A 113,752-nucleotide genomic window follows, 5' to 3' on the forward strand; every position below is an offset into this window, starting at 1 on the left:
GGCGGTGGCGGCGGCGGTCGTGGCCGCGGCGGAACCGCGGGAGCGTTCGGTCGCCCCGGCGGCGCACCCCGCAAGGGACGCAAGTCGAAGCGTCAGAAGCGGCAAGAGTACGACTCGATGCGCGCACCCGAGGTCGGCGGCGTCCGGTTGCCTCACGGCAACGGCGAGGTCATCCGCCTCGCTCGCGGCGCCTCGCTCTCGGACTTCGCGGACAAGATCAACGCCAACCCGGCTTCGCTGGTCCAGGCGCTGTTCAACCTCGGCGAGATGGTCACCGCGACCGAGTCGGTCAACGACGAGACGCTGGAGTTGCTCGGCGGCGAGATGAACTACGTCGTCCAGGTCGTGAGCCCGGAGGACGAGGATCGTGAGCTCCTGGAGAGCTTCGACCTGACCTACGGCGAAGACGAGGGCGGCGAAGAGGACCTCGCGCAGCGTCCGCCGGTGGTCACCGTCATGGGTCACGTCGACCACGGCAAGACCCGACTGCTCGACACCATCCGCAAGGAGAACGTCGGCGCGGGTGAGGCCGGCGGCATCACGCAGCACATCGGCGCGTACCAGGTGAACACTCACCTGAACGACGAGGACCGGTTGATCACCTTCATCGACACCCCGGGTCACGAGGCGTTCACCGCCATGCGTGCCCGCGGTGCGAAGGCCACCGACATCGCGATCCTCGTGGTGGCGGCCGACGACGGCGTCATGCCGCAGACGGTGGAAGCCGTCAACCACGCGCAGGCGGCCGACGTGCCGATCGTCGTGGCGGTCAACAAGATCGACAAGGAGGGCGCGGACCCGGCCAAGATCCGCGGACAGCTGACCGAGTACGGCCTGGTTCCCGAGGAGTACGGCGGCGACACCATGTTCGTCGACATCTCGGCCAAGCAGGGGCTGAACATCGACCAGCTGCTGGAGGCGGTCCTGCTGACCGCCGACGCCTCGCTCGATCTGCGGGCGAACCCGGACATGGACGCTCAGGGTGTCGCCATCGAGGCGCACCTCGACCGCGGCCGCGGCCCGGTCGCGACCGTCCTCATCCAGCGCGGCACCCTGCGCGTCGGCGACTCGATCGTCGCCGGCGACGCATACGGCCGCGTCCGTCGGATGGTCGACGAGCACGGCGACGACGTCGAAGAGGCGCTGCCGTCGCGTCCGGTGCAGGTGATCGGCTTCACTTCGGTTCCGGGTGCGGGCGACAACCTCCTGGTGGTCGAAGAAGACCGCATCGCCCGGCAGATCGCCGACCGCCGCAATGCGCGCAAGCGCAATGCGCTGGCGGCACGCAGTCGCAAGCGGATCAGCCTCGAGGATCTGGATTCGGCGCTCAAGGAGACCAGTCAGCTCAACCTGATCCTGAAGGGCGACAACTCGGGTACCGTCGAGGCGCTCGAAGAGGCGCTCCTTCAGATCGAGATCGACGACGAGGTCTCGCTGCGGGTCATCGACCGCGGTGTCGGTGGCATCACCGAGACCAACGTCAACCTGGCCGCGGCGTCGGATGCGATCATCATCGGATTCAATGTCCGCGCGGAGGGCAAGGCCACCGAGCTGGCCAACCGCGAGGGCGTGGAGATCCGGTACTACTCGGTCATCTACAAGGCGATCGAGGAGATCGAGGCCGCGCTCAAGGGCATGCTCAAGCCGATCTACGAGGAGTCCGAGCTGGGCCGGGCGGAGATCCGTGCGATCTTCAAGTCGTCCAAGGTCGGCAACATCGCCGGTTGCCTCGTGCAGTCGGGCATCATGCGGCGCAATGCCAAGGCACGCCTGCTGCGCGACAACGCGGTGGTCGCCGACAACCTCACGATCAGCTCGCTCAAGCGTGAGAAGGACGACGCGACCGAGGTCCGCGAAGGCTACGAGTGCGGTCTGACGCTGACCTACGGCGACATCAAGGTCGGCGACGTGATCGAGGCCTTCGAGATGGTCGAAAAGGCACGGGACTAGGTCATGGCAGATCCTGCACGGGCCGCTCGGCTCGCCAAACGGATCACCACCATCGTCGCCTCGGCGATCGGTGGGGAGATCAAGGACCCGCGCCTGGCTCATGTGACGATCACCGATTGCCGGGTCACCGGCGATCTGCACGACGCCACCGTGTTCTACACGGTGCTGGGCGACTCGGTGGATGCCGAGCCGAACGTGGCGGAAGCGGCGGCCGGTCTGGCCGCCGCGACCGGCGTGCTCCGGTCGAAGGTCGGCGCCGGCACCGGAGTCCGGTTCACCCCCACTCTGCGGTTCGAACTCGACACGGTGCCGGACGCGACGCGTGCGATGGACGAGCTCCTCGCCCGCGCCCGCGCCCGGGACGAGTCGGTGGCCCGCGCCGCGCGCAATGCGCGGCCGGCGGGCGACGTCGACCCGTATCGGCACGACGAGGAAGAGTCCGCGTCGGACGAATCCGGGGGCGCGCTCGGGTGAATCCCGCTTCGAGCGACTCCGTGGCTGCCACGCTGCTCGGCGCCGATTCGGTGTCGATCATCAGCCACGTCCGTCCGGACGCCGACACCATCGGCAGTGCACTGGGACTCGGGCTGGCGCTCACGGGGCTGGGGAAACGCGTGCACTGCGCGTTCTCCGGTCCCGAGGCGCTGCCCGGTCCGCTGCGCGAACTGCCGGGAGTAGACCTGCTCGTGGACGAGGCGGGGCTGCCCGTCGCCGATGTGACGGTGGCGGTCGACGCGGCCACCGTCGAACGTCTCGGCGGGCTGGAGCAGGTCTTCACCTCCGGAAGCACCACCGTCTGCATCGACCACCACGTCTCCAATCCGGGATTCGCGGATCTGGATCTGGTGGACCCGCAGTCCGATTGCACGGCGTCGATCGTGCTCCGGGTGATCGATCGGCTCGGCGCGAGCCTCACCGCGGACATCGCGACCTGCCTGTACGCGGGCCTGGTGACTGATACGGGCTCGTTCAAATGGGCGCGGCCCGCGTCGTTCGGTGTGGCGGCACGACTCCTCGAGGCCGGTGTCGACGGTCCGCGGTGGAGCCGTCTCCTCCTCGACGCCCACCCGTACTCGTGGCTGCAGATGCTCTCGGAGGTGCTCGCCGATTCCGTGCTCGATGAAGGCGCACTGGACGGGCGCGGACTGGTGTACGCGGTCGTGAACGCCGATCAGATGTCGGATATGAACTGGGACGAGTCGGAGAGCGTCATCGACGTCGTGCGCACTGCGCGGGAGGCCGAGGTGGCAGCCGTCTTCAAAGAGGTGCGGGCGGGCGAATGGACCGTGTCGCTGCGGAGCAAGACCGACGTCGACGTGGTGCCGATCGCGAGGTCGCTCGGCGGTGGCGGCCACGTGCGTGCGGCCGGGTACAGCGACACCGGAGACGCGGCAGAGGTCGTCGGGCATCTGCTCGCCGCCCTGCGCAGGTGATCGGCGGCGTCGAGAGTGCTGAGACTCGCCGGGTCGGCACTGGTGGTGCTCATCGCGCCGCCGCTGTACCTGATGCTCGATCTGGCCGTGGTCGGCCGCCTCGGCGCGACCGAACTCGCGGCCCTGACCGTGGCGACGCTGGTCCTGTCGGTCATCAGCACTCAGCTGACCTTCCTCTCCTATGGAACCACCGCGCGGTCGGCGCGCGCCTTCGGTGCGGGTGATCGACGCCGGGCCGTCGACGAGGGAGTGCAGGCGAGCTGGATCGCGGTGGGCGTGGGGGCGGCGATCGTCGTCGTCGCGTGGCTCCTGGCGCCCGCGGTCACCGGCGCGCTGGTGCCCGACCACCAGGTCGCGGCCGAAGCGGCGTCCTGGTTGCGCATCGCCGTGTTCGGCGTGCCGCTGATCCTTCTGGCGATGGCCGGCAACGGTTGGATGCGCGGAGTGCAGGACACCCGGCGGCCGGTGTATTTCGTGGTCGCGGGACTGGCCGTGGCCGCCGTGCTCTGCGTCGGTCTGGTGCACGGGGTCGGCGGACTCCCGCGACTCGGCCTGCAGGGCAGCGCCTGGGCGAATCTGGTGGGGCAGTCGCTGACGGGGATCGCCTTCGCGGTCCGGCTGATCGGCGAGAGTCGTGGCCGGCTGCGCCCCGACTGGCCGGTGATCCGCGCCCAGCTGACGATGGCCCGCGATCTGGTGCTGCGGAGCCTGTCGTTTCAGGTGTGCTTCATCTCCGCGGCGGCTGTGGCCGCGCGCTTCGGCGTCGCGCAGGTGGCCGCGCATCAGGTGGTACTGCAGCTGTGGGAGTTCAGCTCGCTGCTGCTCGACTCGCTGGCGATCGCGGCTCAGCAACTCGTGGGCGCGGCGCTGGGCGCGGGTGCGTTCCGGGTGGCCCGGCGTGCGGCGACGCGGGCCACCGCCGTGTCGGTGGGGATCTCGGTTCTTCTCGCCGCCGTGCTGGCGGCCGGGGTCGCGGTGATTCCGCGGATCTTCACCGACGATGCGGCGATCCTTGACGCGATGCGCACGCCGTGGTGGTTCTTCGTCGCGATGCTGCCGATCGCTGGCGCGGTGTTCGCGCTCGACGGTGTGCTGCTGGGCAGCGGCGACGCCGCATTCCTCCGGACGGCGACTCTCGCGGGCGCGCTCGGCGCGTTCCTGCCGCTGATCTGGCTGTCGTGGGCCTTCGACTGGGGGCTGGCGGGAATCTGGAGCGGACTGCTCGCGTTCATGTGCACTCGACTCGCCGCGGTGGTGTGGCGGGTGCGCAGCGGCGCGTGGGTGAAGTAGTCGTGTCGGTGGAACCGAGGAGCGTGCCGCTGCGTCCAATAGGACATGGGGGACTCGGGCGCGCTGGCCGCGTTGATCGCTGAACAGGATGGACTCATCACCTCGGCGCAGGCACTCCGGGCCGGTCTCTCCCGCAAGGAGATCCGCGGCCGACTGGACCGGCGGGAGTGGTGCGCGCTCGTCCGCGGAATCTATCGATCGAGTTCGCATCCGCTGACTGAGAGCCTGTTGGTCCGCGCAGCGGTGGCCGCGCACCATGGCGTGGCTGACCGCACCACGGCGGCTTGGTGGCACGGAATGCTCGATGCCCTGGCGTATCCGTTGACCGTCGCGACAGCCAACACGACCACCGCCGACCGGTGGTCGCTCGGCCCGCTGGGCCTCACTCGTCGGCACTACGACGATGCGGACCTGACCACGGTCCGCGGGCTCCGCGTGACCACGCCGCCGGCGACGGTGGTGTTCGGCGCGGCAGCGATGCCGGACGGTGGTCGATTCCTCGACCGGGCGCTGCAGCGCGGTGTCGTCACAGTCACCGAACTCGAGGCCGTCGTCGAGCGCTACGCGGGCAGTCGCGGGATAGGTGAGGCACGGCGGCTCGTGCGCATCGCCTCGCAGGACTCGGAGTCAGAGGCCGAACGGCTCTTCGTACGTCTGCTTCGAGAGGCGGGCGTCACCGGGTGGGTGCAGCAGCTCCGATTCGGACGGTGGCGTATCGACTTCGGCTGGCCCGATCTCCGCGTCGCGATCGAGATCGACGGACTGGCCTTCCACTACCAGCATGACCGGTTCCAGGCGGACCGGGCGAAATACAACGCGCTCGACGCCGCCGGGTGGCGCAAGAAGGTGTACACCTGGCACGACCTGACGGATCGGCCGGGAGAGGTCGTGGACGAAGTGCTCGAGATGCTCAACGCGCGGGTATGACCTCACCGCGATGAATCTGTGCCCGCACCGGGCGCAGATTCATCGCAGCCGGATCACTCCTCGGCGACGACCGGCTGATACTGCGGGAAACGCTTGAGGAACGACTGCACGTACGTGCACACCGGGACGATCTTCGTGCCCTGCGCGGAGAGTTCGTCGAGCACCGAGGCGACGAGCAACCGAGCGAAGCCCGCCCGGCCGTACTTCTCGGTGACGACGGTGTGGAGCAGGACGAGGGTGTGCTCGTCGCGGCGTTCGTAGCCCTCCACTCCGACGAGTTCATCACCCGACCAGAGCTCGTAGCGGTCCCGATCGGGAAAGTTGCGCAGTGTCGGCGCCGGAGTGAGCTCGACCGTCGGCGGCGGAACGGGGACTGATGCGGTCATGTCGTCGACGCTACTACCGGATCGGTGCAGGTCGACGCCGCCACGCCCCAAGCGTGCCACTCCCGGTGACCGCTCAGCGGTGATCACGGAGACGAACTGCGGCACCGTGAATTCGGCGATCACCGCGCCCACCTTCTCGCCGAGGACGTCGTCGCCGGTGTGGAGCCGAAGCCGGGTTCGTCGCCGAGCGGGCTCGTGGCACCATGGTCCCCATGCCAACGCTCTGGGCGGTCAGCGACCTGCACGTCTCACACCGCGGCAACGAGGCGATCCTCGATCGGATCAAGCCGGCCGAACCGGGGGACTGGCTGATCGTCGCGGGCGACGTCGCCGAGCGCACCGACGACATCATCGACACCCTCCGCCGGCTCAAGAACAGATTCCGCACGGTGGTGTGGGTGCCCGGGAACCATGAGCTGTACACCACGGCCAAGGACCCGCTCCAGGTGTTCGGCGTCGCACGGTACGACTACCTCGTGCAGGCCTGCCGTGATCTCGGCGTAGTGACTCCCGAGGACCGGTATCCGCTGTTCGATCCCGGGGACGGGACACCGCCGGTCCGGGTGGTGCCGATGTTCCTGCTCTACGACTACACGTTCCGGCCGGAGGGCACCTCGACGGCGCTGCAGGCGCTCGCCGTCGCACGCGAGGCGAACGTCGTCGCCACCGACGAATTCCTCCTCTCGCCCGAACCGTTCGGCACGCGCGACGCCTGGGGGCGCGCCCGGATCGAGGCCACGCGGTCGCGACTGGAGGCGCTCGACCCCGCCGAGAAGACCGTGCTGATCAACCATTGGCCGCTGCGGCGGGAACCGTGCGATGCGCTGATGTATCCCGAGTTCGCGCTCTGGTGCGGCTCAGAGCTCACCGCGGACTGGCACACGCGATTCAACGCGGCCTGCTGCGTATACGGACATCTGCACATCCCGAGGACCACGTGGTACGACGACGTGCGCTTCGAGGAGGTGTCGGTGGGATATCCGCGTGAGTGGAGCAGACGCGGGTTGCCGTCGCCGCTGCTGCGGAAGATCGCACCGGACGAGGGACTGCATCCGGCGGATCTCAACGAGTTCGGCGCCCGGTTCGACCTGCCGCCGGACTACCGGGAGCGTGCCGCCGAGTTCCGGGCGCGAGTGGAGCGCACCCGCGCCCGCCGTGCTGAAGCAGAGAAGGACAGGGCCGAGAAGAACAGGAAGGACGGTCGATGATCTACGACCTCATGCCCGCGGGAGTCGGGACCGCCGAGTCGTTCGGCGACCCCGAGGGGCTCACCGTGCTTCCCGCCGAGGAGGCGTTGATCGCCAAGGCCGTGGAGAAGCGCCGCCGGGAGTTCACCACCGCCCGGCACTGCGCACGGCAGGCGCTGGGGCAGTTGGGAGTCGCGCCGGTGCCGATCCTGCGCGGTGACCGCGGGATGCCGCTGTGGCCGCGTCAGGTGGTCGGCAGCCTGACGCACTGCGACGGCTACCGTGCGGCCGTCGCGGCCTATTCGATGCAGGTTCGCTCGCTGGGTATCGATGCCGAACCGCATCAGGCCCTGCCCGACGGCGTCCTCGACCACACCAGCATCGAGGCCGAACGCGAGGTCCTCGCCGACCGGGACCACGACCTGCACTGGGACCGGCTCCTGTTCTGCGCCAAGGAAGCCACCTACAAGGCCTGGTTTCCGCTCACCGAGCGGTGGCTGGGGTTCGAGGACGCGCACATCACGTTCGAGCGAGACGACTCGATTGGCACCGCCGGCGCCCCTGCGGGTACTTTCACCTCGACCATCCTGATCGACGGAGCGGTGATCGACGGCGGACCGCCGCTGCTGACGCTGCCCGGCCGCTGGCAGATCTCCCGCGGTTTGATCCTCACCACGATTGCACTCACCTGACATGGCAGACGCCTCCATCGAGAACGCCGGACTCCTCGTCGTAGACAAGGCCGCCGGCATCACCAGCCACGACGTGGTGGCCAAGTGCCGCAAGGCGTTCAACACCCGTCGCGTCGGACACGCGGGCACCCTCGACCCGATGGCGACCGGGGTTCTCGTCATCGGCATCGAACGCGCGACCAAGCTGCTCGGGCTGCTCTCGCTCACCACCAAGTCGTACGCTGCGACCATCCGGCTGGGGCAGTCGACGTCGACCGACGACGCCGAGGGCGAGGTCATCGAATCGCGGGACGCCTCGGGGGTCCGCGACGAGGAGATCGCGGCGGTCGTCGCGTCGCTCACCGGCGACATCGAGCAGGTGCCCGCCAAGGTCAGCGCGATCAAGGTCGACGGTCGTCGCGCCCACGCGCTCGTCCGCACCGGGGCCGAGTTCGAACTGCAGGCGCGGCCGGTCACCGTCGACCGTTTCGACGTGGTCGATACTCGCCGGGACGGCGAGTTCATCGACCTCGACGTCGAGGTCGACTGCTCGTCGGGCACCTATATCCGTTCTCTGGCAAGGGATCTCGGTGCCGCGCTCGGCGTCGGCGGGCACCTGACGGCGCTGCGACGCACCGCCGTCGGGCCGTTCACCCTGGAGCACTCGCGAACGATGGCCGATGTCGACGAGAATCCCGGTTTGAGCCTCGGCATCGACGACGCGGCCAAGTTGTGCTTCCCGCATCGCGCGATCTCCGACGACGAGGCCGAGTCGATCAGCCAGGGCCGCTGGCTGGAGCCGGTGGGCATGAAGGGCATCTACACGGTCGTCGATCCGCGCGGGCAGGCCATCGCTCTCGTGCAGGAGAAGGGCAAGCGCGCGAGTTCGGTGATGGTCGTGCGACCGGCGACGCTGCGCTGAGGGCGGCCGAAGGTCTGGTCAGGTCCGCCAGAGGGGGCAGGCAGGCTCATCGAGTAGCGAGCGCATCGAGACTCGAGTCTGAACGTGGTGCGGGTCTCGATAGGCCGCGGCGCTGCGCGCCGGGGCTACTCGAGGAGCCTGTCGGGAGGGTGGTTTCAGGCAGGCTCATCGAGTAGCGAGCGCATCGAGACTCGAGTGTGAACGTGGTGCGGGTCTCGATAGGCCGCGGCGCTGCGCGCCGGGGCTACCTCGACGAGCCTGTCGGGAGGGGGTTTCTGGCAGGCTCATCGAGTAGTCCGCGAACGTAGTGAGCGAGCGTATCGAGATTCGAGTGTGAACGTGGTGCGGGTCTCGATAGGCCGCGGCGCTGCGCGCCGGGGCTACCTCGACGAGTCTGTCGGGAGGGGGTTTCTGGCAGGCTCATCGAGTAGTCCGCGAACGTAGTGAGCGAGCGTATCGAGATTCGAGTGTGAACGTGGTGCGGGTCTCGATAGGCCGCGGCGCTGCGCGCCGGCATCTCAGCCGTCGACGAAGATCGCGCGGGCGGCGATGTCACCGAGATGGATCGGGTCCGAATCGTCGACGCAGACGGTGATGGTGCCGGCGAACGAGCGCTTCTCGGTGACCCGCACCCGGCAGTCGAGATTGACGCCGATCTCCTCGAAGTACCGCAGCATCTCCGGATCCGAGTCGGAGATGCGGGTGATGACCCCGGTCTGGTCCACGTCGAGGTCGGCCAGCTGCACGGCGCCGGCCTCGGGCACGGTGCCGTCGGACGCCGGGATCGGGTCGCCGTGCGGGTCGCGCTTCGGGTGGCCCAGCTTGGCGTCGATGTGCGCCAGCAACTGCTCGGAGACCGCGTGTTCGAGGATCTCGGCCTCGGCGTGCACCTCGTCCCAGCGATAGCCGAGTTCTCGGACGAGGAAGGTCTCGAGCAGGCGGTGCCGCCGGACCATGCCGACGGCGGCCACCCGCCCCGTATCGGTCAGGGTCACCGCGCCGTAGGGCGCATGGTCCACGAGACCTTGATCGGCCAGTTTCCGAATACCCTCCGACGCGGTGGACGGTGAGACGCCGAGCTTCTCGGCCAGCAACTTCGTGGTGACCTTCGTGTCCGACCACTCCTGCGAGGTCCAAATCACTTTCAGATAGTCCTGGGTTACCGAGGTGAGTTCGTTCACCGGGCGAGAGTCGGGCATGCGTACGACCTTACCCACCGAACGCGCAGCGGCTGCTGGCGAGTCGTAGGCTTAGCGTGTGTTGCGTTGGCGAGGTTTGGACGACATCCCTGCGGGCTGGGGCCGATGCGTGGTCACGATCGGCGTGTTCGACGGAATCCATCGCGGGCACGCGCAGTTGGTCGCCGCCGCCACGAAGGCGGCGGCCGAGCGCGGTGTGCCCTCGGTGCTGATGACCTTCGACCCGCACCCGTCGTCGGTGGTGCGGTCGGGTGCTTACCCGCCGCAGTTGTCGACGCTGCGGCGGCGTGCCGATCTCGCCGAGGAGATGGGGATCGACGTGTTCTGCGTGATCCCGTTCTCCGCGACCCTCGCGGCCCAGTCGCCGGAGGATTTCGTGCACTCGGTCCTCGTCGAGGAACTGCACGCGGCCGAGGTGGTGGTCGGCGACAACTTCACCTTCGGCCACAAGGCGCTCGGCGACGTGCCCAAACTGCGCGAACTGGGGGAGCGGTTCGGCTTCGAGGTCACCGCGATCTCCCTGTTCGGTGAGCATGCCGTGACCTTCTCGTCCACCTACATCCGGTCGTGCATCGCGGCGGGCGACGTGGAACTGGCCGCCGAGGCGCTCGGCCGGCCGCACCGTGTGGAAGGCGTCGTGGTGCACGGCGAACGACGGGGCCGCGACCTGGGGTTCCCGACCGCCAACGTCGCGCCGCCCGAGCACACCGCGATCCCCGGCGACGGCGTGTACGCGGCATGGTTCACCGTGCTCGACAGCGCCACGCAGCCCGACGGGGTCACCATCGGCCGGCGGTACCCGGCCGCGGTCTCGGTGGGCACCAACCCGACCTTCTCCGGCAGAGTCCGCACGGTGGAGGCCTACGTGCTGGATGTGGAGGCCGACCTCTACGGTCAGCATGTGGCGGTCGACTTCGTCGCACGGCTGCGCGGCATGGAGCCCTTCGACAGCGTCGACGCACTGATCGCGGAGATGAACAACGACGTCGAGCGCACGCGGACCCTGCTGCGGGCGGAGTGACCCGCCCGAGCGCTCCATGTGCCGGCGCTGATTTCCGGTCGGGGACCGAGCGCTGGTAGTCTTGGCCGCCGGTGTCAGCTGCGGTCCGTGGTGGCGCACCCCCTGCCGGTTGCAGGGCCTGGAGCACGGAACTGAAAAATCAAGGAGATCTCTCATGGCTCTGACCGCCGAAGAGAAGAAGGCCATCCTCAGCGAGTACGGTCTGCACGAGACCGACACCGGTTCGCCGGAGGCGCAGGTCGCCCTGCTGACCAAGCGCATCACCGATCTGACCGAGCACCTCAAGTTCCACAAGCACGACCACCACAGCCGTCGTGGTCTGCTGCTGCTCGTCGGTCGCCGTCGCCGCCTGCTCAAGTACGTCGCGAGCGTCGACATCAACCGCTACCGCTCGCTGATCGAGCGCCTGGGTCTGCGTCGCTGACGCCCCCTGATTGCTTCTGTGGCCGTCGTTCCCACGCGGAACGGCGGCCACAGCTGTCTGTCGGGCACGGCGGCATCGGGATTCGCCGGCGAGGACGCCGCGGACACGCCCGACGGTCGCCGCAGACGACAGCCGCCGTCCCAGCAGGGAGAATGTTAGGCTGGTAGCGGACGAAGGCCGCTTGACGGCAGTTCGGTAGTGATCGTCGGATCGGTCCTCGGTAGTGGCCGCCGGAATCCCCAAGCGATTCCGGCCGCTTCGATCGAAGGCCGTCTGCTCACGGCGCAGGTGCGCCGTCCACTTCCGGCGCGAGACTCGCGCCCATCGTCTGTCGGTTCGCCGCGCCTTGCGCGAACCGACCGCTGAATACAGGCCGCAGGCGCCGTCGTGGTGTCGTCGCGGCCGCCACGAAAGGTAAACACTCTTGACTGACGTCAACGCCGACTTCGATGATTCGATCACCGAAGTCTCCGCCGTCATCGACAACGGATCGTTCGGCAAGCGCACGATCCGCTTCGAGACCGGCCGCCTGGCTCTGCAGGCCGCGGGTTCGGTGACCGCGTACCTCGACGAGGGCACGATGATCCTCTCGACGACCACCGCGTCCAAGTCGCCGAAGGAGCACTTCGACTTCTTCCCGCTCACGGTCGACGTCGAGGAGCGCATGTACGCCGCGGGTCGCATCCCCGGCTCGTTCTTCCGCCGCGAGGGCCGCCCGTCGACCGACGCGATCCTCACCTGCCGCCTCATCGACCGTCCGCTGCGTCCGTCGTTCGTCGACGGCCTGCGCAACGAGATCCAGATCGTCGAGACCGTCCTGTCGCTCGACCCCAAGGACCTCTACGACGTGGTCGCGATCAACGCGGCGTCCGCATCCACGCAGATCTCGGGTCTGCCGTTCTCCGGTCCGGTGGGCGCCGTGCGCGTCGCGCTGATCCCGACCGAGCAGAACAAGGCCGGCCAGTGGGTCGCCTTCCCCACCGTCGAGCAGCTCGAGGGCGCGGTCTTCGACATGGTCGTCGCGGGACGCCTGATCGACGGCGGCGACGTCGCGATCATGATGGTCGAGGCCGAGGCCACCGACAACGTCCTCGCGCTGATCGCCGACGGCGCCCAGGCGCCGAGTGAGGCCGTCGTCGCCGAGGGCCTCGAGGCCGCCAAGCCGTTCATCGCCACCCTGTGCGAGGCGCAGAAGCAGCTCGCCGCGGCCGCCGCGAAGGAGACCCGCGAGTTCCCGCTGTTCCCGGCCTACCAGGACGACGCCTACGAGGCGGTCGCCGAGTTCGCCACCACCCGCCTCGGCGAGGCGATGGCGATCGCCGACAAGCAGGAGCGCGACAACGCGACCGACGCACTCAAGGGCGACGTGCTCGAGGCGCTCGGCGAGCGCTTCGAGGGCCGCGAGAGCGAGCTCGGCGCAGCCTACCGGTCGCTGACCAAGAAACTCGTGCGTCAGCGCATCCTCACCGATCACTTCCGCATCGACGGTCGCGGCATCACCGACATCCGTGCGTTGTCCGCCGAGATCGGCGTCGTTCCGCGCGCACACGGCAGCGCGCTGTTCGAGCGTGGCGAGACCCAGATCATGGGCATCACCACCCTGGACATGGTCAAGATGGCCCAGCAGATCGATTCGCTCGGCCCCGAGACCAGCAAGCGGTACATGCACCACTACAACTTCCCGCCGTACTCGACCGGTGAGACCGGCCGCGTGGGTTCGCCCAAGCGCCGCGAGATCGGTCACGGTGCGCTCGCCGAGCGGGCCCTGGTGCCGGTGCTCCCGAGCGTGGAGGAGTTCCCGTACGCGATCCGTCAGGTCTCCGAGGCCCTCGGCTCCAACGGCTCCACCTCGATGGGCTCGGTGTGTGCGTCGACCATCTCGCTGCTGAACGCGGGCGTTCCGCTGAAGGCGCCGGTCGCAGGCATCGCGATGGGCCTCGTCTCCGACGAGGTCACCATCGACGGCAAGACCGAGACCCGCTACGTCGCCCTGACCGACATCCTCGGAGCCGAGGACGCGTTCGGCGACATGGACTTCAAGGTCGCGGGCACCAAGGACTTCGTGACGGCTCTGCAGCTCGACACGAAGCTCGACGGCATCCCCTCCAAGGTCCTGGCCGGTGCGCTGAGCCAGGCCAAGCAGGCCCGTCTCACCATTCTCGACGTGCTGGCCGAGGCCATCGACGAGCCGGACGAGATGAGCCCGTACGCGCCGCGCATCACCACCATCAAGATCCCGATGGACAAGATCGGTGAGCTGATCGGCCCGAAGGGCAAGACGATCAACGGCATCACCGAGGAGACCGGCGCCAACATCTCGATCGAGGACGACGGCACCGTGTTCATCGGCGCCGCAGACGGCCCGTCCGCGCAGGCGGCGATCGACAAGGTCAACGCCATCGCCAACCCGCAGCTGCCGAAGGTCGGCGAGCGCTTCCTGGGCACCGTCGTCAAGACGGCCGCCTTCGGCGCCTTCGTCTCCCTGCTCCCCGGCCGCGACGGACTGGTCCACATCAGCAAGCTGGGCAACGGCAAGCGGATCGGCAAGGTCGAGGACGTGGTCAAGGTCGGCGACAAGCTGCAGGTCGAGATCGCCGACATCGACGAGCGCGGCAAGATCAGCCTCGTTCCGGTGCGCGACGGCGCCGATGCGGCCGAAGCCGCGAAGGACGAGGTCGCGGTCGACGCCTGACGGCGACCGCACCTGTTCGATCTAGACGAGCTCGGCCCGGGACGTGTCATGCGTCCCGGGCCGAGCTCGTCGCGGTAGGCATCCGGTCCGCGCCGGAGTGGGGGTAGTGCGGGCACTACCCCGAAGATTCGCGGCCGCTCCCGTGCCCTGGACCGACGGCGATCGATAGCGTTCTTGCCATGACATCAGACGACGCCTATCGGCTCTCACCCTGGCGAATGCTCTCGGGATCGCCGCTGCGCTTCCTCTTCTCCTCCTACCCGTGGCGCGCGGTGGCGTACACGATCATCTCGCTGGCACTGGGCTGGACGGTGTTCATGGCGTACGTGGTGATCGTGCTGCTCCCGTTCGCTCCCGCCTGGTCGATCCTCTTGGGCCGCATCGAGCGGCAGCGGGTCCGGATGCTCCGGATGGCGGCCATCGCCGACCCGCATCCGGCGGTGACCGGATCGTTCGGCGCCCGCGCGCGAGCCCGACTCGCCGAGCCGGTCACCTGGCGTGAGGTGGTGTACTCGCTGGCGCTGGCGGCCTTCGCTCCGTTGGCGACGCTCGGTCTGCTGATCGCCTGCGTGCTGACCGGCGGATTCGCTGCGGCGCCGCTGGTCGTCGCGGCCGGCGGTCAGATGTCGATCGGGCCGTGGCAGCTGGAGACGCCGCAGGAGGCCTGGCGCGTGGTTCCGGTCGCGCTGCCGTTGTTCATCCTCACCCTGTATCTGTTCGGCGCGGCGGCCGCGATCGTGGCGTCCATCGCGGCCGGGCTGCTCGGTCCGCGAGAAGAGGAACTGGCGGCGCAGGTGGCCGACCTGCGGTCGTCGCGAGGAACGCTCGTCGGATCGTTCGAGGCCGAGCGCCGACGGATCGAGCGCGATCTGCACGACGGTCCGCAGCAGCACCTCGTCGGTGCGGTGATGCACCTCGGCGAGATCGCGCAGGACAGTGACGATCCGGCCACGCGGGCCCATATCGAGACCGCTCAGGCGCGTGTGGAGCGGGCGCTGGCCGAACTGCGCGACACGGTGCGCGGCGTCAATCCACGGGTGCTCGACGACCACGGAGTGGAGGCGGCCTGCGCCGAACTCGGCGGACCGGTCCTGGTCCGGGTGATCCGGGGTCCGGGATGGATACCCGGCCGGCGGCTCCCGGGAGAGACCGAGCGCGCACTGTTCTACACCGCCAGCGAAGCGGTGACGAACGCGGCCAAGCACGGCGGCGCGTCGACGGTGACGATCGAGTTCGCCGAGGCGGCGGGCGTCGTCAGCATGACCGTGACCGACGACGGCTGCGGGGGAGCGGTGCCCGCAGCCGGACGCGGGCTGGCGGGCCTGGTGGAACGGGCGGCGACGATCGGGGCGAGTCTCACCGTCGTCAGCCCGGTCGGCGGGCCGACCGTCCTTCGCTGGTCCGGGTCGGTCCGCGGGTGACCCCGTCGGCGTGCCCGGCGGGCCGTCGGCCACACTGACAGGCGTGAGCGTGCGAATCGTGGTGGCGGAGGACTCGGTGCTGCTGACCGAAGGTCTCGTGCGGATTCTCGAGGGCGCCGGGCACCAGGTGGTCGGCACCGTCGCCGATGCCCCGGCGCTGCGCGAGATCGACGTGGATTCGATCGACCTGCTGATCACGGACGTACGGATGCCGCCCGGTGACGGGGACGACGGCCTGCGGGCGGCGCTCGATCTGCGTCGCCGCCGGCCCGACCTGCCGGTGCTGGTCCTGTCCCAGTACGTGGCGGCGGCCTATGCGCGGCGACTGCTCGGAACCGAAGGCGGGGGTCGGGTCGGCTACCTGCTCAAGGAGCGTGTGGGGCGGATCGCCGACTTCCTCCGGGCGGTCGAGACGGTGTGCGCGGGCGGCGTGGTGGTCGACCCGGAGGTCGTCTCGGCGCTGTTCGCCACCGCCGCGCTCGACCGGCTCTCCCCGCGGGAGTCCCAGGTGCTGGCACTGATGGCGCGGGGTGCGAGCAACTCGGAGATCGCGGCCGCCCTGGTGGTCTCGGACGCCGCGGTCGCCAAACACGTCGCCAACATCTTCCTCAAACTCGACCTGCCCCCGGAGACCGACAACCGCCGGGTGCGCGCGATCCTGCTGTATCTCGCTCAGAGCTGACTTCGCCCGCGAGCCGACGGATCCGCGTGCTGTCTCAGCCGACTTTGATGCGGCCGGTCGCGCCGCTGATCGGGCGGAGCGCTCCCGATGCGCTCTTCACATCGCCGTAGTACCGCACCCGGTAGTCGCCCTCCGCGCCCCGCGGCACACGCCACGTGACGGTCACCTTCGACGCCGACGGGCTGCCGCCGGGACGTTCCCACGTCATCTCGGTGGTCTCATGATCGTCGTCGTAGGCGACGGTCCAGCCGCGGGCGGTGAGCTTCTCGACGGCGAAGTACCCGGTGGTCGATCCGCCACGACGGATCCGGTTGCTCGGGTAGGCGCCGCAGAAGGCCACCCGGAGCGTGGTGCCGGGCTTCGCCGCGGCGGGCACCTTCGAGATCACCTGGCCGAACCGGCGGCCGGGTATCGGGGTGTCGGCGGGCTGTGAGCCCAGTAGATCCGGCTGCAGGCCCGAGGTGTCGGCCGGACGGCGCCCGGCGGCCAGCCGGGTTCCGCGGGCCATCGCCCGCGCCATGGCGTCGAACTCCTGCATGTAGGCGCACAGCGTCCATCGGCCGAACATCGTCTCGCCGCCCTCGTACTGCTGGGCCACGTACTCCTCCGGCGTCACGGTGTACTGGCTGTAGCCGTTCGAGTAGCCCTGCAGCAGGACGTTCTCCAGCGGGACCTTGAGGGCGTCGGCGACGATCCGGCGGATTCGGAGGCCGGCGACGATCGTCGACTCGCTCGGCAATGCGGCGAGCACGAGGTCGCCGATCCGGATCAACTGCACCGGAAGAGTCTGTTCGATCCACGGCCGCGGCGGGAGGATGCCGAGCGGGAACAGAATCGCCTTCGGCGCCTGGTTGTCGACGATCCACGGATCGGGCGTCGGGGCCGTACCGGCGCCGAGCGCCATCGCGAACTCGTTCCGCACGCCCTCGTTGAGGAATCCCAGTTGGCTGCGGGTGTTGTCCTCCTGGCTGGTGGCCGCCGCAGCGGCGCCCATCATGGCGGGTGAGGTGCGAGCCGCCTTGCCGTGCGGTGTGTAGCGGCCGTCGATCGAGACGTTCGCCATGTCGACGTACCGGGTGGCGGAGTCGACACCGCCGGCGGTCATCGGGCGCGCCGCACGGAAGGCCGCCTGCGCGGCCTGATCCTGGCGGCGCCCGATGATGATGCGATTGGCCCGGTGATCGGCGGTCGGACCGCCCGGATGCATCTTGCGCAGCCACAGGTTGGGGCTCATGTCGCCCGCGTTGGTCTGCGCGTGGGCGCTCACGACGTTCGGGTCGCGCTGTTCGGCCAGGTATGCGGCATAGCCCTTGTTGTCGGCACTGATCAGGAAGTTCGCGTCGGTGAGCGAAGTGCCGTGCGTGGCGAACCAGGTGATCTCGCCGATGACGGCTCCGCCGCGGCGCAGGCGGATGGCCGTCACCTGCGGGTCGATGGCGTCGGGGAAGTGCTTGCGGTCGGCGGCGGGATTGAGCTCGAACGCCGGCATCGACCGGTTCGCGCTCGCGTCGTGGAGTTCGGCGTGCCCGAGTTCGACGGTCCCCGGCCCCAGCGAGGCGTGCGCGGCCGCGACGGCGTCGAGCAGCCCGTCGATCTCGGCACGGAAAGAATTGTGCCGATGGCCCCTGGCGGCGAGGACGTAGGCGTAATCCCATGCGGTGCCGCCGCAGGAGTTGTGGTTGTGCGTCGCGTTGATGTTGACGTTCTGCGCGGTGTACGTGGTGCCGTACCGCTTCGCGAGTTCGGCGAGCAAAGTCTGATGGTGTGAGACGAAGACGCACGCGATGTCGGCGGTGATGAACAGGACGCGCTTGCCGGTGGCCGCGTCGGCGATGATGTACGCCCGCGCCCAGGTGCGCTGCAGCAGTCCCTTCGCCACCTGTTCCATGTCGGAGTAGCCCATCATGCCCTGACCGGCGATCGCTCCCGTCATGTCACCCTTGCCCGCGCCGACGAGATAACCCGACGCGGCGGAGGCCGGTCCCGTCTCGCCGAACGATGCGGCGCCGAGCGCCGTCGCCGCGGTGGCCCCTACGGCCGCGGCTTGCAGGAAGGTTCGGCGTGAGACGGAACTCATGGGACTCCTCGTGTGACTGGTGCTTCAGCGCAGATCGGGTGTGACCCTAGCCCGCTGTTGATCGAACGATCAACAGATGGCTCGGGATTGGCGCACGTTACGGCTCGAGCGGCCGGAGCGGTGGGTTCGGGCGCCTTCTAGACTGGGGTGGATTCACGAGACGAAAGGGTCCCTCATGGGCAACGGCATCCGCGTGGGTGTGCTGGGCAGTAACGGCAAGGTCGGCAAGGCGATCGTCGAAGGCGTCGAGGCGTCGGCGGAGACCGTGTTCACCGTGGGCGTCGACAAGGGCGATCCGCTCTCGGCTTTCGTCGACTCGCAGACCCGCGTCGTCGTCGATTTCACGCACCCGGACGTCGTGATGGACAACCTCGAGTTCCTCATCGAGAACGGCATCCACGCCGTCGTCGGCACCACCGGCTTCACCGCCGAGCGGCTCGACACCGTCCGCGGCTGGGTGGAGCAGAACCCCGGCGTCGGCGTGCTCATCGCTCCGAACTTCGCGATCGGTGCGGTGCTCTCGATGCACTTCGCGCAGCAGGCCGCGCGGTTCTTCGAGTCGGCGGAGGTGATCGAACTGCACCACCCGCACAAGGCCGACGCGCCGTCCGGCACCGCCGGGCGCACCGCGCAGCTCATCGCGACGGCGCGCGCGGAAGCCGGGCTCGGCGCGAGTCCGGACGCGACGTCGACCGGACTCGAGGGTGCCCGCGGCGCCGACGTCGACGGGGTCCGCGTGCATTCGGTGCGTCTGGCCGGTCTGGTCGCGCACCAGGAGGTGCTCTTCGGCACCCAGGGTGAGACCCTCACCATCCGTCACGACTCCATCGACCGGAACTCCTTCGTTCCCGGGGTGCTGCTGGGTGTCCGCGAGATCGTCGACCGTCCCGGGCTCACGGTGGGGCTCGAGACCTTCATGGATCTGTAGTCGTCGGTGGCTGCGAAGAAGAAGGCCGACGCCCGGCCGATCGTCGCGCTCATCGCCTTCCTGGTGGTCGCGCTCTGCGTGTACTTCGTCCTGCTGAGCCGGACCGCGATCGGCCTGATCTCCGACGGCGGTGTCGTCGGCATCGGGCTCGGCGTCGGTGTGATCGTGCTGCCGCTGCTCGGCGTCTGGATGGTGGTGTCGACGCTGCGGTCGGGGATCGAGCATCAGCGGATGGTGGCGGCCGCGCAGGATCTGGGGCGCGACCTCGACGTGGACGACCTGCCCCGGCGGCCCTCGGGGCGGATCGAGAAAAACGCCGCCCTGGAACTTTTCGAGCAGGTCAAGGTGGAATGGGAGGCCGACCCGTCCGACTGGGTGAGCACCTATCGCATCGCTCGCGCCTACGACTACGCGGGCGACCGCTCGCGGGCGCGCGAGATGATGCGGCGCGCCGCGGAGCAGTATCGGGCGGCGAAGGCCGAGCAGCGGTCGTGATCGCGCGATCGGGGGCATGATGGCGTCATGGCTCGATTGCTGATCGTTCACCACACGCCCTCGCCGCACTGCCAGGCGATGTTCGAGGCGGTGATCGCCGGCGCCACCGATCCCGAGATCGAGGGGGTCGAGGTGGTGCGCCGCGCGGCGCTGTCGGTATCCACGAGCGACTTCCTCGACGCCGACGGGTACGTGCTCGGCAGCCCGGCGAATCTCGGCTCCATTTCAGGTGCCCTCAAACACGCCTTCGATTGTTCGTACTACCAGATCCTCGACTCGACGCGGGGTCGCCCGTTCGGGCTGTACCTACACGGCAACGAGGGGACCGAAGGCGCGGAGAACATGATCGACCGCATCACCGCCGGACTCGGCTGGGAGAAGTCCGCCGAGTACGTCATCGCCGCGAACAAGCCGGACAAGGCGGTGCTTGAGGCGTGCTGGGATCTGGGGGCGACGGTCGCCGCCGGACTCATGGGATAGCACCAAGGTTTGCGTGAGGCACAGTCATACACAAGCGTGATGGAGGTTGTCGGACCCACCGCTGACGCCGGTGAACGGCAGGCTCACCTGGGGCTGCGCAGAGACGCCGAGGACCTGCCAGAACGGACTCCGACAGGGCTCGATGCGTAGTCGACCCGGCGGGTGCAGAGGCGGTCCGGTCAGGTGGACGTCTCGTTGATGCGAGTCCACGCTGCCTGCATCTCGGCGGTCACGTCGGTGCCGACCGAACGGACCCAGCGCAGGGTCGGCTGCCGCCCATTGACGTGGGCGACCACTTTGGTCTGCTCGATGTCGGCGGCGTCGACCTCACGCGCTTCGATCAGCTGGAAGTCGAGGTCGAACACCAGGAACACGGCGGTGGTGAAGTCAGTCGAACGGAACGCGCTGAACTTCGCTGCGGTGCCTGCGGATCGCACACCCATCGCCTTGACCTGGATGCGCTGCCCACCCGGCGCTGTGATGTCGTGGGACCTGGTACTGTTCGGCTCCAGCACACCGCCGCGTGCGGCATGGACCACCGCCTCGGCGACGTCGCCGAGCGGCTTGTTGCTGGTGCGTACGAGGCCGCGTCGACGTAGCTCAGCGATGATGGCGGCGTCGAGCCGGAGCAGGTCTTGCACTCCGAGGGCAGTCAGGTCGACGGGGCGACGATCGGTGTCCTTGCTGCTGGTGTAGTCCGTGAACACGTTGTCGAATCAAGTCCGTTCAGTCGGCAGGCCGAGTTCTGGTCGGCGGTCGCTCGCCGATCGACGACGGACGACCGACGGGCTCTTGCTCGTGCTGCACTTCTGTGCGCCATCCAGTTCTCGGATCAAGAATACGCAGTCGGAGAGTCGGAAGACGGCTCCGTGGATGGGTGAGCCGGAACCGCCGATCTCGCCGCTGCGACCGGGACCGGCGAACGCTCGCTAGACTCGACGGCGTGAGCGCGCCGATCCCGACCCCGTACGAGGACCTGCTGAGACTGGTGCTGGAGACCGGAACCCCGAAGGCCGACCGCACCGGGACCGGAACACGCAGCGTGTTCGGCCACCAGATGCGCTTCGACCTCGCGCAGGGCTTTCCTCTGATCACCACCAAGAAGGTGCATCTCAAGTCGATCATCTACGAACTCCTGTGGTTCCTGCGCGGCGACTCGAACGTCCGGTGGCTGCAGGAGCACGGGGTGAGCATCTGGGACGAGTGGGCGTCGCCGGACGGGGAGCTCGGCCCGGTCTACGGCGTGCAGTGGCGCAACTGGCCCACGCCGTCGGGTGAGCACGTCGACCAGATCGCCCTGGCGCTGGAGACGCTGACCACCGACCCCGACTCGCGGCGCAACATCGTATCCGCGTGGAACGTCGGAGAGATTCCGCAGATGGCGCTGCCGCCGTGCCACGCGTTCTTCCAGTTCTACGTCGCCGACGGGCGGCTGAGCTGCCAGCTGTACCAGCGCAGCGCCGACCTGTTCCTCGGCGTTCCGTTCAACATCGCGTCCTACGCCCTGCTCACGCACATGATGGCGCAGCAGGCCGAGCTGGAGGTCGGCGAGTTCGTGTGGACCGGCGGCGACTGCCACATCTACGACAACCACGTCGACCAGGTGCGCGAGCAGCTCTCGCGCGAACCGCTGCCGTATCCGACGCTCAAGTTGCGCAGGGCCGACTCGATCTTCGACTACCAGTACGACGACTTCGAGGTCGTGGGATACCGGTCGCATCCGGCGATCAAAGCGCCGGTCGCGGTCTGAGCCGGTGACACCCTCCTCGGGAACGGAGCGGACATGACAATCACCCTGGTGTGGGCGCAGGACCGCGCGGGAGCCATCGGCCGCGCCGGCGTGATCCCGTGGCGCGTCCCGGAGGACATGCGGCGCTTCAAGGAGATCACCGGCGGCTCGACCGTGATCATGGGTCGCAAGACCTGGGAGTCGTTGCCGACCGCGGTGCGTCCGCTGCCCGGGCGGCGCAACATCGTGATCACGCGGGCGCGCGACTACCGCGCCGACGGTGCCGAGATCGTCGCCGGCCTCGAGGCGGCGCTGGACGCGGCGGGCGAGGCGGCCGCGGTGATCGGCGGCGGGGAGATCTACGCCGCGGCCATCGACCGGGCCACACACCTGCGGGTCACCGAGATCGACGTGCTGGTGGACGGCGCCGACGCCTTCGCACCCGTCGTGGATCCCGACCGATGGGAGTCGGTGACCGTCGGCGAGTGGCTGTACTCGTCGACCGGCACGCTGTACCGGTTCATCGACTACCGGCGACGGTGAGGTGGTTCAGCGCGGGCGGTGACGACTACGCCCGCTATCGGCCGACGTACCCGGTCGCACTGGTCGACGCCCTCGCCTCGGCGGCGCCGGACACTCGCCGCGCGGTCGACGTCGGCTGCGGAACCGGCCAGCTCACCGCGCTGCTGGCCGAGCGCTTCACCGGCGTCGTCGGACTCGATCCGGCGGGCGAGCAGATAGCTCACGCGGTGACCGCGGGCAACATCGACTACCGCGTCTGTGCGGCCGAGCACCTCGCAGTCGAAGACCACACCGCGGACCTGGTCACGGCCGCGCAGGCCGCGCACTGGTTCGATCTGAGCGCGTTCTACGGCGAGGTGCGCCGGATCGCGGTCGACGACGCAGTGCTGGCCTTGATCACATACGGGGTCCTCGTGCTCGACGACGATCTGGCGGACCGGTTCGGGACGTTCTACCGCGAGGAGATCGGACCCTACTGGCCGTCCGAGCGCCGGCACGTCGACAACGGCTACGCCGAGCTGGAGTTCCCGTTCGAGCGTCTCGACACACCGGCGGTCACCATCGAACGATCGTGGACGCTCGAGGAGTTCGTCGGCTACCTCGGCACCTGGTCCGCGGTCCGCCGCGCCGGCGAGGCCGATGCCGGCGGGCTCGTCGACGCACTCGCCGCCGACCTCGCGCCGCGCTGGGGCGACGACCGCCGCGTCGTGCGATGGCCGGTGACGGTCATCGCCGGGAGGGTGCGCTGACATGCCCGGTCCGTCCACCCCGCAGTCTCCGGAGACGCTCGCCCACCTCCGTCGCGCTCGGGACCTGATGGATCGCGAATACGCCGAACCCCTCGACGTGCCGACGATGGCGCGCCGGGCGCTGATGTCCACGGCGCATTTCAGCCGGGAGTTCAAGATCGCGTACGGCGAGACCCCGTACGGCTACCTGGTCACGAGGCGGGTGGAACGGGCGATGGCGCTGCTCCGGTCCGGTATGAGCGTCACCGATGCGTGCGTCGAGGTCGGGTTCACCTCGCTCGGCTCGTTCAGTTCCACGTTCCGGCGCCTGACGGGGGAGACGCCCAGCGCCTACCGGGCGCGCTCGCACGAGCCTCTCGAGGGGCTGCCGTCGTGTATGACCAAGATCCTCGCGCGTCCGATGCCGTTCGGCTGACGCCCCGAGGAGCACGGCCGTGGGAACCGAGCAGTTTTCGAGAAGCACGGCGACGGCGGGACCTCTAGCGTTGTCCGCATGACGAACATCGAACTGACCTACTGTCCCATCACCGTCGACGACATCGACGCCGCACTCGGCTTCTACCGCGACGCCCTCGGTCTGGAGGTGACGCGCGACGTCGCCAACGGCGACCACCACTGGGTCACCCTGCGCCTGCCCGATCAGCCGTCGGTCGAGGTGGTGCTGTCGCAGCCCGGAGGCGGCCGCTCGCCCGAGGACGCCGAGGCGATCCACCGTCTCGTCGCCAAGGGCATGATGCCGCCGATCGTGTTCCGCTCCGACGATCTCGATGCGATCTTCGAGAAGGTCTCCGCGTCCGGAGCCGAAGTGCTCCAGGAGCCGATCGATCAGCCGTGGGGGCCGCGGGACTGTGCGTTCCGCGACCCCGCCGGGAACATGGTCCGCATCAACGCCGCCGGCTGACGCGCGGGCGCGGCGCGGATAGGCTCGTCGAGATGAACACGTTTCAGCGAGTCGCGCACGGTGTCAACAGGCTGGTGGCCCCGATTCTGAGGGCGCCCGTGGTCGGTGGGATGCTGTCGAGATCGATGACCGAGATCACCTACACCGGCCGGCGGAGTGGGAAGCAGTTCTCGCTGCCGGTCGCATACCGCCGCCGCGGCGCCGACGAGGTGATCGTCGGCGTCGCGATGCCGGACAAGAAGAACTGGTGGCGCAACTTCGATCCCGGACCGGCGCCGATCGGGATCCGGCTCGAGGGCGTCGACCGCACCGGCACGGCTGTCGCGAAGTCCACGGACGAGGGCACCGCGGTGTACATCACCCTCGACGCCGTACACTGATGACGGCGATGCGCGCCGAACTCTCGGTGGCGCAGGCCCGCCGCATCGCCCTTGCGGCGCAGGGATTCGCGGATCCGCCGCCGGCGGGCGAGCCGACCCGTAGACATCTGCGACGAGTGCTGAGCCGCACACGGCTGCTTCAGCTCGACTCGGTGAACGTCCTCGCGCGAGCGCACTACCTCCCCGCGTTCAGCCGGCTCGGAGCGTATCGTGACGGGCTTCTCGACGGCGCGGCCTGGCGCCCGAGGGCGCGGAGCCCGCGGCTGCTCGCCGAGTACTGGGCACACGAAGCGGCCCTGGTTCCGGTCGACGACTGGCCGCTGTTCGGCTGGCGGATGGACGAGTACCGCGACGGCCGCTACCGCCATACGCGAGAGGTGCTGCAGCGCAACAGGTCCCGTGCGGCCGACGTGCTCGCCGTGATCACCGATCAAGGTGCGATGACCCCGCGCGAGATCGAGGACGCGCTCGGCATCACGCGGGCTCCGGCCGAGCGCGGCTCCTGGTGGATGCGCGGTGAGGTGAAGCATCTGTGCGAGGCGATGTTCGCCGCCGGCTCGCTGTCGGCCGTGCGGAGCCCGCACTTCCACCGGCACTACGACCTCGCCGAGCGCATCGTCGGCGCCGAGCGCGTCGGTGTCACGGTCGGCCGGCGAGATGCGCACCGCGAGCTGGTGTCCCGCGCCGCGGCCGCGCACGGGGTCGCGACGGCGGCCGACCTGGCCGACTACTACCGCTTGCGGACCGCCGAGGTCCGCGATGTGCTGGGCGACCTCGTCGACGCCGGAGTGGTGGCGCAGGTGCGGGTCGACGGCTGGAGCGAGCCGGCCTATCTGCACCGCGACGCGCGGCTGCCGCGCCGAGTACCGCATTCGACGCTGCTGTCGCCCTTCGATCCGCTGGTGTTCTACCGCCCGCGCACCGAGCGGCTCTTCGGCTTCCGCTACCGGATCGAGATCTACGTACCCGAACACAAACGGGTGCACGGATACTACGTGCTGCCGTATCTTATGGACGAGGAACTGACGGCTCGCGTCGACCTCAAAGCCGACCGCGCCGCGGGAGTCCTCCGGGTGCTCTCGGCACACGCGGAGCCGGGCGCCGACACCGCGCGGGTCGCGCGGTCGCTGGCCGTCGACCTGGCGGCGCTGGCCGACTGGCGCGGCCTCGACCGGGTGGAGGTCACCGGACGCGGCGACCTCGGTCCCGCCTTGCGATCCGAAGCCGCCCCCGGCTAATAGGCTGGCAGGCGTGAACTCTCCACAACACCAGCGGAGGCTGCCGCTCGACGGGGTCCGGGTGCTCGAGCTCGGCAACTACATCGCGGCGCCGACCGCCGGGCGCATGCTGGCCGACTTCGGCGCCGAGGTCATCAAGATCGAACGTGAGACCGGCGACGAACTCCGCAACTGGCGCCTGTACGACGGCGAGACGTCGATGCTGTTCCGGACGATCAACCGGAACAAGAAGTCCGTGGTGCTCGACCTCAAGACCGAACAGGGGCGCGAGGACGTCAAAAGCCTTGCCGCGCACTGCGATGTGGTTCTCGAGAACTTCCGTCCCGGGACTCTGGAGCGATGGGGGCTGGGCCCCGAGGCGCTCAGCGAGGCGAACCCGGACCTGATCTTCGTCCGCATCTCCGCGTTCGGTCAGACCGGCCCCTATTCGGAAAGGCCGGGCTTCGCGGCGGTCGCCGAAGCCTACGGCGGGTTCCGCGAACTGGTCGGCGACCCCGATCGGCCGCCGGTGCGCGTCGGGGTCTCGATCGGGGATTCGATCGCTGGACTCTACGGAGCCTTCGGCGCCGTGATGGCGCTCTACGAGCGTCTGCGCAGGCGCGACGAGAACCGCGGCGGCGACGGTGAGCCCGGACTGCCGTTGGCCGATCGGATCGTCGACGTCGCCCTGAACGAGGCGATCTTCTCGATGATGGAGTCGCTGGTGCCCGACCTCGGGGCGTACGGGGTGAAGCGAGAACGGACCGGCGGACGCATGGAGGGCATCGCACCGTCGAACGGCTATCTCTGCCGGGACGGCAGTTCCGTCGTCATCTCGGGCAACGCGGATGCGATCTTCCCCCGCTACATGAGAGCGATCGGCCGCGACGATCTCGCCGACGACCCCGATCTGGCCACCAACGACGGCCGGTGGCGGCGGCGCGACGAGATCGACGCGGCGATCGGGGAGTGGACCGGCGCGAGGTCGCGCGACGAGGTGCTCGCCGTGCTCGACGACGCGGCCGTCCCCGCGGGCCCGATCTACACCGCCGCCGACATCGTCGCGGACGAGCAGTACCGCGCACGGAACATGATTCAGGAGTTCGACGTCGACGCCGGCGGCCCCGAGCCGCGCCGGGTCGCGTTCCCGGGCATCGTCCCGGTACTCGGCGAGACCTCGCTGCCGATCCGCTCGGTCGGCCCCGACCTGGGTGAGCACACCGACGAGATCCGCGCGCGTTTTCTGGGAGGACGGCGATGAGCGCGCAGTCGGCCTCCGGAGCCACGGACTATTCGCAGGTCGCCCTCCGGGACGTGACCCTGCGTGACGGACTGCAGCTCACCGGCAAGGTGCTCGACGTCGAAGTCCGCGTGGCACTGGCACGCACCCTGTTGGCGGCGGGTGTGCCCGAACTCGAGATCGGTTCGATGGCGCGACCCGATCTGGTTCCGCCGATGGCGGGCACCCTCGACATCGTCGCGCAACTGACGCCGGACGAACTCGACCGCTGCTGGGTGTGGGTCGCCACCCCGAGACACGTCGAGAAGGCCGCCGCGGCGGGCGTCCGGAACTTTCAGTACTGCCTGTCGGTGTCGGACGCGCACAACAAGGCGAACATCGGCCGGTCCGCCGAGGACAGCATCGCCGCCATGCCGCGAGCCGTCGCGGCGGCCAAGGAGGCGGGCGGCCGCATCCAACTCTGTCTGGCCACCGCGTTCACCTGCCCGTTCGACGGTCCGGTGGACCCGGATCGTGTCCGCGGCATCGTCGCCGACCCGCGCACGGCGGACGCCGACGACGTGGTGCTCGCCGACACGCTCGGCCAGGCCCACCCCGATCAGGTGCGCGACCTGTTCGCGACCGTCGGCGCGGGCGAACGCAGGCTCGTCTTCCACGGACACGACACCTGGGGGATGGGCGTCGCGAACTCGCTGGCCGCCGCCGACGGCGGCGCCCGACTGGTGGACGGTGCGCTCGGCGGACTCGGCGGCTGCCCGTTCGCTCCCGGCGCCAGCGGCAACACCGCGAGTGAGGACCTCCTCTTCGCCACTCGCCCCGGATACCTGACGCCGGCCGTGCTCGCGGACCTCGTCCGTGCGGGTGAACGGCTGCTCGCCGAACTCGGTGAACGGTCGCGGTCGAAGGCCGCGCAGGGAGCGCGGTCCAAGGCGCAGGCCTTCGACTGGGTCATCGCCGGGGACTGACCCGCACCGGCCCGGGACCGGCGCCCGGCTACACTTCTGCGCGCACACTTAACGGAAGGGTGGACACGTGTCCGTCACGCACAACGGCAAGACCTACCGACTCGTCATGTTCGATCTCGACGACACCCTGGCGCCGTCGAAGACCGCGATGAGCGACGAGATGGTCGGGCTGTTCCGGGAACTGCTCGCCGGAAGCATGGGCTGCATCATCTCCGGCGGTCAGTACGGGCAATTCCAGTCGCAGGTCCTCGACCGGCTCGGCGACGGCGTGGACCGCGGCAACCTGCACCTGATGCCCACCAACGGCACCCGCTACGTCCGGTGGTCCGGCCGGGATTGGGAGACGGTGTACGCCGAGGACCTCTCCGACCACCAGAAGGCCGAGGCCATGCGGGTGGTGGAGGCCGGCGCACGTGAGCTCGGGCTCTGGGAGGAGAAGACCTGGGGCCCGATCCTGGAGGACCGCGGCAGTCAGGTCACCTTCTCCGCGCTCGGCCAGTCCGCGCCGGTCGACGCGAAGGCGGCGTGGGATCCGGACGGGCGCAAGAAGGAGTCGCTGCGTGCGTACGCCGCCGAGCGGCTGCCCGACCTCGAGGTCCGCAGCGGCGGATCGACGTCGGTCGACATCACGGCGAAGGGGATCGACAAGGCCTACGGGGCGCGCCGTCTGATGGAGATCCTCGGCCTGGGCACCGACGACATCCTGTTCTTCGGCGACCGTCTCGACGAGGGCGGCAACGACCGTCCGGTGGCTGAACTCGGCATCGACGCGGTCGCCGTCCACGGCTGGCAGGACACCTACGCGAAGCTGGGCGCCATCGTCCGCGGCTGACGCGCCGCGCCGGCCACCGGGGCCTCAGCTCAGCAGGCTGCTCCGGAGCGAGTCGACGTCCTCATCCGTCAGGCGCAGCCCCTTGCGGAGGTAGCCGTCCATCGAGCCGTAGACGCGATCAGCGGCCGCGAAGGCCGAGTTCAGCATCGAGATGTCCACGCCGTTGATCGGGTCGGTGGCCGATGCACGCCGATAGTGGTTGGAGGCGAGATAGTCCGCCTCGATCGTCGCGCGGTCGACACCGAGGACGGTCAGCAGGACGGCCGCCACCCAGCCGGTGCGGTCCTTGCCCGCCGAACAGTGGAAAAGCGTGGTCCGGCCGGTCTTCGCCGTCTTCGCGATCTCGAGGACGGCCGTGCGGAGCTGAGCGCGCGCGTTGGCGTCGGTGACGAATTCCGGATACGCCGACGCGACGTCGATCAGACTCAGCGGCGACACCTGTCCGAGGACGTCCGCACTCACCTGGCGCGTGCCGGGCACGCGACGGTCGGGTTGGACTGCCCGCTCGATACCGGTCCGCAGATCGATCACCGTCGCCAGACCGCGGGCGCGCAGCGCTGAGATGTCGGATGCGGTGAGCCGCGAGAGATTGTCGCTCCGCAGCACGAGTCCGTTGACATGCCGACCGTCGGCGGCGCGATAGCCCTCGAGCGTCCTGGTGTTGATCGTCCCCTCCAGCCCGATCTCCCGTCCGGGCGTGATCGCCGAGTTCGTGACGGCGGCCGTGGCCACCGGTGATGCGGCGGCAGGTGCGGCCAGGGCCGGAGAGGAGGCCGTCGGAACGACCACGGTGACGGACAGGGCGGTGACGGACAGGGCGGCGGACAGGGCGAGGGCCGCGAGGCGACGGCGGCGGATCGAAGAGCTCACTGGACCGATGATGCACCACCGGCCCGGATGCCGCAGGACGAACCGGATGCGAGACAATCGAGGCTCGAGGCTGTCCGGGTGCCATGACCCGCAGAGCCCGTCATGAGCCGCTGCAGTGCCGAGGAGTTGCGACGTGTCCGAATTAGTGCCGCTGAAGGTCCAGCTGGTCGCGGCAACGCAGTTCATGCCGCCGGAGGTGGACTGGGATACCGACGCCGACGGTGGTGAGGCCCTCATCGAGTTCGCCGGTCGCGCCTGCTACGAGAGCTGGCACAAGCCGAATCCGCGCACCGCCACCAACGCCGGCTATCTGCGTCACGTCCTGGAGGTGGGCCACACGTCGTTGTTCGAACACGCCACGTGCACCTTCTACATCACCGGGATCTCCCGGTCGTGCACGCACGAGCTGATCCGTCATCGCCACTTCTCCTACTCGCAGCTCTCGCAGCGCTTCGTCCCCGAACACGATTCCAACGTGGTCGCGCCGCCGGCGATCCGCGGTGACGAGCGCCTCGAGGAGTTGTTCGTCGAAGCGACCGACGCGGCGCGGCGCGCCTATGCCGACCTCCTGGCCGAGCTCGAGGCCAAGTTCGCCGACGTCCCGAATGCGATCCTGCGGCACAAGCAGGCCCGACAGGCGGCCCGCTCGGTGCTGCCGAATGCGACGGAGACGCGGATCGTCGTGACCGGCAACTACCGGGCCTGGCGCCACTTCATCGGAATGCGGGCGACCGAGCACGCGGACGTCGAGATCCGCCAGCTGGCCGTGGAATGCCTGCGCCGGCTCCGCGAGGTGGCACCGACGGCGTTCGGGGACTTCGAAATCGGCGAACTCGCCGACGGAACCGAAGTCGCGACCTCGCCCTTCGTATTCGAGGGCTGAGCGCGGCGATCGGCCCGTCAGACGGTAGCCTGAGCGGCATGAACTCGGCTGACGCAGGAATTGCGGAACACCCGTTCGGGACGGTTTCGGTGGCAATGGTGACCCCCTTCACTCGGGAGGGGAAGGTCGATCTCGACAAAGCCGCGGAGCTGGCCGCTCACCTGGTCGACGGGGGCTGTGACGCCATCGTCGTGAACGGCACCACCGGTGAGTCGCCGACCACCACGGTGCAGGAGAAGAACGACCTTCTGCGGGTCGCGCTCGACGCGGTCGGCGACCGCGCGAAGGTCGTCCACGGGGCCGGCAGCTACGACACCGCCGAGTCGGCGCGGCGCGTCCGCGAAGCGGAGGAGATCGGCGCGGACGGCGTGCTGATCGTCACCCCGTATTACAGCAAGCCGCCCCAGTCGGGTGTCCTAGCACACTTCCGCACCATCGCCGACGCGTCGAGTCTGCCGGTGATGCTGTACGACATCCCGCCGCGGTCGGTGATCCCGATCGAGACCGAGACCATCCTGCGCCTCGCCGAGCACCCCAACATCAAAGCCGTCAAAGACGCCAAGGGCGATCTGCATGCGGCGTCGAAGATCCTGGCGGCCACCGACCTGGAGTACCTGTCCGGGGAGGACGCACTGAACCTGCCGTGGCTGTCGATCGGCGCCACCGGTTTCGTCAGCGTCATCGGCCATCTCGTGCCGGGCCGGCTCCGCGATCTGCGGGCCGCCGTGCTCGCCGGCGACCTCGCGCAGGCGCGCCGGCTCGCCGACTCGATGGCACCGCTGGTCGACGCGATGGGTCGGCTCGGCGGAGTGTGCATGGTCAAGACGGCCCTGCGCATCACCGGTCTGGAAGTGGGGGATCCGCGGTTGCCGCAGGTCGCGGCCGAACCCGCCCAGATCGAAGCACTCATCACGGATCTGCGCGCAGCCGAGGTGATCTCCTGATGGCCGACAACAGCAACAACACCGCCGGCGACAACAGCGGTAACGGCAACGCCGACGGGGGCGGCCGCAAGGGCGGCGGTCGTCGGCGGGCCTCACGCAAGGCGGGCCCGCCCGCCGACCACCCGAACAAGGCGCGGGCGGCCGATTCAGGCGCCGCGAAACTGCCTCCGCAGGTGGCCGCGGCCACCGGATCGAGCGTCACGGGCGACGTCATCGACCGGCTGCCCGCCCCGCCGAAGCTGCCCAAGGGCGGACTCCGCGTCGTCGCGCTCGGCGGCATCGGTGAGATCGGCCGCAACATGACCGTCTTCGAGTACGACGGCAAGCTGCTCGTCGTGGACTGCGGCGTGCTCTTCCCCGAGGACCAGCAGCCCGGCGTCGACCTGATCCTGCCCGACTTCGGCTACATCGAAGACCGCGTCGAGGACATCGAAGCAGTGGTCCTGACGCACGGCCACGAAGACCACATCGGCGCAGTGCCCTTCCTGCTCAAGCTCCGCGGCGACATCCCGATCGTCGGTTCCCGGTTCACGCTCGCACTGGTCGCGGCCAAGTGCCGCGAACACCGCCTGCGGCCGAAGCTGGTCCAGGTGGCCGAGGGCGATCGCCTCTCGCACGGCGGATTCGACTGCGAGTACTTCGCGGTGAACCACTCGATCCCCGACGCGCTCGCCGTCGCGATCCGTACACCGGCCGGTCTGGTCCTGCACACGGGCGACATCAAGCTCGATCAGCTGCCGCTGGACAACCGTCTCACCGACCTGGCCGGCTTCAGCAGACTCGGCGACGAGGGCGTCGACCTGTTCCTGGTGGACTCGACCAACGCCGAGGTCCCCGGTTTCGTCACCCCCGAGCGTGAGATCGGCGGCGTCCTCGACACCGTCATCGGCAAGGCCCGCCAGCGCGTGATCGTCGCCTCCTTCGCGAGCCACGTCCACCGGATCCAGCAGATCGTCGACGTGGCACACCGGCACGGTCGGCGCGTGACCTTCGTCGGCCGGTCGATGGTCCGGAACATGCAGATCGCGCAAGACCTCGGTTACCTCACGGTGCCGGACGGCGTGGTGGTGGACATGGACACCGCGGCCACCCTGCCCGACCACCGGCTGGTGCTCATCTCCACCGGCTCGCAGGGAGAGCCGCTCTCGGCCCTCTCGCGCATGGCTCGCGGTGAGCACCGCCAGATCAACATCCGCGCCGACGACCTCGTGGTCCTCGCGTCGTCGCTGATCCCGGGCAACGAGAACTCCGTGTTCGCCGTGGTGAACGGTCTCGCCAAGCGCGGCGCCACCGTGGTGACCCAGGCCAGCGCCAAGGTCCACGTCTCCGGCCATGCCTCCGCGGGCGAGTTGCTGTACCTCTACAACGCGGTGCGCCCGTCGAATGCCATGCCCGTGCACGGTGAATGGCGCCACCTGCGCGCCAATGCCGCGCTCGCCGAGGCCACAGGGGTTCCCGCCGACCGGATCGTCCTCGCCGAGGACGGAGTGGTCGTCGACCTGGTGGACGGACGCGCCAGGATCACCGGCCGCGTGCCGGTCGGATACGTCTACGTCGACGGACTCTCGGTCGGCGACGTCGGGGAATCGACGCTCTCGGACCGCCTCGTGCTCGGCGAAGGCGGCTTCATCTCCATCTCGGTGGCGGTGGACGCGTCGACGGGTGCCGCGGTGAGCAAGCCGACGGTGTCCGGCCGCGGCTTCTCCGACGATCCCGGCGCCCTGAACGACGCCGCCGAACTGGTGAACAAGGCGCTCGTCGAACTGGCCAACGAAGGGGTCACCGACACACACCGGATCGCTCAGGGCGTGCGGCGCGCGGTGGGTCGATGGGTGGCTGAGAAGTACCGGCGCCGGCCGATGATCGTCCCGACCGTCATCGCGGTGGGGGAGCGGCGGTGAATCTCGCCCGATCCGAGCGGGCGGCGCTCGTCGAGACGATGCGCCGGACGGGGCCCGACGCCCCCACGCTGTGTGCGGGCTGGGACAACCGTGATCTCGCGATCCACCTGATCCTGCGGGAACGCAGGCTCGATGCGACAGCGGGCATCTTCATCGGCCCGCTGGCCGGACACACCGCTGCCGTCGCCGACAGCTACGCCGACAAGCCCTGGGACGAGCTGCTGGCCATGTTGTCGGACGGGCCGCCCTGGTACTCGCCGTTCCGGGTGGCCGACCGCTTCCTCAACCTCGCCGAGATGTTCGTTCATCACGAGGACGTGCTGCGCGGGGGCGCCGATCCGGCCGGTCCGTTCCTGCCGCGGCAGGTGTCGCCGGATCTCGAGCGGGCTCTAGAGCTTCCGCTGCGGACGGTGGGACGCCGGATCATGGCGGGCTCTCCCGTGCGGGCCACCCTGCGCACCGGGGACGGTCGGGAGGTGATGAGCGTGGGCCGCGGCCAGCCGGTGGGAGTGTCCGGCTCGGTCGGGGAACTGCTGCTCTTCGCGTTCGGCCGTGCACCGGTCGACGTGGAGTTCTCCGGTTCTCCGGCAGCGATAGCGAGCCTGCGCAGTGCCCACCGGACGTTGTGAACCGGTCACGAAATCGACACGACCGTGATCTCTGCGGTGTTGCCAGTGTGACTGATGTGATTGGCGGGCATTAGGCTGGAGGCCATGGCTTCCAATGCATCAACGCGCAGCCGCTCATCCGAGACTTCGGGGAAGCCGAAGTCGTCGGCCGGCGGCCGGTCGCGCAGCGGCGCCTCACGTGGGGGGACTCGGGCCACGGCGACGGCACGGCCCAAGTCCGGACAGGGCGGCCGCGGCGGTGCGCGCAAGCCGCCCGCAGACCGGGCCGGAACCGCGCGCCGCCCGGCGCACTCGCAGGATCTCAAGCGCCGGCCGGCGGAACGGTCGTCGGTGGCGCGGGGGATGGGCCGGGCCGCAGCGGCGACCTGGAACCTCGCCGCACGCGGTCTGGGCGGCGTCGCACGCATCGGTGCTCACCGGGACGAGGCGCCGTCGCAGGGACGCGACAGCGCGGGTCTGGCTCTCACACTCGCCGCAGCGCTGGTCGCGCTCGGCGTCTGGTTCACCGCACTGGGGCCGGTCGGGGCATTCGTCGACACGCTCGTCCGGGCGGGTTTCGGCGCGCTCGCCTACGGCGTCCCCGTGTTCCTGGTCGCCGTCGCGGTGCTGGTGATGCGGTTTCCGGCCAACCCGGAGCGTCGTCTGCGCAATGTCGCGGGGACGTTGCTGATCGCAGTTCCGGTGCTCGCCCTCACGCACCTGATGCACGGCGCACCGACCGGCTACGACGCCCGCGCCCGATCGGCGGGCTTCGTCGGCTACGTACTGGGTTCGCCGCTGACGAACGCGGTCACGGTCTGGGTCACCGTCCCCCTGTTCCTGCTTCTGGCCGCCTTCGGCGTGCTCGCCCTCAGCGGACGGACACTGGGCGAGGTGGTCGCCGCCACGTCGGACTACCTGGGCCTGGGGGCGGAGTACGACTACGAGTACGACGACTACGGGCCCGACGACTACGGGCCCGACGACGAGTACGACGAGTACGGACCGGACGACTACGGCGACGAGCCGAAGCCGGATGCGGCGGACGAGCGCCGTGCCGATCCGGACGCGGCGATCGACTACGGCGACCCGTACCGGAACTACCCGCCCGATACGCGGCGCCGTCCCCGCTCCGGCGGTGCGTCGCCGCGCAGGCGCAGGACCGCCGGGCAGGACCGCGACTCGCACATGGCCGATCTGCTGACCGAGCCGTTGATCGACGCGCCGCTGCCGGCGTCCGCACGCCGGTCCGGGGCGGGGGAGCCTTCCTTCGACGTTCCCGTCGACGACAATCCGACCGCGCCGCTGGGCGACCTCAGCGATGTCCTCGGCGACGACGGTCTGGACGGCGGCGCTCTCGACTCCGGTGCTCTCGACAGCGATGCCTTCGACGCCGACGACCACGAGTCGTACGAGCCGACTCCCGCGGCGCGCCCGCGCCGCCGGCCGGCTCCCGCACCGGCGACCGCTCGCAAGCCGGTCACGACCGCTCCTCCCGCAGCGCCGTCGGGCGGTTCGTTCCTCGATCAGGACCCCGAATCGGGATATCTCCTGCCGCCGGCCGACCTGCTGGTGCAGGGCGAGCCCGCCAAGCTGGGGACCTCTGCCAACGACGAGATGATCGACCGCATCAACAGTGTGCTCGAGCAGTTCAAGGTCGATGCCGCGGTCACCGGATACACCCGGGGTCCGACGGTGACGCGGTACGAGGTGGAGCTGGGCCCGGCCGTCAAGGTCGAGAAGATCACCCAGTTGCAGCGCAATATCGCCTACGCCGTCGCCACCGACAACGTGCGTCTGCTGGCGCCGATCCCGGGCAAGTCGGCGGTCGGCATCGAGGTGCCGAACTCCGACCGTGAGATGGTGCGCCTCTCGGACGTCCTCGCGGCGCCGACGACGCGCAAGGAGAATCATCCGCTCGTCATCGGTCTCGGCAAAGACATCGAGGGCGACTTCGTGAGCGCCAACCTCGCGAAGATGCCGCATCTGCTGGTGGCGGGTTCCACCGGTTCGGGCAAGTCGAGCTTCGTGAACTCGATGCTCGTGTCGCTGCTGACCCGCGCCACACCCGAAGAGGTGCGGATGATCCTCATCGATCCGAAGATGGTGGAACTCACGCCGTACGAGGGCATTCCGCATCTGATCACACCGATCATCACCGAGCCGAAGAAGGCGGCGGCCGCGCTCGCCTGGCTGGTGGAGGAGATGGAGCAGCGCTACCAGGACATGAAGGCGTCCCGGGTGCGGCACATCAATGACTTCAACGCCAAGGTCCGATCGGGTGAGATCACCACTCCGCTCGGATCGGAGCGGGTGTACAAGCCGTACCCGTACATCGTCGCGATCGTCGACGAGCTCGCCGATCTGATGATGACGGCGCCGCGTGACGTGGAGGAGGCGATCGTCCGCATCACGCAGAAGGCGCGTGCCGCGGGCATCCACCTGGTCCTCGCCACGCAGCGACCGTCGGTGGACGTGGTCACCGGCCTGATCAAGACGAACGTCCCGAGCCGACTGGCCTTCGCCACCAGTTCGCTGACCGATTCCCGGGTGATCCTCGACCAGCCGGGGGCGGAGAAGCTGATCGGCATGGGCGACGGTCTGTTCCTCCCGATGGGTGCGAACAAGCCGATCCGCATGCAGGGCGCGTTCATCACCGACGAGGAGATCTCGGCCGTCGTCGAGTTCACCCGCGAGCAGTCCGAACCGGACTACACCGAAGGCGTCACGACGGCCAAGGCCGGCGAGAAGAAGGACATCGACGCCGACATCGGCAACGATCTCGACGATCTGCTGCAGGCCATCGAGCTCGTGGTGTCGAGCCAGTTCGGTTCGACGTCGATGCTCCAGCGGAAGCTGCGCGTCGGATTCGCCAAGGCAGGCCGGTTGATGGACCTGATGGAGACGCGCGGCATCGTCGGCCCCAGCGAGGGATCGAAGGCCCGCGAGGTCCTGGTCAAGCCCGAGGACCTCGCCGGTGTCATCGCCTCGATCACCGGGGGAGGCGGCGAGGACGCCGATCCGTTAAACTGACGGAGATCTTGGAGGGGAGTATCCCCGCCTCGCAGGCGTTCCCGTCAGTACGGAACGGTGGTGCGGCATCCGCGGATCGGATGCCGTGCACCGCTCCCGGGGCCGCCGCCGGCGCCGCCGGTGGGAGAGACCTCCAGCATCGTCGCTTCGTGCTACGTGTTGGAGGAATTCATGAATGCCACTGTCGTGACCTGGTTGGTCACCGGGGCGGTGATCCTGGGCCTGTTCGTCTTCGACTTCTTCGCCCACGTCCGTACCCCGCATGAGCCCACGCTCCGCGAGTCCGGATTCTGGTCGGCGGTCTACATCGGCATCGCCGTCCTGTTCGGCGGATTCGTCTGGTGGAAATGGGGCGGAACCTACGGCGGCGAGTACTTCGCCGGTTACGTCACCGAGAAGGCGCTCTCGGTCGACAACCTGTTCGTGTTCGTGGTCATCATGACGTCGTTCGCCGTACCGCGCGTCTACCAGCAGAAGGTGCTGCTCCTCGGCATCGTGATGGCGCTCGTCATGCGCGGCGCCTTCATCGCGGTCGGCGCCGCCGCCATCAACGCCTACAGCTGGGTGTTCTATCTGTTCGGGCTCATCCTGCTCGTGACGGCGGTGAAGCTGCTCAAGGAGAGCGACGAGCCCGCCGTGCACGAACGCGAGCGCGAGAGCCGCCTCGAACGGTTCGTCAAGAAGTGGTTCCGCGCCACCGACGTCTACGACGGTGACCGTCTCACCACCAAGATCGACGGCAAGCGCTACATCACCCCGCTGCTGGTGGTGCTGATCATCATCGGTTTCACCGACGTGCTGTTCGCCCTCGACTCCATTCCGGCGATCTACGGACTCACCCAGGAGCCGTACCTGGTGTTCACCGCCAACGCCTTCGCGCTGATGGGTCTGCGGCAGCTCTACTTCCTGCTCGGCGGCATGCTCGACAGGCTGATCTACCTCTCGTACGGTCTGTCGCTGATCCTGGCCTTCATCGGCGTGAAGCTGGTCCTGCACGCGCTCCACGAGAACACGCTGCCGTTCATCAACGGCGGCGAGTCCGTTCCGGTGCCGGAGATCGGCACTCCTCTGTCGCTGGGCATCATCGGCGGCACCCTGCTGGCGACCACGGTGGCCAGCCTGGTGGTCAGCCGCAAGCGCAGTCGCGACGCGGCCGACGTCCGACCCTCGCGTCAGTAGGGGCCGAAGACCTGCGTCAGCTCTTTGACGGAGACGGCGGCGACGGCCGACTCGCGCGCGAACGGGTCCTGCGCAAGCAGGTCGCGAGCGGCGTCGGCGTCGTCGGCCGTGATCATCAGGAGCGCGCCGCTGCCGTCGGAGTACGGACCCACGAACTGGAGACGGCCGGCCTCGTGCTGTGCACTCAGCCAGGTCCGGTGCTCGGGCCGGAACCGGTCCCGCACCGCCGCGGCCTCCGGGGCGTAGGTGTATTCGACGGCGAAGAAGCCGGCCATGTCCGATGTCCTTCCGTGGCGGTCACAGATGCGCGAGCATCCGGGTGTTTCCGAGGGTGTTGGGTTTGACGAAGCTGAGATCGAGGAACTCGGCGACACCTGTGTCGTACGACCGGCACATCTCCTCGAAGACCTCGCGGGAGACCGGGGTGCCGTCGATCTCCACGAAGCCGTGCCGGGAGAAGAACTGCGTCTCGAAGGTGAGGACGAAGACCCGCTCCAATTCGAGTTCGCGGGCCACATCCATCAACCGGTCGACGATCTTGTGCCCGATGCCGCGACCGGCGTGCGCGGTGTCGACGGCGACCGTGCGGACCTCGCCGAGGTCCGACCACATCACGTGCAGGGCGCCGCAACCGACCACCTCTCCGCCGTTTTCGGCGACCCAGAACTCCTGGACCGACTCGTAGAGGGTGACCAGGTTCTTGTCGAGCAGGATCTTGCCGGCGTAGATGTCGATCAGTTCCTTGATGCGGGGAACATCCGATGTCCGGGCACGGCGGACGAGGACCGATGAGGGCTCGCCGGTGCGGGAATCGGGTTGTTCGCTCAGCATGCCATCGAGAGTAGCCGCAGGTCCGAGCGCGCCCTTCGGGAGTCTGAGAAAAGCGTGACGTTAGGCTTGATCACGTGACTGAGCCTGTGCGCCGTGTGTTCGGCGAGGATGCGGCCCCGGTGCCCGTGGTGAACATCGCCAACGCACTGACGGTGTTCCGCATCGTCCTGGTCCCGGTGTTCGTGGTCCTGCTCTTCGTCGACGACGGGGAATCGGTGAGCTGGCGGATCGCGGCCTTCGTGGTCTTCGCGGTCGCCGCGTTCACCGACCAGCTCGACGGCCGCCTGGCGCGCGGCATGAACCTGGTCACCGACTTCGGGAAGATGGCCGATCCGATCGCGGACAAGGCGCTCATCGGCGCGGCACTGATCGGCCTGTCGATCCTGGCGGAGCTGCCCTGGTGGGTCACCGGGGTGATTCTGGCGCGGGAGATCGGAGTGACGCTGCTGCGCTTCTGGGTGCTGCGCCACGGAGTGATCCCGGCCAGCCGGGGCGGCAAGCTCAAGACCCTGCTTCAGTCGGTGGCGATCGGACTGTTCGTGCTGCCGCTCTCGGGAGCGTGGCACACCGCCGCGTGGGCGATCATGGCAGCCGCGCTGGTCGCGACGGTGGTCACCGGACTCGACTACGTCTGGCGGGCCGTCGTGCTGCGCCGCGGCGCGGAATAGACCAGGGGCCCACGGCGTTGAGATCCGAGTGTGCCGGGCGTGCGCGGGAGCGCCGCGGCGTGCGGTATGTCGGCGGCGGTCGGTCGGGAATTCGGCTAGGGTCGACGGCACAGGCTATTGATGGAATCGACGGCCCGACCCCCGGGCTCCTGGAGAATCGTGAGGAGGTCCGCGCGTGACTCTGCTCTTGCGTGAGGCGATCGGCGATGAGCTGCGCCGTGTTCGGAACGGTCAGGGACGCACATTGCGTGAAGTCTCGACCGACGCGAGGGTGTCGCTCGGTTACCTCTCCGAGGTCGAACGCGGGCAGAAGGAGGCCTCCAGCGAGCTGCTGGCGTCGATCTGCGAGGCGCTCGACGTGCCGATCGGCGAGGTGCTCTTCCAGGTCGCGGGCCTGATGCAGCCGGCGGGCCGGCCCGTCGGAGCGTCCGATAGCCTTGTCGAAGTCATTGCCCCCCAGGAAGATTCGGTGGACGACGCGGGTGTGCCCGCGGCACTTGCCGCCGCGTGATCGATCGAACGACGACGCGACCCGCGCAACGAGGAGTTTGGAAGACCGATGGCCAATCCGTTTGTGAAGTTCTGGAACTACATGATGGCGCTGGGCAATTCGAAGATCGACGAGCACGCCGATCCGAAGGTGCAGATCCAGCAGGCGATCGAGGACGCGCAGCGGCAGCACCAGGCGCTCTCCCAGCAGGCGGCGGCGGTCATCGGCAACCAGCGGCAGCTCGAGATGCGGCTCAACCGCCAGCTCGAGGAGATCGAGAAGCTGCAGGGCAATGCGCGCCAGGCGCTCACGCTCGCCGACCAGGCCGCGGCCGCCGGTGACAGTGCGAAGGTGGGCGAGTACACCAACGCCGCCGAGGCCTTCGCGGCGCAGCTGGTGACGGCCGAGCAGAACGTCGAAGACCTCAAGGTGCTGCACGATCAGTCTCTGCAGGCCGCAGCGCAGGCCAAGCAGGCCGTCGAGCGCAACGCCATGGCGCTGCAGCAGAAGCTCGCCGAACGCTCCAAGCTCCTGAGCCAGCTCGAACAGGCGAAGATGCAGGAGCAGGTCAGTGCTTCGCTGAACCAGATGAGCGAGCTCTCGGCTCCCGGCAACACGCCGAACCTCGAGCAGGTGCGCGACAAGATCGAGCGTCGCTACGCCAATGCCCTGGGGTCGGCCGAGCTCGCCAAGGGCACCGTCGCCGGACGCATGCAGGAGGTGGAGGCCGCGGGCGTCCAGCTCGCCGGCCACGCCCGGCTCGAGCAGATCCGGGCCAGCATGAACGGTGGATCGCTCGCGCCGGGGCAGACCGCCGGCGCACAGGGCGCCCCGGCGGGCCAGGTGGAGCAGGGCGGCGCTGCGCCCGCCCCGCAGACCCCGGAACAGAACTGAGCACCCTCGACAGTTCCGGCAGCCGTGACGACGGGTCCGAGACGGGCCCGTTGCGCATCGCGATCGTGGCCGGGTCCGACGCCGGACACGCATTTCCGGCGCTGGGCCTGGCCACATCGCTGCGTACGGCAGGCGACCGCGTGGTCGTCTACACCGGTGAGCGGTGGACCGCGGCGGCAGCGCGCCGGGGCCTCGAGGTGCGTCCGCTGCCGGGACTGGCGGCTCTGCCCGATGAGGACGATGACGATGCCGGAGCCAAACTGAGCGTACGGGCCGCGCGGATGGCGACGGCCCTGGCTCCGGAACTGGCGACCGGCGGATTCGACCTCGTCGTCAGCGACGTCATCACGGTGGCCGGGGCCTGGGCGGCCGAGCTGGTCGGTCTGCCCTGGATCGAGCTCTCGCCGCATCCGCTCTACGAGCAGTCGGCCGGCCTGCCGCCGATCGGCGCGGGACTGGCCGCCGGCGAGGGAATCGGCGGGCGGTTGCGCGACGCGCTCCTGCGTGCGAGCGCCGCACCCGCTGTGGCCAAGGGCCGTCGGCAGCGCCGCGGCGCCCGACGGAGCATCGGCCTCCCGGATGAGTCGACGCCCCTCGCACGATTCGTCGCGACCCTGCCCGGACTGGAGGTTCCCCGCCCGGACTGGCCTGAGCGCACCCACCTGATCGGACCGTTGCTGTTCGAACCGACCGACGACTGTTTCGTTCGGCCCGAGGGCGACGGCCCGCTCGTGGTGGTCGCGCCGTCCACGGCGGCCACGGGGGCGGGCGATCTCGGCGCCGCGGCACTGGCCGCGCTCGCCGACCTGCAGTCCACGCGACCGCTGCGGGTGGTGTACTCCGCCCTGCAGCCACCGCATGCCGAGGTGCTGCCCGACCGGCTGGTCGCGGCGACGGGCCGTCAGGACGAACTCCTCCCGGACGCCGACCTGGTGATCTGTGGCGGCGGTCACGGCATGCTCGCGAAGTCGCTGCTCGCGGGAGTGCCCGTGGTGACCGTGCCCGGCGGCGGTGATCAGTGGGAGCTCGCCAACCGGGTCGCGCGGATCGGCTGCGGACGGCTGGTGCGCCCGGCCACCACCGCCGCACTGGCGGAGGCGATCGCCGGAGTGCTGGACGATCGGCGTCACGCCGACGCCGCCCGGCGGGTCGCCGCCACCGTCTCGGGCGTCGTCGATCCGGTGCGGGTCGCGCACGCCGCGTATCGGCGATGGACCGGGCCGAGGTGAACACCTGCACGTCCGGACCGTCGGTGGCGGCGGTCCGGCGATCGTGGAGAATGGAACCATGCGTCTGACGGAGTTCGCCGAACTCACCGAGGCAGAGTTCGGCAGAAAGCGGGCCGACGGTCTGCTGACCGATCTGGTGCTGATGGAACTGGGCGGCCGCACGGGCCGGGAGGCCATCGAGCAGGGAGTGGATCCGAAGCTGGTGTGGCGGGCACTCTGCCGCGAATTCGACGTACCGCCGGAACGCTGGTGATCGCCGGATCCGGCGTGTCGGATTGCCGTCGAACATCTGTTCGCTATCCTGTAATGGAACCGGAGCGCGCTCTGGTGCGTCCAATTTAATGACCGTACGAACGGGCCCGGGCGGAAATGTCACACCCGTCTCCTACCGTGTGGTCACGAAAGCGGAAGACGTTCGTATCCACAGCAACGTTCCAATACAGCAGAGCACCCGGAGGAGAGACCGATGGCACCCGTGACTGATCGGCAGAAGGCACTGGATCTGGCGCTGGCTCAGATCGACAAGAATTTCGGCAAGGGCTCGGTGATGCGTCTGGGTGAGGACGCCCGCCCGCCGATGGAGGTCATCCCGACCGGCTCGGTGGCCCTCGACATCGCACTCGGCATCGGCGGCCTCCCGCGCGGCCGGATCGTGGAGGTCTACGGCCCGGAGTCCTCGGGTAAGACCACCGTCGCCCTGCACGCCGTCGCGAACGCTCAGGCCGCAGGCGGCATCGCCGCGTTCATCGACGCCGAACATGCACTCGATCCCGAGTATGCGGCGAAGCTGGGTGTCGACATCGACGCGCTGCTGGTCTCGCAGCCGGACACCGGAGAACAGGCACTGGAGATCGCGGATATGCTCATCCGCTCGGGTGCGCTCGACATCCTGGTGATCGACTCGGTGGCGGCGCTCGTGCCCAAGGCGGAGATCGAGGGCGAGATGGGCGACAGCCACGTCGGACTGCAGGCACGGCTCATGAGCCAGGCCCTGCGCAAGATGACCTCCGGTCTCAACAACTCCAACACCACCGCGATCTTCATCAACCAGTTGCGCGAGAAGATCGGTGTGATGTTCGGTTCGCCGGAGACCACGACCGGCGGCAAGGCCCTCAAGTTCTACTCGTCTGTGCGACTGGACGTCCGGCGGATCGAGACGCTCAAGGACGGCACGGACGCGGTCGGCAACCGGACGCGCGTCAAGGTCGTCAAGAACAAGGTGGCGCCGCCGTTCAAGCAGGCGGAGTTCGACATCCTGTACGGGCACGGCATCAGCCGCGAGGGTTCGCTGATCGATCTCGGCGTGGCCGAGGGCTTCATCCGCAAGTCGGGTTCGTGGTTCACCTACGAGGGCGATCAGCTGGGGCAGGGCAAGGAGAACGCCCGTAAGTTCCTCATCGCCAATCCCGATGTCGCGAACGAGATCGAGAGCAAGATCAAGGACAAGCTCGGCATCGGTCGTCCCGCCGCGGACGCCGACGAGATCGCCCCCGAGCCCGTCGACTTCTGATCCACCTATGTCCGACGATACGGCGGCCCGGTCCGGCCCGTCGCCCTGGGATGCTGCGCTGCGGCTCCTGGGGACCCGGGCCCGGAGCCGGGCGGAGATGCGTGACCGTCTGAACGCACGCGGCTTCACCCCGGACGAGGTGGAGCAGACTTTGCGCCGGCTCGACGAGTGGAAGCTGCTCGACGACGCCGACTTCGCCGCCGAATGGGTTCGATCGCGGCATGCGCACTCCGGTCGCGGGCGGCTGGCTCTCAAACGCGAACTGCGGACCAAGGGGATCGACGATGAGACCGCGGCGCAGGCACTGGACCAGATCGATCCCGAGGACGAGCGGGAGATCGCCGTCCGGCTCGCGGAGAAGAAGCTGAACGTCTCCGGCGAACAACTCGGTGACCGCGAGATCCGGGCCAAGGCGTATCGGCGGCTCGCAGGGGCCCTGGGTCGCCGCGGCTATCCGCCGGAGATGGTCGGATCGGTGGTCAAGGAAGTCCTCGACCGCGCTCGACACTCCGCCTGACTCCCGGCTTCACCGGCCGATACCGGTGAAGCCGGGGATGTTCTCCATCGCTTCCAGATCGGCGACATCCGGATCGGGAGCCGCGGTCCGGCGCCGGCCGCTGCGCAGACGGCGTTCGAGGTAGTTCGCCAGGCCCGTCAGACAGAAGTTGATCGCGATCATGATCACCGCCACCACGAGCAGTGACGGCAGGTAGTTGCCCCAGTACGACGCCGAGACGATGCCCGACCGCACCACCTCGATGTATCCGAAGGCGTAGCCCAGAGCGCTGTCCTTCAGCGCGATCACCATCTGCGAGATCAACGCGGGCAGCATCGCGGTCACCGCCTGCGGCAGCAGGATCATCCGCATCATCTGCGACTTGCGCATGCCGATCGACAGGGCGGCTTCGGACTGTCCTTTGGGAACCGACTGGATTCCCGCCCGCAGGATCTCCGCGATCACCGAGCCGTTGTACAGGGTGAGACCGAAGACCACGGCGGCGAACGAGAGCTGTGACGACGGCACGACCGCGTACTTGGCGAACAGGTAGTACGCGAAGAACATCAGGATCAGGACCGGGATCGCACGGAAGACCTCGACGATCAGACCGCAGACGGCACGCACCGCCCGGTGGTCCGACAATCGTCCGATGCCGAGCAGCGTACCGACCACCAGCGCCAGGATGATCGAGGCGAACGCCGCCTTGATCGTTCCCCACAGACCCGGCAGCAGCCAGGTGGTCCAGGTCCCGGCGACGGTGAACGGTCGCCACATGTCCGATTCGAACTGGCCGTTGTCGGCCAGCACTTTGATGATGTACGCGGCGATCGCGATCAGGATCACGACGAAGACGACCGCGGTGATCAGGTTGCGGCGCCGGGCGTGCGGCCCGGGCGCGTCGTAGAGGACGGTCGACTGATCGCTCATCGCTTGACCGCCCATCGCTTGGCGGCCCATCCGAAGACCGCACCCTCCGCGAGGGTGATGATCATGAATCCGATGGCGATGATGGCGAAGATCAGCAGGATCTGGTCGCCGTGGGTCTCGAGTTCGGACTTCATGAGCAGTGAGGCCTCCGCGACGCCGATCACCGAGGCGATCGTGGTGTTCTTGGTGAGCGCGATCAGCACCGATCCGAGCGGCGCGATGACGGTGCGCAGCGCCTGCGGCAGGATGATCAGTCCGAGAACCTGGGTGAAGGTGAGCCCGAGCGATCGAGCGGCTTCGGCCTGTCCGATCGGAATGGTGTTGAACCCGGCGCGGAGGGTCTCACAGACGAACGTCGCCGTGTACAGGACGAACGCGAGCACCGCGAGCCGGAAGTTGTTGGTGGCGATGAAGTTCGAGCTCTCCGTCGCCAGCGTGAGACCGAGGTTCTGGTACAGGCCGATGGAGCAGAAGAGCACGATCAGGGTGAGCGGGGTGTTGCGCACGACGTTCACGTACACGGTCGCGAAGCCGCGCATCACCGGAACCGGCGAGACCTTCATGGCGGCCAGCAGGACACCCCAGATCAGTGCGCCGATCGCCGAATAGACAGTGAGTTTGATGGTGATCCAGAACGCGGGCCAGATCTGCGGACCCATGCTCTGCCATAGGTCGGACATCTACGCATCTCCTTCGCAGGGCGTCGACGGGGAGGTGAGGAAGTCGAGATTCCCGACGTCCGGGAAGAGCTTGTACTGCGATCCCGGCGCGTCGGCGCGGGCGATCCACGAATCGATCGTCTCGTTGCCGAGCGCGTCGCGGAGATCCCGGCTCCAGACGGACTGGTCGGAGCCGGGCAGCGGGGCGAGCATCGCTTCGAGCGCCTCGTTGACCTTCGCGACCGAGTCGGGATAGTTCTTCGCCATGCCGATGCCGTAGCGCTCGGTCGAGAACGGCTGGCCCTTCTTCTTGAGCTTCCCGCCGACGCAGGCGTCCTTGGGATAGGTCATCGACACGAGCTTGAACTCGCCGGGGTAGCGGTTGGCGTACCCGGCCAGAATCGTCTCGTCGGTGGTGAGCGCGTCGACCTTGTCACGGCGCAGCGCCTCCACGCACGAGGAGTAGGAGTCGTACTCCTGGAGCTGGACGCCCGGCAGCTGAGCCTTCACGTTCTGCGCCGGTGTCGAACCGCTCACCGAGCACAGTTTCTTGCCGTTGTTGAGGTCCATCAGCGAGTTCAGGGACGAGTCATTCTTGCGGACCAGGAGCCCCTGGTAGGTCACGAGGTAGGGGCCCGCGAAGGCCACCTTCTTCGCGCGCGCCTCGTTGATCGAGTACGTCGCGGCGATCATGTCGACCTCACCGTTGCCGATGAGGGTCTCGCGCTGAGCGGAGGGTGTCTCGCGCCAGGTGATCTCCGGATGCGGTACGCCGAGCCGGTCGGCGATGTGGTCGACGACGTACTCGGAGACCGACGGATCGAAACCGACCACCGAACCGTCGGGCTGCTGCACACCGAGCCCGGGCTGGTCGTACTTGGTGCCCAGGACGACCTTGCCGGACTTGATCGACTCGACGAGGTCGCGCGGTTCGGTGCTGCCGCACGCGGCCACGGCGGGCAGTGTCAGGGCGATCGCGAGGATCAGCGCCGGCAGTGCGCGGCGTCGGCGTGACGGGCGTCTGAGGGAAGTGGTCGCCATGTCAGCCTCCCAGGATCTTCGACAGGAAGTCCTTCGCACGGTCGGACTTCGGCGCGGTGAAGAACGTCTCGGGATCGGTGTCCTCGACGATCTGACCGTCGGCCATGAAGATCACGCGGTCGGCGGCCTTGCGGGCGAAGCCCATCTCGTGCGTCACGACCACCATCGTCATGCCCTCCTTGGCGAGGGCGACCATCACGTCGAGGACCTCGCTGACCATCTCCGGGTCCAGGGCCGAGGTCGGCTCGTCGAACAGGATCACCTTCGGGTCCATCGCCAACGAGCGGGCGATGGCGACGCGCTGCTGTTGACCGCCCGAGAGCTGAGCCGGGTACTTGTCCTTCTGAGCGGCGATGCCGACGCGGTCGAGCAGTTCCTCCGCACGTTTGCGGGCATCCGCCTTCGAGGCCTTGCGCACCTTGATCGGTCCGAGCGTCACGTTGTCGAGGATCGTCTTGTGCGAGAAGAGGTTGAACGACTGGAAGACCATGCCCACGTCGGCGCGGAGCCGGGCCAGGTCGCGGCCCTCCGCGGGCAGCAGTTCGCCCTCCACCCGGATCTCGCCGCTGTCGATCGGCTCGAGTCGATTGATGGTCCGGCAGAGGGTGGACTTGCCCGAGCCGGAGGGGCCGAGGACGACCACCACCTGACCGCGGGGCACTTCCAGGTCGATGTCGCGGAGCACATGGAGGTCGCCGAAGTGCTTCTGCACGTTCTTCATCGAGATCATCGGTGTGACGTTCGTGTCGGGCATGACTAACAAACTAGTTGTGACGCGCGTCGCCGCACGGGTTCTTTCGCATGTTCCCGCGTGTCGCCGCGCGGAACCGGACATGCCGGCGATGCGGTACGTGTGACGCGGACGGATTTGCCCCGCCACGTAACCTTGAGATGTGAGTGTTGAGGCCCTGGGAGAGACGACGACCGAGGATGCGGCGACGGCGCCGCGCTCCTATTCGGTCCGTACCTACGGATGTCAGATGAACGTGCACGACTCCGAACGGATCGCGGGCCTCCTCGAAGACGCGGGCTATGTGGCCGCCGACGACGGCGACGACGCCGATCTGGTGGTCTTCAACACCTGTGCGGTGCGTGAGAACGCGGACAACAAGCTCTACGGCAATCTGTCGCATCTGGCGCCGGTGAAGGCGCGGCGACCCGGGATGCAGATCGCCGTCGGCGGGTGTCTGGCGCAGAAGGACAAGGACACCGTCCGCAGCCGCGCACCCTGGGTGGACGTCGTTTTCGGAACCCACAACATCGGCTCGCTGCCGGTGCTGCTCGAACGGGCCCGCCACAACGACGAGGCGCAGGTCGAGATCCTGGATTCGCTCGAACGATTCCCGTCCACCCTGCCCGCGCGCCGTGATTCGGCGTATTCGGGATGGGTGTCGGTCTCGGTCGGCTGCAACAACACGTGCACCTTCTGCATCGTGCCGTCGCTGCGCGGCAAGGAGGTGGACCGGCGTCCGGGCGACGTTCTCGCCGAGGTGCAGGCACTGGTGGACCAGGGCGTGCTCGAAGTGACCCTGCTGGGCCAGAACGTCAACGCCTACGGGATGTCGTTCGCGGATCCGGACATCCCGCGCAACCGCGGGGCGTTCGCCGATCTGTTGCGCGCGTGCGGCGGCATCGAGGGACTGGAGCGGGTGCGCTTCACCTCGCCGCATCCGGCGGAGTTCACCGACGACGTCATCGCGGCGATGGCTGAGACCCCCAACATCTGCCCGCAGCTGCACATGCCGCTGCAGTCCGGCTCGGACCGAGTCCTCAAGGCCATGCGACGCAGCTACCGCAGAACCAAGTTCCTCGGCATCCTGGACCGCGTCCGCGACGCGATGCCGCACGCCGCCATCACCACCGACATCATCGTCGGTTTCCCCGGCGAGACCGAAGAGGACTTCGCGGAGACGCTCGACGTGGTGGAGCGGGCGCGCTTCTCGAGCGCGTTCACCTTCCAGTACTCGCCGCGACCGGGCACCCCGGCCGCCACCATGCCCGATCAGGTTCCGCCGGAGGTGGTGACCGAGCGGTACCAGCGGCTGATCGCGCTCCAGGAGCGGATCTGTCTGGAGGGCAACACGGCGCTGGTCGGGACCGAGGCGGAACTGCTCGTCGTCGCCGACGAGGGACGCAAGAGCTCCTCGACCGGGCGGATGACCGGACGCGCCCGCGACGGACGTCTGGTGCACTTCCTATCGACCGGCGATGCGGACGGTCGGACCGGCGGCATCCGTCCGGGTGATGTCGTGACCACCGTGATCACCGACGCCGCCCCCCATCATCTGATCGCCGACGCCGGGGTGCTCTCGCACCGTCGTACCCGCGCCGGCGATGCGCACGAGGCGGGCACCCTGCCCACCACACCACCCGTCGGCGTCGGGCTCGGGATGCCGTCGATCGGAGTGCAGTCCGTTCCTGAGCCGACGAGCGCATGCGGAACTGGAGGCTGTTCATGAGTAAGAACGATCTGGATACTTTCACTCGATACGAGCACGAGCTCCGAAAGACCGAGAAGAAGGTCGCGGGGGAGATCGACCCCGGTGCCCGGGCCGTGGTGGTCGCCGTATGCGTGCTGCTCGCAATGGTCTCGCTGGTTCTGCCGCATGCCGGCGACGCCACGGGTCTCGACGTGCTGATGATGACCGACAAGGCCACCGCCGAGCACATCAAGCTGCCGTCGGAGATCTTCGTCTACATGCTGGCGATCTTCGGCATCGGCTTCTCGACGCTCGCGTTGATCACCCGTCGCTGGGTGCTCGCCTGGATCGCGCTGGCCGGAACCGCGGTCGACGCGGTGGCGGGCATGCTCGCGATCTGGACCCGGAACACCGTCGGAGTCGACGAGACGGCGTCGCCGTCGGGTGCCGGCGCGGGTCTGCTGCTGGGTTGGGCCGTCGCGATCGTTCTGGTGTTCCACTGGGCCCGAGTGGTGTGGAATCGCAACTCCTACCACCTCGCGCTGGAGCAGGAACGTCGCGCCGAGGCCGCCAACCGCGAAGCCTTCGGACTGTCGCTCCAGCGACCGGTGGCGCCCAGCGCGAAGGCCGCGAGAGCCGACGAAGCGGATTCTGCGGAAGCGGACTCGGCGGAGAATGCCCACACGCAGGGCGACCAGCCTCGGGGCGACCAGACTCCTGAGGGGACCGCGTCGGAGGACTGAGTTCCGGGCCCGGGCTCGGTGCGAACGCACCGCGCCCGGGCCGTCGGGACCTGGTGGGCGTCAGCGATCGGTGAGCGCCGAGTGGGCCGCGCTGGCCCACTCGCGCCACTGCGCGGCCTGTTGCCGCAGCTCCGCGGCCTCACGGTCGCGTCCCGCGGCGGCGGCCTTCTCGGCCTGCTCGTCGAGCTTGTCGGCGCGCTCGGTGAACTGCGCGGCGCGCGCCTGCGCCTCCGGGTCGGTGCGTGCCCAGTCGGCGTCCTCGGCGTCGCGCAGCCGCTTCTCGAGCGCCCGCGCACGGCTCTCGAGTCTGTGCATCTGTTCGCGCGGGACCTTGCCGATCTCGTCCCACTTCTCGCGGAAGGTACGGAACTCGCGCCGCGCGGTCTCCAGATCGGCCGCCGGATCGATCTTCGCCTCGGCCTCGTCGAGCAGTGCGGTCTTGGCCTTCGCGTTCTCCGCGAACTCGGCGTCACGCTCGGAGTTCACCGCGTTGCGGGCCTGGAAGAAGACATCCTGTGCGGCCTTGAACCGGAGCCAGAGCGCCTCGTCGGTGTCGCGCGGTGCGCGACCGGCGGCCTTCCATTCGGCCAGGAGTTCGCGGAACTTGGCCGCCGTGGGGCCCCAGTCGGTGGAGTCCGACAGCGCCTCGGCTTCGGCGATCAGTTCCTCCTTGCGCGCCTTGGCTCCCGCCCGTTCGCGGTCGAGTTCGGCGAAGTGCGCACCGCGACGCCGGTTGAACGCGTCCCGCGCTTTCGAGTAACGCCGCCACAGCGCATCGTCGGTCTTGCGGTCGATGCCCTTGATCGTCTTCCACTCGTCCAGGATCGCCCGGAGCCGGTCGCCGCCCGCCTTCCACGAGGTGCTCTCGCTCCCGATGTGCTCGGCTTCGGCCGCCAGCGCCTCCTTGCGTTCGATCGCCGAGACACGGGCCGACTCGCGCAGGTCCTTGACCTCCTGCGCCACATCGTCGGCGCCGGAGACGATCACCTCCAGACGGGCCGCCAGGCTGTCGACGTCACCGATGACCTGTGCGTCGGGGAGTTCGGCGAGCAGATGCGCCGCCGACGCCTGAGTCTTCCTGGGGTCGCCGGAACGGGCGGTGAGACGCTCCTCGAGGATCTCCACTTCAGTGGCCAGGTCGGCGAACTTCCGGGAGAAGTGCGCGAGGCCCTCTTCGACGGTCCCGGCCTGCCACGAGCCGATCTGGCGCTCGCCGCTCGCAGTCTTGAGCCACACCGCACCGCTCGAATCGATCCGGCCGAACTCGTTCGGATCACCCACCGGCACCGGATGGACCGGTACCGCCGGGGTCGGGCCGCCGACTGCGGGCCGGGGGACCGGACGCGGCCGAGGGCCAGGCTTCGGTCCCGGCTTCGGGCCGGGCTTGGGGGCCGACGGGCCGTTCGAGGCCGGGTTGCTCGAGTCGGGCGAGTTGATCATGCGTGTACCTCTTGAATCGTCTTCGCCGCGCGTCACGGCTGCCAGATCACTGCGTGGTTCATTCACTACGAGGTTCATTCAAGCAGGCACGGCGACGGTTGTGGGCGCGGCCTGCAACATTGCCTCCCACATCGAGGCCGGGACGCCGCCGGTGCCGGGCCCGAACCGATGTTCCGCGCGCGCACCGGTAGCGTCGAGACCGTGCTAGCCCTGGTTGCGATAGTCCCGAGCGCTCCGCTGCTCGTCCCCGAACTGGCCGGTCCGGCCGCCACCGACACCGAACCCGTACGCGCGGCCGTGCGTGCGGTGGCGAAGCGGCTCGGCAGCGCGGCCGATCGGTGGATCGCACTCGGCGCAGCCGATCGCGCCGGCTCCGCCGGTGCCACGGACTACCGCAGCTGCGGCGACTTCGGCGGATACGGTGTGCCGCACCCGGTACGACTCGGCGGTCCGCCGACCGAGGGCGCGCCGCTGCCCCTGTCGATGCTGATCGCGGGGTGGGTCCGCGGTGAGGCCGACGGCGGCGGAGAGCGGATCACGGTGACGCCGTGGGTGGTGGATCCGGAGTGGTCGCCGGACCAGTGCGCGGCAGCCGGACTGGAACTCGCGCGCGCCCTGTCCGACGGCGGCGATCCCGACAGCGACGATCCCGACAGCGGCGATCCCGACAGCGGCGACCGGGTGGGACTTCTGGTGGTGGCCGACGGCTGCACCGCGTTGTCGCCGGGCGCTCCGGGCGGCGGCGAGCGGCCCTCGGCGATCGCGCTTCAGCGGCGGATCGACGACGCGCTCGCCCGCGCGGACACCGGCGCACTGGCCGCCCTCGACGCGGACGCGTGCGCCGCGGAGGGAGTCGGAGGCAGGGCCGCATGGCAGGTCCTGGCGGCCGCCTGCGGCGGTCCCGCGGCCGATGTCGCTGTGTCTGATGTCGCAGCGGCAGAGGTGTTGTATCGCGATGCCCCGTTCGGGGTCGGTTACACCGTCGCCGTCTGGTCGCCGGGGGCGCCGCGGTGACCCTCGCACCCATCGCCGTCATCGGCCCGACGGCCAGCGGCAAATCAGAACTCGCCCTCGATCTCGCCGAACACTTCGGCGGCGAGATCGTCAACGTCGACGCGATGCAGCAGTACCGCGGGATGGACATCGGCACCGCCAAGCTTCCCGTCGCCGAACGGCGGGGGATACCGCACCACCAGATCGATGTCCTCGACGTCACCGAGACCGCCACCGTCGCCCGCTACAAGTCCGCGGCGACGGCAGACGTCGAAGCGCTTCTCGCATCGGGCCGGCTGCCGGTCATCGTCGGCGGGTCGATGATGTACATCCAGGGCCTGCTCGACGATTGGGAGTTCCCGTCGACCGATCCCGCGGTGCGGGCGAAGTACGAGGCGCTGCTCACCGAGATCGGGCCGTTGGCTCTCCACCGCAGGCTGGCCGAGGTCGACCCGGCCGCCGCGGCCACCATCCTGGACTCGGACGGCAGGCGCATCGTGCGCGCCCTCGAGGTGGTCGAGATCACCGGGGAGCCGTTCGCGGCGTCGGCGCCGTCGATCGGTGAACCGCGGTGGGGGACCCGCATCCTGACCCTCGACCGAGAGAAGGAGGCCCTCGACGAGCGGATCCGGTTGCGCACCGCGGCGATGTTCGACGCCGGCCTTGTCGACGAGGTGCGAGCACTGTGCGAGAGCGGCCTGCGGGAGGGACGGACGGCCTCGCGGGCGATCGGCTATGCACAGGTCATCGAGTATCTCGACGGCGTCTACGACCTCGATCAGGCGCAGGAGCGTACTTTCTTCGGCACGCGACGGTACGTGCGCCGGCAGCGGTCGTGGTTCCGGCGCGACCCGCGCGCGGTGTGGCTCGACGCCGCCGATCCCGCCCTGCTGGAGAATGCGCTCCGCGCGCTCCGCGTAGCCTGATGGGAGTGAAGAACTCTCCGGCGCTGACCTTCGTCAAAGGGCATGGCACCCAGAACGACTTCGTGATCCTGCCCGATCCTCAGGCACAGATCGAACTGACCGAGGACCTCGTCGTCGCCCTCTGCGACCGCCGGCGGGGACTCGGTGCCGACGGCGTTCTGCGCGTCGCGACCGCCGGATCGCTGGTGGCCGAACAGGTGCTGGAACGGCTACCCGAGGGCGTTTCGGGCGTGGACTGGTTCATGGACTATCGCAACGCCGACGGTTCGATCGCGGAGATGTGCGGCAACGGTGTGCGCGTGTTCGCGCACTACTGCCGGACCGAAGGGCTCGTCGACACCGATGCGTTCACCGTCGGTTCGCGCGCCGGGGCCCGTCCGGTCACCGTGCACTCGGCCGACGACGCCGACGCCGACGTGAGTGTCTCGATGGGACCGGTGGCGCTGCGCGGTCCGAGCGAGGTCCGCATCGCGGGTACGACGCTGACGGGCGAGGCCGTCGACGTCGGCAACCCTCACCTGGCCTGCGTGGTCGACGGACTGACGCCCGAACGGCTCGCGACACTGGATCTCACCACCGGCGCCGAGCTGGACTCGGCGCTGTTTCCGGACGGGGCGAACGTCGAGATCCTCACCCCGCTGACCCCGGGCGGCCCGACCCCGGCCGACGAGGCCGACTTCCATGCGCACATGCGAGTGTTCGAGCGGGGCGTCGGGGAGACCCGATCGTGCGGTACCGGCCTGGTGGCCGCCGCAGCGGCTGCGCTGTCGGGGGCCGGCAGAGACTCGGGGTCGGTCGCGGTCACAGTGCCGGGCGGCGACGTGCTGGTCACTGTCGGCGACGGCTCGGCCGTCCTGCGCGGCCCGTCTCGGCTGGTGGCCCGCGGCCGGCTCGTCGCGGGCTGGGCCGACTGAGCGGGCACCCGCGGGAAATCCGGATGCGTTCCGGTGCCGGTCGGGGGCACAATGGATGTACATATGACTGAACTGACCAAAGAATCTGCATTGGACGAATCCGCCGACGACCGGTCCGCCGAGGAGGTCCCGGGGCTCTCGGAGCGTGGACGCCCGGGCGAACCCACGGTGGGCGAACTTCAGCTCGACGAGCGTGCCTCGCTGCAACGCGTCGTCGGCCTGTCGACCGAACTCGAGGACGTCACCGAGGTCGAGTACCGCCGCCTCCGGTTGGAGCAGGTCGTCCTCGTGGGCGTCTGGACCACCGGGAGCGTCGCCGCGGCCCGCGCCAGCATGGCCGAACTCGCCGCGCTCGCCGAGACTGCCGGATCGCAGGTGCTCGACGCCCTGATCCAGCGCCGTGGCAAACCTGATCCGGCCACCTATCTCGGCTCCGGCAAGGCCGAGGAACTCCGCGAAGTGGTGGTCGCCAGCGGAGCCGACACCGTGATCTGCGACGGTGAGCTGACGCCCGCCCAGCTGACGGCGCTGGAGAAGGTCGTCAAGGTGAAGGTGATCGACCGCACCGCGCTCATCCTCGACATCTTCGCCCAGCACGCCACCTCGCGTGAGGGCAAGGCGCAGGTGGCGCTGGCGCAGATGGAGTACATGCTTCCCCGGCTGCGCGGCTGGGGCGAGTCGATGTCGCGCCAGGCAGGTGGCCGCGCCGGCAGCAACGGCGGCGTGGGCCTGCGTGGCCCCGGTGAGACGAAGATCGAAACCGACCGCAGGCGGATCCGCGAGCGAATGGCCAAGCTGCGCAAGGAGATTCGCGGGATGAAGACGGCTCGGACGGTGAAGCGCGCGGCGCGCCGCCGGGGCGGTGTACCGGCTCTGACGGTGGTCGGCTACACCAACGCCGGCAAGTCGAGCCTGGTGAACGCGATGACCGGCTCGGGTGTCCTCGTGCAGGACGCACTGTTCGCGACGCTCGATCCGACCACCCGCCGCGCGCAGCTCGCCGACGGGCACGAGGTGGTCTTCACCGACACCGTCGGCTTCGTCCGGCATCTGCCCACCCAGCTGGTCGAGGCGTTCCGGTCGACACTGGAGGAGGCCGTCGACGCCGATCTGCTCGTCCACGTGGTGGATGGGTCAGACCCGTTCCCGGCCAACCAGATCTCGGCCGTCCGCCAGGTGTTGGGGGAGGTGCTCGCCGAAGAGGACCGCCCCGCGCCGCCGGAGATGCTGGTCGTCAACAAGATCGACGCCGTCGACGGCGTGACCATGACGGCGCTGCGGGCCGAGTATCCGGATGCGCAGTTCGTCTCGGCCCGGACCGGTGAGGGGCTCGACGGGCTCTTCGCCGCGATCACCGACTTCCTGCAGCGAGACGATGTGGACGCCGTCCTGCAGGTGCCGTTCGCCCGCGGAGAGGTGATCTCCCGGCTCCACCAGCACGCGCACGTGCTCGACACGGAGCACAACGCCGAAGGCACCCGCCTGCATGTGCGGATGCCTTCTGCGCTCGCGGCCGAGTACAGCGATCTGACCGTCGCCTGACGGTCTCGCCCGGCTACTCGGCGTCGAGATCCTTGGCGACCAGTGCCGCGATCTGATCGACCGCGGCCTGGTCGTCGCTTTCGACGGTGACCGAGGCGCCCTTCTCCGCGCCGAGGGTCATGATCATCAGCGCGCTGCCCGCGTCGACCGGATCACCGCCGGCGGCGAGCGTCACCGGGACGCCGAGAGCGGTGGCCGCGTCGGCGATGATGGCGGCGGGACGAGCGTGCAGACCGACGGCCGATCCGACGGTGACGGTGGTGCTGGGCATGGACGTGCCTTTCTTTCGGTGTGACGGCCCGAGCTGCGTGCTCGGGCCCGGGTGTTTCAGGCGGCCTCGGCGGGGATCGGCGTGCGCTCCCGGCTGGGCTGGTACTGCTTGGCGGCGAGGACGGCGACGGCGGAGACGATCACGCCCGCCACGATAGCGATCAGGAACTTCCACCACGTGCCGTTCATCGCGAAGAGGACGAACACGCCCCCGTGGGGTGCCCGGCACTGGACGCTCAACGCCATCGACAGCGCTCCGGTGACCGCACCGCCCAGCATCATGGACGGGATCACGCGGAACGGATCGGCGGCGGCGAACGGGATCGCGCCCTCGGAGATGAACGACGCGCCCAGCAGCCAGGCGGCCTTGCCGTTCTCGCGCTCCGGTTCGGTGAACGTCGACGGTCGGAGGGTGGTCGCCAGCGCCATCGCCAGCGGCGGAACCATGCCTGCGGCCATCACCGCGGCCATGATCTCCCACTGTGCGACGCCCGCGCCGGCGAGTCCGAGGCCGGCGACGCCGAAGGCGTACGCCGCCTTGTTGACCGGTCCGCCCAGATCGAAGCACATCATCAGGCCGATCACGATGCCGAGGATCACCTTGGAACTGCCGGACATCGAGTTGAGCCAGTCCTCGAGCGAGGTGTTGATCCACGACAGCGGACGGGCCAGCAGAGCGAACATGATGAAGCCGGTGACGAGCGTGCCCACCAGCGGAATGATGACGACCGGTTGCAGTCCGCGCGCCCACTGGGGCAGCGGCAGCCGGGAGAGCCAGAGGGCGACGACGCCGGCCAGCAGACCGCCGACGAGACCGCCGATGAAGCCGGCGTTCACGGCGACGGCGATCAGACCCGCGGTGAATCCGGGAGCGAGACCGGGCCGGTCGGCGATCGCGTAGGCGATGTAGCCGGCCAGGACCGCCACCATGAGCCCGATCGCCAGATTGCCGATCGCGAAACTCACTCCGCCGAGATACTGCATGAGCCCGCCCGGCGGCAGATCCCAGAGACTGTAGTGCAGTGCGTAGTACAGTCCGTCCGAGGTGCCCTCCTGCACCGTCGAACTGCCGATCTCGTAGCCGGCCAGCAGGAAGCCGAGCGCCATCAGCAGACCGCCCGCGGCGACGAACGGGATCATGTAGCTGACACCGGTCAGCAGAGCCTGCTTGAGCTGACCTCCGATGCCCACCCGCGAGGCCGCGGGCGCCTGCGCGCCGGCGTTCGCGTCCCCGGCGACGGTGGCGGCCCGGGGATCTCGCGCCGTGCGGACCGCCTCGGCGATCATCGCATCGGGTTCGTTGATCGCGCGTTTGACGCCGGAGGCGACCACCGGCTTGCCGACGAACCGGTCGCGGCCCTTGACGCCCACATCCGTCGCGAAGACCACCACGTCCGCGGCAGCGATCACATCGGGGGCGAAGGGCGTCGAACCGGTCGACCCCTGGGTCTCCACCGCGAACTCCACGCCGGCGCGTTCGGCGGCGAGCTTGAGGGCGTCGGCGGCCATGTAGGTGTGCGCGATCCCGGTGGGGCACGCGGTGACGGCGACGATCCGAGTGGTCCCGGGCTCGGCCGCTGGGGATTCGGTGGTCGGGGTCTCAGTTGCCGGGGTCTCAGTTGCCGGGGTCGCTGCGGGGGTCGCTGCGGCCGGGGCAGGGGCCGGCTTGCCCTCGACGGCCTCGTTGACCAGATCGACGACGGCGGCGGCGTCGGGCGCCGCGCGCAGGGCGGCGACGAAGTCGGGCCGCACGAGGGCGCGCGCCAGCGAACTGAGCACCTTCATGTGCTCGCCGGCGGCTCCCTCCGGTGCCGCGATCAGGAAGACGATGTCGGCGGGCCCGTCCGGAGCACCGAATTCTGCCTTTCGCGTCAGGCGTGCCATGGCGAGGGTGGCGGTGGTGACGGAGGCGACGCGTGCGTGCGGGATCGCGATGCCTCCGGGAAGCCCGGTCGCGGATTTGCGTTCGCGTGCCATAGCGGCCTCGGCGAGCTCGGCCGGGTCGGTGCAGCGGCCGGCGTTTGCGACCAGACCGGCGAGCGCGGCGATGACACTGTCCGCATCAGCGCCGGCGTCACCGTCGAGCAGGACCAGCTCCGGCGTGATGATCTGTTGGGACATGATGGCTCCCTCGGTGATTCTGGGGGGGTCGGGATTCTGGGGGTCGGGGATTCGGGGACTCGGAGATTCTGGGTGTCGGGGTTCTTCGCGGACGGATCAGGACAGCCGGGAGACGGACACACCCGCTTCGTCGAGCAGATCCGGAGTGGGCGGCGTGGTGCCCGGCAGTGCTGCGGCCGCCGAGCCGTGAGCGACGGCACTGCGCAGGAGCCCGGCCTCGTCGGCACCGCGCAGGTGCGCGATCAGATAACCGGCGAGTGAGGCGTCGCCCGCGCCGACGGTGCTGCGGACCGCGACAGCCGGCGCGGTGGCGAACCATATGCCGTCCGGGGTGGTCAGGAGAGCGCCGGCCGCGCCCAGCGTGGTCAGCACCGTCCCGCCGGTCCGGTCGGCGAGTGTTCGGGAGGCGGCCGCTGCGACGCTGGGATCACCCTGCGCCGCAGACCTCTCCATGCCGGCCGGATCGTCGCCGGTGAGTTCGGCGAGCTCATCGGAGTTCGGCTTCAGCAGTGCCGGACGGGCGGCGGCCACCGCGGCCAGGGGTGCGCCGGACGTGTCGACGGCCACCCGACAGTGCAGCGACGCCGTCGCGGCGAGTACCTGCGCGTACCAGTCGTCGGGGAGGCCGGGCGGCAGCGAGCCGCACAGAGCGAGCCAGTCCGCTCCCTCGGCACGGGCCATGATCGTGGTGCGCAGCGCGGCCGCGGCCTCGGCGGAGACGGCCGTTCCGGCGTCGTTGATCTTGGTGGTGGTGCCGTCCGGTTCGGCGACGGTCAGGTTGGTCCGGACCGTCCCGTCCGCCGACACCGCCTGGTGCGGAAGGGCCACGGCGCGCAGGCTGTCGATGAACGGGTCGTCGGCGCGGGCGGGCAGGACGGCCAGTGTGGGAAGGCCGGCGGCCCGCACCACCCGTGCGACGTTGATTCCCTTGCCGCCCGGTTGGTCGACGACGCGGGCCGCACGGTGCACCTCGCCCCTCCGGAGCGGTCCGGCGAGCTCGATCGTACGGTCGGTGCTCGGATTGGCGGTGACGGTGACGATCATGCGATCACCACCTCGATCTCGTGGGCGCGCAGTTCGTCGGCGAAGGCCGAGTCGATCCCGGCGTCGGTCACGAGGACATCGACGTCCTCCAGGGTTCCGAAGCTCATCAGTTCCTCCCGGTTGATCTTGGACGAGTCGGCGAGGACCACCGTCGTCGTGCAGGCCGCGATCATGGCGCGTTTGGTGGCGGCCTCGTCGGCGTCGGGTGTCGACAGACCGTGCTCGAGCGACAGACCGTTGGTGCCGAGGAAGCCGACCGACGCACGGATGCGCGAGAGTCGCTCGATCGCGTCGGCGCCGACGGAGGCACCGGTCTTGGGCCGGAGTCTGCCGCCGGTCAGCAGCACCCCGGAGCCGGGCAACTCCGCCACCACCTCGGCGATCTGCACGCTGTTGGTGACGCAGGTCAAGCGGGCGTCGACGGGGATGGATAGAGCCAACTGCAGAGTGGTGGTCCCGGCGTCGATCACGATGGAACCGCCGTCGGCGGGCAGGAATGCCAGCGCAGCGGCACCGATGGCGCTCTTCTCGCCTCGGTGGGTCTCCTCCCGAACCACCAGATCAGGTTCGTCGACCACTGCGGCGACGTCGAGGCGTACGGCTCCGCCGTGGACGCGCACCAGATGGCCGCTGCGAGCGAGAATAGCCAGGTCGCGGCGCACGGTCTCGCCGGTCACGGAGAAGCGCGCGGCGAGATCGGCTACGGAGACGCGGCCGCGCAGGCGGACCTCGTTCGCGATCGCCGACTGGCGTTCCTCCGCGTACATCTGCTCTCCCGACTGTCCGATCTCATGCAACGATGGGGATCGTGCAAAGATGTGGATCTGTGTTGATTTGGTTGGTTACGCATCTTTGTTTACATGGGTACGTGTTGACACGTCAAGGACTTTCTGTAATCTTTCTCACATGACCGAGGTGACTTCTCCCGTGCCTGCCGAGAACCCGTTCCGCGCCGACGTCATCGTCTCCGGTACTCCGGTGGTCGGTGGCCTCGCGTACGGACCGATCATCAGACCCGCACCGCGACCCGGCTTCGACGCCATCGACGACTCTCCCGTTCCGGAGGAGCTCCGCGACGCAGAGATGGAGCGTTTCACCGCCGCCGCCGGAGTGGTGGCCGACCGGCTGGCCGACCGGGCCTCCCACAGCACCGGCGTCGCGGCCGAGGTCCTGACTGCCACGGCCGGTCTCGCGCGCGATCGCGGGTGGGCGACGGCCGCGGGCAAGTCGATTGCGCAGGGCGTTCGAGCGCCGCTCGCCGCGATCGCGGCCACCGAGCAGTTCGTGGAGATGTTCACCAAGCTCGGCGGCCTCATGGCTGAACGGGTCACCGATCTGTTGGACGTCCGAGACCGCGTCGTCGCCGAACTCCTCGGGCTCTCGGAGCCGGGCATCCCCGTGCCGGACGTACCGTCGATTCTGCTCGCCGACGACCTCGCGCCCGCCGACACCGCGGGTCTGGACCCGGCACGCGTCATCGGGCTGGGCATGCGGCTCGGCGGCCCCAGCAGCCACACGGCGATCATTGCTCGCCAACTCGGTATTCCGTGCGTGGTCGCCGCCGCTGAACTCGATGAGATCCCCTCCGGAGCCATGGGCTACGTGGACGGGGACGCGGGAACGGTGGGGGCCGCCCCGGACGCCGGACTCATCTCGGACGCCGTGACGGCCGCGGCGACGCGGGCGGCCGAGACGGCGGCCTGGCGCGGGCCGGGCCGCACGGCGGACGGGCACGCGGTCGCGATCCTGGCCAACGTGGCCGACGGCGTGTCCGCTCGGTCGGCGGCGCAGGCGCCGGTGGAGGGCGTCGGACTGTTCCGAACCGAACTGGCCTTCCTGGACCGCGCGGCCGAGCCCACCGTCGCCCAGCAGGTAGAGCTCTACCGGGAGGTGATCGACGCCTTTCCCGGGCGCAAGGTGGTGATCCGCACCCTCGACGCGGGCTCGGACAAGCCACTGAAGTTCGTCGCCCACTCCGACGAGCCGAATCCGGCGATGGGAGTCCGCGGCAACCGCATCGTGCAGACGTATCCGGACATCCGCAACAACCAGCTCGATGCGCTGGCGGAGGCGGCGCGCGACGACGGCCGTGCGACGCCGTGGGTGATGGCACCGATGATCGCCACGGTCGACGAGGCGCGCGAATTCGCCGCGCGGGTTCGGGAACGCGGTCTGGTGCCGGGGGTGATGATCGAGGTGCCGTCGGCGGCGATCCTCGCCGACGCGATCCTCGCCGAAGTGGACTTCGTCTCGATCGGCACCAACGACCTGACCCAGTACACGATGGCGGCGGACCGGATGTCGCCGGAGCTGGCGGCGCTCACCGACCCGTGGCAGCCGGCGGTACTCGCGCTGATACAGCGGGTCGGGGACGCCGGTCGGGACCAGGGCAAGCCCGTGGGCGTATGCGGCGAGGCGGCTGCCGATCCGTTGCTGGCATGTGTGCTGGTCGGGATGGGTGTGACGTCGTTGTCGTCCGCGCCTGCGGCGTCGGCCGCGGTGGGACTGAAGCTGGGTACCGTCACCATGGATCAGTGCCGCGATGCGGCGTCCGCCGCGATCGCCGCGACGAGTCCGTCACAGGCGCGCGAGGCGGTTCGCGCGGTTCTGGCCGGCGAGGTGTGATGTCCCGCTGAGGCCGGCCGGGCGCCTCAGATACGGCGCATCACCGTGACGACCTTGCCGAGGATGGCGGCGTCGTCGCCGGGGATGGGCTCGAAATGCTCGTTGTGCGGCATGAGCCAGACGTGACCGTCGGTGCGCTTGAAGGTCTTCACGGTGGCTTCGCCGTCGATCATCGCGGCGACGATGTCACCGTTCTCCGCCACGTTCTGCTGGCGCACGACCACCCAGTCGCCGTCGCAGATCGCCGCGTCGATCATCGATTCGCCGACCACGCGAAGCATGAACAGGGAACCGTCGCCGACCAGTTCGCGCGGCATCGGGAAGACCTCCTCCACGGCCTGTTCGGCGAGAATCGGTCCGCCGGCGGCGATCCGGCCGAGCACCGGAACGAAGGTCGGCGTGGGGAGTGACTCTCCGTCGGCCTCGGCACCGCCCGAGGGCGGTGTCCGCTGATCGTCCCGAACGTTCACCGCACGCGGACGGTGCGGATCGCGCTTGAGAAGGCCGCGGCGCTCGAGCGTGCGGAGCTGATGGGCCACCGACGACGTGGAGGTGAGTCCGACGGCCTCGCCGATCTCACGGATGCTCGGCGGGTAGCCGCGCTCGCGGACCGACTGACGGATGACCTCGAGCACCTCGCGCTGACGCTGGGTCAATGAGGCCTCGAGCGTCGCGGTGGAGAGCATCGGATCGGGCGTGTCGGTCACGGTCGGGCCTTTCGTCAGCTGTGTTCGATCGATGGTCCAAAGGCTAGTTGAGTAGGTCACAAAACTCAAACAATTGTTCGACGCGTGTCGGCGTTTGTCGGACCCCTCGTGTTAACTATCGAACAAGAGTTCTTCGAACACGCGATCGATTGGAGACGAGTCATGAGCACGAGGACGGCACCCGCCCCGACCGGACGCGCCACTGCTGCGCACTCCACTGCTGTGCACTCCACTGCTGTGCACTCCACTGCGTCGGCGATGACCTGCGACATCCCGGTGGTCCGTGGCTCGCTGGTCCGTGATCGGGGAGTACGCGGAGCGGGGCGAGGCGACTCGAGCGGAACGTGCTTCCCGACCGGCCGCCCCGAGCGGCGTCGCCCGGTCGCGGACCGGCGAGTGATGTTCGATGCGCCGCCGGCCGGCCGGACCGCGCTGTCGCCCGCGGTGTACCGCAGGCGCCGGTGGGCCGGGGCCGCGGTGGTCGGCGGCACCCTCGCCGGCATGGTGTGGCTGCTCGCCCTCGTCGGAGCGGGCTACCAGGATGCGGCGACGCCGGAGTCGCCGGCGGCGACGCACGTGGTGTACGTCCGGTCGGGGGAGTCGCTCACCGCGCTCGCTGAGCGGATCGCTCCGGAGTTGCCGTCCGCGGGCGTCATCGCCCAGCTGCGCGACCTGAACGGCCTCGAGACATCGGGACTGCATGTCGGACAAGCGCTTATCGCCCCGCAGTACGGCTGAGGCGGGCGGGTATTGTCATGGCATGCGCTGCCCGTTCTGCAAGAACGACGACACCCGTGTCGTCGACTCCCGAGTCGCCGACGACGGCCAGGTGATCCGTCGCCGCAGGTCGTGCAATGAATGCGGGCGGCGGTTCAGCACGGTCGAGACGGCTGTGCTGTCCGTGGTGAAGCGCAACGGCATCTCCGAGCCCTTCAGTCGCGAGAAGGTGATGCAGGGCGTGCGCCGCGCCTGCCAGGGCCGTCAGGTGGACGAGGACGCACTGGCGAAGCTTGCGGTGCAGGTGGAGGACACCGTGCGCTCGTCGGGTTCGGCCGAGATACCGAGCAATGAGGTCGGTCTCGCGATCCTCGGTCCGCTGCGCGACCTCGACGAGGTGGCCTATCTGCGGTTCGCCTCGGTCTACCGGTCGTTCGAGTCGGCCGACGACTTCCAGCGCGAGATCGATTCGCTGCGCCGCGACCGTCACTGACACTCACGGCACCGGCGCCACCGGTCCGAGCAGTCAGCCACCGCCCCGAGCAGTCAGCTGAACTTGTCGATCGCCTTGATTATCCGCTGCTCGGAGACTGGACCGTTGGTGCCGAGCTGCTGAGCGAACAGGCTCACGCGGAGTTCCTCCAGGCGCCACTGCACCAACTCGTTCAGCGCCTCGTGGCGTGCGGCCGGAAGCTGGGCGAGGCGCCTATTCCAGACCGCCACCACCCTGTCGATGGCGCCCATCGCCTCGTTGTCCCGGCCGGCGGCGGTGTTGAGGGACTCGAGGCGCAGCCGCGCGGCGGTCAGATAGCGCGGCAGCGAGCGCAGATGCTCCAATGCCGTCGCGCCGACGAAGCCGTCGAAGATCAGATCGTTGACCTGATCGGAGACGTCGTCGGCGGCGAGAGTCCCGGACCGGGCGTCGACGGCCCGGCGCACCGGGGAGTATTCGGCGAGCGCCGCGACGGCGGCGTCGAAGTACTCGGGTGCGCGCGACCGGATCACCGGCCCCAGCCGCGCCGAGAGCGCGCCGAAGTCACCGGGACTGCGCAGGGCGGCCAACTCCGGCTCCCGTGCCAGGGTGTCGGTGACCGCCCGTGCCGTGCAGTCGGCCAGCAACGCGTCCACGTCCGGATACGGGCTCTGGCTCAGCGCGAGCTTGGCCGGCGGCGGCAGAGTCGACGCCAGCTTGCGGCTGGGCGGCGCGATCGCGAGTCGCAGGAGTTCTCCGGCGGCGGCGGCGATGCCGGCGTCGCGCTCGGTGGAGGTGGCGGCCTTCGCGATGCGTACGCCCTGTCCCGGCACGGTCGCGAGCGTGGGATAGCGGGTGATCGTCTGTCCCGCAACGGTCGCCGTCTCGGAGTCGGCGAGGGTGCCCAGACCGTCGGCGGTCCATTCGCGGTGCAGGGGCGCACGGCGGTCGCGGTCGGCGTCGGCAGACAGGTCGGTGCGAAGCGCGGCGAGCCGGTCGCCGCGCGCGATGATCGCGCCGTCTGTGCCGGTGACTGCGAAGTGCATCCGCAGATGCGGGGGGAGTGCCGACGGATTGAAATCGCGCGGAGCCAGGGTGACCCCGCTGATCGACGACAGCTCGCGAGCCAGGCCGGTGAGCAGTGGCTCGCTGCGCACCGAGAGTCGGCTGAGAGCGAGTTCGGCGTACCGGGACGCCGGGGACATGGACTTGCGCAGGCCCTTGGGCAACGACTTGATCAGCTGCGTCGCGAGTTCGGCGCGCATCCCGGGTACGAGCCAGTCGAATCCGGTGTCTCGCACATGTGCCAGGAGCGGCCCGGGGATGATCGCGGTCACGCCGTCATCGGGTGCGCCGGGCTCGAAGTGGTAGCGGAGCTCCAGGCGGGTCTCGCCCTGCTGCCAGGCGGCCGGATAGTCGGCGGCCGTGGGGACGTCGTCTCCGAGCAAGTCCTCGGGCCGGAGGTTGAGCAGCGCCGGATCGGTGCGGCCCGCCTTCTTCCACCACGAGTCGAAATGCCGTGTCGACACCACGGTGGACGGTATGCGCGCCGCGTAGAACTCGAAGAGCTCGTCGTCGGAGATGCGCAGGTCCCTACGCCGCGCGCGATGTTCGGTCTCGGACGCGTCGCGGAGCAGCTCGGCGTTGTGGGCGAAGAACGCATGACGGTTACGCCAGCGTCCGGCGACCAGTGCCTCCTGGATGAAGATCTCGCGCGAGGTCTTCGGGTCGATCGACCCGTAGTTCACGCGGCGCTGTACCACCAGGGGAACTCCGTACAGGCTGACCTTCTCGTACGCCATCACCGCGCCGCGGCGGGTGGACCAGTGCGGCTCGGAGTAGGTGCGCGTCACCAGGTCGCCGGCCAACTCCTCGACCCAGGCCGGATCGATCGAGGCCACGGTGTGTGCGAACAGGCGCGAGGTCTCGACGAGTTCGGCGGCCACGACGAAGGCGGGCGGTTTGTTCGCGAGGAAGGATCCGGGGAAGATCGCGAACTTCGTGCCTCGGGTGCCCAGATAGTCGCGTGAGTCGCCTTGCCGCGCACCGATGTTGGTCAGCAGGCCGGAGAGCACGCTGCGATGAACGGCTGCCGGGTCCACCTCGGTGTCCGGGATCTGCCACTTGAGGTCGCTGACGGTGCGCCGCAGCTGCCGGTGCAGATCGATCCATTCGCGGATCCGCAGGAAGTGCAGGAACTCTCGCTCGCACATCTTGCGGAACTGGCTGCTTGAGAGTTCCGCGCGCCTGGCCGTCAGATACTCCCAGAGCTTGAGGTGCCCGAGGAACTCCGACCCCGGCACCGCGTGCCGGCGATGGGCGGCGGTGGCGGCCTCCCGCTTGTCGCTGGGGAACTCCCGAACGTCGGGCAGGGCCAGCGCCGCAGTGATGACGAGCAGGTGATCGAGGCAGCCGTTGTCGTGTCCGGCAACCAGCATCCGGCCCAACCTCGGGTCGACGGGCAGCCGCGCGAGCTGCTTGCCGATCTTGGTCAGCCGCGCGGACGCGGAATCGGTGCCGGTGACCGCTCCCAGTTCGGACAGCTGTGCCATGCCGTCGCGGACCGCTCGCGGGTCGGGCGCCTGCACGAACGGGAAGTCGTTGATGTCGCCCAGCCGCAGCGACAGCATCGACAGGATGACGGCGGCGAGATTGCTCCGCAGGATCTCCGGGTCGGTGTACTCCGGACGAGCGTCGAAATCGTCTTCCGAGTACAGGCGGATGCAGATGCCCGGCGCCACCCGGCCGCAGCGACCCGCGCGCTGACGGGCGCTGGCCTGTGAGACCCGTTCCACGGGAAGACGAGTCACCTTGGTGCGGGTCGAATAGCGGGAGATGCGAGCCGTACCCGCATCGATCACGTACCGGATGCCGGGAACGGTCAATGACGTCTCGGCGACATTCGTGGCCAGCACGATCCGCCGACCGTTGGACGGGGCGAACACCCGTTGCTGCTCACCGACCGACAGCCGGGCGAACAGCGGAACGATCTCGGCCGCGCTGCGTCGGCGGAGGGCATCGGCCGTGTCCCGGATGTCGCGCTCGGTCGGCAGGAACACCAGGATGTCGCCCGGGGCGTGCGACCACAGCTCGCCGACCGCCGCGTCGATCGCCGCGATCTGATCGAGGTCGTCGTGGTCGGAGTCGTCGCTCTCGCGCGGCCGATACCGAATCTCGACCGGGTACGTCCGCCCCGAGACCTCCAAGATCGGCACCGTGTCCGCGGTGGTGGCGAAATGCCGGGCGAAGCGGTCGGGCTCGATGGTCGCCGAGGTGATGATGAGCTTGAGATCCGGTCTGGTCGGCAGCAACTGCTTGAGATAGCCGAGCAGGAAGTCGATGTTGAGGCTGCGCTCGTGCGCCTCGTCGATGATGATCGTGTCGTAACCGGACAGCCGCGGATCCCGGCCGATCTCGCGCAGCAGGATGCCGTCGGTCATCACCTTGATGCGGGTGTCCTTGCCGACCTTGTCGGAGAAGCGCACCTGATACCCGACGGTCCCGCCGATCTCGGTGCCCAACTCGTCGGCGATCCGCCGGGCCACCGACGTCGCCGCGATCCGCCGAGGCTGCGTATGACCGATCGAGGTGCGGCCGAGTTCGAGGCAGATCTTCGGCAACTGGGTCGTCTTGCCCGAACCGGTCTCGCCCGCGATCACGACCACCTGGTGTGCGGAGACGGCCTCGGCGATCTCGTCGCGGCAGGCGCTGACCGGGAGTTCCGGCGGATAGGAGATCGTCAGGGCGGACAGGTCCGGAGACGGGATCGCGGAAGGCATGATGACATTGATTCTACGGTGGGCCACAATGCGGTGATGACACCCGGAACAGAGTCCTCCGCACGCGTCGTCTCCGCCGAGCGGATCGTCGCCGCACCGCGCAGCCGGATCTTCGAGCTCATCGCGGACCCCGCCCGTCAGCCCGAGTGGGACGGCAACGACAACCTCACCGCGGCCGAGCGAGGCCGGCGGGTGCGCCGCGTCGGCGACGTCTTCACCATGCGGCTCACCAAACCCGGTGCGGTGCGCGAGAATCACGTCGTCGAGTTCGACGAGGGACGTCTCATCGCGTGGCTGCCGTCGGAGGTGGGGAAGAATCCGCCCGGCCATCTCTGGCGTTGGGAACTCTTCGAGCACGCCGACGGCACCCGTGTGGTGCACACGTACGACTGGACGGAACTGCACGACCCCAAGCGCGAAGCCCGCGCCAGGGCGACGACGAGCGAACGGCTGGCGTCGTCGATCGACCGTCTCGCCCGGCTCGCGGAGTCCGGCTGAGAGGGAAGCACAACCCGGGGTGAAGTGCGATATTCAAGGCATGGGTTCTCTCTGGCACGGCTTTGCAGACATGGGTGCGGTGACCGCGGACGGACCGTTCATCGTGACGCGCGGACGCGGGACGCGTGTCTACGACGACAGCGGCAGGGAATACATCGACGCCACCGCGGGTCTGTGGTTCGCCAACATCGGTCACGGTCGCACCGAGGTGGCCGACGCGGTGGCGCGGCAGCTGTCGACGCTCGCGCACTACTCGAACTTCGGCGACGTGGCGTCGGAGATCACCGTCGAACTCGCCGAGCGCATCGCCGCGATCGCGCCGGTACCGGGTTCGAAGGTGCTGTTCACCTCTGGCGGCAGTGATTCGGTCGAGTCGGCGGTCAAACTGGCGCGCCGGTACTGGGTCGAGCAGGGCGCGCCCGACAAGACGATCGTCGTCGGACGCAGCCGGGCGTATCACGGGATGCACGTCGCGGGCACTTCGCTCGCGGGCATAGACGCCAACGGCGAGGGCTACGGCGAGTTGATGTCCGACACCGAGACCGTCGCGTGGGATGACGCGAAGAGTCTCCTGGGGCTGGTCGAGCGGATCGGAGCCGATCGCATCGCGGCCTTCATCGCCGAGCCGATCCTGGGCGCGGGCGGAGTGTATCCGCCGCCGGAGGGCTACCTGCGCGAAGTCCGCGAGATCTGCCGCGACCACGACGTGCTGTTCATCGCCGACGAGGTGGTCACCGGGTTCGGCCGTATCGGGGCCCGGGAGTGGTTCGCCTCCTCCCGATTCGGTCTCGATCCCGACATGATGACCACGGCCAAGGGACTCACCAGCGGGTATGTGCCGATGGGCGCATTGGTGGTCGCGCCGCGGGTGGCGGCGCCGTTCTTCGCCGGCGGCACGTGGTGGCGCCACGGATACACCTACGGCGGCCACGCCGCAGCGGCAGCGGCCGCACTGGTGAACCTCGACATCATCGAGCGCGAGGGACTGCTCGAGACGGCGAGCCGTCTCGAGTCCGACCTCGCCGCGGCGTTCGCGCCGCTCGCGGAGCTGTCTCAGGTCGGCGAGGTCCGCACCGGTCTGGGAGCAGTGACGGCGGTACAGCTCGCCGACCCGTCGAAGGGAGCGGCCGCCGTGACGAAGCTGCGCGAGCACGGTGTCAGCGGCCGGGTGGCCGGTCAGGGCGCACTGCAGATCTCGCCGGCGTTCATCATGACCGCGGACGAGGTGGGGGAGCTCGCCGATCGGGTGGCGAAAGCCGTGCGGGAGCTGTAGCCACCGATATCGACGGCCACCACATCGATACCCCGAAGCCTCCCCGGAAAACCCGTTGCGGCCGCTCCGGGCATCGGCGTAGCGTTCTGCTCGTCAACAGGGAAGGAGGTGGTCCGAGAAATGGTGAATTTCAGGACTGAGGAGGTGGCCGCCGCCTGACCGACTGACTGACGTCAGACGGCGGTTGCCCACCTGAAATGACGGCAGGCCCCGAGCACGTGAAGTTCACGCGCTCGGGGCCTGCCCGCATGTGGCCCGCAGTGGTGCGGGCGGCAGTCCGTCAGACTCCCGCGGCGGCGAGTGCCTCGGCGGAGGTGATCGCCTGGCCGACGCCGGCCACGATCGACGCGGCCTTGAGGGCCTCGAACACGACCTCGCGGTCCTGCCCGCCCTCACGGACGACGTTCTCGTGCGCGCCGACGCAGTGCTCGCAGCCGTTGATCGCCGACACCGCCAGCGACCAGAGCTCGAAGTTCACCTTGTCCACGCCCGGGTTGCCGATGATGTTCATCCGCAGACCGGGACGCAGGTCGTCGTACTTGCCGTCGAGGAAGCCGCGGCCGCGGTAGAACACGTTGTTCATGCCCATGATCGAGGCGGCGCCGAGGGCGGCGTTGTACGCCTCCGCCGACAGGTTGTCGGCGGCTTCGTCGGCGATCTCACGCAGCACGGTGGCGTTGCGGGTCGCCGCGGCGGTGGCCAGCAGCGTGCCCCACAGCTGCTCCTCGTTCAGCACCGTGGTGCGGCTGATCGAGGAGAGGTTCAGCTTGAGATCCTTGGCGTACTCGGGGAGTGCGTTCTTCAGGTTGTCGATGCTCATATCGCTCGATCCCTTCGAGTGTGAGGTGGCGTGGGAGATCCGGGAACGGCCGGAATCAGACGCCCGCGCTCATGAGCTCGCCCGCGTTGATGGTCGGGTCGCCCTTGCGCCAGTTGCAGGCGCACAGCTCGTCGGACTGCAGGGCGTCGAGCACGCGCAGGACCTCGTCGACGTTGCGGCCGACCGAGCCCGCGGTGACCGACACGAACTGGATCTCGTTGTTCGGGTCGATGATGAAGGTGGCGCGATCGGCGACGCCGTCGGCGTTGAGGACGCCGGTGGCCTCGACCAGCTCGCGCTTGAGGTCCGAGAGCATCGGGAAGGGGAGGGTCTTGAGGTCCTCGTGCTGGGCGCGCCACTGGAAGTGGACGAACTCCGAGTCGATCGAGGCGCCGAGCACCTGGGTGTCGCGGTCGGCGAACTCGTCGTTCAGCTTGCCGAAGGCGGCGATCTCGGTGGGGCAGACGAAGGTGAAGTCCTTCGGCCAGAAGAAGACGACGCGCCACTTGCCCGCGTGGTCGTCGCTGGTGACCGTGGTGAAGTAGTCGTCCGGCTGCTGCGCGTCGACCTTCGAGAGGTCGCCGCCGATGACGGCGGTGAGGTTGTAGGCCGGGAACTGGTCGCCGATGGTGAGCAGAGCCATGTGTGTACTCCTTCAATTCGGATTCATGTTGCGGGAGAGAAGATTCCGGCGGAGAAACGGTCGGTTTCCCGCCTGGAGTCCATTCTGCCCGAAACCCAGTGAAAAGCAAATGCGATAGTAGTCACTATATTGATAGGCATGACCGATCAAAGTTATCAGCCGCCCATCACCGCACTGAGGGCGTTCGTGTCCGTGGCGAAGCACTTGCACTTCGGCTCCGCCGCAGCCGAACTCGGGGTCAGTCAGCCCTCGCTGTCACAGGCGCTGGCCGGACTGGAGGCGGGGCTCGGACTCCGGCTCGTCGAACGGACCACCCGGCGGGTGATGCTGACGGCGGAGGGCCGCCGGCTGCTCGGGTCGGCGATCGCGGTGTGCGACGCCGTCGACGACTTCCTGCTCGATGCCGCCGGCGACCTCGACCCGCTGTCGGGGACTCTCCGGTTGGGATTGATCCCGACGATCGCGCCCTACATCCTGCCCCGGGTGCTGCACGGGCTCGCCGAGCGCCGACCGGCGCTCGATCTGCTGGTGGTGGAGGATCAGACCGACCGTCTGCTCGGACAATTGCGCGACGGAGCCCTCGATGCGGCGGTCCTCGCCCTGCCCGCCGGCGCACCGGGGATCGGCGAGATCCCGATGTACGCCGAGGACTTCGTCCTCGCGCTGCCGCAAGGACATCCGCTCGCCGGACGGAAGCGGCTGTCGCCGAAGATGCTGGAGGATCTTCCGCTGCTGCTGCTCGACGAAGGACACTGCCTGCGCGACCAGGCTCTCGAAGTGTGTCAGCTCGCCGGCGTCTCACCCGATCTGCGTCAGACGCGGGCCGCGTCGCTCACGACCGCCGTGCAGTGTGTCGAAGGCGGTCTGGGAGTGACGCTGATCCCGCAGACCGCGGTGGCCGTCGAGACCGCGGCGGGCGGACTCGCCACGGCCGAGTTCGCGCGTCCGCGGCCCGGCCGCACGATCGGCCTCGTGTACCGGGAGTCGTCGGGCCGGGGCGAGGCCTACCGCGCGCTGGCCGCCGACATCGCCGAACTGGTGGCCGACGGAGGCGCGGTGACCCCGGCGGGCACGCGGTCCGGCGGCACCGACGGCACCGCCGTCGACCTCACACCTGAGCGGTGAGCTGCTCCCACTCGTCGATGAGGCTGGAGTCGACGTCGCGGATCAGATCGCCGAGTTCGTCGGTGATGTCCTCGATCTCGTCGGTGACCGCCGACATCGGCAACCCGCTGTTCAGTGCGCGGTAGCAGTCGGTCAGGTACCGCAGGACGACGCCCTCGCTGCGCGCGAGCCCTAGGTCGGAGATGAGCTCGGTGAAGGTCATCGACCGCTCCCGCATGTACCGCAGGACGGATTTGGGCGACGGGGGAGTGTTCGCCAGCCAGGGATGGCCCCGGCGATAGGTCTCGTATGCGAAACCGATCTCCTCGGCGAGCGGCTGCGGCCACGTGATCTGCTCGAGTCGCTCCATGCGCTCCTCGTACTCGATCCCGTCGGCCTTCATCTCGGCGACGGCGGCGTCGCGCGCCTGCTTGCGCTGCGCGACGAGCACGGGGCGCGGATCGTCGAGGGTGCATTCGAGTATCGAGATCACATCGAGCGCGTAGGTGTCCGAATCGGTGTCGAGGAGTTCGAACGCGGCGACCGCGAACGCCGAGAGCGGATTGGTGAGGGCGAAGTTCTCCGGCAGGTCGATGGAGAGTTCCACGTGCTTCCCGTCCGCCGCGGGCCGGTCGAGCTTCGTCACGATCCCGGTCTCGCACAGGTCGCGGTACAGCGCGATGGTGTGCTTGATGTGGCGCAGTTGCCGCGAGCGCGGTTCGTGGTTGGTCTCGAGCAGATGCCGCAGCGCCGCGAAGCAGTCGCCGGGCCGTTCGAGCACTTCCATCAGCATCGCGGTGGTCATCCGGAAATGCGACTTCAACTCTTCGTCGGGAGCGTCGATCAGCGTTTCGAAGGTCTTCTCGCCCCAGCTGACGAACCCCTCGGGGGCTTTGCGGCGCACCACCTTCCGCAGCTTCTTGGGGTCGTCGCCCGCCTTCGCCACGGCGCGCGCGTTCTCGACGTCGTGTTCGGGTGCCTGGGCCACCACGTAGCCGACGGTGTCGAAACCCGCCCGGCCGGCACGGCCGGCGATCTGGTGGAACTCCCGCGCTCGCAGCCGGCGCACCCGGTGGCCGTCGTACTTGGTCAGGCCCGCGAACAGCACGGTGCGGATCGGTACGTTGATGCCCACGCCGAGGGTGTCGGTTCCGGCGACCACCTTCAGCAGGCCGGCCTGCGCCAGCCGTTCGACGAGCCGCCGGTAGCGGGGGAGCATGCCCGCGTGATGCACGCCGATGCCCGACCGCAGGAGTTTCGACAGGGTGCCACCGAAGCCGGTCTGGAACCGGAAGTCGCCGATCGCCTCGGCGATGGCCGCCTTCTCCTCCTTGTCACAGATCTTCACCGACAGCAGCGCCTGGGCGCGTTCGACGGCCTGCTGCTGCGTGAAATGAACCACGTAGACCGGCGCCCGGCCGGCGTCGATCAGCTCGGCGATCGTCTCGTGGATCGGGGTGATCGCGTATCGGTACTGCAGTGGCACGGGCCGCTGCGCACCGGTCACCGGCACGGTGGTGCGGCCGGTGCGGCGAGTGAGGTCGTCGACGAAGAAGTCCATGCTGCCCAGCGTCGCCGACATCAGCAGGAACTGCGGCTGCCGGTCGACAGCGGTCTCGGGCGACGGATCCGGCAGTTCGATCAGGGGGACCTGCCAGGCCCAGCCGCGGTCGGACTCGCCGTAATAGTGGAATTCGTCGGCCACCAGGACGCCGACGTCGGATCCGGCGCCGTCGCGCAGGGCGATGTTGGCGACGATCTCGGCGGTCGCGCACACGATCGGCGCGTCGGCGTTGACCGACGCGTCGCCGGTGAGCAGACCGACATTGGCGGCACCGAACTGATCGCACAGATCGAAGAACTTCTCGCTGACCAGGGCTTTGATCGGCGCTGTGTAATACGCGCGCCGCCCCCGGCAGAGCGCGAAATAGATGGCGCCGGAGGCGACGAGCGACTTGCCCGATCCGGTCGGCGTCGCCAGGATCACGTTGCTGCCCGAGACGAGCTCGAGGAGCGCCTCCTCCTGATGCGGGTACAGGTCGAGCCCGCGAGACGCCCACCACGTCGTGAACCTCTCGAATGCGAGATCTTCGTCAGTGGTGGGCGTCAGCGGAACGGTGTCGCTCGGTTCCGTGGCCGGCGTCGTCAGCTCGGATCACGTCCTTGTGTGTCGTCGGGTCCGGTGTCGCTCTCGTCGTCCGGCTCCGGGAAGGCGCCGTCGCCGAGTCCGTCGAACTCCGCGGCGTGTTCGGCCAGGAACCGCTCGAACTCCGCACCCAGTTCGTCGCCCGAGGGGACGTCCTGGTCGGCGGCCAGCAGCGAGGCCTGCTCGTTCTTCGCGCGCATGTAGGCGTCGTACTGGTTCTCCAGCGACGTGACGACGGCCGCGACCTCCGCATTGGAGGCCACCTCGCCGTCGATCTGCTCGCGCATCTGCTCCGCGGCGTTCTCGAGCGCCGCGACCGGCAGATCGAGACCGGCGACCTTTCCGATCGCCTGGATCAGTGCGGCGGACGCGCCGGGATAGTTGGCCTGCGCCAGGTAGTGCGGAACGTGCGCGGACAGGCCCGCGGTGCGGTAGCCGGCCTGGCCGAGCCGCAGTTCGAGGAGCATCGACGCGCTGGCGGGCAGCTTCATCGGGTTGCCCCAGCGGTTCAGGTCGCCGAGAGCGTCCGAATCGTTGCCGTGCGCGGTGATCGAGGCAGGCCGCGTGTGCGGAACCGCCATCGGGATCGAGTTCAGACCGACCACCTGCGAGACGCCGAACCGCTCGGCGAGTGCGGTGATCGCGGTGGTGAACTGCTCCCAGCGCAGGTCGGGCTCGGGTCCGTCCAACAGCAGGAACGGAACCCCGGCGTTGTCGCGCACCGCGTGGACGGTGAGCTTGTGCATGTCGATCCCGTCGAACTCCACACCGCTGAAGGAGATCATCGGCCGCCGCGACCGGTAGTCGATCAACTCGTCGGTGTTGAACGTCGCGACCAGTTCGGAGTCGAGGGCCTCGCGCAGGTGCGTCGCGGCCAGCGCGACGGCGTGTCCGGCGTCGGCGTAGCCCTCGAGGGCGTGGATCAGCACCGGTCCGTCGCCGTCGGCGCCGTACACGGCGGGAGCCGGGAACTCGAGATCGTAGAGCTTGCGGGGGTCGTCCTGCCGCTCGTCCATGGTCTCTCCCTTCGAATGTGACATCTCATTGTCCCGTACGGGACTCATCGCGTTCAACACGGCTCCGCGGCGGGTCATTCCCGTGTCGCGGCCGCGCGGATGGCACAGTGGTGGTGTGCGACTTGTTGCTGGAGTGAAGTCTGTGGCTGCCGTGTTGATGGTGGCCGGGGCGGCGTCGGCGTGCGCCGTGACGGGAGAGGCAGTCCCGTCACTGGACCTCTCGTCGAAGTCGGTACCGAGTTCGGCATTCCCCTACGGCCCCGGGCAGCCGGTCCCGTCCGCCCAGGTCCCGGGCATCCTGGCGGACATCACGTTCCGTCCGCTCCGCGGTGAGAACACCCCGGCCGACTGCACTCCGGCGCCGGTGGATGCGCCGACGGCGAGGGTGCTCGTGGGGCCGGGAGGGCCCGCGCAGGGGACGCTGACCACGATGGTGGTGCGCGCCACCGACAGCTTCGACGACTTCGTCGCGCGGGCTCGCCGGTGCGGGGAGTTCGCTCTCGGCGGAACGGTCGGCACGTCGGTAGCGACCGAGGTCACTCCCGTCGACGGCGGTGTTCCCGGAGTCCGGCTCGAGCGCCGCATCCGAATGGGACCGGCCGATCAGCCCGCGCCGCCGCCGACGAGTTCGGTGACCGAGTTCGTGGCGCAGCAGGGGGACATCCGCGTCTACGTGCAGAATCGGCGTCCGGGCGGCGACGATCTCGGCGCCGAGGAACTGGGCGCCACTCGCACGCTGTTCGACGCCGCACGGACACGCGCGTTCGGCGGCTGACGCACTACCGACGGGCGAACGCCCAGGTCGATCTGTGCATCGACGCCTTGTCGGTCAACATCGGCCGGCGGGGTCTTCCCGGCCGGCCGCGTCGAGGCCAGCGTGGGTGCATGACCAATTCACTCAGCATTCCCGCAGGCGGCCACACCGACGGTCGCTCCGATCCCGACAAGTTGCTCGCCGCGGTCCCGGGACTGCTCGGCTTCGTGCCCGAACAGTCGATCGTGCTGCTGGTGTTCGGTGCCGACCGCACTGTCGTGGCGACCATGCGGCACGATCTGTGCCTGACCAAGAACGGTTCGCCGTCCGCCGGCATGCGGCAACTGTTCATCCGGTTGGGGACGCTCGCGGCCTCCTACGGGGCCATCGGCACCGTCGCGGTGATCGTCGACGACCGCTACCCGCCCGACGACGACCGCTACCGCGCCGTCGCGGCGGCTGCGAACAAGGGCTTCGGCCCCGCGGGCGGACTGTCCGCGGCGTTCGCGATGGCACAGGCCGCCTCGGGCAGCCGGTGGCACACCGTGTGGCGACCGGCCGGGGGCCGAGCGGCGCCCTATCCGTTCACCGCGGCGGTGCCGGCCACCGGAGTGCTGTCGGACCCCAACGCCTCGCCGACCGCGCTGGAGCGCGCGGTCCACTCCGGCAGACGGATTCTGGCGCGGCGGTCGGAGATGCTTGCGCTGCTGTCGCCGGAACCGCACTGCGCCCGGGCGGGCTGCCGCGGCGTGTCACCGGTTCCGGTGCGGCACGAACCCGGCCGCGTCGACGCGCAGGGGCTCGCATTCGCGCTGGGAACGCTGGCCCGTTTCAGCGCCGGCGACACCGATCTGACGTGCGCGGACGTGAACACCCTCGCCGAAGCGCTGGTGTCGGTACATGTGCGCGACGCGCTGCTCGGACTCTCGCTCACCGAACAGCGCGGCGCGGCGGAGGATCTGTGGCGCACCCTGACCAGACGGCTCGACGGCCATGCCCGCGCGGCGGCGGCCACACTGCTCGGGCATCTGCACTACATGGCCGGGGAGGGCGCGTACGCGGGCGTGGCGTTCGGCGTGGCGCACGACGCCGACCCCGACTACCATCTCGCGAACCTGCTCGACACCGCACTGATCAACGGCATGCGACCGAGGGAACTGCGCGGACTCGCCGAACTCGCATACGAGATCGCCGAGAGCCTCGGCGGCCCTCTGCCCGCCCCGGTGCACGAGCCGGCCGGCTGACCGTGCGGTGATCAGGTCTTGTTGACGAAGATCGCGTGCGAGATCTCCGAGGACAGCGTCAGCCCCTCGTGTCCGGGAGTGTTGATGATGACCGCACGGGGTGTCACGTTCACCGACACGCGTGCGTTCGGCACCACGCCGGCCTGCCGCAGCTCGGAGATCAACTCCGGGTCGGCCTGCGCGTGCTCGGACATACGCGTGATCACGACGGTGCTCTCGCCCTGAGGGAGGTCGACGAGCCGCACCGAGGTGTCCTCGCGCGCACTGGCCTCGACCCCGAGCTGCTCCAGCCCGGGAATCGGATTGCCGTACGGCGACGTCGTCGGGTTGTCGAGGACCTCGACGATGCGCCGCTCGACGTTCTCGCTCATCACGTGTTCCCAGCGGCAGGCCTCGTCGTGCACCTCGTCCCACGGCAGACCGATCACGTCCACCAGCAGCCGCTCGGCCAATCGGTGCTTGCGCATCACTGAGATGGCCAGATTGCGGCCCTTGTCCGTGAGTTCGAGATGCCGATCGCCCGCGACGCGCAGGAGCCCGTCGCGCTCCATGCGGGCCACCGTCTGCGAGACCGTCGGTCCACTCTGTTCCAGGCGCTCGGCGATGCGAGCGCGCAGCGGGATGATCCCCTCCTCCTCAAGGTCGTAGATCGTCCGCAGATACATCTCTGTGGTATCGACAAGATCGTTCACGAAGCCTCAGTCCTTTCGCCTCAGTTCAGGTTACCTGTAAGGCAGGGCGTCAGGGGCACCTGATGCAGTCCCCGAGTGGCGTGAAACCGTTAGCGTGACAGGGTGATGCGAAAAGAGGCGAGGCGATGAGTGCGGCGATCATCTGGAGCGAGCACTTCATGGAGTACAAGTGGGCCTACACCCACCCGATGAGTCCGGTGCGCCTCGCCCTCACGATGTCGCTGGCGCGCAGCCTCGGTGTGCTCGACGACGTGGACACGATCGAGCCGCTGCCGGTGGACGACGGGCTCCTGACCACCGTCCACACGCAGGGTTACGTCGACGCGGTCCGGGCCGTCAGCTACGGCACCGCCTCGCTCAACGGCCCGGTCCTCGAGCGTCTCTTCGGCCTCGGCAGCGCGGACAACCCGATCTTCGAGGGCATGCACGATGCGGGAGCGATGCTGGTCGGCGGCTCGGTGGCCGCGGCCGCGGCGATCGCGTCCGGAAGTGTGCGCCGAGCGGTCAACATCGGCGGCGGCATGCATCACGCGATGAAGGGCCACGCCGCCGGCTTCTGCATCTACAACGACTGTTCGATCGCGATCCGCTGGCTGCTCGAGCACGGCTACGACCGGATCGCCTACATCGACGTCGACGCGCACCACGGAGACGGCGTGCAGGCCGAGTTCATCGGCGACCCGCGGGTGATGACGGTGTCGCTGCATCAGCACCCCGCGACGCTGTGGCCCGGCACCGGCTGGGCCACCGAAGTGGGCGAGGGACCGGCCACGGGCACCGCGGTGAACGTCGGACTGATGCCCGGGCTGCCGGACTCGTTGTGGCTGCGCGCCTTTCACGCCGTCGTTCCGTCGATGGTGGAGGCGTTCAAGCCGCAGATCCTGGTGACGCAGATCGGTGTCGACAGCCACCGCGACGACCCGCTCACCGACCTGGCACTGACCGTCGACGGCCACGCCGCCGCGGTCCGGGCGTTGCGCGAACTCGCCGACCGGTACTGCGAGGGACGCTGGCTGGCCGTCGGCGGCGGGGGATACGGCGTGATCAACGTGGTCCCGCGCAGCTGGACGCATCTGATCGGCGCGGCGCTCGATCGCGACGTGCCCGCGCAGACCCGCATCGGGGACGACTGGCTCGCCGGCGCGCAGGATCTGGCGAAGACGGTTCACCCCGACTACGCGCGGCCGCCGGAGGCCACGATGGGAGACGGCGGCGTCACCGACTTCGTCCGCTGGGACGGCGACGGCAGCGCAGAACCACCCGACGGCGTCTCGGAGACCGCCCAGCGGCAGACCGACAAAGCCATCATCGCCACCCGCCGAGCGGTGTTCCCGCTGCACGGCCTGGACCCGGAGGATCCTCGTGACTGACACGCCCGACACCGGATCGACGGACACCGCGAGCGATACGGAGGACACGCCGACGACCGAGGACGCGCTCCCGCGCGAGTACCCGCGGCAGTGGAGCGCCGACGTCCTCGCCTCGGACGGAGGCGTGGTTCACATCCGGCCCATCATGCCCGCCGACGCCGACCTGCTCGTCGAGTTCCACAACGGTCTCAGCGAACGCACCCGCTACATGCGGTACTTCGGTCCGACGCCGACGCTCCCGCCGCGTGAAGTGGTGCGCATGACGACGGTGGACTACCGCAACCGCGTCGCCCTGCTGGCCTTCCTCGGCGACCGGGTGATCGCGATGGGGCTGTACGAGGGGCTCGCGGCGGACGGTAAACCGACGTCCGCCGAGGTGGCCTTCGTGGTCGCCGACGATCACCAGGGCCGTGGGTTGGGTCCGATCCTGCTCGAGCACCTGGCGGGTGCGGCGGCGGAGAACGGCTTCACCCGGTTCGAGGCGGAGGTGCTGTCGGAGAACCCCAACATGGTGGCCGTCTTTCGTGATGCGGGATATCAGATCAGCCGGGCCTTCGACGGCAGCACCGTGCACGTCGAGTTCCTGATCGATCCCACCGAGGCGCTGACGGCGGTGCGCAACGCCCGCGAGCGTGCCTCGGAGGCACGCAGCATCGCGAATCTGCTGCGTCCTTCGTCGGTGGCCGTCATCGGTGCCTCCGCCGACCCCAAGAAGGTCGGCAACGTGTTGCTGGCGAATGTGCTCGCGGCCGGCTTCACCGGGCCGGTGTTCCCGGTGAACGGTTCGGCGGTGGCGTCCGAACCGGACGACGCTCAGCCGCGCCGCGGTCCCGGACGACCGCCGCGCACCGCACCGCCGTCGGTGCGCGGGATCCGCTCCTATTCGACGGTGCGCGACATCCCCGACCCGGTGGATCTGGCCGTCATCGCGGTGCCTGCCGCCCGCATAGACCAAGTGCTCGACGACTGTCTCGCCAAAGGCGTGCGGACCCTGGTGGTGGTGTCGGCGGGCTTCGGTGAGAAAGGCGAGGCCGGGCTGGAGAACGAGAAGCGGCTCGCCGAACAGGTCCGCGCCCACGGAATGCGCCTGGTGGGGCCCAATGCGCTCGGCGTGGTCAACAACCATCCCGACATCGCGCTGAACGCGTCATTGGCTCCCCGCATTCCGGGGGCGGGCCGCGTCGGATTCTTCTGCCAGTCCGGTGCGCTCGGCATCGCGATCCTCGACACCGCCGCCCACCGCCGGCTCGGCCTGTCGACGTTCGTCTCCGCGGGCAACCGCGCCGATGTGTCCGGGAACGACGTGCTTCAGTACTGGGACACCGACGACGACACAGACGTGGTGCTGCTGTACCTGGAGAGCTTCGGCAATCCGCGCAAGTTCGGGCGGATCGCTCGCCGGGTGGCGTCCAAGAAGCCGATCGTCGCGATCAAGTCGGGCAGCGGGGCGATGTCGCCGGTACACGCCCAGCGCACCGGTCCGGTGCGCGACGACCGCGTGGCACAGATGGTGCTGGAACAGGCCGGGGTGATCCAGGTCGAGACGATCGCGGAGCTCTTCGACTCCGCTACCGTGCTGGCCTACCAGCCGCTGCCCGACGGTCCCCGGACGGCCATCCTCGGAAACTCGTCGGTCATCGCGTCCCTGGCTGCCAACACCGCCCGCAGCTCGGGCCTCGAAGTGGTCTCGATCGTGGATCTGGGGCCGGCCGTGACACACGACGCACTGTCGGCCGCCGTCGCCGAGGCGATGAACGACGACGCGATCGACGCGGTGATCGTGGTGTTCGTCCCGCCGGTGGCCGTCGACTCGTCCGACTACGCGTTGGGCCTGCTGGAAGCGACCCGCCCGGCCGACGGAGGCGACGTTCCGACCAAACCGGTCGTGACGACCTTCCTCGCGGTGGAGGGTGTTCCGCCCGGTCTGTCGCGCACCGGACCGGACGGGCTGCCCGTGCGCGGGTCGATCCCGTCGTACCCGACGCCCGAGCGCGCTGCGAGCGCGCTGGCGCAGGCGTGGCGCTACTCCCGGTGGCGGTCGCGGCCGGCCGCCGCGCCCGCACCCATCCCGGATTCGCGGCCGGAGGACGCGCGCAGCTTCGTGCGAGAGGCGATGGCCGACGGCCCGCGCTCGCTCACTCCGCGCGAGGGGTCGTACGTGCTCGGGCACTTCGGCATCGAAGTGGTTCCGTTCCGGGACGTCCGGACGATGCACGAGGCGTCTGCGGCGGCGCGTGAGCTGGGATTCCCGGTCGTGGTGAAGTCCACCTCGCCGGCCTGGGTCGGTCGGGTGGACCGGGAGGGCGCCCGGCTGGACCTGTCCGACGCGACCGCGGTCATCACCGCGTTCAACGAACTGCAGACCCTCACCGGCGACTCGTCGCTCCAGGTGCAGCGGATGGCGCCGAAAGGCGTCGGGATGTACCTCCGCGTCTCCGACAGTCCGTCGTTCGGTCCGCTGATGTCGTTCGGCCTCTCCGGACGACTGTTCGAGGCGCTCGGTGACCGGAGCTTCCGGTCGATCCCGCTGACTGAGCACGATGCCAGGGAACTGGTCGACGAGCCGAGTGTCCGGACGCTGCTGGCCGAGGACCACACCGATCCGGACGCGCTGGTGGAGTTGCTGCAGCGGGTGTCGGCGCTGATCGACGACGTCCCCGAGATCCGCGAGCTCACGCTCGACCCGATCCTCGCCTCGCCCGACGGGATCTCGGTCCTGGGGTCGCACATAGATGTCGGCCCGGTGCCCACACTCGCGGACACCGGGCCGAGGCGGCTGGGTTGACTCGGGGGATCATCGACCGCAGCCGCCGGTCTGGGGCGGGACCGCGGCGCGGTCCCTCATCGGATCAGCTCGCGTAAGCGCGGAGCTTCTCGGCGCGGTCGCCCTGACGCAGCTTGGTCATGACCTCGCGCTCGATCTGGCGGACACGCTCGCGCGAGAGCCCGAAGGCGCGGCCGATCTGGTCGAGCGTGCGCGGCTGACCGTCTTCGAGGCCGTACCGCATCGTGATGACCTGCATTTCCCGCTCGTCGAGCGTCGAGAGCACCGAGCGGATGTCGGAGTGCAGGAGGTTCGCGATGACGACGGTCTCGGCCGAGGTGGCCTCGGCGTCCTCGATGAAGTCGCCGAGCGGCGCCTCCTCGTCGTTGCCGACGGGCATGTCCAGGCTCACCGGATCGCGGCTGTGGTCCATCAGATCGGCGATCTTCTCAGCCGGGATGCCCGATTCCAGGGCCAGTTCCTCGTCGGTGGCCTCCCGGCCGAGCTGCTGGTGCAGTTCGCGGCGGATACGGGCCAGCTTGTTGACCTGCTCCACGAGGTGGACGGGCAGGCGGATGGTGCGGCTCTGATCAGCCATGCCGCGGCTGATCGCCTGGCGGATCCACCAGGTCGCGTAGGTCGAGAACTTGTAGCCCTTCGCGTAGTCGAACTTCTCGACGGCGCGGATCAGACCGAGGTTGCCCTCCTGGATGAGGTCGAGCAGCGGCATGCCCCGGCCGGTGTAGCGCTTGGCCAGGGAGACCACCAGGCGCAGGTTCGCCTCGAGCAGATGCGCGCGAGCCTGTTCGCCCTCGCGGACGAGAATGGCGTAATCGCGCTTCTTTGCCGGGCTGAGGCGCTTCTTGGTGGCCAGGAGATGCTTCGCATACAGCCCGGCCTCGATGGCCTTGGACAGGTCGACCTCCTGCTCAGCGGTCAGCAGAGCGGTGCGGCCGATGCCGTTGAGGTAGACGCGGACGAGGTCGGCCGAGGGTGACTGCGCATCCAGATCCTGCTCGGTGAGAGCCGGGCGAGTACGGGTGGAACGAGCTTCGGACGGGCGGGCAATCGTCGAGTGAGCCATGCGACCTCCTGGAGATGCGTTTCATCAGTGCGTTCACCAGGTCCAACGTCGCGGGTGCCGGAAAGGTTCCCCGTGGTTGCTGAGAAGTTGCTTAGTCTACCGCTGCGCGGTGGAATCGGCTCATTGGACCAGGTCAGGAAAGTAACGACCGATCGCATCCCGAAGTTCCCGCGCATCGCGCACCGTGCCGGAGAAGTAGGCGAGAGCCGTGACGCCCTCGCAGAACACCATCAGATCCTCGGCCAGATCGTCCGCACCCCGCTCGCGAGAGACACGGGAACGGGCGGCGAAGAGCGCGATGGCTGCGGACCGGGAGAAGAGGCACTCGCTCAGCGCCGTCGCCGTGCCGGCTTCGGCGGCGTCCGGGGCGAGGGCGTAACGGGCACGCACATCGCGCATCCGCACGCCGGTCAGATGGTGAAGATAGTCGGCGATGACCGTGCCCGGTGACGTGCCCGACGACTCGGCGGTCGCCGACACGCGGTGGAAGGCGGCGCGCGAGGTCCGGGTCAGATGCGCGATCGCGCCGCCGAGGAGTGCTGCACGGGTGCGGAAGTAGTAGGACGTCGATCCCTTGGGCAGGTCGAGAGTCCGGTCGACGGCCGAGTGGGTCACCGCGCGGTTGCCGCCGGCGGCGGCGAGGTCGAGCGCGGCCTCGCAGATCGCCTCACGGCGATCGGTCCTGGGAGTGAGATCGGGCACGGCACTCATTGAATCACCCTCTACGAACATAGAGTGTTCGTTATGTGGAAGTGGCGAGAGCAGCGAGCGATGCGTGCGGACCGGGAGCGCCGCGCCGCGGTCCGTGCGGCAGTGCATCAGCGCGCGGCACGGGAAGGGCTGCGTCTCACCGATGGACAACTCGCCGTGCTGCGGTTGCTGTCCGGTGAGGAGAACGTCTACCTCCACGGTCCGCCCGGCCGCGGTAAGAGTTGGCTCGTCGACGCCGTGATCGCGGCACTCGGTGCGCGCCGATGGCATCTGCACGAGTTCTTCCGGGATCTGCACGACGGTATCGGTGCGACCGGCGGGCTCGCCCCGAGCGTGTCCGCACTGGTCGGTTCGGCGCGGGCGGTCTGCCTGGACGAGTTCACCGTCCACGACCCGGCCGACGGAGTGCTGCTCGACCGAGTGCTGCGTGAGTTGCACCGCCGCCGGATCCGTATCATCGTGACCTCGAATCGCGCGCCCGCCGAGCTGATGCCGAACCCGTTGTTCCACTCTGCATTCGAGCCGACCATCGCGACGATCGAAGACATCTTCACCGTCGCGACCCTGGACGACGGCCGCGATCTGCGGGAGGCGGGTGCGGCGGTCGTCCTCGCCGCCGGCGGCTTCCGTCGGGGGCGTTGGACGATCTGCGGTGCGGGATCCGTGCGACGCGCCGGGGGCGGCCGCCCGGTCCCCTCCGGCGAAGAGATGGACGAAGAGGGGACGGTGGAGTTCGGGTTCGGCGAGTTGTGCGAGGTCCCCGCCCATGTATCGGACTACCTGTCGCTGGCCGAGCGCTTTCCGCGCTGGCGGGTGACGATGCCCGACGAGTGCGTCGCCGGCCCCGACGCGCTCGCCCGGTGGGCGGCACTGCTCGACGTCGCCCACGATCGCGACGTGGAGTTGACCGTCGTCGCGAGCTTCGGGCCCGGCGAACTCGCGGACCTGCTGCGTTCTCGGCTGCCCGACGCCGCTCGCGCCGTCAGCCGAATGTCGGCGTGGACGGTCGAGACTGCAGCGACGGTGGAGACTGCAGGCACTGTCGAGACTGCGGACACTGTGGAGACTGCAGACACTGTGGACACGGCGGCTGTCAGCGAGCGGTGAGGACGGTCGGTCCGTCCTCGGTAATCGCCACGGTGTGCTCGGAGTGCGCGGTGTTGCTCCCGTCGGCCGAGCGGATCGTCCAGCCGTCGGCGTCGTAGACGATCTCGTCGGTTCCCGCAGCCCACCACGGTTCGAGAGCCAGTACCATTCCGGGCTTCAATCGGAGGCCGCGGCCGGCGCGTCCGACGTTCGGGACATGTGGATCCTCGTGCATGGTGCGGCCGAGACCGTGGCCGCCGAAGTCGGTGTTCACGCGGTAGCCGTCGGCGGCGGCGACGGCGCCGATGGCGGCGGAGATGTCGCCGAGTCGGCCTCCGGGAAGGGCGGCCGCGATGCCGGCCTCGAGAGCACGGCGAGTGGAGTCGATCAGTCGTGCGTCGGGATCGTCGGTGCGGGACGCGACGTCGTCGTCGAAGCCGACTTGAACGGTGATCGCCGAATCTGCAGTCCAGCCATCGATCGAGACGGCGAAATCCATGGTCAGGAGATCGCCGCGTGCGAGGACGTGCGGGGCGGGCAGGCCGTGCAGCACGGCGTCGTTCACGGACAGGCAGACGACGTTGCGGAACGGTCCTCGGCCGAAGGAGGGGGAGTAGTCCCAATAGCAACTGACCGCGCCGCGATCGGCGATCAGCCGTCGTGCGTGATGTTCCAGATCCATCACGTCGACGCCCGGGCGCGCGAGACGTGAGAGGTCGGTGAGGACCTCGGCGACGAACGCGCCGGTGACCGCCATCTTCCCGATCTCATCCGGCGTTTTGAGCTCCATCATCGTCATCTCCCAGCGTTGGTATTTAAATACCGACACTGTAGCAGCCCCGCGGTATTCGAATACCGCTAAGCTGCGGGTATGGTTCGTCTCCCGTTGACTCCCGAGCAACTCGCCGCAGGCAGACGCCTCGGAGTCCTCTTCCGCTCCGCACGGGCCGACCGCGATCCCGTGCGGGTGGCGGCCGCAGCCGGGATCTCGCCGGAGACATTGCGCAAGCTCGAGTCCGGCCGGATGCCGAGCCCGAGTTTCGGGACCGTCGTCGGGCTGTGCGCGGCGCTGGAGATGCCGGTCGACGATGCGGTCGCGACCTGGCTGGCCGACGGCGTGGACGGCGACCGAGTGGACGGCGACCGTATCGGCGGCGGACGCGACGAACGCGCGGTGGGCTGAGCCCTACTCGCGTTCCGGGCGCTCGGGATCGGGACGTCCCTCCACCTCGGATTCGATGATCCGGTGCGACCGGTCGTCGTAGCGATCGCGATGCGGCTCGGGCGCGATCTCCGGCTGCACGGTGCGGGTGCTGCCGTAGTGATACATCGGGACCTCGCCGTGCTTGCGGGGTTCCCGGTCGTTGGCCTTGAGGACGGCGATCCACGGAATCGGGATGGACGCGACGATGATCGCCAGTGCGATCCAGCCGTTCTGCGTGACGCCGTACACGATCGACGCGATGATCAGTGCGGGGATGCGGATCGACATCATCAGGAAATAGCGGCGCTTGCGGGCGCGGAAGACGGCGTCGCGGTCGGGTTCAGCGCTGGTGATCAGGAAGCTGTCGCCGTCACCATCGCGTCCTCGTCGTTCCGCCATACCTCCATGGTTGCACAGTGGTCCACAATGGAGTCATGGCTACTCAGACGATCGAACGCCCGGACATCGATGAACGCACTGAGGAGGACGATGACACTCCGAAAGTCTTCCACTATGTGAAGAAGGACAAGATCGCCGAGAGCGCGGTCATGGGTACTCACGTGGTCGCCCTGTGCGGTGAGGTCTTCCCGGTCACCAAGTCCGCGAAACCCGGCTCGCCGGTCTGCGAGAAGTGCAAGAAGATCTACCAGAAGATGAAGAAGTAACCGATTCTCAGCGGGCGGTCGGGGCGGGTCCGTCGGGATCGTCCCCGTCCCGGCCGTCGTCTCTGTCCCGGCCGTCGCCCGACCCGCGGCCGTTCAGTGCGCGATTGCGCAGTGTGTCGGTCAGTTCGGTGGTCTGGCTGGTGACCCAGTTGCGCACCACCCCGCCGCCGCGCGGCGCCGGCCACAGTTCCTCGATCGAGGCGTTCAACTCGGCTCCTACGACGATCGCGAAGCCGAGGAAGAAGGTGAACAGGAGGAACGCGATCGGCGTCGCGAGGGCGCCGTAGGTGTAGCCGGCGCGGGTGAGCGCGGTCAGGTAGAAGCGCAGGACGTACGTCGCGACCCAGAAGAAGACACCCGCGAACAGGGCGCCCGGCAGCAGCCGGTGCCAGGGCGCCGGATGCGGCAGCGCGAACCGGTACAGCGTCACCAGCGCGCCGATCAACAGCACCCCCACGAACGGGAAGTAGCCCCAGTCGACCAGATCGGAGATCGCTGGATCCCACGCGTCGGGCAGGATCTGGTGCAGATACGTCGGCCCCAGTGCCACCAGCGGCAGCACCAGGACGCCGGAGACCAGGAAGACCATGTAGATGAGCAGCGCGAAGATGCGTTGCCACACCGGGTGGCGGATCTCGTGCTGTCCGTGTGCGTGCACGATCGAGGAGACGAAGCACGACATCGCCGACGATCCCGCCCACAGCGACATCACGAAGCTCACCGACATGATCGCCACTCGGCCCCGCCCGAGGACGTTCTCGACGGTCGGAGCGATGAGGTCGTCGACCACGTTCGGTGTGAAGGCGTGTTCGGAGAACGAGATGATGCGCTCCGTGATGATCTGCACGGTGTCGGGGCCGAACCAGTCGGCGATGTATCCGAGGCTGCCCAGTACGCCGAGCAGTAGCGGGGGGAGCGACAGAGCCTGCCAGAACGCCGCCTGCGCGGCCCAGCCGATGATCGAGTCGTCCCAGGACTTGACCGTCGTCCGCCACGCCAGACGAGGGATTCCACGTATCACTTCGGGCAGGCTCGCCCGGCTCTGCCGGTCGTCCTGACTCGCGTTCTCCTCGCCGTCGGTGGGCGCGTGGTGCTCGGTGTCGATGCCTACCAGCATGGCGGATGGGCGCCACGCCCGGAGCGAGCGCCCCGCCGGCGGGCGTGGCGCGCAGGCGTGCGGCGGCGACCGCGAGGATGTCCGGCGGCCGGGATAGACTCGTGGAGGTTTTCTCGCGAGGAGGGTGCAGGAGCAGGGTGACCAGCACGGAGACAGAAGTCGGGTCCGGGACGACAATCGGTGACGGGGTGGACGAGGTCGACGGTGAGACTGCTCGGCGCGTGGGATCGGGCGCGCCGCTGCGCGCCTGGCAGCGGCGGGCGCTGACGAAATACCTGACCAGACGGCCGAAGGACTTCCTCGCCGTCGCGACGCCGGGTGCCGGAAAGACGACCTTCGGGCTGCGCGTGGCCTCGGAACTGCTGGCCGACCGGACCGTGGAACGGATCACCGTCGTCGCGCCGACCGAGCATCTCAAGCACCAGTGGGCACAGTCGGCCGCGCGCGTCGGCATCGCGCTGGACTCGAACTTCTCCAACTCGACGGGGTCGACCAGCTCGGACTTCGACGGTGTGGTCCTGACGTACGCACAGGTGGCGGCGCACCCGTCCCGCCACCGCGTCCGCACCGAGCAGTACCGGACGCTGGTGATTCTCGACGAGATCCACCACGGCGGCGACGCGAAATCGTGGGGCGACGGGATCCGGGAGGCGTTCAGCGATGCGGAACGACGGCTGTCGCTGACCGGAACACCGTTCCGCTCGGACGATTCCCCGATCCCGTTCGTGACCTACGAACCGGAGCCGGGCGGTGGGCAGCGCTCGAAGGCCGATCACTCCTACGGCTACGCCGACGCCCTGCGCGACGGCGTGGTCCGGCCGGTGGTCTTCCTCGCATACTCCGGTCAGGCGAGCTGGCGGACCAGCGCGGGTGAGGAGTTCACCGCCCGGCTCGGTGAGCCGCTCTCGGCCGAGCAGACCTCGCGCGCCTGGCGCACCGCGCTCGACCCCCACGGCGACTGGATCCCCGCGGTCCTCTCGGCAGCCCACCGCCGGCTGATGAAGCTGCGGGACTCGGGTGTGCCGGACGCGGGCGGACTGGTGATCGCGACCGACCAGCAGACCGCACGCGACTACGCCGAGCTGCTGCTGTCGATGACCGGCAAGAAGCCCGCGCTGATCCTGTCCGACGATCCGAAGTCGTCCTCGCGGATCGCCGAGTTCTCGGCGAGTCAGGACGAGTGGATGGTCGCGGTGCGCATGGTGTCCGAAGGCGTCGACGTGCCGCGGCTGGCGGTCGGGGTGTACGCGACCAATGCGTCGACCCCGCTGTACTTCGCGCAGGCGATCGGCCGATTCGTGCGGTCGCGGCGCCCGGGGGAGACGGCGAGCGTCTTCCTGCCCTCCGTGCCGGTGCTGCTCGACCTGGCGAGCAAGCTCGAGGCGCAGCGCGATCACGTGCTGGGCAAGCCGCATCGCGAGTCGGACGGACTCGAGGACGGGCTCCTGGCTCAGGCCAACAAGCGCGAGGACGAGCCGGGCGAGGACGAGAAGACCTTCGAATCACTGCACGCCGACGCCGAACTGGATCAGGTGATCTACGACGGTTCCTCGTTCGGCACCACGACACTCGTCGGTTCCGACGAGGAGTCGGACTATCTGGGACTTCCCGGACTGCTGGACGCCGACCAGGTGCGAACGCTGCTGCAGCAGCGGCAGGCCGACCAGGTGACACGACGGTCGGCCGCGGCCAAGGCGCGTCCCGCCGATGACGCTCAGGCGCAGGCCGCTCCGAACGCCGCTGAACGGCAGACGGGGGAGAACTTGCACGCCCTGCGAAAGGAGCTGAACACCCTCGTCGCGCTCCATCACCACCGGACGGGCAAGCCGCACGGCCAGGTCCACAACGAGCTGCGCACTCGCCTGGGCGGTCCGCCGACGGCGATGGCGACCGCCGAACAGTTGCGCGAAAGGATCAAAGCCCTGCGAACCTGGTAGGTTCGCAGGGCTTCGAGCCTGGAGTCAGCCGGCCGTGACCGGCGCGGCGGTCAGCCGACCACCGCCCCGATCTCGACGAGGCGGGCCTCGTGATCGTTGTAGTGGTGGAGGCAGAAGAGCAGCTCTCCACCGGTCGGCAGGGTGGCGCGCACCTTGGCAGCGGCGCTGCAGCGATCGCAGCGGTCTGCGGCAGTCAGCGGCGTCCTCGCGGGTGCGGTCGTGGCGATGTCGCTCATGTCGTCCTCCGTCCCATAGCCGGCGAACCGCGAATCGGTTCGTCGTCCTTCACTCTGTCAGACGAATACCGGCCCCTGAATGTTCCCGGTTGGCCTCGGTGTGTCGCAAATCAATTCATTCGGACTACGGATCGGGCCGATCGGCGCGCACCGGAGCGGCGCCGACCACGCGGAGGGCGATGCCCGCGTAGAAGTCGCCGAGCCGGCTCGGGTCGAGCGGGCCGGACTCGGAGTACCAGCGAGCGATGTCGATCCCCATCGACAGGAGCGAGTTGGTGGTCGTGTGGGGATCGTCGACGTCGAATGCGCCCGAGGCGATCCCGGCGTCGACGATCGCCCGCACGCGCCGAGTGATCTCGCGGCGGAGTTCGACGATCTCGCGGCGGTGTTCGGGAGTCAGGCTCGTGAGTTCGTAGTTCACGATCCGTGCGCTGGTGTGTCCCCTCGCGTGCCACTCGGCGAATGCGCGTATCACCGAGGCGAGCCGCTCTGCCGGGTCCGCACCGGGGTCGTCGGCCTGCTCGACGGTCGCGAGGGTGGCCTGGTGGCCGGTGTGCGAGAGCTCGAAGAGCAAGTCTTCCTTGCTGCGGTAGTGGACGTACACCGCCGCCGGACTCATGCCGGCGGCCGACGCGATGTCGCGCGTCGTGGTGCCGTGGAAGCCGCGTTCGGCGAAGGCCTCCAATGCGGCGTCGAGCAGACGCCGCCGGGTGAGCTCGGATCGGGACGGAATGCTCTCGTCGTTCACGCTCGCCTCCTGTGTGCCGGGTCGGTGCCGCACGGTCTCGGATATGAGCCGGGCCGCATCCGGCGAGACCGGTTGACGGATGTCTCACCGTGGTGCAAGGTGGATCGTAACAGCTAAGCAAGCGCTTAGTCAGAGTTCACCGCAGTTCATGACAAGGAGACTCCGTGGCACAGATCGATCCTCAGCGCTTCAAGGGCCAGACGGCCATCGTGACGGGCGCCAGCCGCGGCATCGGGTTCGCGATCGCCGAGCGGCTGATCGCCGAAGGCGCCAAGGTCACGATCACCGCTCGCAAGAAGGAGGCCCTCGACGACGCCGTCGAACGGCTCGGCGGTGCGGACGTGGCACTCGCGGTACCCGGTCGCGGCGACGACCCCGACCATCAGGCCGATGCGGTGGCGAAGACCGTCGAGCGCTTCGGCAGTGCGGATCTGCTCGTCAACAACACCGGTATCAACCCGGTCTACGGACCGCTGATGGACATCGATCCCGAGGCCGCACGCAAGATCATGGACGTCAACGTTATCTCGGCGCTGCGCTGGGCGCAGGCGGTCAACCGGGCCTGGCAGGGCGAGCACGGCGGTGCGATCGTCAACGTCGCCTCCATCGCGGGTCTGCGCCCCGCACCGGGCATCGCCTTCTACGGGGTGTCGAAGGCCGCGGTCATCCATCTCACCGAAGAGCTCGCGTGGGAGCTCGGACCGAACATCAGGGTCAACGCGGTGGCTCCGGCGGTGGTGAAGACGCGGTTCGCCACCGCCCTCTACGAGGGTCGCGAGGAGCAGGTCGCCTCGGCGTACCCGCTCAAGCGATTGGGGGAGCCGGACGACATCGGTTCGGTGGTGGCCTTCCTGCTGTCGGCCGACGCGGGCTGGATGACCGGACAGACGCTCGTCGTGGACGGCGGCGTGCTCCTCGGCGGCGGCGCCTGATGAGCGGCGCGGACCCGGCGGCCTTCGATCCGGCCGGTAAGACGGTCGTCGTCACCGGAGCGGGCAACGGCATCGGCGCCGGGCTCGCCGTCGCAATGGGTGCGCGGGGTGCTCGGGTGGTGGTGGCCGATCTCGATGCGCAGGGCGCCGAACGCACGGTGGCGTCGATCGCGGGCGCGGGCGGAACCGCGGTGGCCGCACCGGGCGACGCCGCGTCGCAGGACGGCGTGGACGCCCTGATCGCGACGGCCCGCGAAGCCTACGGTCCGATCGACGCGTGGTTCGCCAACGCGGGAGTCGACCGAGGGCGCGGGCTCGAGGCTGACGACGCCGACTGGGAGCTCTCGTGGAATGTCAACGTGCTCGCGCACGTGCACGCGGCGCGCCGGCTCGTCCCGGAGTGGATCGAGCGCGGCGGCGGACGGTTCGTCGTCACCGCTTCGGCGGCCGGACTGCTGACCATGCTCGGCGCTCCCGCGTATTCGGTGACCAAACACGGCGCCGTCGCCTTCGCCGAATGGCTGTCGGCGACCTATCGGCATCGAGGAGTCGTGGTGCAGGCGATCTGTCCGCAGGGCGTGCGCACCCGGATGCTCGATCAGTCCGGGCCCCTCGAAGAACTGCTCAGCCATGACGTCGCACTCTCCGTGGACGACGTGGCGGCGGCGGTCGAGGCGGCCCTCGACGGCGACGACTTCCTGATCCTGCCGCACCCCGAGGTGTCCGGCTACTACCGGGCGAGGGCCGGCGACACCGACCGCTGGCTCGCGGGCATGAACAAACTGCAGCGCAGGCTCGACTCGGCCCGGTCCGCGGGAGAGCCGCGATGAAGGCGTGGCGGGTGCAACGGCTCGGCGAGCCCTCTGAGGTGCTGCACCTCGCCGACGTCGACCTCCCGGAGCCGGGACCTGGGCAGGTGGTGGTGCGGGTACTCGCCTCCGCGGCGAACTTCCCGGACGTCCTCATGTGCCGCGGGCTTTATCAGGTGCGGCCGGAACTGCCGTTCACCCCGGGAGTGGAACTGTGCGGTGAGGTGACCGCTCTCGGTGAGGGCGTCGCCGGGCTGTCGGTCGGCGACCGGGTGCTCGGCGGCGCGGTGCTGCCGTACGGCGGTTTCGGCGAGTACGCGGTGATGGCCGCCGCCGAGACCTTCCCGGCGCCGGAGTCCCTGGACGATGCGCAGGCCTCGTCGCTGTTCATCGGGTACCAGACCGGCTGGTTCGGACTGCACCGTCGAGCCCGGATCCAACCGGGGGAGACCCTGCTGGTGCACGCCGCGGCCGGCGGGGTCGGCAGTGCCGCGATTCAACTGGGCAAGGCCGCCGGCGCGAAGGTGATCGGCGTGGTCGGCGGATCGGCCAAGGCCGGGGTGGCTCGCGCGCTCGGCGCCGATGTCGTGGTGGACCGGCACGCGGAAGACTTCGTCGAGGTCGTCAAGTCCGAAACCGGCGGTCGCGGCGCCGACGTGATCTACGACCCGGTCGGCGGCGACACCTACCTGCGGTCCACCAAGTGCATCGCATTCGAGGGGCGGATCCTGGTGATCGGCTTCGCCGGCGGCACCATCACCGAGACGGCGCTGAACCACGCGCTCATCAAGAACTACTCGGTGGTCGGACTGCACTGGGGTCTGTACAACAGGTACGCGCCCGACCTCGTCCGCGAATGCCACGCCGAGCTCACCGCGCTCGCCGACTCCGGAGCCATCGCGCCCCTCGTCAGTGAGCGGCTGCCACTGGAGGAAATCCCCGACGGCCTGCAACGGCTCGCCGACGGCAATACCGTCGGACGCGTGGCGTATCAGGCCACCCCGAGCGGACTCACCGGCCGCTCCGCCCGATCCCGCACACCCGAATCCCGCACATCCGAATCAAGTACGTCCTCGAAGGAGAGAACTCTATGACCACCCAGCGCATTGCGATCGTGACCGGCGCCGCTCGAGGCATCGGTGCCCAGGTGGCGCGCCGTCTGGCCGACGACGGTCACGCCGTGGCCGTCTTCGATCTCGACGAAGCGGCCTGCCAGAGCGTCGCCGACGAGATCACCGCCGCCGGCGGCAGAGCGATCGGTGTGGGCGTCGACGTCTCGGACGAAGTCAAGGTGGAGGCCGGCGTCAGCCGGGTCGCGGCCGAACTCGGGCCGCCGACGATCCTGGTCAACAATGCGGGCATCATCCGCGACAACCTGCTGTTCAAGATGAGCGTCTCCGACTGGGACTCGGTGATGGCGGTGCACCTGCGCGGTGCCTTCCTGATGTCGCGCGAGGTGCAGCAGTACCAGACCAAGGAGGGCTGGGGGCGCATCGTGAACCTGTCGAGCACCTCGGCGCTCGGCAACCGCGGCCAGGCCAACTACTCGGCGGCCAAGGCGGGGATGCAGGGCTTCACCAAGACCCTGGCGCTGGAGCTGGGCCGCTTCGGCGTCACCGCCAACGCGATCGCTCCGGGATTCATCGCGACCGATATGACCGCAGCGACCGCCGAGCGCATCGGCGTCTCCTTCGACGACTTCAAGACCGCCGCGGCCAAGGAGATCCCGGTCCAGCGCGTGGGCGAGCCCGCCGACATCGCGCACACCGTGAGCTTCTTCGCGAGCGAAGGCGCCGGCTTCGTCTCCGGTCAGGTCATCTACGTCGCCGGCGGACCGAAGGCCTGACGATGATCGAGATCAACAGTGCCGAAGACCTCGTCGCCGCCGCCGGAACGCATCTGGGCTACTCCGACTGGTACGAGGTGACTCAGGAGAAGGTGAACCTGTTCGCCGACGCCACCGGTGACCACCAGTGGATCCACGTCGACCCGGAGAGGGCCGCGAAGGGACCCTTCGGCACCACCATCGCACACGGCTATCTGACCCTGTCGTTGATTCCGGTGCTGCGCCAGAGCGCCTGGCGTGCGGTCGGAACCACGATGGGCGTCAACTACGGCACCGACAAGGTGCGGTTCCCCGCGCCCGTCCCGGTCGGATCGAAGGTACGGGCCGGCTTCGAACTCGTCGAGGTGAAGGCGAGTTCGGCCGGTCAGCAGGTGGTCGAGAAGGTCACCATCGAGATCGACGGCGGCGAGAAGCCGGTGTGCATCGCCGAGACCGTCTCGGTGCTGGTGTTCTGATGGCGGCCACCGGTTCACGCGAATTGCCCGGTCTCGATCTGGCCCGGCTGACTCCGTGGTTCATCGAGAACGTCGGCCCGATCGACGGCGCGCTCGACGCGGAGCTGATCGCCGGCGGCAAGTCGAACCTCACCTACCGCCTCACGGACGGAGAGAACCGCTGGATACTGCGCCGCCCGCCCGTCGGCAAGCTGCTGGCGACGGCGCACGACATGGGACGCGAGTACACGATGATGTCGGCGCTGGCGCCGACGGAGGTGCCCGTGCCGCGGATGTACGCGATCTGCGACGACACCGACCTGCTCGGCGCGCGGTTCTATGTCATGGAGGCCGTCGACGGGACTCCTTACCGTAAGGCCGCCGAACTGGCCGAGCTGGGCAGCAGCCGCACCCGTGCGATCTCCGAGCGGCTCGTCGACACGCTGGCCGCTCTGCACCGCGTGGATCCGGCCGAGGTGGGACTGGGCGACTTCGGCCGTCCCGAAGGGTTTCTGGCCCGGCAGGTCGCGCGGTGGCGCAAACAGTTCGACGCCGCGCACACCCGCGACCTCCCGGACATGCAGCGACTGCACGGGCTGCTGGCCGAGCGGGTACCCGCCGACGCCGCCCCGGGAATCGTCCACGGCGACTACCGCCTCGACAACGTGCTCGTCGACGACGCCGATCAGGCCCGGGCGGTGCTCGACTGGGAACTGTCGACGATCGGGGACTCGCTCACCGATCTGGCGCTGATGTGCGTCTACCACCGTCTCGGTGCTGCGGGCGGCGGCGTCACCGACGTCTCGCTGGCGCCCGGCTTCCTCACCGAGGACGAGGTCCTCGCGCGCTATTCCGCCGAGTCCGGCCGTGACCTCTCGGACTTCGGGTTCTACCTCGCGTTCGGCTGCTTCAAGCTGGCCGGGATCGTCGAGGGCATTCACTACCGCTACGTCAACGGTCAGACGGTCGGCGAAGGATTCGCCGACGCCGGACAGGCCGTGGGTCCGCTGCTGAACGCGGGCCTGGACGCTCTGAAGGAGAGCTGAGATGGATTTCGAGTTCGACGCGAAGACCGAGGAACTGCGGGAGAACCTCCTGGAGTTCATGGATCAGTTCGTGTACCCGGCCGAGCCGGTGTTCGCCGAGCAGCTGGCCGCGCTCGAGGACCCGTGGGATTGGGACAGCGTGCCGGTCCTCGCCGAACTGCGGGCCGAGGCCCGCAGGCGCGGACTGTGGAATCTGTTCCTGCCGGGCGAACACGGGGCGGGACTGACCAATCTGCAGTACGCGCCGCTGGCGGAGATCACCGGCCGCAGCCCCGGGCTGGCCCCCGCCGCACTCAACTGTGCCGCGCCCGACACCGGCAACATGGAGGTCCTGGCCCAATACGCGAACGCCGAGCAGCAGCGCAAATGGCTGACCCCGCTGCTCAACGGCGAGATCCGCTCGGCGTTCGCGATGACCGAGCCGGATGTCGCCAGCTCGGACGCGACCAACATCGAACTGTCGATCGTCCGCGACGGTGACGAGTACGTCATCAACGGGCGCAAGTGGTGGATCACCGGTGCCATGAGCCCCAACGCGAAGATCTTCATCGTGATGGGGAAGACCGATCCGTCCGCGGAGCGGCACGCGCAGCAGTCTATGATCCTCGTCGAGCGCGACACCCCGGGTTTCGAGGTGGTGCGCGGGATGCACGTGCTCGGCTACGACGACCACGATCACGGCGGCCACGCCGAACTGCGGTTCACCGACGTGCGCGTCCCGGCGGCGAACCTGATCGGGGCGGAGGGCGACGGATTCGCCATCGCTCAGGGCCGGCTCGGACCGGGCCGCATCCACCACTGCATGCGGTCGATCGGCATGGCCGAGCGTGCGCTGGAGATGATGTGCCGGCGAGCCGCGAGCCGCGTCGCCTTCGGCAAACCGCTCGCCGAACAAGGTGTGATCCGCAACTGGATCGCCGAATCGCGGGTCAAGATCGAGCAGTTGCGGCTGTTGGTCCTGAAGACCGCGTGGCTGATGGACACCGTCGGCAACCGCGGCGCCCACACCGAGATCCAGGCCATCAAGATCGCCACCCCGTCGACGGTCGAGTGGATCCTGGACAAGGCGATTCAGACGCACGGCGCCGGCGGACTCTCCCAGGACTTCCCGCTCGCCAACTACATCGCGGGCATCCGGACGCTGCGGTTCGCCGACGGGCCGGACGAGGTGCACAAGAATTCCCTCGCGCGCGCCGAACTCCGCAGGCAAGGGACTCGCTGATGACGGAGGCGACCGCGGCGGCCGATCTCGCGCGGACGGTGGCGGACTTCCTGGCCGCACACGATCCCGCGACCACCGATCCGCTGGAGTTCCTCCGAGCCCGGTACGACGCGGGTCTGGCCTGGGTGGCGTACCCGGTGGGCCGCGGCGGACTGGGGCTGTCGCGGTCGCTGCAGCCCGAGGTGGACCGACTCTTCGCGGAGGCCGGCGCACCCGGAAACCGGAGCGAGGTCAACGGCATCGGCCTGGGCATGGCCGCGCCGACGATCCTGCGCTACGGCACACCCGAGCAGCTCGACCGCTACCTGCGCCCGCTCTGGACCGGCGAGGAGGTGTGGTGCCAGCTGTTCAGCGAACCCGGGGCCGGCTCCGATCTGGCGGCCGTGGCCACCCGGGCCGTCCGCGACGGCGACGAGTGGGTGGTGAACGGGCAGAAGGTGTGGACCTCGGGCGCGCACAACGCCCGAATGGCGATCCTCGTCGCCCGCACCGACGGCGATGTGCCCAAGCACCGCGGACTGACGTACTTCCTGTGCGATATGACCGACCCCGGCGTCGACGTCCGGCCGCTGCGCCAGATCACCGGCGAGGCGGAGTTCAACGAGGTCTTCCTCACCGACGTGCGCATCCCGGACAGCCAGCGGCTGGGGGAGATCGGTCAGGGCTGGGAAGTCGCCAATGCGACCCTGAACAACGAACGGGTGGCGATCGGGGGCCGGGCCGCCCGGCGTGAGGACGGGATGATCGGCGTGGTCGCGCGGACCTGGCGCGACCGCCCCGACCTGCGTACCCCGGAACTGCACGGCGAACTGCTGAAGCTCTGGGTCGATTCCGAGGTGGCTCGTCTCACCGGCGTCCGGCTCGGCCAGAAGCTCGCCTCCGGCCAGCCCGGTCCGGAGGGAGCGGCGATGAAACTCTCGTTCGCACGCATCAACCAGGAACTGTCCGGGCTGGAGCTGGAGATCCTCGGCGCCGAGGGACTGCGCTACTCGGATTGGACGATGGTCCGGCCGCAGCGCGTCGACTTCTTCGGCCGCGACGCGGGCTACCGGTATCTGCGAGCCAAGGGCAACTCGATCGAGGGCGGGACATCGGAGATCCTGCGCAACATCGTGGCCGAACGCATCCTCGGACTGCCGCCCGAACACCGAGTCGACAAGGACATTCCATGGAAGGACGTGCCGAGATGAGCGTCGCGGCGGACTACGTGCCGCACCTGGTGACCGACGAGGCGGAGGAGGATCTGCGGGCCGCCGTGCGCGATCTGCTGTCCCGGCGAGTCAGCACGGACGCCCTCATCGCCGCCTACGACGGCGCCGCGCCGCCCGACCTCTGGCGGGAGATGGCCGGACTGGGGCTCGCGGGCCTGTTGATCGGTGAGCAGCACGGCGGTGCCGGAGCCACCCCGGCGGTGGCGGCGGTGGTCCTCGAGGAACTCGGCGCGATACCGGCGCACACCCCGATGCTCACCAGCGCCGTGATCGCGACCACCGTGCTCGAGGAGGCGGGCGACACCGAACTGCTCCCGGGGCTGGCCGACGGATCCGTCGTCGCCGCGCTCGCCGTCCCGTTCTCCGCCGATCCGTATTCGGTCATCGCGACGGTGGCGGCGGCCGACGCGCGCCTGTCCGGGCGGGTGCAGAGCGTGGCCGGCGCCGAGGACGCCCATGTCTTCCTGGTTCCCGGTTCGGACGGCGCCCTGTACGCGGTGCCGTCGGAGTCGGTCGTGGTCACGCCGGTCACATCGCTCGACATGACCCGACCGGTCAGCGACCTCGAGTTCGACGGGGCCGAGGGGAGGCGTGTGTCGGACGACGGCGCGGCGGCGATCCGCTCCGGTCTCGCGATGGGCGCGGCCCTGCTGGCGTCCGAACAAGCGGGCATCGCGCGGTGGTGTGTCACCGAAACCGTGGCTTACCTGCGGCAGCGACGCCAGTTCGGGCGCGTCGTCGGTGGCTTCCAGGCGATCAAGCACCGGCTGGCGGACCTGTACGCGGACACCGAACAGGCCTCGGCGGCGGCGCGCGCAGCCGCGGTCGTCTCGACCGATCTCGGAGTGGACTCTGACGAGTCGGCGCTGACGACGGCGGTCGCGGCGGCCTACTGCGGCGACCACGCCGTCCGTGCCGCCGAGGAAGCCGTCCAGTTGCACGGCGGCATCGGAATGACCTGGGAGCATCCCGCGCACCTCTACCTCAAGCGGGCGAAGGCCGATCAGATCGCTCTCGGTACTCCCGGACGGCATCGGGCGGCGCTGGCGATCCTCGCCGATCTGCCCGCCTGACCTCGGCGAACCGGAGGCGACGAGACGCGCCGTCGGCGGACGTGACCACGTCCGCCGACGGCGCGTTTTCGCTGTGCACGACGGTCGTCTCCTCGGACGCTCGCGCTGGGCGTTCAGGCATTGACGTTGACGTCAATGTAAAGCATGATGAGTGTCACGCATCACACTTCGAGACCGAGGAGGGTCATGAGAAATCCAACTGGTGCGGTGGCAGCGCAGGGGACCGAGGAACTGTCCGCGCACCGCAAACTGCTGGCCGCCGGTCTGTTCGGAAGCTCCATCGAGTGGTACGACTTCTTCGTCTACGGCACCGCAGCGGCGCTCGTCTTTCCGAAGATCTTCTTCCCGGACGCCTCGGCGCTGGTCGGCACCCTGCTCGCGTTCAGCACCTTCGCGGTCGGATTCATCGCCCGCCCGCTGGGCGGCATCCTCGCCGGCCACTTCGGCGACAGGATCGGCCGCAAGCCGATGGTCCTGGCCTGCCTGATCTCGATGGGACTGGCGACCTTCCTGATCGGATGCCTGCCGTCGGCGGCCGCGATCGGCTCGGCCGCGCCGATCCTTCTCGTGACCCTGCGATTCATCCAGGGGCTCGCGTGCGGCGGCCAGTGGGGCGGCATCGTCCTGCTGCTCACCGAATCGGCAGGCCCCAAGCGCCGCGGATTCGCCGGGACGTTCGGTCAGATGGGAGTGCCGCTGGGTCTGGTGATGGGCAACCTGGCGATGATCATCGTCAACGCCTCGACGTCGGATGCGGCCTTCCTGAGCTGGGGCTGGCGGATCCCGTTCTGGGCCAGTGCCGCCCTCATCCCGCTGGTGCTGTACATCCACTTCAAGGTCGAGGACTCACCGGAGTTCCGTCGACTGCAGGAGACCGCCGCGGCCAGGCGTGATACCGAGCAGATCGCCCAGGCGCCGCTGTCGGAGGCCATCCGCTTCCACTGGCGCAAGATCCTGCTCGGCGCGGGTCTGCTGGCCGCGACCAACTCGGCCTTCTATGTGGCGATCGCCGGATTCCTGGCCTACGGCACCAAGTCCGCGGCGGACAACGGCCTCGGCATGGACCGGACCACCGTGCTCGCCGCCATCATGGTGGTCTCCGTCCTGATGCCCGTGGTGATCGCGTGGGCGGGTAAGGCGTCCGATTCGATCGGCCGCCGACCGTTGATCCTGCTCGGCGGCGGCGTGCTGCTCCTGTGGGCGTTCCCGTTCTTCTGGCTCGCGAACTCCGCATCGGGCGTTCTCCTCTTCTTCGCGATGATGATCAGCAGCATCGGGCAGGCGTTGACGTACGGACCGCTCGCCGCCTTCATGGCCGAACTGTTCGAGCCCCGGCTGCGCTACTCCGGCGCCTCACTCGGCTACCAGATCGCCGCCGTCGCCGTCTCCGGCGTCGCCCCGCTCGTCATGACCTGGATCATCGCCGAGACGGCGTCGACCACCGGAGTGTCGATCTATCTGGCGGCGATGGCACTGGTCACCGTGGTCTGCGCCTGGCGGCTGCCGGAGACCAACGGTGCGGCCGTCCGCACCGATCCGGAGGCGGTGCCGGGCGTGCCGGCCGCCGCTTGACGGCGCTCCGGCGTCCTTGAAAGGCCGACCGTGTCACAGCAGACTGTCACAGTGAGCACCACTCAAGAGCGTGCCCGTGCCAGCCGCAAGGACGCCGGAGCAGCCCGCCGCAACCAACTCCTCGCCGCCGCCGCCGAGTGCTTCGACGAGTTCGGCTACTCCGCGGTCACCGTCGAGATGATCGCGAACCGCGCGCACACCTCGCGCCCCACGTTCTACGCCTACTTCCGATCGAAGGACGAGGTCTTCCTGGCCCTGGTGGAGAAGCTGGCAGACGAGCTGAACGTGACGCAGAGCCTCACCGGGCTGGAGGACGCCGGTGCACGCGAGATCCTCGCCGCGACCACTCGCGCGTACCTGGACGCCATCTTCTCGATGGGCGGCATCGTCGGGCTGATCGACGTCACCGCGTCCGTGCGGCCGGAGGTCGCCGAGATCTGGACCTCGGGAGCCGACCGCCGGATCCGCGGTTACGCGCGATTCCTCCGGAACCTTCCCGGCGGAACCCTCGATCCGGCGATCGAGCCGGAACGACTGGTGCAGATCATCGGCGACGCCATCCACCACGGCGCCAAGCGGCTCGCCGGGGCGGATGAGGAGGCCAAGGAGCGGTTCGTCCTCGACATCATCGCGGTCACCGAGCGTCTGCTCGGACTGACCGACGACCACCCGGCCCCGTAGCGGGCCACCCTGAACAGGAGCAGTTCCACCCATGTCCCCACAGAGCACGCCGGCTGACGTCCGGGCCACCGACAGCACACAGACGCCACCGGCAGCGGTTCTCGAGGCGGCGGCCGCGGAGCTCGCGGCCCGGCAGCTGGCGAATTGGCCGGCCGCCGTGCCCCGAGAATTCGAGTACCCGGCCGGACGTCCGACGATGGTCGACCACCTGCGGCATTGGGCCGCACTCCGTCCCGACGCGCCGGCGATCACCTTCTACGACCGCGACGTCTCCTATGCGGAGTACGACGAGTTCTCGGACCGGTTCGCGGGTTGGCTCGAGTCGGTGGGCGTTCGGGCGGGGGACCGGGTCGGAATCCACCTCGCCAACTGCCCGCAGTTCCACATCGCGATGCTCGGCGTGCTCAAGCTCGGCGCTGTCCATGTTCCGGTGAACCCGCTGTTCAAAGGCTTCGAACTCGAGCACGAGCTCACGGATGCGAACGTGACGGTGCTGCTCACCTCACCCGAGCAGCGTGACCTCGTCGAGTCGGTGCGTGCCCGCACCCCGGTGCGACTGGTCGCGACGACGGCACTGGACGACATGCGCGCACATCCGTCGTCGACCGCGTCGGACTGGGCCGAGATCATGCGCGCCCCGCGTGCGCAGGTGCGCCCGGCCGATCCGGACGTGCTCGCGGCGTTGAACTACACGGGCGGCACCACCGGTATGCCGAAGGGGTGCGAACACACGCAGCGGCACATGGCGTACACGGCCGCCACGGCCACCCTCGCCGGCGGAACCGGCCTGGGCGACGCGGACGCGGTCTCGATGAACTTCCTGCCCGTCTTCTGGATCGCCGGCGAGGACTTCGGCATCATCAAGCCGCTGATCAACGGCCAAAGGGTGGTGCTGCTGACCCGGTGGGACGCCGCAACGGTCGTCGACCAGGTGGCCGCCTACGGTGTCACCGACCTCGTGGCCACCGTCGACAGTTACCTGGAGATCCTCGACCTGCCCGGCCTGGACCCGGCTGCGCTGCGCTCATTGAGGTCCACTCTCGCCGTGTCGTTCGTGACCCGGCTCGATCCGCCGATCCGGGCCCGATGGCGGGCCGCGGTCGGATCGGTCCTGCGCGAGGCCTCGTACGGCATGACCGAGACGCACACCGCCGACACGTTCACCCTCGGCTTCCAGGACGGCGACCGCGATCTGCTCGCCGATCCGGTGTTCTGCGGTCTGCCGGTTCCCGGAACCGACATCCTGGTCGTCGACGACGACGGCCGTCCGCTGCCGGTCGGCGAGGTCGGCCAGATCATCGTCCGGAGTCCGTCGATCCTGAGCGGTTACCTCGACGATCCCCGGGCCACCGCCGACGCGCTCCGCGACGGGTGGCTGTACACGGGCGACCTCGGCCGCTTCGACGAGTGGGGTGCGCTGCACTACCTGGCGCGGACCAAGGAGATGATCAAGATCAACGGCATGAGTGTGTTCCCGTCGGAGGTCGAGGCACTGATGCGCCGCCACGAGGGGATCGAGGCGATCTCGGTGGTTCCTCGGCCGGACCCCGACAGGGGGCAGGTCCCGGTCGCCTTCGTCGTGGTCACCGAGAACGGCCCGGACGAGCGGTCGCTGGTGGCCTGGGCGAGGGAGAACCTCGCGACCTACAAGGTGCCGGAGGTGATCGTCGTCGACGCGCTGCCGATGACGGCCACCGGCAAGGTCCGCAAGGGCGAACTCCTCGAGCGCGCCGCGGCGACGACCGGGGGCGCGGCATGAAGCTGCTGATCGCCAATCGGGGCGAGATCGCCCTGCGCATCATCCGCACCGCCCGCGAGATGGGCGTATACACCGTCGCGGTGTACGCACCGGACGACGCCGCCACACCGCACGTCGCCGCCGCCGACGAGGCCGTCGGACTGCCCGGTGAGGGCCCGGCCGCGTATCTCGACATCGACGCGGTGTGCAGCGCCGCGATCCGGACGGGTGCCGACACCGTGCATCCGGGTTACGGCTTCCTGTCGGAGAACGCCGACTTCGCGCAGGCGTGCGCGGACGCTGGCATCACGTTCGCGGGCCCCGCACCCGAGGTACTGCGGCGTTTCGGCGACAAGCAGGCCGCGCGCGCGGCCGCCGTCGAATGCGGGCTCGATGTGCTCGCCGCGACCGACGGCGCCGCCGATCTCGCGCGGATCAGGGAGTTCGCGGGACGATGCCCCGGCGGTGTGATGCTCAAGGCGCTCGCCGGCGGCGGAGGGCGCGGGATGCGTCCGGTTACCGGCGACGCAGATCTGGACGCCGCGTTCCGGTCCGCGGTCGCCGAGGCCGAACTCGGATTCGGCGACGGGCGGGTGTTCGCCGAGGAACTCCTCACCGGCGGTCGGCACATCGAGGTGCAGGTGGTCGGCGACGGCGCTGAGGCGGTGGCGGTCGGCGACCGCGACTGCAGCGTCCAGCGCCGTCGACAGAAACTCATCGAGGTGGCGCCCGCACCGGGACTGGGCGACGGCTTGCGCACTCGGTTGCACGACGACGCCGCGCGACTGGTCGCGGCGGCCGGGTACCGCGGGCTCGCGACGGTCGAGTTCCTGGTGCAGGGGTCGCGCGCGGTGTTCCTCGAAGTGAATCCCCGCATCCAGGTGGAACACACGATCACCGAGGAGGTCACCGGTCTGGATCTGGTGGCGATCGGACTGACCCTGGCCGGCGGGGGCCGGCTCGCCGATTGCGGTCTGGCCACGATCCCGCCCACGACTGCCTGCGCGGTGCAGACGCGCGTCAACCTCGAGACGATGAGCGCCGACGGTTCGGCGATGCCGACAGCGGGCAGGCTCGACGCCTTCACGCCGCCGACCGGACCCGGCGTCCGCGTCGACACCTTCGGCGCGCCCGGCCTGGAGACCTCGTTGCGGTACGACTCCCTACTCGCCAAGGTCGTCGTTCGCGCGCCGACTCTCTCGTCGGCCTACGCGAAAGCCGACCGCGCGCTGTCGGAGTTCGTCATCGACGGGCCGCAGACCAACATCGGGCTGCTGCGGGCGATCCTCGCGGACGCCGAGTTCGCTCAGGGGCCGGTCGACACCGGATTCCTCGACCGCAGGCTCGCCGACCTGCTGCCCGCGTGCGACGACGACGACGGCGCGCGGCAGACCGTCGCCGCCGACCTCGACGAGGACGAACAGGCGGTGGCCGCGCCGCTGACCGCCACCGTCATCCACGTCGCCGAACCGGGACGCGTGGTCGCCGCCGGCGAGCCGCTGGCGGTACTCGAAGCGATGAAGATGCAGCACGAGGTGATCGCCGAGACCTCGGTGCGGGTGATGCGGGTGCTCGCGGCCGAAGGCGCGACGGTGCGCGCGGGCACCCCTCTGGTGGTCTACCGCCCGGACGCTGCGGCGAGCGGCGCAGCCGACACCGCGGCCGACGACCTCGACCGGAACCGCGCCGACCTCGACGAGGTGAACGCACGGCATCGTCTCACCCGGGACGAGGCCCGCCCCGATGCGATCGCCCGTCGCCATCGGATCGGCAGGCGCTCCGCACGGGAGAACATCGCCGACCTGGTCGATCCCGGCAGCTTCGTCGAGTACGGCGGGCTCGTCATCGCCGCGCAGAAGGCGCGGCGGTCGGAGGACGATCTGATCGCCAACACCCCGGCCGACGGGTTGGTGGGCGGAATCGCGACCATCGCCGCCGACGCCTTCGGTGCCGACCGTGCCGCCGCGGTGGTCATGTCCTACGACTACACCGTCCTCGCGGGCACCCAGGGTTGGCGCAACCACGCCAAGACCGATCGCATGCTCGACATCGCGCTCAAGCGGGAGATCCCCGTCGTCTTCTTCACCGAGGGCGGCGGCGGCCGTCCGGGCGACACCGACCTCGACATCGTCGCGGGCCTGGATGTGTCGACCTTCCGGTCGATGGCCCGTGTGCGCGATCGCGCACCGTCGATCGCCGTGGTGTCCGGCCGGTGTTTCGCGGGCAACGCGGCGCTGGCGGGCGCCTGCGACATCCTCATCGCCACCCCCGACGCGAACATCGGCATGGGCGGTCCGGCGATGATCTCCGGCGGCGGGCTCGGCGAGTACCCGCCCGAGGCGATCGGCCCGATCGACGTGCAGCGCCGCAACGGCGTGGTCGACCTCGTCGCCGACGACGAGGCGCACGCCGTCCAGCTCGCTCGGCAGGTGCTGGGCTACTTCCGGGGCGCGGTGGACGAGTGGACCGCCCCCGACGGGCGTCAGGCGCGCCACGCGGTACCGGAGAACCGGCTGCGGGCATACGACGTGCACGCCGCGGTGAGGGCGGTCGCGGACGTCGATTCGGTTCTGGAACTGCGCCCGGATCACGCACCCGGAATCGTCACCGGTTTCCTGCGCGTGGAGGGCCGGCCGTTCGGATTCGTCGCCAACAGCAGCCTTCATCTCGGCGGCGCGATCGACGCCGCCGGAGCCGACAAACTCGCCGAGTTCCTGGAACTGTGTCAGCTGCGCGGACTCCCCGTGGTCTCGTTCTGCGACACCCCGGGTTTCATGGTCGGGCCGGAATCGGAGGAGCAGGCCACCGTGCGCCGCTTCTCCCGCCTCTTCTCGGTCGGCGCCCGACTGACCGTGCCGTTCGGCGCGGTGATCCTGCGCAAGGGCTACGGACTCGGCGCGATGGCGATGGTGGGCGGGAGCTTCCGGGCGCCGCAGTTCACAGTGGCCTGGCCGACCGGTGAGATCGGCGGCATGGGTCTGGAGGGCGCCGTGCGGCTCGGCTTCTCGAAGGAACTCGCCGCGGCCCCGGACGAGGGTGCGCGGACCGAACTGTACGACCGACTGGTCGCGACGATGTACGCGCGCGGACGCGCCCTGAGCGCGGCGGCGACCTTCGAACTCGACGACGTGATCGACCCGGCCGACACCAGATCGTGGATCCGCACGCTGTAGGGGAGCCCGACGCAGAACGCCGGCGAGTCGACGCCGCCCGGGACGGGTGGGGGTCGACTCGCCGGCGTTCGTCGATCTGCCGGGCGGGGCCTGCTGCTCAGTCCAGGTAGTCGCGGAGCACCTGGGAGCGGCTCGGATGCCGGAGCTTGCTCATCGTCTTCGACTCGATCTGGCGGATGCGCTCGCGGGTGACTCCGTACACCTGGCCGATCTCGTCGAGGGTGCGGGGCTGACCGTCGGTGAGACCGAAGCGCAGCCGGACGACGCCCGCTTCACGCTCGGACAGGGTGTCGAGCACGTCCTGCAACTGGTCCTGCAGAAGGGTGAAGCTGACCGCGTCGACCGCGACCACCGCTTCGGAGTCCTCGATGAAGTCACCGAGTTGGCTGTCGCCCTCGTCGCCGATGGTCTGGTCCAGCGAGATCGGTTCACGCGCGTACTGCTGGATCTCCAGCACCTTCTCCGGCGTGATGTCCATTTCCTTGGCGAGTTCCTCCGGCGTCGGCTCACGGCCGAGATCCTGAAGGAGTTCGCGCTGGATGCGGCCCAGCTTGTTGATGACCTCGACCATGTGCACCGGGATGCGGATGGTGCGGGCCTGGTCGGCCATGGCGCGGGTGATGGCCTGCCGGATCCACCAGGTGGCGTACGTGGAGAACTTGTAGCCCTTGGTGTAGTCGAACTTCTCGACGGCGCGGATCAGGCCGAGGTTGCCCTCCTGGATCAGATCGAGGAAGGCCATCCCGCGACCGGTGTACCGCTTGGCGAGGGAGACCACGAGCCGCAGGTTGGCCTCGAGGAGGTGGTTCTTGGCACGGTTTCCGTCACGCGAGATCCACGACAGGTCGCGCCGCTGCGCCACCGACAGCTTCTCGCCCGACTCCATCACCCGGCGCAGCCGCTCGGTGGCGAACAGTCCCGCCTCGATGCGCTTGGCGAGCTCGACCTCTTCCTCCGCGTTCAGCAGGGCGACTTTGCCGATCTGCTTGAGGTAAGCGCGAACCGAGTCGGCCGAGGCGGTGAGTTCGGCGTCCTTGCGAGCCTGCCGCAGCGCCTCGGACTCGTCCTCGTCCCAGACGAAGTCCGGCTTGGGCTCGTCGTCCTTCTTCGCGCGGCCGCGGCCCTTCGCGGCCTTGGCCGGCTTCGCGTCGTCGGCCTCGTCGTCATCGTCGACGATCAGTTCGGCGTCGGCGAGATCGATCTGCGAGTCGTCGACGTCGTCGAGGCCCTCGCCGCCGTCGAGTTCGGTCTCGTCCACCTCGACGGTGGGATCGGCGGCCTTGCTGCCCGCGGTCTTCTTCGCAGTCTTCTTGGCGGCGGTCTTCTTCGCAGTCTTCTTGGCTGCAGTCTTCTTCGCGGCGGCCTTCTTGGCGGGCGCCTTCTTCGCGGCGGCCTTCTTGGCCGGTGCCTTCTTGGCGGGCGCCTTCTTGGCTACCGGGGCGTCTTCTGCTCCGGTGGCTTCGGCTGCTGCGTCGGTGGACTTGGTGGTTGCCACGTACAACCTTTCGACATAACTCACGGGCGGCACGGCTGCGCGCGTCCCGAACAGGACGTGACGCCGTGGGCGAAGGGGCTTGAGGGCTCGGTGCGAGACCGACGTGTTCCATTGTAACGACATCGCCGTGACGAGCACATGCGCATGCCGGTCTCACGCCCCCGACGAGCGGCCGACGATCAGAACGAAAGACCCTCGTCGACGGCGATCGCAGCGCCGACGATTCCCGCGGTGTTGCGCAGCTCAGCAGCGACGACGGGGGTCTGGTTGGTCAGCAGCGGAATCCACTGATCGGCTTTGCGGCTGATCCCGCCGCCCGCGATGAACAGGGTGGGGGAGAAGATCGCCTCGTAGTGCCGCAGCACTTTGGAGACCTTCTTGCTCCACTTCTCCAGTGACCACCCGTGGTCCTCGCGCACCTTCGCCGACGCGCGGTGCTCGGCCTCCTTGCCGTCGATCTCGAGATGGCCGAGCTCGGTGTTCGGTACGAGCGTTCCGTTGTACAGGAGCGCCGAACCGATGCCGGTGCCGAAGGTCAGGAGGATCACCGTGCCCTCGGCGTCGCCGACACCGCTGCCGAACCGGTACTCGGCGATTCCGGCGGCGTCGGCGTCGTTGAGCACCGTGACGCGGCGCCCGCCCAACCGGTCGCTGAACAAGGCATACAGGTCGGTGCCCTTCCACGACTCGTCGATGTTGGCGGCGCTGCGCATGATCTGCTGCCGGACCACGCCGGGGACGGTCAGCCCGACCGGGCCGGTCCAGCCGAAGTGCTCGACGATCTCGGCGACCGTGTCGGCGACCGCGGCCGGGGTGGCGGGCTGCGGGGTGGCGATGCGGTGGCGTTCTCCCACGAACTGTCCGGTTCGCAGGTCGACGATCGCCCCCTTGACTCCCGAGCCGCCGATGTCGATGCCGAAGCCGAGGTCGGATGACGGACTCGGCGAACGGTCGGAGGCAAGCACGGTGAATCGCGCGTCGGTCATCGGTACGGTCCGCCCTTCTTGGCAGGTCGAGGCTCGATCGGTGGACGATGGCGGCGGGAGACGGCCTGCGCCGTGCTCCCGTCGGACACTCTAGACTCGCAACTCTAGACTCTAGGTGTGACGTCTCCCGGCTTCTCCACCCCGTCCGATCCCATCGATACGCCCACGGCCGCGCCTGCCGAACTCGCCGAGATCGCCCGGCGGGTGGCCGAACGGGCCGCCGAGCACGTCCGGACGCGGCGGGTGGAACTGTTCGCGCCGACGGGCACGAGGGTCGCCGACGGCTCGGTCGAGTCGAAGTCGACCCCGACGGATCCGGTCACGGTCGCCGACCGGGAGTCCGAGGCACTGATCCGGAACCTGCTGCGCGCCGAGCGGCCCGACGACGAGGTCCTCGGCGAAGAGGACGGCGGGTCCGTCGACGTCCCCACCGGGGTCCGCTGGGTGGTCGACCCGATCGACGGCACGGTGAACTTCCTGTACGGGATACCGGCGTTCGCCGTGTCGGTGGCGGCACAGATCGACGGACGCTCGGTGGCCGGCGCGGTGGTCGACGTCGCCCGCGGGGTGACGTATTGGGCGAGCGCCGGCGGGGGAGCGTGGGCGACGGGACTCGGGCCGGACGCGATCCGACTGTCGTGCAATCCGATCACCGACGTCGGGCTGGCTCTCGTGGCCACCGGATTCGGGTACTCGCGCGAGCGTCGCGTGCGCCAGGGCGCGCTGATCGCGCAGCTGCTGCCCGAAGTGCGCGACATCCGGCGAGTCGGCGCCGCGGCGCTGGACCTGTGCATGGTGGCATCGGGTGCCGCCGATGCCCACATCGAGCACGGACTGAGCCCGTGGGACTGGGCGGCGGGCGGACTGATCGCAGCGGAGGCCGGGGCGACGGTCCTCCTGCCGCCCGCGGACTCGCGATCGAGCGACGGCCACGTGACGGTCGCCGCAGCCGGCGGCATCGCCGACGAGTTCGTCGACGTCCTCGAGCGGATCGGAGCGCTGCGCGCGTTGCCCGACTGAGCCCGCGTACCGCCGGCCGGCCCGTCATTCGTCGGTTGCGGCTCCGGGCGCCAGCACCACGTCGAACCGCACTCGTGACCACGGTCCGTCGATCACTCGGCCGTCCGGAGTCGGTGTGCCCGCCGGCTGCTCGATGAAATCCTTGACCAGCGAATCCTTGACTCCGAACACGCTGTCGCGGTCCAGCAGCTCGTCGCCGCGGACGAAGATGTGCGTCACCAGGCGCCGGCAGCCCGGCGCGGTGACCATGAAGTGCAGGTGCGAGGCGCGGTAGGGCGATCGGCCCACGGCCTGCAGCATCTTGCCTACCCGGCCGTCGTAGGGGATCGGATACGGCGTCGGCTTGATCCCCCAGAACCGGTACCCGCCGTCGTCGTCGGTGAACAGGTGGGCGCGCGCCGCGACGCGCCCGTCGTCGTGCTGAACGTCGTAGAGACCCTCATCGTCGGCCTCCCACACCTCGATCCTGGCGTTGCGGACCGGATCGCCGTCGACGTCGCGGACGGTGCCCTCCACCCAGCACGGCTGTCCCGCAGCGCCGAACGCCACGTCGCCGCCGAGTTCGATGCGGGGGGCTCCGTCGACGAAGAACGGGCCGAAGACGGTCGCCTCGGTCGCATCTCCGTAGGCCTCGTTGTTGATGGCGATGGTCTGCATCGACGCGCCCAGCGTGTCCGAGAGCAGCACGAACTCCTGTCGCTTGTCATCGGTGATGTGACCGGCGTCGGTGAGGAAGTCGATGGCGACCTGCCACTCGTCCTCGGTCAGCCGCACATCGCGGAGAAGGGCGTGCAGATGTTCGACGAGCGAGACCATCACCCGTCGCAGACGCGGATCGGCGCAGTCGTCGAAGGAGTGGACGACGCGCTGTACGACGTCCTCTTCGACCGCCCGTTGGCGTTCGGAGATCGGGTGGTTCGAGTGGTCGGGGATGGTGGTCATCGGGGTTCGTCTCCTTCCCACGCCGCGCGGAGCAACGCGGTGAGGTCGTCGGTGCTGACGGGTTTCGGGTTGTTCGTCGGGATGGCTGCCAGAATGGGCGGGACCGCTGCGGCGATACCTTCTCCGGGCATGCCGTAGTCCTTGAGCGCGCGGGGCGCCGACACGGCGCGGCGCAGGGCGGCCAGACCGGCGACCGCGGTCTGGCTGCCGAACGCGCGAGAGATGCGTGCGGCGGCCTCCGGTGCGCCGGGCGCGTTGAAGGCCAGCACGTGAGGCAGGACCACCGCGTGCGTCTGCGCGTGGGGCAGGTCGTACATCCCGCCCAGGACATGACAGATCTTGTGATGCATGCCCGAACCCGCCGAGGCGAACGACACCGCCGCGAGGTACGCACCGTAGAGCGTCTGCTCGATGGCGTCGAGGCCTCCGGCGCCGTCGACCAGCCCGATCATCCCGGCTCGCAGTCCGCGGATCCCCTCCTCGGCCAGCGCTCGGTCGATCGGATCCGCGCGCGGGCCCCACATCGAGTCGACGCAGTGGGCGAGCGCGTTGAGCCCGCTGGCGACGGAGAGATCGGCGGGCAGGGACTGCAGGAGGGTCGCGTCGTACACGATCGACGTGGGCAGGACGCGCCGGTCGGTTCCAGTGGTCTTGACTCCGTTATCGGTCATCCCCCAGACGTTCGTGGCTTCGCTGCCCGCGTAGGTCGTCGGCACGGCGACGATCGGCACACCGCTGCGCAGGGCCACGGCTTTGGCCAGGCCGGTGGCCGAGCCGCCGCCCACGCTGACGAGGACGTCGACGTCACCGGTGCGGGCAGCGGCCCGGGCGCGCTCGGCGACCTCGATCGGCACGTGCATGGCGACGTCGTCGTGCCGCACCGCGAGCGGGAGCTGCGCGGCGACGGCCTCCACCTGTTCGGCGCTCGGACCGGAGTGGATCAGCATGGCCCGAGTGCCGCCGACCGCCGCGACCTCCGCGGCCACGGCTCCCGGCGCGTCGCCCCGCGCGAACACCACGCGCTGCGGCAGCGTCTCGTGAATGAAGTCGAAGCTCATCGTCAGCGCCCCAAGACCGTTCGCATCGCCGTCGACAGTTCGCGGGTCGGGTCGTCGGGCAGCTGGTTCGAGCGCCAGGCGATGTGCTTGTCGGGCCGCACGAGGAGCGCCCCGGACTCCGAGACCTCGCGGAGCTTCGCCCAGTCGTAGTACAGATCGGTCACGTCGCGGCCGGGACCGATCACGACTGCTTCCAGAGGTACTCCGAGCTCGCGGGCGACGGCGTCGGCCGCCTGCGTCCACGGACTGCCCGCGACGCCGGTGACGAGGGTCCAGCGATCGTACGGCGCCAGGTCGAGCATCGCTTTGCGCGAGACGTTGTCGCCGACCCAGGCGTGGGGCAGATGTGCACCCGGCGACGTGGACGGGACGTAGTACAGATCGCGATCCTCACGCCCGGCCGGCGGCTGCGGCTCGGTGCCGTCGGAGACGATCGCAGCCGAACGGTAGAACTGGCCGAGTTCCACCCCGTGCGCGTTGAACTCGTAGTTCTTGGTGTTCATGGCTTTGACGAGGGCAGCCCGTTTCGCCTCACCGGCCGGCGAGTCGGCTTTCCGCTCGGCGATCGCGGCGGCCATCTCGTCGCCCTCCAGACCGACGACGCCGAGTGCGGTGAACATGTCGGAGAACTCTCGCGCCGACTTGTTCGCCCGGGTGACGATCTGTTCGGCGACGGGGGCGCGTTCGGCGGTGTAGGAATCGAGCAGCGACGGTGCCGCCTGCCCGCGCAGAACCGCGGCGATCTTCCAGGCCAGATTGTACGAGTCCTGCACCGAGGTGTTGGACCCCAGACCGTTCGACGGCGGGTGCCGATGAATGGCGTCGCCGACGCAGAACACCCGGCCCTTCTGCAGGTCGGTGGCGTACATCTCGTTCACGCCCCACAGGCTGTAGCCGGTGATCTCCGGCTCGAGATCCGGCACCCCCAGCAGGTCGCGAATGATGCCGGTGGCCATCTCGTCGTCCAGATCCGGCGGCGGCTGGTTGATGTCGTAGCCCCATACGATGAGCCACTCGTCCCACGGGCGCACCATGCGCACCAGTCCGGTTCCGATGCCGCCGACATTCGATCCGGGCTGGATCACCCAGTAGAGAACACTCGGTCGATGGTCAACCAGGGAGGCGATGTCGGCTTTGAGATGTTCATCGATCCGGCGATGTCCATCGCGCCTTCGAACGTCAGACCGATGTCCTCGGCCACGCGTGAGCGGGCGCCGTCGGCCCCGATCAGGTACTTCGCGCGGATCCGGTACTCCTGGCCGGTGAGACGGTCCCGCACGTCGACGGTGACGCCGTTCTCGTCCTGCGAGTGGCCGAGATACTCGGTGGAGAAGCGGGTCTGCGTTCCGCGGACGGTCGCGTTGCGGACCAGGATGGGCTCGAGGTAGGTCTGCGGGATGTCCACCGTGAGGCACGGCGAGGCGAGCCGGTAGTCGCCTCGCGGTCGGGGCGGGTGCCCCAGGTTCGGATCCGGCCGATCTCCTCGCCTGCGATCGACGTGCAGAAGACGGTGTCGCCGATCAACTCGTGGGGAGTGGCCTCGGCGAGGACCTGATCCTCGATGCCCATGTCCCGGAAGACCTCCATCGAGCGTTGGTTGGTGATGTGCGCTCGGGGCGTGTTCGCGGTCCAGCGGTACTTGGTGATCACGATGTTCGGGATGCCCAGCGTCGACAGGAACAGCGCTGCCGACGCGCCTCCGGGTCCGGAACCGACGATCAGGACATCGGTCTCGACGATGTCCCCCTCGGGCACCTCGGTTGCGGCGATGCCGTCGTTGAAAACAGCCATGATCTGGCCTTC

At 69.2% G+C, this 113,752-nt stretch carries 108 protein-coding genes and 2 pseudogenes; 73 read left to right on the plus strand and 37 right to left on the minus strand.

Translation table 11 applies throughout. The features are described 5' to 3' along the window. The 5 genes from infB to GSI01S_RS08945 all read left to right on the plus strand — a co-directional run. Nucleotides 1–1,950 (plus strand): translation initiation factor IF-2 (gene infB, locus GSI01S_RS08925; RefSeq protein ID WP_006896215.1); only part of this gene is annotated, 1,950 nt, incomplete at its 5' end. Between the two features lie 3 nt (nt 1,951–1,953). Then, entirely contained in the window at nt 1,954–2,424 is a 471-nt protein-coding gene (gene rbfA / locus GSI01S_RS08930; protein WP_006896216.1) for a 30S ribosome-binding factor RbfA, read from the plus strand. After that, nucleotides 2,421–3,383: a DHH family phosphoesterase gene (locus tag GSI01S_RS08935; protein ID WP_006896217.1), complete on the plus strand. Its 963-nt coding sequence runs from the start codon at nt 2,421–2,423 to the stop codon at nt 3,381–3,383. The genes rbfA and GSI01S_RS08935 overlap by 4 nt, the downstream gene beginning before the upstream one ends. Nucleotides 3,384–3,398: 15 nt before the next feature. Then, nucleotides 3,399–4,673, plus strand: coding sequence for an MATE family efflux transporter (locus tag GSI01S_RS08940; RefSeq protein WP_006896218.1), 1,275 nt, complete (start codon nt 3,399–3,401; stop codon nt 4,671–4,673). A gap of 45 nt (nt 4,674–4,718) precedes the next feature. After that, entirely contained in the window at nt 4,719–5,600 is an 882-nt protein-coding gene (locus GSI01S_RS08945; RefSeq protein WP_006896219.1) for a type IV toxin-antitoxin system AbiEi family antitoxin domain-containing protein, read from the plus strand. 53 nt (nt 5,601–5,653) lie between these two features. Here the strand turns inward: GSI01S_RS08945 and GSI01S_RS08950 are convergent, their stop codons facing one another. Then, nucleotides 5,654–6,109 (minus strand): GNAT family N-acetyltransferase, encoded by a 456-nt coding sequence (locus tag GSI01S_RS08950; RefSeq protein WP_006896220.1) that lies wholly within the window; start codon nt 6,107–6,109, stop codon nt 5,654–5,656. An 89-nt stretch (nt 6,110–6,198) separates the two neighbouring features. On the opposite strand from GSI01S_RS08950, the gene GSI01S_RS08955 reads away from it, so the two are divergent. The 3 genes from GSI01S_RS08955 to truB are packed head-to-tail and all read left to right on the plus strand — an operon-like array spanning nt 6,199 to nt 8,766. After that, on the plus strand, nt 6,199–7,194 hold the full coding sequence (locus tag GSI01S_RS08955; protein WP_039867345.1) for a metallophosphoesterase family protein: 996 nt from the start codon (nt 6,199–6,201) through the stop codon (nt 7,192–7,194). Next, nucleotides 7,191–7,865 carry a 4'-phosphopantetheinyl transferase family protein gene (locus GSI01S_RS08960; protein ID WP_006896222.1) on the plus strand — a complete coding sequence of 225 codons (675 nt, stop codon included), beginning with the start codon at nt 7,191–7,193 and terminating at the stop codon, nt 7,863–7,865. Before GSI01S_RS08955 ends, GSI01S_RS08960 begins: the two co-directional genes overlap by 4 nt. 1 nt (nt 7,866) lies before the next feature. After that, nucleotides 7,867–8,766: a tRNA pseudouridine(55) synthase TruB gene (truB, locus tag GSI01S_RS08965; protein WP_006896223.1), complete on the plus strand. Its 900-nt coding sequence runs from the start codon at nt 7,867–7,869 to the stop codon at nt 8,764–8,766. 518 nt (nt 8,767–9,284) lie between these two features. Here truB and GSI01S_RS08970 read toward each other — a convergent pair. Beyond that, a complete protein-coding gene (locus tag GSI01S_RS08970) occupies nt 9,285–9,965 on the minus strand; it encodes a metal-dependent transcriptional regulator (RefSeq protein WP_006896224.1) in 681 nt (226 codons plus the stop codon). 58 nt (nt 9,966–10,023) lie between these two features. Here GSI01S_RS08970 and GSI01S_RS08975 point away from each other — a divergent pair, with 58 nt between their 5' ends. The 5 genes from GSI01S_RS08975 to GSI01S_RS08995 all read left to right on the plus strand — a co-directional run bounded on the left by GSI01S_RS08975 (nt 10,024) and on the right by GSI01S_RS08995 (nt 16,205). Next, the gene (locus tag GSI01S_RS08975; protein ID WP_081598100.1) at nt 10,024–10,986 is read left to right on the plus strand and encodes a bifunctional riboflavin kinase/FAD synthetase; all 963 of its coding nucleotides are present in this window, start codon (nt 10,024–10,026) and stop codon (nt 10,984–10,986) included. A 154-nt stretch (nt 10,987–11,140) separates the two neighbouring features. Continuing rightward, nucleotides 11,141–11,410, plus strand: coding sequence for a 30S ribosomal protein S15 (gene rpsO, locus GSI01S_RS08980; protein ID WP_006896227.1), 270 nt, complete (start codon nt 11,141–11,143; stop codon nt 11,408–11,410). A gap of 424 nt (nt 11,411–11,834) precedes the next feature. Next, on the plus strand, nt 11,835–14,102 hold the full coding sequence (locus GSI01S_RS08985; protein ID WP_006896228.1) for a polyribonucleotide nucleotidyltransferase: 2,268 nt from the start codon (nt 11,835–11,837) through the stop codon (nt 14,100–14,102). A 179-nt stretch (nt 14,103–14,281) separates the two neighbouring features. Then, nucleotides 14,282–15,523, plus strand: coding sequence for a sensor histidine kinase (locus GSI01S_RS08990; protein WP_006896229.1), 1,242 nt, complete (start codon nt 14,282–14,284; stop codon nt 15,521–15,523). 43 nt (nt 15,524–15,566) lie between these two features. Beyond that, nucleotides 15,567–16,205 carry a response regulator gene (locus GSI01S_RS08995; protein WP_039867346.1) on the plus strand — a complete coding sequence of 213 codons (639 nt, stop codon included), beginning with the start codon at nt 15,567–15,569 and terminating at the stop codon, nt 16,203–16,205. A 34-nt stretch (nt 16,206–16,239) separates the two neighbouring features. Here the strand turns inward: GSI01S_RS08995 and GSI01S_RS09000 are convergent, their stop codons facing one another. Then, a complete protein-coding gene (locus GSI01S_RS09000; RefSeq protein WP_006896231.1) occupies nt 16,240–18,282 on the minus strand; it encodes a neutral/alkaline non-lysosomal ceramidase N-terminal domain-containing protein in 2,043 nt (680 codons plus the stop codon). Nucleotides 18,283–18,457: 175 nt separating this feature from the next. On the opposite strand from GSI01S_RS09000, the gene dapB reads away from it, so the two are divergent. From dapB to GSI01S_RS09015, 3 genes are read left to right on the plus strand one after another with little or no spacing between them, the layout of a single operon-like run. Beyond that, complete coding sequence (dapB, locus tag GSI01S_RS09005; protein ID WP_006896232.1) at nt 18,458–19,210, plus strand: 4-hydroxy-tetrahydrodipicolinate reductase; 753 nt, start codon at nt 18,458–18,460, stop codon at nt 19,208–19,210. Between the two features lie 6 nt (nt 19,211–19,216). Continuing rightward, nucleotides 19,217–19,705, plus strand: coding sequence for a hypothetical protein (locus tag GSI01S_RS09010; protein ID WP_006896233.1), 489 nt, complete (start codon nt 19,217–19,219; stop codon nt 19,703–19,705). A 27-nt stretch (nt 19,706–19,732) separates the two neighbouring features. Continuing rightward, nucleotides 19,733–20,185, plus strand: a complete 453-nt coding sequence (locus tag GSI01S_RS09015; protein ID WP_006896234.1) for a flavodoxin family protein — start codon at nt 19,733–19,735, stop codon at nt 20,183–20,185. A 179-nt stretch (nt 20,186–20,364) separates the two neighbouring features. Here GSI01S_RS09015 and GSI01S_RS09020 read toward each other — a convergent pair whose 3' ends face one another. Further along, the gene (locus GSI01S_RS09020; RefSeq protein WP_006896235.1) at nt 20,365–20,892 is read right to left on the minus strand and encodes a hypothetical protein; all 528 of its coding nucleotides are present in this window, start codon (nt 20,890–20,892) and stop codon (nt 20,365–20,367) included. 236 nt (nt 20,893–21,128) lie between these two features. Between GSI01S_RS09020 and GSI01S_RS09025 the strand changes: the two genes are divergently transcribed. The 10 genes from GSI01S_RS09025 to GSI01S_RS09070 all read left to right on the plus strand — a co-directional run bounded on the left by GSI01S_RS09025 (nt 21,129) and on the right by GSI01S_RS09070 (nt 28,720). Next, complete coding sequence (locus GSI01S_RS09025; protein WP_006896236.1) at nt 21,129–21,935, plus strand: thymidylate synthase; 807 nt, start codon at nt 21,129–21,131, stop codon at nt 21,933–21,935. A 33-nt stretch (nt 21,936–21,968) separates the two neighbouring features. Beyond that, nucleotides 21,969–22,457 (plus strand): dihydrofolate reductase, encoded by a 489-nt coding sequence (locus GSI01S_RS09030; protein ID WP_006896237.1) that lies wholly within the window; start codon nt 21,969–21,971, stop codon nt 22,455–22,457. Further along, nucleotides 22,454–23,185 (plus strand): class I SAM-dependent methyltransferase, encoded by a 732-nt coding sequence (locus tag GSI01S_RS09035; protein ID WP_006896238.1) that lies wholly within the window; start codon nt 22,454–22,456, stop codon nt 23,183–23,185. Before GSI01S_RS09030 ends, GSI01S_RS09035 begins: the two co-directional genes overlap by 4 nt. A 1-nt stretch (nt 23,186) precedes the next feature. Continuing rightward, the gene (locus GSI01S_RS09040) at nt 23,187–23,600 is read left to right on the plus strand and encodes a helix-turn-helix domain-containing protein (protein ID WP_006896239.1); all 414 of its coding nucleotides are present in this window, start codon (nt 23,187–23,189) and stop codon (nt 23,598–23,600) included. Between the two features lie 78 nt (nt 23,601–23,678). After that, entirely contained in the window at nt 23,679–24,086 is a 408-nt protein-coding gene (locus tag GSI01S_RS09045) for a VOC family protein (protein WP_006896240.1), read from the plus strand. A gap of 32 nt (nt 24,087–24,118) precedes the next feature. Further along, on the plus strand, nt 24,119–24,466 hold the full coding sequence (locus GSI01S_RS09050; protein ID WP_006896241.1) for a nitroreductase/quinone reductase family protein: 348 nt from the start codon (nt 24,119–24,121) through the stop codon (nt 24,464–24,466). An 8-nt stretch (nt 24,467–24,474) separates the two neighbouring features. After that, the gene (locus GSI01S_RS09055) at nt 24,475–25,704 is read left to right on the plus strand and encodes a winged helix-turn-helix domain-containing protein (RefSeq protein WP_006896242.1); all 1,230 of its coding nucleotides are present in this window, start codon (nt 24,475–24,477) and stop codon (nt 25,702–25,704) included. A gap of 13 nt (nt 25,705–25,717) precedes the next feature. Beyond that, entirely contained in the window at nt 25,718–26,944 is a 1,227-nt protein-coding gene (locus GSI01S_RS09060) for a CaiB/BaiF CoA transferase family protein (protein WP_006896243.1), read from the plus strand. Beyond that, entirely contained in the window at nt 26,941–27,888 is a 948-nt protein-coding gene (locus tag GSI01S_RS09065) for a hydroxymethylglutaryl-CoA lyase-like TIM-barrel protein (protein WP_006896244.1), read from the plus strand. The genes GSI01S_RS09060 and GSI01S_RS09065 overlap by 4 nt, the downstream gene beginning before the upstream one ends. A 67-nt stretch (nt 27,889–27,955) precedes the next feature. Then, nucleotides 27,956–28,720 carry an HAD-IIB family hydrolase gene (locus tag GSI01S_RS09070; protein ID WP_006896245.1) on the plus strand — a complete coding sequence of 255 codons (765 nt, stop codon included), beginning with the start codon at nt 27,956–27,958 and terminating at the stop codon, nt 28,718–28,720. Nucleotides 28,721–28,744: 24 nt separating this feature from the next. On the opposite strand, the gene GSI01S_RS09075 is transcribed toward GSI01S_RS09070, so the two are convergent. Further along, on the minus strand, nt 28,745–29,590 hold the full coding sequence (locus tag GSI01S_RS09075; RefSeq protein ID WP_006896246.1) for a tyrosine-protein phosphatase: 846 nt from the start codon (nt 29,588–29,590) through the stop codon (nt 28,745–28,747). A gap of 133 nt (nt 29,591–29,723) precedes the next feature. Between GSI01S_RS09075 and thyX the strand changes: the two genes are divergently transcribed. The 6 genes from thyX to GSI01S_RS09105 all read left to right on the plus strand — a co-directional run bounded on the left by thyX (nt 29,724) and on the right by GSI01S_RS09105 (nt 38,138). Beyond that, nucleotides 29,724–30,473, plus strand: a complete 750-nt coding sequence (gene thyX, locus GSI01S_RS09080) for an FAD-dependent thymidylate synthase (protein WP_006896247.1) — start codon at nt 29,724–29,726, stop codon at nt 30,471–30,473. Between the two features lie 38 nt (nt 30,474–30,511). Further along, nucleotides 30,512–31,417, plus strand: a complete 906-nt coding sequence (gene dapA, locus GSI01S_RS09085; RefSeq protein ID WP_006896248.1) for a 4-hydroxy-tetrahydrodipicolinate synthase — start codon at nt 30,512–30,514, stop codon at nt 31,415–31,417. Beyond that, nucleotides 31,417–33,318 carry a ribonuclease J gene (locus tag GSI01S_RS09090; RefSeq protein ID WP_006896249.1) on the plus strand — a complete coding sequence of 634 codons (1,902 nt, stop codon included), beginning with the start codon at nt 31,417–31,419 and terminating at the stop codon, nt 33,316–33,318. Before dapA ends, GSI01S_RS09090 begins: the two co-directional genes overlap by 1 nt. After that, the gene (locus GSI01S_RS09095; RefSeq protein WP_006896250.1) at nt 33,315–33,947 is read left to right on the plus strand and encodes a TIGR03085 family metal-binding protein; all 633 of its coding nucleotides are present in this window, start codon (nt 33,315–33,317) and stop codon (nt 33,945–33,947) included. Before GSI01S_RS09090 ends, GSI01S_RS09095 begins: the two co-directional genes overlap by 4 nt. Nucleotides 33,948–34,289: 342 nt before the next feature. After that, complete coding sequence (locus GSI01S_RS09100; protein ID WP_006896252.1) at nt 34,290–36,959, plus strand: FtsK/SpoIIIE family DNA translocase; 2,670 nt, start codon at nt 34,290–34,292, stop codon at nt 36,957–36,959. 171 nt (nt 36,960–37,130) lie between these two features. Beyond that, on the plus strand, nt 37,131–38,138 hold the full coding sequence (locus GSI01S_RS09105; RefSeq protein ID WP_006896253.1) for a TerC family protein: 1,008 nt from the start codon (nt 37,131–37,133) through the stop codon (nt 38,136–38,138). Here the strand turns inward: GSI01S_RS09105 and GSI01S_RS09110 are convergent. Beyond that, entirely contained in the window at nt 38,132–38,413 is a 282-nt protein-coding gene (locus GSI01S_RS09110; RefSeq protein WP_006896254.1) for a YciI family protein, read from the minus strand. The genes GSI01S_RS09105 and GSI01S_RS09110 overlap by 7 nt on opposite strands. A 22-nt stretch (nt 38,414–38,435) precedes the next feature. Next, the gene (locus GSI01S_RS09115) at nt 38,436–38,969 is read right to left on the minus strand and encodes an amino-acid N-acetyltransferase (RefSeq protein ID WP_006896255.1); all 534 of its coding nucleotides are present in this window, start codon (nt 38,967–38,969) and stop codon (nt 38,436–38,438) included. 74 nt (nt 38,970–39,043) lie between these two features. Here GSI01S_RS09115 and pgsA point away from each other — a divergent pair, with 74 nt between their 5' ends. From pgsA to GSI01S_RS09150, 7 genes are all read left to right on the plus strand, one after another. Then, on the plus strand, nt 39,044–39,637 hold the full coding sequence (pgsA, locus tag GSI01S_RS09120) for a CDP-diacylglycerol--glycerol-3-phosphate 3-phosphatidyltransferase (protein WP_006896256.1): 594 nt from the start codon (nt 39,044–39,046) through the stop codon (nt 39,635–39,637). 175 nt (nt 39,638–39,812) lie between these two features. Then, nucleotides 39,813–40,148 carry a helix-turn-helix domain-containing protein gene (locus tag GSI01S_RS09125; RefSeq protein WP_006896257.1) on the plus strand — a complete coding sequence of 112 codons (336 nt, stop codon included), beginning with the start codon at nt 39,813–39,815 and terminating at the stop codon, nt 40,146–40,148. A gap of 48 nt (nt 40,149–40,196) precedes the next feature. Beyond that, nucleotides 40,197–41,021 (plus strand): PspA/IM30 family protein, encoded by an 825-nt coding sequence (locus tag GSI01S_RS09130; RefSeq protein WP_006896258.1) that lies wholly within the window; start codon nt 40,197–40,199, stop codon nt 41,019–41,021. A 50-nt stretch (nt 41,022–41,071) separates the two neighbouring features. Continuing rightward, a complete protein-coding gene (locus GSI01S_RS09135; RefSeq protein ID WP_006896259.1) occupies nt 41,072–42,250 on the plus strand; it encodes a glycosyltransferase in 1,179 nt (392 codons plus the stop codon). 58 nt (nt 42,251–42,308) lie between these two features. After that, on the plus strand, nt 42,309–42,503 hold the full coding sequence (locus GSI01S_RS09140) for a DUF3046 domain-containing protein (RefSeq protein WP_006896260.1): 195 nt from the start codon (nt 42,309–42,311) through the stop codon (nt 42,501–42,503). 213 nt (nt 42,504–42,716) lie between these two features. Beyond that, nucleotides 42,717–43,760 carry a recombinase RecA gene (recA, locus tag GSI01S_RS09145; protein WP_006896261.1) on the plus strand — a complete coding sequence of 348 codons (1,044 nt, stop codon included), beginning with the start codon at nt 42,717–42,719 and terminating at the stop codon, nt 43,758–43,760. A 7-nt stretch (nt 43,761–43,767) separates the two neighbouring features. Beyond that, entirely contained in the window at nt 43,768–44,277 is a 510-nt protein-coding gene (locus GSI01S_RS09150) for a regulatory protein RecX (RefSeq protein ID WP_006896262.1), read from the plus strand. Between the two features lie 9 nt (nt 44,278–44,286). On the opposite strand, the gene GSI01S_RS09155 is transcribed toward GSI01S_RS09150, so the two are convergent. The 4 genes from GSI01S_RS09155 to GSI01S_RS09170 are packed head-to-tail and all read right to left on the minus strand — an operon-like array spanning nt 44,287 to nt 47,616. Further along, nucleotides 44,287–45,186 (minus strand): amino acid ABC transporter permease, encoded by a 900-nt coding sequence (locus GSI01S_RS09155; RefSeq protein ID WP_006896263.1) that lies wholly within the window; start codon nt 45,184–45,186, stop codon nt 44,287–44,289. Further along, on the minus strand, nt 45,183–45,866 hold the full coding sequence (locus GSI01S_RS09160; RefSeq protein ID WP_006896264.1) for an amino acid ABC transporter permease: 684 nt from the start codon (nt 45,864–45,866) through the stop codon (nt 45,183–45,185). The genes GSI01S_RS09155 and GSI01S_RS09160 overlap by 4 nt, the downstream gene beginning before the upstream one ends. Beyond that, nucleotides 45,867–46,886: a glutamate ABC transporter substrate-binding protein gene (locus tag GSI01S_RS09165; protein WP_006896265.1), complete on the minus strand. Its 1,020-nt coding sequence runs from the start codon at nt 46,884–46,886 to the stop codon at nt 45,867–45,869. Nucleotide 46,887: 1 nt separating this feature from the next. Next, complete coding sequence (locus tag GSI01S_RS09170; RefSeq protein WP_045540090.1) at nt 46,888–47,616, minus strand: amino acid ABC transporter ATP-binding protein; 729 nt, start codon at nt 47,614–47,616, stop codon at nt 46,888–46,890. 163 nt (nt 47,617–47,779) lie between these two features. Here GSI01S_RS09170 and miaB point away from each other — a divergent pair, with 163 nt between their 5' ends. Further along, a complete protein-coding gene (gene miaB, locus GSI01S_RS09175; RefSeq protein WP_006896267.1) occupies nt 47,780–49,345 on the plus strand; it encodes a tRNA (N6-isopentenyl adenosine(37)-C2)-methylthiotransferase MiaB in 1,566 nt (521 codons plus the stop codon). Then, nucleotides 49,342–50,049 (plus strand): Rv2732c family membrane protein, encoded by a 708-nt coding sequence (locus GSI01S_RS09180; RefSeq protein WP_006896268.1) that lies wholly within the window; start codon nt 49,342–49,344, stop codon nt 50,047–50,049. Before miaB ends, GSI01S_RS09180 begins: the two co-directional genes overlap by 4 nt. Before the next feature lie 60 nt (nt 50,050–50,109). Here the strand turns inward: GSI01S_RS09180 and GSI01S_RS09185 are convergent, their stop codons facing one another. Further along, complete coding sequence (locus GSI01S_RS09185) at nt 50,110–51,489, minus strand: DUF349 domain-containing protein (protein WP_006896269.1); 1,380 nt, start codon at nt 51,487–51,489, stop codon at nt 50,110–50,112. A 201-nt stretch (nt 51,490–51,690) separates the two neighbouring features. Here GSI01S_RS09185 and GSI01S_RS09190 point away from each other — a divergent pair, with 201 nt between their 5' ends. The 4 genes from GSI01S_RS09190 (at nt 51,691) to hflX (ending at nt 55,864) form a co-directional block, all read left to right on the plus strand. After that, on the plus strand, nt 51,691–52,503 hold the full coding sequence (locus GSI01S_RS09190) for a class III extradiol ring-cleavage dioxygenase family protein (RefSeq protein ID WP_039867390.1): 813 nt from the start codon (nt 51,691–51,693) through the stop codon (nt 52,501–52,503). Beyond that, nucleotides 52,500–53,408, plus strand: coding sequence for a tRNA (adenosine(37)-N6)-dimethylallyltransferase MiaA (gene miaA / locus GSI01S_RS09195; protein WP_006896271.1), 909 nt, complete (start codon nt 52,500–52,502; stop codon nt 53,406–53,408). The genes GSI01S_RS09190 and miaA overlap by 4 nt, the downstream gene beginning before the upstream one ends. Further along, entirely contained in the window at nt 53,408–54,322 is a 915-nt protein-coding gene (gene dapF, locus GSI01S_RS09200) for a diaminopimelate epimerase (protein WP_006896272.1), read from the plus strand. Before miaA ends, dapF begins: the two co-directional genes overlap by 1 nt. Nucleotides 54,323–54,385: 63 nt before the next feature. After that, entirely contained in the window at nt 54,386–55,864 is a 1,479-nt protein-coding gene (hflX, locus tag GSI01S_RS09205) for a GTPase HflX (RefSeq protein WP_045540414.1), read from the plus strand. Nucleotides 55,865–55,877: 13 nt separating this feature from the next. On the opposite strand, the gene GSI01S_RS09210 is transcribed toward hflX, so the two are convergent. The 4 genes from GSI01S_RS09210 to GSI01S_RS09225 all read right to left on the minus strand — a co-directional run bounded on the left by GSI01S_RS09210 (nt 55,878) and on the right by GSI01S_RS09225 (nt 60,066). Further along, on the minus strand, nt 55,878–56,135 hold the full coding sequence (locus GSI01S_RS09210) for an HPr family phosphocarrier protein (RefSeq protein ID WP_006896274.1): 258 nt from the start codon (nt 56,133–56,135) through the stop codon (nt 55,878–55,880). Between the two features lie 56 nt (nt 56,136–56,191). Then, on the minus strand, nt 56,192–58,255 hold the full coding sequence (locus tag GSI01S_RS09215; protein WP_006896275.1) for a PTS fructose transporter subunit IIABC: 2,064 nt from the start codon (nt 58,253–58,255) through the stop codon (nt 56,192–56,194). A gap of 96 nt (nt 58,256–58,351) precedes the next feature. Continuing rightward, a complete protein-coding gene (locus GSI01S_RS09220) occupies nt 58,352–59,299 on the minus strand; it encodes a 1-phosphofructokinase family hexose kinase (RefSeq protein WP_006896276.1) in 948 nt (315 codons plus the stop codon). After that, on the minus strand, nt 59,296–60,066 hold the full coding sequence (locus GSI01S_RS09225; protein WP_006896278.1) for a DeoR/GlpR family DNA-binding transcription regulator: 771 nt from the start codon (nt 60,064–60,066) through the stop codon (nt 59,296–59,298). Before GSI01S_RS09225 ends, GSI01S_RS09220 begins: the two co-directional genes overlap by 4 nt. 139 nt (nt 60,067–60,205) lie before the next feature. Here GSI01S_RS09225 and GSI01S_RS09230 point away from each other — a divergent pair, with 139 nt between their 5' ends. After that, entirely contained in the window at nt 60,206–61,924 is a 1,719-nt protein-coding gene (locus tag GSI01S_RS09230) for a putative PEP-binding protein (protein WP_006896279.1), read from the plus strand. 26 nt (nt 61,925–61,950) lie between these two features. Here the strand turns inward: GSI01S_RS09230 and lexA are convergent, their stop codons facing one another. After that, nucleotides 61,951–62,610, minus strand: coding sequence for a transcriptional repressor LexA (lexA, locus tag GSI01S_RS09235; RefSeq protein WP_231650344.1), 660 nt, complete (start codon nt 62,608–62,610; stop codon nt 61,951–61,953). A 183-nt stretch (nt 62,611–62,793) separates the two neighbouring features. Here lexA and GSI01S_RS20495 point away from each other — a divergent pair, with 183 nt between their 5' ends. Together GSI01S_RS20495 and nrdR are read left to right on the plus strand one after the other, a co-directional pair. Then, on the plus strand, nt 62,794–63,369 hold the full coding sequence (locus tag GSI01S_RS20495; protein WP_233500082.1) for a LysM peptidoglycan-binding domain-containing protein: 576 nt from the start codon (nt 62,794–62,796) through the stop codon (nt 63,367–63,369). Between the two features lie 22 nt (nt 63,370–63,391). Further along, on the plus strand, nt 63,392–63,841 hold the full coding sequence (nrdR, locus tag GSI01S_RS09245) for a transcriptional regulator NrdR (RefSeq protein ID WP_006896283.1): 450 nt from the start codon (nt 63,392–63,394) through the stop codon (nt 63,839–63,841). Nucleotides 63,842–63,894: 53 nt separating this feature from the next. On the opposite strand, the gene hrpA is transcribed toward nrdR, so the two are convergent. Continuing rightward, nucleotides 63,895–67,599, minus strand: a complete 3,705-nt coding sequence (gene hrpA, locus GSI01S_RS09250) for an ATP-dependent RNA helicase HrpA (RefSeq protein WP_006896284.1) — start codon at nt 67,597–67,599, stop codon at nt 63,895–63,897. 36 nt (nt 67,600–67,635) lie between these two features. Between hrpA and GSI01S_RS09255 the strand changes: the two genes are divergently transcribed. Next, nucleotides 67,636–68,097, plus strand: a complete 462-nt coding sequence (locus GSI01S_RS09255) for an SRPBCC family protein (protein ID WP_039867352.1) — start codon at nt 67,636–67,638, stop codon at nt 68,095–68,097. A gap of 40 nt (nt 68,098–68,137) precedes the next feature. Further along, entirely contained in the window at nt 68,138–69,370 is a 1,233-nt protein-coding gene (locus GSI01S_RS09260) for an aminotransferase family protein (protein WP_006896286.1), read from the plus strand. Nucleotides 69,371–69,650: 280 nt separating this feature from the next. Here GSI01S_RS09260 and ahpD read toward each other — a convergent pair whose 3' ends face one another. Both ahpD and GSI01S_RS09270 read right to left on the minus strand, forming a co-directional pair. After that, nucleotides 69,651–70,190 carry an alkylhydroperoxidase, AhpD family gene (gene ahpD, locus GSI01S_RS09265; RefSeq protein WP_006896287.1) on the minus strand — a complete coding sequence of 180 codons (540 nt, stop codon included), beginning with the start codon at nt 70,188–70,190 and terminating at the stop codon, nt 69,651–69,653. Between the two features lie 55 nt (nt 70,191–70,245). Further along, the gene (locus GSI01S_RS09270; RefSeq protein WP_006896288.1) at nt 70,246–70,833 is read right to left on the minus strand and encodes a peroxiredoxin; all 588 of its coding nucleotides are present in this window, start codon (nt 70,831–70,833) and stop codon (nt 70,246–70,248) included. A 138-nt stretch (nt 70,834–70,971) separates the two neighbouring features. Between GSI01S_RS09270 and GSI01S_RS09275 the strand changes: the two genes are divergently transcribed. Continuing rightward, complete coding sequence (locus GSI01S_RS09275) at nt 70,972–71,958, plus strand: hydrogen peroxide-inducible genes activator (RefSeq protein ID WP_039867354.1); 987 nt, start codon at nt 70,972–70,974, stop codon at nt 71,956–71,958. Here the strand turns inward: GSI01S_RS09275 and GSI01S_RS09280 are convergent. Both GSI01S_RS09280 and GSI01S_RS09285 read right to left on the minus strand, forming a co-directional pair. Then, on the minus strand, nt 71,942–74,086 hold the full coding sequence (locus GSI01S_RS09280) for a DEAD/DEAH box helicase (protein WP_039867356.1): 2,145 nt from the start codon (nt 74,084–74,086) through the stop codon (nt 71,942–71,944). The genes GSI01S_RS09275 and GSI01S_RS09280 overlap by 17 nt on opposite strands. After that, entirely contained in the window at nt 74,083–75,099 is a 1,017-nt protein-coding gene (locus tag GSI01S_RS09285; RefSeq protein ID WP_006896291.1) for a proteasome assembly chaperone family protein, read from the minus strand. Before GSI01S_RS09285 ends, GSI01S_RS09280 begins: the two co-directional genes overlap by 4 nt. A 142-nt stretch (nt 75,100–75,241) precedes the next feature. On the opposite strand from GSI01S_RS09285, the gene GSI01S_RS09290 reads away from it, so the two are divergent. Together GSI01S_RS09290 and GSI01S_RS09295 are read left to right on the plus strand one after the other, a co-directional pair. After that, nucleotides 75,242–75,874, plus strand: a complete 633-nt coding sequence (locus tag GSI01S_RS09290) for a hypothetical protein (protein ID WP_006896292.1) — start codon at nt 75,242–75,244, stop codon at nt 75,872–75,874. 110 nt (nt 75,875–75,984) lie between these two features. Then, on the plus strand, nt 75,985–77,097 hold the full coding sequence (locus tag GSI01S_RS09295) for a DUF4192 domain-containing protein (protein WP_006896293.1): 1,113 nt from the start codon (nt 75,985–75,987) through the stop codon (nt 77,095–77,097). A gap of 11 nt (nt 77,098–77,108) precedes the next feature. Here the strand turns inward: GSI01S_RS09295 and GSI01S_RS09300 are convergent, their stop codons facing one another. Then, nucleotides 77,109–77,789 carry an iron-dependent transcriptional repressor DtxR gene (locus tag GSI01S_RS09300; RefSeq protein ID WP_006896294.1) on the minus strand — a complete coding sequence of 227 codons (681 nt, stop codon included), beginning with the start codon at nt 77,787–77,789 and terminating at the stop codon, nt 77,109–77,111. Nucleotides 77,790–77,914: 125 nt separating this feature from the next. Between GSI01S_RS09300 and GSI01S_RS09305 the strand changes: the two genes are divergently transcribed. Further along, nucleotides 77,915–79,159 (plus strand): acetoin utilization protein AcuC, encoded by a 1,245-nt coding sequence (locus GSI01S_RS09305; protein ID WP_006896295.1) that lies wholly within the window; start codon nt 77,915–77,917, stop codon nt 79,157–79,159. Continuing rightward, nucleotides 79,152–81,944 (plus strand): bifunctional acetate--CoA ligase family protein/GNAT family N-acetyltransferase, encoded by a 2,793-nt coding sequence (locus GSI01S_RS09310; protein WP_006896296.1) that lies wholly within the window; start codon nt 79,152–79,154, stop codon nt 81,942–81,944. The genes GSI01S_RS09305 and GSI01S_RS09310 overlap by 8 nt, the downstream gene beginning before the upstream one ends. Before the next feature lie 64 nt (nt 81,945–82,008). On the opposite strand, the gene GSI01S_RS09315 is transcribed toward GSI01S_RS09310, so the two are convergent. After that, nucleotides 82,009–83,007: a sigma-70 family RNA polymerase sigma factor gene (locus tag GSI01S_RS09315; protein ID WP_006896297.1), complete on the minus strand. Its 999-nt coding sequence runs from the start codon at nt 83,005–83,007 to the stop codon at nt 82,009–82,011. A 120-nt stretch (nt 83,008–83,127) separates the two neighbouring features. Continuing rightward, entirely contained in the window at nt 83,128–83,718 is a 591-nt protein-coding gene (locus tag GSI01S_RS09320) for a TetR/AcrR family transcriptional regulator (RefSeq protein ID WP_006896298.1), read from the minus strand. A gap of 33 nt (nt 83,719–83,751) precedes the next feature. Between GSI01S_RS09320 and zapE the strand changes: the two genes are divergently transcribed. Then, entirely contained in the window at nt 83,752–84,825 is a 1,074-nt protein-coding gene (gene zapE / locus GSI01S_RS09325; RefSeq protein ID WP_233500081.1) for an AFG1/ZapE family ATPase, read from the plus strand. Here the strand turns inward: zapE and map are convergent. After that, on the minus strand, nt 84,812–85,597 hold the full coding sequence (gene map / locus GSI01S_RS09330) for a type I methionyl aminopeptidase (RefSeq protein WP_006896300.1): 786 nt from the start codon (nt 85,595–85,597) through the stop codon (nt 84,812–84,814). The genes zapE and map overlap by 14 nt on opposite strands. Nucleotides 85,598–85,675: 78 nt before the next feature. Between map and GSI01S_RS09335 the strand changes: the two genes are divergently transcribed. Then, the gene (locus GSI01S_RS09335; protein ID WP_006896301.1) at nt 85,676–85,987 is read left to right on the plus strand and encodes a helix-turn-helix domain-containing protein; all 312 of its coding nucleotides are present in this window, start codon (nt 85,676–85,678) and stop codon (nt 85,985–85,987) included. Between the two features lie 3 nt (nt 85,988–85,990). Here the strand turns inward: GSI01S_RS09335 and GSI01S_RS09340 are convergent, their stop codons facing one another. After that, nucleotides 85,991–86,407, minus strand: a complete 417-nt coding sequence (locus tag GSI01S_RS09340) for a DUF3099 domain-containing protein (RefSeq protein ID WP_006896302.1) — start codon at nt 86,405–86,407, stop codon at nt 85,991–85,993. 35 nt (nt 86,408–86,442) lie between these two features. Between GSI01S_RS09340 and GSI01S_RS09345 the strand changes: the two genes are divergently transcribed. Continuing rightward, a complete protein-coding gene (locus GSI01S_RS09345) occupies nt 86,443–86,673 on the plus strand; it encodes a DUF3039 domain-containing protein (RefSeq protein ID WP_006896303.1) in 231 nt (76 codons plus the stop codon). Between the two features lie 7 nt (nt 86,674–86,680). Here GSI01S_RS09345 and GSI01S_RS09350 read toward each other — a convergent pair whose 3' ends face one another. Beyond that, the gene (locus tag GSI01S_RS09350) at nt 86,681–87,790 is read right to left on the minus strand and encodes a YihY/virulence factor BrkB family protein (protein WP_006896304.1); all 1,110 of its coding nucleotides are present in this window, start codon (nt 87,788–87,790) and stop codon (nt 86,681–86,683) included. Nucleotides 87,791–87,978: 188 nt separating this feature from the next. Between GSI01S_RS09350 and GSI01S_RS09355 the strand changes: the two genes are divergently transcribed. Continuing rightward, entirely contained in the window at nt 87,979–89,727 is a 1,749-nt protein-coding gene (locus tag GSI01S_RS09355; protein WP_006896305.1) for a DEAD/DEAH box helicase, read from the plus strand. A 50-nt stretch (nt 89,728–89,777) separates the two neighbouring features. On the opposite strand, the gene GSI01S_RS09360 is transcribed toward GSI01S_RS09355, so the two are convergent. Further along, complete coding sequence (locus GSI01S_RS09360; RefSeq protein ID WP_006896306.1) at nt 89,778–89,963, minus strand: DUF7455 domain-containing protein; 186 nt, start codon at nt 89,961–89,963, stop codon at nt 89,778–89,780. A gap of 124 nt (nt 89,964–90,087) precedes the next feature. Continuing rightward, nucleotides 90,088–90,711 (minus strand): TetR/AcrR family transcriptional regulator, encoded by a 624-nt coding sequence (locus GSI01S_RS09365; RefSeq protein WP_006896307.1) that lies wholly within the window; start codon nt 90,709–90,711, stop codon nt 90,088–90,090. 164 nt (nt 90,712–90,875) lie between these two features. On the opposite strand from GSI01S_RS09365, the gene GSI01S_RS09370 reads away from it, so the two are divergent. From GSI01S_RS09370 to GSI01S_RS09430, 13 genes are all read left to right on the plus strand, one after another. Continuing rightward, nucleotides 90,876–91,643, plus strand: a complete 768-nt coding sequence (locus GSI01S_RS09370) for an SDR family oxidoreductase (RefSeq protein WP_006896309.1) — start codon at nt 90,876–90,878, stop codon at nt 91,641–91,643. After that, entirely contained in the window at nt 91,643–92,473 is an 831-nt protein-coding gene (locus GSI01S_RS09375; protein ID WP_006896310.1) for an SDR family NAD(P)-dependent oxidoreductase, read from the plus strand. The genes GSI01S_RS09370 and GSI01S_RS09375 overlap by 1 nt, the downstream gene beginning before the upstream one ends. Continuing rightward, a complete protein-coding gene (locus GSI01S_RS09380) occupies nt 92,470–93,546 on the plus strand; it encodes an NADPH:quinone oxidoreductase family protein (protein ID WP_006896311.1) in 1,077 nt (358 codons plus the stop codon). Before GSI01S_RS09375 ends, GSI01S_RS09380 begins: the two co-directional genes overlap by 4 nt. Then, complete coding sequence (gene fabG, locus GSI01S_RS09385; protein WP_006896312.1) at nt 93,543–94,298, plus strand: 3-oxoacyl-ACP reductase FabG; 756 nt, start codon at nt 93,543–93,545, stop codon at nt 94,296–94,298. Before GSI01S_RS09380 ends, fabG begins: the two co-directional genes overlap by 4 nt. A gap of 2 nt (nt 94,299–94,300) precedes the next feature. Then, on the plus strand, nt 94,301–94,753 hold the full coding sequence (locus tag GSI01S_RS09390) for a MaoC family dehydratase (RefSeq protein WP_006896313.1): 453 nt from the start codon (nt 94,301–94,303) through the stop codon (nt 94,751–94,753). After that, nucleotides 94,753–95,778 (plus strand): phosphotransferase family protein, encoded by a 1,026-nt coding sequence (locus tag GSI01S_RS09395; RefSeq protein WP_006896314.1) that lies wholly within the window; start codon nt 94,753–94,755, stop codon nt 95,776–95,778. The genes GSI01S_RS09390 and GSI01S_RS09395 overlap by 1 nt, the downstream gene beginning before the upstream one ends. Nucleotide 95,779: 1 nt before the next feature. Then, entirely contained in the window at nt 95,780–97,000 is a 1,221-nt protein-coding gene (locus tag GSI01S_RS09400) for an acyl-CoA dehydrogenase family protein (protein WP_006896315.1), read from the plus strand. Beyond that, entirely contained in the window at nt 97,000–98,190 is a 1,191-nt protein-coding gene (locus GSI01S_RS09405; protein WP_006896316.1) for an acyl-CoA dehydrogenase family protein, read from the plus strand. The genes GSI01S_RS09400 and GSI01S_RS09405 overlap by 1 nt, the downstream gene beginning before the upstream one ends. Continuing rightward, nucleotides 98,169–99,284 (plus strand): acyl-CoA dehydrogenase family protein, encoded by a 1,116-nt coding sequence (locus tag GSI01S_RS09410; RefSeq protein ID WP_101841580.1) that lies wholly within the window; start codon nt 98,169–98,171, stop codon nt 99,282–99,284. Before GSI01S_RS09405 ends, GSI01S_RS09410 begins: the two co-directional genes overlap by 22 nt. Before the next feature lie 186 nt (nt 99,285–99,470). Then, the gene (locus GSI01S_RS09415; RefSeq protein WP_006896318.1) at nt 99,471–100,856 is read left to right on the plus strand and encodes an MFS transporter; all 1,386 of its coding nucleotides are present in this window, start codon (nt 99,471–99,473) and stop codon (nt 100,854–100,856) included. A gap of 51 nt (nt 100,857–100,907) precedes the next feature. Continuing rightward, entirely contained in the window at nt 100,908–101,537 is a 630-nt protein-coding gene (locus GSI01S_RS09420; RefSeq protein ID WP_101841579.1) for a TetR/AcrR family transcriptional regulator, read from the plus strand. Nucleotides 101,538–101,568: 31 nt separating this feature from the next. Continuing rightward, nucleotides 101,569–103,296, plus strand: a complete 1,728-nt coding sequence (locus GSI01S_RS09425) for an AMP-binding protein (protein ID WP_006896321.1) — start codon at nt 101,569–101,571, stop codon at nt 103,294–103,296. Further along, nucleotides 103,293–106,448 (plus strand): carboxyl transferase domain-containing protein, encoded by a 3,156-nt coding sequence (locus tag GSI01S_RS09430; RefSeq protein WP_006896322.1) that lies wholly within the window; start codon nt 103,293–103,295, stop codon nt 106,446–106,448. Before GSI01S_RS09425 ends, GSI01S_RS09430 begins: the two co-directional genes overlap by 4 nt. Before the next feature lie 97 nt (nt 106,449–106,545). On the opposite strand, the gene GSI01S_RS09435 is transcribed toward GSI01S_RS09430, so the two are convergent. After that, nucleotides 106,546–107,943 carry an RNA polymerase sigma factor gene (locus tag GSI01S_RS09435; protein ID WP_006896323.1) on the minus strand — a complete coding sequence of 466 codons (1,398 nt, stop codon included), beginning with the start codon at nt 107,941–107,943 and terminating at the stop codon, nt 106,546–106,548. 179 nt (nt 107,944–108,122) lie between these two features. Further along, nucleotides 108,123–108,929, minus strand: a complete 807-nt coding sequence (ppgK, locus tag GSI01S_RS09440) for a polyphosphate--glucose phosphotransferase (RefSeq protein WP_006896324.1) — start codon at nt 108,927–108,929, stop codon at nt 108,123–108,125. 117 nt (nt 108,930–109,046) lie between these two features. Between ppgK and GSI01S_RS09445 the strand changes: the two genes are divergently transcribed. Then, nucleotides 109,047–109,949, plus strand: coding sequence for an inositol monophosphatase family protein (locus tag GSI01S_RS09445; protein ID WP_006896325.1), 903 nt, complete (start codon nt 109,047–109,049; stop codon nt 109,947–109,949). Nucleotides 109,950–109,973: 24 nt separating this feature from the next. Here GSI01S_RS09445 and GSI01S_RS09450 read toward each other — a convergent pair whose 3' ends face one another. The 5 genes and pseudogenes from GSI01S_RS09450 to GSI01S_RS20780 all read right to left on the minus strand — a co-directional run. Further along, nucleotides 109,974–110,891, minus strand: coding sequence for a dioxygenase family protein (locus GSI01S_RS09450; RefSeq protein ID WP_006896326.1), 918 nt, complete (start codon nt 110,889–110,891; stop codon nt 109,974–109,976). After that, nucleotides 110,888–111,949, minus strand: coding sequence for a maleylacetate reductase (locus GSI01S_RS09455; protein ID WP_006896327.1), 1,062 nt, complete (start codon nt 111,947–111,949; stop codon nt 110,888–110,890). Before GSI01S_RS09455 ends, GSI01S_RS09450 begins: the two co-directional genes overlap by 4 nt. Before the next feature lie 2 nt (nt 111,950–111,951). Continuing rightward, complete coding sequence (locus GSI01S_RS20770) at nt 111,952–112,569, minus strand: aromatic-ring hydroxylase C-terminal domain-containing protein (protein ID WP_428832044.1); 618 nt, start codon at nt 112,567–112,569, stop codon at nt 111,952–111,954. An 87-nt stretch (nt 112,570–112,656) separates the two neighbouring features. Further along, nucleotides 112,657–113,354 (minus strand): annotated as a pseudogene (locus GSI01S_RS20775) (FAD-dependent monooxygenase); the annotation flags it as partial. Between the two features lie 116 nt (nt 113,355–113,470). Then, a pseudogene (locus tag GSI01S_RS20780) lies at nt 113,471–113,740 on the minus strand (FAD-dependent monooxygenase); the annotation flags it as partial. Nucleotides 113,741–113,752: the final 12 nt, after the last annotated feature.

This window comes from Gordonia sihwensis NBRC 108236 (genome assembly GCF_000333035.1).
Classification (GTDB): Bacteria; Actinomycetota; Actinomycetes; order Mycobacteriales; family Mycobacteriaceae; genus Gordonia; species Gordonia sihwensis.

Bases quoted from the DNA above. Each gene is read 5' to 3' on its own strand.
- GSI01S_RS09110 (WP_006896254.1), bottom strand. From the start codon at position 38,413: ATGGCCGGCTTCTTCGCCGTCGAATACACCTACGCCCCGGAGGCCGCG.
- GSI01S_RS09055 (WP_006896242.1), top strand. From the start codon at position 24,475: ATGCGCGCCGAACTCTCGGTGGCGCAGGCCCGCCGCATCGCCCTTGCG.
- dapB (WP_006896232.1), top strand. From the start codon at position 18,458: ATGGGCAACGGCATCCGCGTGGGTGTGCTGGGCAGTAACGGCAAGGTC.
- dapA (WP_006896248.1), top strand. From the start codon at position 30,512: ATGAACTCGGCTGACGCAGGAATTGCGGAACACCCGTTCGGGACGGTT.
- GSI01S_RS09320 (WP_006896298.1), bottom strand. From the start codon at position 83,718: ATGAGTGCCGTGCCCGATCTCACTCCCAGGACCGATCGCCGTGAGGCG.
- GSI01S_RS09400 (WP_006896315.1), top strand. From the start codon at position 95,780: ATGGATTTCGAGTTCGACGCGAAGACCGAGGAACTGCGGGAGAACCTC.
- GSI01S_RS09140 (WP_006896260.1), top strand. From the start codon at position 42,309: ATGCGTCTGACGGAGTTCGCCGAACTCACCGAGGCAGAGTTCGGCAGA.
- rbfA (WP_006896216.1), top strand. From the start codon at position 1,954: ATGGCAGATCCTGCACGGGCCGCTCGGCTCGCCAAACGGATCACCACC.
- GSI01S_RS09045 (WP_006896240.1), top strand. From the start codon at position 23,679: ATGACGAACATCGAACTGACCTACTGTCCCATCACCGTCGACGACATC.
- GSI01S_RS09105 (WP_006896253.1), top strand. From the start codon at position 37,131: ATGAATGCCACTGTCGTGACCTGGTTGGTCACCGGGGCGGTGATCCTG.
- GSI01S_RS09380 (WP_006896311.1), top strand. From the start codon at position 92,470: ATGAAGGCGTGGCGGGTGCAACGGCTCGGCGAGCCCTCTGAGGTGCTG.
- GSI01S_RS09295 (WP_006896293.1), top strand. From the start codon at position 75,985: ATGACCAATTCACTCAGCATTCCCGCAGGCGGCCACACCGACGGTCGC.
- map (WP_006896300.1), bottom strand. From the start codon at position 85,597: ATGATGGAGCTCAAAACGCCGGATGAGATCGGGAAGATGGCGGTCACC.
- hrpA (WP_006896284.1), bottom strand. From the start codon at position 67,599: ATGCCTTCCGCGATCCCGTCTCCGGACCTGTCCGCCCTGACGATCTCC.
- GSI01S_RS09405 (WP_006896316.1), top strand. From the start codon at position 97,000: ATGACGGAGGCGACCGCGGCGGCCGATCTCGCGCGGACGGTGGCGGAC.
- GSI01S_RS09340 (WP_006896302.1), bottom strand. From the start codon at position 86,407: ATGGCGGAACGACGAGGACGCGATGGTGACGGCGACAGCTTCCTGATC.
- GSI01S_RS20495 (WP_233500082.1), top strand. From the start codon at position 62,794: ATGAGCACGAGGACGGCACCCGCCCCGACCGGACGCGCCACTGCTGCG.
- GSI01S_RS09160 (WP_006896264.1), bottom strand. From the start codon at position 45,866: ATGTCCGACCTATGGCAGAGCATGGGTCCGCAGATCTGGCCCGCGTTC.
- GSI01S_RS09150 (WP_006896262.1), top strand. From the start codon at position 43,768: ATGTCCGACGATACGGCGGCCCGGTCCGGCCCGTCGCCCTGGGATGCT.
- GSI01S_RS09410 (WP_101841580.1), top strand. From the start codon at position 98,169: ATGGAAGGACGTGCCGAGATGAGCGTCGCGGCGGACTACGTGCCGCAC.
- GSI01S_RS09450 (WP_006896326.1), bottom strand. From the start codon at position 110,891: ATGACCACCATCCCCGACCACTCGAACCACCCGATCTCCGAACGCCAA.
- GSI01S_RS09040 (WP_006896239.1), top strand. From the start codon at position 23,187: ATGCCCGGTCCGTCCACCCCGCAGTCTCCGGAGACGCTCGCCCACCTC.
- GSI01S_RS09230 (WP_006896279.1), top strand. From the start codon at position 60,206: ATGACCGAGGTGACTTCTCCCGTGCCTGCCGAGAACCCGTTCCGCGCC.
- GSI01S_RS09345 (WP_006896303.1), top strand. From the start codon at position 86,443: ATGGCTACTCAGACGATCGAACGCCCGGACATCGATGAACGCACTGAG.
- GSI01S_RS09130 (WP_006896258.1), top strand. From the start codon at position 40,197: ATGGCCAATCCGTTTGTGAAGTTCTGGAACTACATGATGGCGCTGGGC.
- GSI01S_RS08990 (WP_006896229.1), top strand. From the start codon at position 14,282: ATGACATCAGACGACGCCTATCGGCTCTCACCCTGGCGAATGCTCTCG.
- truB (WP_006896223.1), top strand. From the start codon at position 7,867: ATGGCAGACGCCTCCATCGAGAACGCCGGACTCCTCGTCGTAGACAAG.
- recA (WP_006896261.1), top strand. From the start codon at position 42,717: ATGGCACCCGTGACTGATCGGCAGAAGGCACTGGATCTGGCGCTGGCT.
- GSI01S_RS09275 (WP_039867354.1), top strand. From the start codon at position 70,972: ATGACCGATCAAAGTTATCAGCCGCCCATCACCGCACTGAGGGCGTTC.
- GSI01S_RS09335 (WP_006896301.1), top strand. From the start codon at position 85,676: ATGGTTCGTCTCCCGTTGACTCCCGAGCAACTCGCCGCAGGCAGACGC.
- GSI01S_RS09180 (WP_006896268.1), top strand. From the start codon at position 49,342: ATGAGTAAGAACGATCTGGATACTTTCACTCGATACGAGCACGAGCTC.
- GSI01S_RS09350 (WP_006896304.1), bottom strand. From the start codon at position 87,790: ATGCTGGTAGGCATCGACACCGAGCACCACGCGCCCACCGACGGCGAG.
- rpsO (WP_006896227.1), top strand. From the start codon at position 11,141: ATGGCTCTGACCGCCGAAGAGAAGAAGGCCATCCTCAGCGAGTACGGT.
- GSI01S_RS09015 (WP_006896234.1), top strand. From the start codon at position 19,733: ATGGCTCGATTGCTGATCGTTCACCACACGCCCTCGCCGCACTGCCAG.
- GSI01S_RS20770 (WP_428832044.1), bottom strand. From the start codon at position 112,569: ATGTTCACCGCACTCGGCGTCGTCGGTCTGGAGGGCGACGAGATGGCC.
- hflX (WP_045540414.1), top strand. From the start codon at position 54,386: ATGACTGAACTGACCAAAGAATCTGCATTGGACGAATCCGCCGACGAC.
- GSI01S_RS09260 (WP_006896286.1), top strand. From the start codon at position 68,138: ATGGGTTCTCTCTGGCACGGCTTTGCAGACATGGGTGCGGTGACCGCG.
- GSI01S_RS09270 (WP_006896288.1), bottom strand. From the start codon at position 70,833: ATGGCTCTGCTCACCATCGGCGACCAGTTCCCGGCCTACAACCTCACC.
- fabG (WP_006896312.1), top strand. From the start codon at position 93,543: ATGACCACCCAGCGCATTGCGATCGTGACCGGCGCCGCTCGAGGCATC.
- GSI01S_RS09255 (WP_039867352.1), top strand. From the start codon at position 67,636: ATGACACCCGGAACAGAGTCCTCCGCACGCGTCGTCTCCGCCGAGCGG.
- GSI01S_RS09390 (WP_006896313.1), top strand. From the start codon at position 94,301: ATGATCGAGATCAACAGTGCCGAAGACCTCGTCGCCGCCGCCGGAACG.
- GSI01S_RS08970 (WP_006896224.1), bottom strand. From the start codon at position 9,965: ATGCCCGACTCTCGCCCGGTGAACGAACTCACCTCGGTAACCCAGGAC.
- GSI01S_RS09285 (WP_006896291.1), bottom strand. From the start codon at position 75,099: ATGGACGAGCGGCAGGACGACCCCCGCAAGCTCTACGATCTCGAGTTC.
- GSI01S_RS09415 (WP_006896318.1), top strand. From the start codon at position 99,471: ATGAGAAATCCAACTGGTGCGGTGGCAGCGCAGGGGACCGAGGAACTG.
- GSI01S_RS09165 (WP_006896265.1), bottom strand. From the start codon at position 46,886: ATGGCGACCACTTCCCTCAGACGCCCGTCACGCCGACGCCGCGCACTG.
- GSI01S_RS09225 (WP_006896278.1), bottom strand. From the start codon at position 60,066: ATGTACGCGGAGGAACGCCAGTCGGCGATCGCGAACGAGGTCCGCCTG.
- GSI01S_RS09115 (WP_006896255.1), bottom strand. From the start codon at position 38,969: ATGCTGAGCGAACAACCCGATTCCCGCACCGGCGAGCCCTCATCGGTC.
- GSI01S_RS09425 (WP_006896321.1), top strand. From the start codon at position 101,569: ATGTCCCCACAGAGCACGCCGGCTGACGTCCGGGCCACCGACAGCACA.
- GSI01S_RS08960 (WP_006896222.1), top strand. From the start codon at position 7,191: ATGATCTACGACCTCATGCCCGCGGGAGTCGGGACCGCCGAGTCGTTC.
- nrdR (WP_006896283.1), top strand. From the start codon at position 63,392: ATGCGCTGCCCGTTCTGCAAGAACGACGACACCCGTGTCGTCGACTCC.
- GSI01S_RS09315 (WP_006896297.1), bottom strand. From the start codon at position 83,007: ATGGCTCACTCGACGATTGCCCGCCCGTCCGAAGCTCGTTCCACCCGT.
- GSI01S_RS09210 (WP_006896274.1), bottom strand. From the start codon at position 56,135: ATGCCCAGCACCACCGTCACCGTCGGATCGGCCGTCGGTCTGCACGCT.
- GSI01S_RS09395 (WP_006896314.1), top strand. From the start codon at position 94,753: ATGGCGGCCACCGGTTCACGCGAATTGCCCGGTCTCGATCTGGCCCGG.
- GSI01S_RS09000 (WP_006896231.1), bottom strand. From the start codon at position 18,282: ATGAGTTCCGTCTCACGCCGAACCTTCCTGCAAGCCGCGGCCGTAGGG.
- GSI01S_RS09305 (WP_006896295.1), top strand. From the start codon at position 77,915: ATGAGTGCGGCGATCATCTGGAGCGAGCACTTCATGGAGTACAAGTGG.
- GSI01S_RS09360 (WP_006896306.1), bottom strand. From the start codon at position 89,963: ATGAGCGACATCGCCACGACCGCACCCGCGAGGACGCCGCTGACTGCC.
- ppgK (WP_006896324.1), bottom strand. From the start codon at position 108,929: ATGACCGACGCGCGATTCACCGTGCTTGCCTCCGACCGTTCGCCGAGT.
- ahpD (WP_006896287.1), bottom strand. From the start codon at position 70,190: ATGAGCATCGACAACCTGAAGAACGCACTCCCCGAGTACGCCAAGGAT.
- GSI01S_RS09155 (WP_006896263.1), bottom strand. From the start codon at position 45,186: ATGAGCGATCAGTCGACCGTCCTCTACGACGCGCCCGGGCCGCACGCC.
- GSI01S_RS09170 (WP_045540090.1), bottom strand. From the start codon at position 47,616: ATGATCTCGATGAAGAACGTGCAGAAGCACTTCGGCGACCTCCATGTG.
- GSI01S_RS09050 (WP_006896241.1), top strand. From the start codon at position 24,119: ATGAACACGTTTCAGCGAGTCGCGCACGGTGTCAACAGGCTGGTGGCC.
- GSI01S_RS09375 (WP_006896310.1), top strand. From the start codon at position 91,643: ATGAGCGGCGCGGACCCGGCGGCCTTCGATCCGGCCGGTAAGACGGTC.
- GSI01S_RS09455 (WP_006896327.1), bottom strand. From the start codon at position 111,949: ATGAGCTTCGACTTCATTCACGAGACGCTGCCGCAGCGCGTGGTGTTC.
- GSI01S_RS09090 (WP_006896249.1), top strand. From the start codon at position 31,417: ATGGCCGACAACAGCAACAACACCGCCGGCGACAACAGCGGTAACGGC.
- zapE (WP_233500081.1), top strand. From the start codon at position 83,752: ATGTGGAAGTGGCGAGAGCAGCGAGCGATGCGTGCGGACCGGGAGCGC.
- GSI01S_RS08945 (WP_006896219.1), top strand. From the start codon at position 4,719: ATGGGGGACTCGGGCGCGCTGGCCGCGTTGATCGCTGAACAGGATGGA.
- GSI01S_RS09065 (WP_006896244.1), top strand. From the start codon at position 26,941: ATGAGCGCGCAGTCGGCCTCCGGAGCCACGGACTATTCGCAGGTCGCC.
- GSI01S_RS09100 (WP_006896252.1), top strand. From the start codon at position 34,290: ATGGGCCGGGCCGCAGCGGCGACCTGGAACCTCGCCGCACGCGGTCTG.
- GSI01S_RS09215 (WP_006896275.1), bottom strand. From the start codon at position 58,255: ATGTCCCAACAGATCATCACGCCGGAGCTGGTCCTGCTCGACGGTGAC.
- GSI01S_RS09030 (WP_006896237.1), top strand. From the start codon at position 21,969: ATGACAATCACCCTGGTGTGGGCGCAGGACCGCGCGGGAGCCATCGGC.
- dapF (WP_006896272.1), top strand. From the start codon at position 53,408: ATGGGAGTGAAGAACTCTCCGGCGCTGACCTTCGTCAAAGGGCATGGC.
- lexA (WP_231650344.1), bottom strand. From the start codon at position 62,610: ATGCTCTCCACCGCGACGCTCGAGGCCTCATTGACCCAGCGTCAGCGC.
- GSI01S_RS09430 (WP_006896322.1), top strand. From the start codon at position 103,293: ATGAAGCTGCTGATCGCCAATCGGGGCGAGATCGCCCTGCGCATCATC.
- GSI01S_RS09185 (WP_006896269.1), bottom strand. From the start codon at position 51,489: ATGATCAACTCGCCCGACTCGAGCAACCCGGCCTCGAACGGCCCGTCG.
- GSI01S_RS09220 (WP_006896276.1), bottom strand. From the start codon at position 59,299: ATGATCGTCACCGTCACCGCCAATCCGAGCACCGACCGTACGATCGAG.
- GSI01S_RS08955 (WP_039867345.1), top strand. From the start codon at position 6,199: ATGCCAACGCTCTGGGCGGTCAGCGACCTGCACGTCTCACACCGCGGC.